This window comes from Arthrobacter sp. P1_D12, from assembly GCF_056406175.1.
This window is the reverse complement of record NZ_JBFUAR010000005.1, coordinates 1-114287: the sequence shown is the minus strand read 5'-3', so window position 1 is coordinate 114287 and position 114287 is coordinate 1. Positions and strand designations below refer to the sequence as shown.

100 protein-coding genes (1 of these 100 running past the window's edge) are annotated in these 114287 nt (G+C 65.7%); 40 read left to right on the top strand and 60 right to left on the bottom strand.

Annotated elements, in window-relative coordinates; translation table 11 throughout:
• Window positions 1–283: the beginning of a zinc metalloprotease HtpX gene (gene htpX / locus AC1DZV_RS04950; protein ID WP_476953143.1), read on the bottom strand. The gene continues 587 nt to the left of window position 1, outside the view; 283 of the gene's 870 nt are visible here — the first part of the coding sequence; the start codon lies at window positions 281–283; its stop codon lies beyond the left edge, outside the window.
• A 70-nt stretch (window positions 284–353) separates the two neighbouring features.
• Complete coding sequence (locus AC1DZV_RS04945) at window positions 354–1625, bottom strand: MFS transporter (RefSeq protein ID WP_476953142.1); 1272 nt, start codon at window positions 1623–1625, stop codon at window positions 354–356.
• 102 nt (window positions 1626–1727) lie between these two features.
• Between AC1DZV_RS04945 and AC1DZV_RS04940 the strand changes: the two genes are divergently transcribed.
• The 3 genes from AC1DZV_RS04940 to AC1DZV_RS04930 all read left to right on the top strand — a co-directional run bounded on the left by AC1DZV_RS04940 (window position 1728) and on the right by AC1DZV_RS04930 (window position 4557).
• The gene (locus AC1DZV_RS04940) at window positions 1728–2195 is read left to right on the top strand and encodes a Fur family transcriptional regulator (RefSeq protein WP_026537503.1); all 468 of its coding nucleotides are present in this window, start codon (window positions 1728–1730) and stop codon (window positions 2193–2195) included.
• A 22-nt stretch (window positions 2196–2217) separates the two neighbouring features.
• Window positions 2218–3717, top strand: coding sequence for a catalase (locus AC1DZV_RS04935; protein WP_028276967.1), 1500 nt, complete (start codon window positions 2218–2220; stop codon window positions 3715–3717).
• A gap of 189 nt (window positions 3718–3906) precedes the next feature.
• The gene (locus AC1DZV_RS04930) at window positions 3907–4557 is read left to right on the top strand and encodes a DUF2461 domain-containing protein (protein WP_476952275.1); all 651 of its coding nucleotides are present in this window, start codon (window positions 3907–3909) and stop codon (window positions 4555–4557) included.
• Between the two features lie 8 nt (window positions 4558–4565).
• Here AC1DZV_RS04930 and AC1DZV_RS04925 read toward each other — a convergent pair whose 3' ends face one another.
• The 6 genes from AC1DZV_RS04925 to AC1DZV_RS04900 form a co-directional block, all read right to left on the bottom strand.
• Window positions 4566–5171 (bottom strand): TetR/AcrR family transcriptional regulator, encoded by a 606-nt coding sequence (locus tag AC1DZV_RS04925; protein ID WP_028276965.1) that lies wholly within the window; start codon window positions 5169–5171, stop codon window positions 4566–4568.
• 141 nt (window positions 5172–5312) lie between these two features.
• Window positions 5313–6869 carry an amino acid permease gene (locus tag AC1DZV_RS04920; protein WP_476953141.1) on the bottom strand — a complete coding sequence of 519 codons (1557 nt, stop codon included), beginning with the start codon at window positions 6867–6869 and terminating at the stop codon, window positions 5313–5315.
• 34 nt (window positions 6870–6903) lie between these two features.
• Window positions 6904–7248, bottom strand: coding sequence for a DUF779 domain-containing protein (locus tag AC1DZV_RS04915; RefSeq protein WP_476953260.1), 345 nt, complete (start codon window positions 7246–7248; stop codon window positions 6904–6906).
• 96 nt (window positions 7249–7344) lie between these two features.
• Window positions 7345–8868, bottom strand: coding sequence for an acetaldehyde dehydrogenase ExaC (exaC, locus tag AC1DZV_RS04910; RefSeq protein WP_476953140.1), 1524 nt, complete (start codon window positions 8866–8868; stop codon window positions 7345–7347).
• Between the two features lie 133 nt (window positions 8869–9001).
• On the bottom strand, window positions 9002–10381 hold the full coding sequence (locus AC1DZV_RS04905) for a GAF domain-containing protein (protein ID WP_476953139.1): 1380 nt from the start codon (window positions 10379–10381) through the stop codon (window positions 9002–9004).
• A 105-nt stretch (window positions 10382–10486) separates the two neighbouring features.
• A complete protein-coding gene (locus AC1DZV_RS04900) occupies window positions 10487–11932 on the bottom strand; it encodes an FAD-dependent oxidoreductase (protein WP_476951590.1) in 1446 nt (481 codons plus the stop codon).
• 121 nt (window positions 11933–12053) lie between these two features.
• Between AC1DZV_RS04900 and rarD the strand changes: the two genes are divergently transcribed.
• From rarD to AC1DZV_RS04880, 4 genes are all read left to right on the top strand, one after another.
• A complete protein-coding gene (rarD, locus tag AC1DZV_RS04895) occupies window positions 12054–13088 on the top strand; it encodes an EamA family transporter RarD (protein ID WP_476953259.1) in 1035 nt (344 codons plus the stop codon).
• 92 nt (window positions 13089–13180) lie between these two features.
• Complete coding sequence (locus AC1DZV_RS04890) at window positions 13181–13585, top strand: DUF7793 family protein (protein ID WP_243181987.1); 405 nt, start codon at window positions 13181–13183, stop codon at window positions 13583–13585.
• On the top strand, window positions 13572–15104 hold the full coding sequence (locus tag AC1DZV_RS04885; protein ID WP_476953138.1) for a putative bifunctional diguanylate cyclase/phosphodiesterase: 1533 nt from the start codon (window positions 13572–13574) through the stop codon (window positions 15102–15104). Before AC1DZV_RS04890 ends, AC1DZV_RS04885 begins: the two co-directional genes overlap by 14 nt.
• Window positions 15105–15169: 65 nt before the next feature.
• A complete protein-coding gene (locus AC1DZV_RS04880) occupies window positions 15170–15991 on the top strand; it encodes a class I SAM-dependent methyltransferase (RefSeq protein WP_476953137.1) in 822 nt (273 codons plus the stop codon).
• Here AC1DZV_RS04880 and AC1DZV_RS04875 read toward each other — a convergent pair.
• Entirely contained in the window at window positions 15958–16830 is an 873-nt protein-coding gene (locus tag AC1DZV_RS04875; RefSeq protein WP_476953136.1) for a universal stress protein, read from the bottom strand. The two genes, AC1DZV_RS04880 and AC1DZV_RS04875, sit on opposite strands and share 34 nt — an antisense overlap.
• A gap of 191 nt (window positions 16831–17021) precedes the next feature.
• On the opposite strand from AC1DZV_RS04875, the gene AC1DZV_RS04870 reads away from it, so the two are divergent.
• Complete coding sequence (locus AC1DZV_RS04870) at window positions 17022–17801, top strand: AMIN-like domain-containing (lipo)protein (protein WP_476953135.1); 780 nt, start codon at window positions 17022–17024, stop codon at window positions 17799–17801.
• A 162-nt stretch (window positions 17802–17963) separates the two neighbouring features.
• On the opposite strand, the gene gabT is transcribed toward AC1DZV_RS04870, so the two are convergent.
• Entirely contained in the window at window positions 17964–19328 is a 1365-nt protein-coding gene (gene gabT, locus AC1DZV_RS04865; RefSeq protein WP_476953134.1) for a 4-aminobutyrate--2-oxoglutarate transaminase, read from the bottom strand.
• Window positions 19329–19451: 123 nt separating this feature from the next.
• Complete coding sequence (locus AC1DZV_RS04860) at window positions 19452–20882, bottom strand: gamma-aminobutyraldehyde dehydrogenase (RefSeq protein WP_476953133.1); 1431 nt, start codon at window positions 20880–20882, stop codon at window positions 19452–19454.
• Window positions 20883–21027: 145 nt separating this feature from the next.
• On the opposite strand from AC1DZV_RS04860, the gene AC1DZV_RS04855 reads away from it, so the two are divergent.
• The 5 genes from AC1DZV_RS04855 to AC1DZV_RS04835 all read left to right on the top strand — a co-directional run bounded on the left by AC1DZV_RS04855 (window position 21028) and on the right by AC1DZV_RS04835 (window position 28517).
• Complete coding sequence (locus tag AC1DZV_RS04855) at window positions 21028–22470, top strand: PucR family transcriptional regulator (RefSeq protein ID WP_028276686.1); 1443 nt, start codon at window positions 21028–21030, stop codon at window positions 22468–22470.
• 138 nt (window positions 22471–22608) lie between these two features.
• Window positions 22609–23901: an MFS transporter gene (locus AC1DZV_RS04850; protein WP_476953132.1), complete on the top strand. Its 1293-nt coding sequence runs from the start codon at window positions 22609–22611 to the stop codon at window positions 23899–23901.
• Window positions 23898–24578 carry a FadR/GntR family transcriptional regulator gene (locus tag AC1DZV_RS04845; protein WP_476953131.1) on the top strand — a complete coding sequence of 227 codons (681 nt, stop codon included), beginning with the start codon at window positions 23898–23900 and terminating at the stop codon, window positions 24576–24578. Before AC1DZV_RS04850 ends, AC1DZV_RS04845 begins: the two co-directional genes overlap by 4 nt.
• A 272-nt stretch (window positions 24579–24850) precedes the next feature.
• A complete protein-coding gene (ppk2, locus tag AC1DZV_RS04840; RefSeq protein ID WP_476951583.1) occupies window positions 24851–25720 on the top strand; it encodes a polyphosphate kinase 2 in 870 nt (289 codons plus the stop codon).
• 28 nt (window positions 25721–25748) lie between these two features.
• Window positions 25749–28517 carry a cation-translocating P-type ATPase gene (locus AC1DZV_RS04835; protein ID WP_476953130.1) on the top strand — a complete coding sequence of 923 codons (2769 nt, stop codon included), beginning with the start codon at window positions 25749–25751 and terminating at the stop codon, window positions 28515–28517.
• A 94-nt stretch (window positions 28518–28611) separates the two neighbouring features.
• Here AC1DZV_RS04835 and AC1DZV_RS04830 read toward each other — a convergent pair whose 3' ends face one another.
• Entirely contained in the window at window positions 28612–29148 is a 537-nt protein-coding gene (locus AC1DZV_RS04830; protein ID WP_476953129.1) for a hypothetical protein, read from the bottom strand.
• Between the two features lie 326 nt (window positions 29149–29474).
• Between AC1DZV_RS04830 and AC1DZV_RS04825 the strand changes: the two genes are divergently transcribed.
• Entirely contained in the window at window positions 29475–30314 is an 840-nt protein-coding gene (locus AC1DZV_RS04825) for a DUF1206 domain-containing protein (protein ID WP_476953128.1), read from the top strand.
• A gap of 110 nt (window positions 30315–30424) precedes the next feature.
• Entirely contained in the window at window positions 30425–30991 is a 567-nt protein-coding gene (locus AC1DZV_RS04820; RefSeq protein ID WP_476953127.1) for a hypothetical protein, read from the top strand.
• Window positions 30992–31016: 25 nt separating this feature from the next.
• On the opposite strand, the gene AC1DZV_RS04815 is transcribed toward AC1DZV_RS04820, so the two are convergent.
• The 12 genes from AC1DZV_RS04815 to AC1DZV_RS04760 all read right to left on the bottom strand — a co-directional run bounded on the left by AC1DZV_RS04815 (window position 31017) and on the right by AC1DZV_RS04760 (window position 44705).
• Window positions 31017–32018, bottom strand: coding sequence for a DNA topoisomerase IB (locus AC1DZV_RS04815; RefSeq protein ID WP_476953126.1), 1002 nt, complete (start codon window positions 32016–32018; stop codon window positions 31017–31019).
• Window positions 32019–32188: 170 nt separating this feature from the next.
• Entirely contained in the window at window positions 32189–33664 is a 1476-nt protein-coding gene (locus AC1DZV_RS04810; protein WP_476953125.1) for an FAD-dependent oxidoreductase, read from the bottom strand.
• Window positions 33665–33753: 89 nt separating this feature from the next.
• Entirely contained in the window at window positions 33754–35040 is a 1287-nt protein-coding gene (gene cobA / locus AC1DZV_RS04805) for a uroporphyrinogen-III C-methyltransferase (RefSeq protein ID WP_476953124.1), read from the bottom strand.
• A 123-nt stretch (window positions 35041–35163) separates the two neighbouring features.
• Window positions 35164–35460, bottom strand: a complete 297-nt coding sequence (locus AC1DZV_RS04800) for a putative quinol monooxygenase (RefSeq protein WP_223913715.1) — start codon at window positions 35458–35460, stop codon at window positions 35164–35166.
• A gap of 200 nt (window positions 35461–35660) precedes the next feature.
• Window positions 35661–36599, bottom strand: coding sequence for an ABC transporter permease (locus tag AC1DZV_RS04795; RefSeq protein WP_476886964.1), 939 nt, complete (start codon window positions 36597–36599; stop codon window positions 35661–35663).
• Entirely contained in the window at window positions 36589–37314 is a 726-nt protein-coding gene (locus AC1DZV_RS04790; RefSeq protein WP_018775157.1) for an ABC transporter ATP-binding protein, read from the bottom strand. The genes AC1DZV_RS04795 and AC1DZV_RS04790 overlap by 11 nt, the downstream gene beginning before the upstream one ends.
• 44 nt (window positions 37315–37358) lie before the next feature.
• Window positions 37359–38537, bottom strand: coding sequence for an ABC transporter substrate-binding protein (locus tag AC1DZV_RS04785; protein ID WP_476953123.1), 1179 nt, complete (start codon window positions 38535–38537; stop codon window positions 37359–37361).
• Between the two features lie 283 nt (window positions 38538–38820).
• Window positions 38821–40257, bottom strand: a complete 1437-nt coding sequence (locus tag AC1DZV_RS04780) for a sulfate adenylyltransferase subunit 1 (RefSeq protein ID WP_476953122.1) — start codon at window positions 40255–40257, stop codon at window positions 38821–38823.
• On the bottom strand, window positions 40257–41378 hold the full coding sequence (cysD, locus tag AC1DZV_RS04775; RefSeq protein WP_476953121.1) for a sulfate adenylyltransferase subunit CysD: 1122 nt from the start codon (window positions 41376–41378) through the stop codon (window positions 40257–40259). The genes AC1DZV_RS04780 and cysD overlap by 1 nt, the downstream gene beginning before the upstream one ends.
• Window positions 41375–42085 carry a phosphoadenylyl-sulfate reductase gene (locus AC1DZV_RS04770; protein ID WP_028276669.1) on the bottom strand — a complete coding sequence of 237 codons (711 nt, stop codon included), beginning with the start codon at window positions 42083–42085 and terminating at the stop codon, window positions 41375–41377. Before AC1DZV_RS04770 ends, cysD begins: the two co-directional genes overlap by 4 nt.
• Window positions 42082–43827, bottom strand: a complete 1746-nt coding sequence (locus AC1DZV_RS04765; protein ID WP_028276668.1) for a nitrite/sulfite reductase — start codon at window positions 43825–43827, stop codon at window positions 42082–42084. The genes AC1DZV_RS04770 and AC1DZV_RS04765 overlap by 4 nt, the downstream gene beginning before the upstream one ends.
• Window positions 43828–43958: 131 nt before the next feature.
• Window positions 43959–44705: a sirohydrochlorin chelatase gene (locus tag AC1DZV_RS04760; protein ID WP_476953120.1), complete on the bottom strand. Its 747-nt coding sequence runs from the start codon at window positions 44703–44705 to the stop codon at window positions 43959–43961.
• A 61-nt stretch (window positions 44706–44766) separates the two neighbouring features.
• On the opposite strand from AC1DZV_RS04760, the gene AC1DZV_RS04755 reads away from it, so the two are divergent.
• On the top strand, window positions 44767–45432 hold the full coding sequence (locus AC1DZV_RS04755; RefSeq protein ID WP_459385482.1) for a trimeric intracellular cation channel family protein: 666 nt from the start codon (window positions 44767–44769) through the stop codon (window positions 45430–45432).
• 20 nt (window positions 45433–45452) lie between these two features.
• On the top strand, window positions 45453–45878 hold the full coding sequence (locus AC1DZV_RS04750; protein ID WP_476953119.1) for a hypothetical protein: 426 nt from the start codon (window positions 45453–45455) through the stop codon (window positions 45876–45878).
• Between the two features lie 130 nt (window positions 45879–46008).
• Here the strand turns inward: AC1DZV_RS04750 and AC1DZV_RS04745 are convergent, their stop codons facing one another.
• The 4 genes from AC1DZV_RS04745 to AC1DZV_RS04730 all read right to left on the bottom strand — a co-directional run bounded on the left by AC1DZV_RS04745 (window position 46009) and on the right by AC1DZV_RS04730 (window position 50680).
• On the bottom strand, window positions 46009–46845 hold the full coding sequence (locus AC1DZV_RS04745; protein WP_476953118.1) for a DUF559 domain-containing protein: 837 nt from the start codon (window positions 46843–46845) through the stop codon (window positions 46009–46011).
• Window positions 46846–47386: 541 nt separating this feature from the next.
• Window positions 47387–48487, bottom strand: coding sequence for a polyprenyl synthetase family protein (locus AC1DZV_RS04740; protein ID WP_476953117.1), 1101 nt, complete (start codon window positions 48485–48487; stop codon window positions 47387–47389).
• A 9-nt stretch (window positions 48488–48496) separates the two neighbouring features.
• Window positions 48497–49876 carry a geranylgeranyl reductase family protein gene (locus AC1DZV_RS04735; protein ID WP_476953116.1) on the bottom strand — a complete coding sequence of 460 codons (1380 nt, stop codon included), beginning with the start codon at window positions 49874–49876 and terminating at the stop codon, window positions 48497–48499.
• Window positions 49877–49888: 12 nt separating this feature from the next.
• Entirely contained in the window at window positions 49889–50680 is a 792-nt protein-coding gene (locus tag AC1DZV_RS04730) for a demethylmenaquinone methyltransferase (protein WP_084476083.1), read from the bottom strand.
• A gap of 153 nt (window positions 50681–50833) precedes the next feature.
• Between AC1DZV_RS04730 and AC1DZV_RS04725 the strand changes: the two genes are divergently transcribed.
• The 4 genes from AC1DZV_RS04725 (at window position 50834) to AC1DZV_RS04710 (ending at window position 55202) form a co-directional block, all read left to right on the top strand.
• Window positions 50834–52228: an isochorismate synthase gene (locus AC1DZV_RS04725; RefSeq protein WP_476953115.1), complete on the top strand. Its 1395-nt coding sequence runs from the start codon at window positions 50834–50836 to the stop codon at window positions 52226–52228.
• A gap of 240 nt (window positions 52229–52468) precedes the next feature.
• Window positions 52469–53422 carry an ABC transporter substrate-binding protein gene (locus tag AC1DZV_RS04720; protein WP_476951567.1) on the top strand — a complete coding sequence of 318 codons (954 nt, stop codon included), beginning with the start codon at window positions 52469–52471 and terminating at the stop codon, window positions 53420–53422.
• Window positions 53423–53457: 35 nt separating this feature from the next.
• Complete coding sequence (locus tag AC1DZV_RS04715) at window positions 53458–54429, top strand: amino acid ABC transporter permease (RefSeq protein ID WP_476953114.1); 972 nt, start codon at window positions 53458–53460, stop codon at window positions 54427–54429.
• Window positions 54426–55202: an amino acid ABC transporter ATP-binding protein gene (locus AC1DZV_RS04710; protein WP_028276658.1), complete on the top strand. Its 777-nt coding sequence runs from the start codon at window positions 54426–54428 to the stop codon at window positions 55200–55202. The genes AC1DZV_RS04715 and AC1DZV_RS04710 overlap by 4 nt, the downstream gene beginning before the upstream one ends.
• An 81-nt stretch (window positions 55203–55283) precedes the next feature.
• Here the strand turns inward: AC1DZV_RS04710 and menD are convergent, their stop codons facing one another.
• From menD to AC1DZV_RS04675, 7 genes are all read right to left on the bottom strand, one after another.
• A complete protein-coding gene (gene menD, locus AC1DZV_RS04705) occupies window positions 55284–57017 on the bottom strand; it encodes a 2-succinyl-5-enolpyruvyl-6-hydroxy-3-cyclohexene-1-carboxylic-acid synthase (RefSeq protein ID WP_476953113.1) in 1734 nt (577 codons plus the stop codon).
• Window positions 57014–58804, bottom strand: coding sequence for an arginine--tRNA ligase (gene argS, locus AC1DZV_RS04700; RefSeq protein WP_476953112.1), 1791 nt, complete (start codon window positions 58802–58804; stop codon window positions 57014–57016). The genes menD and argS overlap by 4 nt, the downstream gene beginning before the upstream one ends.
• 291 nt (window positions 58805–59095) lie before the next feature.
• Complete coding sequence (locus tag AC1DZV_RS04695; RefSeq protein ID WP_476953111.1) at window positions 59096–61192, bottom strand: PhoX family protein; 2097 nt, start codon at window positions 61190–61192, stop codon at window positions 59096–59098.
• Window positions 61193–61336: 144 nt separating this feature from the next.
• The gene (locus tag AC1DZV_RS04690; protein WP_476951563.1) at window positions 61337–61864 is read right to left on the bottom strand and encodes a MarR family winged helix-turn-helix transcriptional regulator; all 528 of its coding nucleotides are present in this window, start codon (window positions 61862–61864) and stop codon (window positions 61337–61339) included.
• A gap of 79 nt (window positions 61865–61943) precedes the next feature.
• Window positions 61944–62999, bottom strand: coding sequence for an o-succinylbenzoate synthase (locus AC1DZV_RS04685; RefSeq protein ID WP_476953110.1), 1056 nt, complete (start codon window positions 62997–62999; stop codon window positions 61944–61946).
• A gap of 178 nt (window positions 63000–63177) precedes the next feature.
• The gene (locus tag AC1DZV_RS04680) at window positions 63178–63972 is read right to left on the bottom strand and encodes a class E sortase (protein WP_476953109.1); all 795 of its coding nucleotides are present in this window, start codon (window positions 63970–63972) and stop codon (window positions 63178–63180) included.
• A gap of 14 nt (window positions 63973–63986) precedes the next feature.
• Window positions 63987–64418, bottom strand: a complete 432-nt coding sequence (locus AC1DZV_RS04675; protein WP_476953108.1) for a DUF6993 domain-containing protein — start codon at window positions 64416–64418, stop codon at window positions 63987–63989.
• 443 nt (window positions 64419–64861) lie between these two features.
• On the opposite strand from AC1DZV_RS04675, the gene AC1DZV_RS04670 reads away from it, so the two are divergent.
• Window positions 64862–65887, top strand: a complete 1026-nt coding sequence (locus AC1DZV_RS04670; protein WP_476953107.1) for a phosphatase PAP2 family protein — start codon at window positions 64862–64864, stop codon at window positions 65885–65887.
• Here the strand turns inward: AC1DZV_RS04670 and AC1DZV_RS04665 are convergent.
• On the bottom strand, window positions 65881–67095 hold the full coding sequence (locus tag AC1DZV_RS04665; protein ID WP_476953106.1) for an MFS transporter: 1215 nt from the start codon (window positions 67093–67095) through the stop codon (window positions 65881–65883). The two genes, AC1DZV_RS04670 and AC1DZV_RS04665, sit on opposite strands and share 7 nt — an antisense overlap.
• A 36-nt stretch (window positions 67096–67131) precedes the next feature.
• A complete protein-coding gene (locus AC1DZV_RS04660; RefSeq protein ID WP_476953105.1) occupies window positions 67132–67866 on the bottom strand; it encodes an ANTAR domain-containing protein in 735 nt (244 codons plus the stop codon).
• Window positions 67867–67981: 115 nt separating this feature from the next.
• Between AC1DZV_RS04660 and AC1DZV_RS04655 the strand changes: the two genes are divergently transcribed.
• Both AC1DZV_RS04655 and AC1DZV_RS04650 read left to right on the top strand, forming a co-directional pair.
• Window positions 67982–68278: a PqqD family protein gene (locus AC1DZV_RS04655; protein ID WP_476953104.1), complete on the top strand. Its 297-nt coding sequence runs from the start codon at window positions 67982–67984 to the stop codon at window positions 68276–68278.
• Window positions 68278–69174 carry a nucleotidyltransferase family protein gene (locus AC1DZV_RS04650; protein ID WP_476953103.1) on the top strand — a complete coding sequence of 299 codons (897 nt, stop codon included), beginning with the start codon at window positions 68278–68280 and terminating at the stop codon, window positions 69172–69174. Before AC1DZV_RS04655 ends, AC1DZV_RS04650 begins: the two co-directional genes overlap by 1 nt.
• 10 nt (window positions 69175–69184) lie before the next feature.
• Here the strand turns inward: AC1DZV_RS04650 and AC1DZV_RS04645 are convergent, their stop codons facing one another.
• Together AC1DZV_RS04645 and AC1DZV_RS04640 are read right to left on the bottom strand one after the other, a co-directional pair.
• A complete protein-coding gene (locus AC1DZV_RS04645; RefSeq protein ID WP_476953102.1) occupies window positions 69185–70456 on the bottom strand; it encodes a MinD/ParA family ATP-binding protein in 1272 nt (423 codons plus the stop codon).
• A gap of 563 nt (window positions 70457–71019) precedes the next feature.
• Entirely contained in the window at window positions 71020–71835 is an 816-nt protein-coding gene (locus tag AC1DZV_RS04640) for an MBL fold metallo-hydrolase (protein WP_476953101.1), read from the bottom strand.
• Between the two features lie 234 nt (window positions 71836–72069).
• Here AC1DZV_RS04640 and AC1DZV_RS04635 point away from each other — a divergent pair, with 234 nt between their 5' ends.
• The 4 genes from AC1DZV_RS04635 (at window position 72070) to AC1DZV_RS04620 (ending at window position 76053) form a co-directional block, all read left to right on the top strand.
• Entirely contained in the window at window positions 72070–72699 is a 630-nt protein-coding gene (locus AC1DZV_RS04635) for a TMEM175 family protein (RefSeq protein WP_476953100.1), read from the top strand.
• Between the two features lie 1446 nt (window positions 72700–74145).
• Window positions 74146–75273, top strand: a complete 1128-nt coding sequence (locus AC1DZV_RS04630) for a glycosyltransferase family 4 protein (RefSeq protein WP_476953099.1) — start codon at window positions 74146–74148, stop codon at window positions 75271–75273.
• A gap of 61 nt (window positions 75274–75334) precedes the next feature.
• Window positions 75335–75652 carry a hypothetical protein gene (locus AC1DZV_RS04625; RefSeq protein WP_476953098.1) on the top strand — a complete coding sequence of 106 codons (318 nt, stop codon included), beginning with the start codon at window positions 75335–75337 and terminating at the stop codon, window positions 75650–75652.
• A 134-nt stretch (window positions 75653–75786) separates the two neighbouring features.
• The gene (locus AC1DZV_RS04620; RefSeq protein ID WP_476953097.1) at window positions 75787–76053 is read left to right on the top strand and encodes a hypothetical protein; all 267 of its coding nucleotides are present in this window, start codon (window positions 75787–75789) and stop codon (window positions 76051–76053) included.
• 403 nt (window positions 76054–76456) lie between these two features.
• On the opposite strand, the gene AC1DZV_RS04615 is transcribed toward AC1DZV_RS04620, so the two are convergent.
• The 4 genes from AC1DZV_RS04615 to pdhA all read right to left on the bottom strand — a co-directional run bounded on the left by AC1DZV_RS04615 (window position 76457) and on the right by pdhA (window position 81876).
• Window positions 76457–77515, bottom strand: a complete 1059-nt coding sequence (locus AC1DZV_RS04615) for an acyltransferase family protein (RefSeq protein WP_476953096.1) — start codon at window positions 77513–77515, stop codon at window positions 76457–76459.
• A gap of 538 nt (window positions 77516–78053) precedes the next feature.
• On the bottom strand, window positions 78054–79526 hold the full coding sequence (locus AC1DZV_RS04610; protein ID WP_476953095.1) for a dihydrolipoamide acetyltransferase family protein: 1473 nt from the start codon (window positions 79524–79526) through the stop codon (window positions 78054–78056).
• A gap of 2 nt (window positions 79527–79528) precedes the next feature.
• Window positions 79529–80641: an alpha-ketoacid dehydrogenase subunit beta gene (locus AC1DZV_RS04605; protein ID WP_476953094.1), complete on the bottom strand. Its 1113-nt coding sequence runs from the start codon at window positions 80639–80641 to the stop codon at window positions 79529–79531.
• Window positions 80638–81876 carry a pyruvate dehydrogenase (acetyl-transferring) E1 component subunit alpha gene (gene pdhA, locus AC1DZV_RS04600; RefSeq protein ID WP_476953093.1) on the bottom strand — a complete coding sequence of 413 codons (1239 nt, stop codon included), beginning with the start codon at window positions 81874–81876 and terminating at the stop codon, window positions 80638–80640. The genes AC1DZV_RS04605 and pdhA overlap by 4 nt, the downstream gene beginning before the upstream one ends.
• 159 nt (window positions 81877–82035) lie before the next feature.
• Between pdhA and AC1DZV_RS04595 the strand changes: the two genes are divergently transcribed.
• Complete coding sequence (locus tag AC1DZV_RS04595) at window positions 82036–82500, top strand: Lrp/AsnC family transcriptional regulator (RefSeq protein WP_476953092.1); 465 nt, start codon at window positions 82036–82038, stop codon at window positions 82498–82500.
• Between the two features lie 114 nt (window positions 82501–82614).
• On the opposite strand, the gene AC1DZV_RS04590 is transcribed toward AC1DZV_RS04595, so the two are convergent.
• The 6 genes from AC1DZV_RS04590 to AC1DZV_RS04565 form a co-directional block, all read right to left on the bottom strand.
• The gene (locus AC1DZV_RS04590; RefSeq protein WP_476953091.1) at window positions 82615–84072 is read right to left on the bottom strand and encodes a polysaccharide deacetylase family protein; all 1458 of its coding nucleotides are present in this window, start codon (window positions 84070–84072) and stop codon (window positions 82615–82617) included.
• A gap of 416 nt (window positions 84073–84488) precedes the next feature.
• Window positions 84489–85814 carry a flippase gene (locus tag AC1DZV_RS04585; protein ID WP_476953090.1) on the bottom strand — a complete coding sequence of 442 codons (1326 nt, stop codon included), beginning with the start codon at window positions 85812–85814 and terminating at the stop codon, window positions 84489–84491.
• A 102-nt stretch (window positions 85815–85916) separates the two neighbouring features.
• Window positions 85917–87470, bottom strand: coding sequence for a tyrosine-protein kinase domain-containing protein (locus AC1DZV_RS04580; protein ID WP_476953089.1), 1554 nt, complete (start codon window positions 87468–87470; stop codon window positions 85917–85919).
• Window positions 87471–88530: 1060 nt separating this feature from the next.
• Window positions 88531–89868, bottom strand: a complete 1338-nt coding sequence (locus AC1DZV_RS04575) for an O-antigen ligase family protein (protein WP_476953088.1) — start codon at window positions 89866–89868, stop codon at window positions 88531–88533.
• 33 nt (window positions 89869–89901) lie between these two features.
• The gene (locus AC1DZV_RS04570; RefSeq protein WP_476953258.1) at window positions 89902–90996 is read right to left on the bottom strand and encodes a glycosyltransferase; all 1095 of its coding nucleotides are present in this window, start codon (window positions 90994–90996) and stop codon (window positions 89902–89904) included.
• Between the two features lie 73 nt (window positions 90997–91069).
• Window positions 91070–91993 carry a glycosyltransferase family 2 protein gene (locus tag AC1DZV_RS04565; RefSeq protein ID WP_476953087.1) on the bottom strand — a complete coding sequence of 308 codons (924 nt, stop codon included), beginning with the start codon at window positions 91991–91993 and terminating at the stop codon, window positions 91070–91072.
• 514 nt (window positions 91994–92507) lie between these two features.
• On the opposite strand from AC1DZV_RS04565, the gene AC1DZV_RS04560 reads away from it, so the two are divergent.
• From AC1DZV_RS04560 to AC1DZV_RS04540, 5 genes are all read left to right on the top strand, one after another.
• Entirely contained in the window at window positions 92508–93947 is a 1440-nt protein-coding gene (locus tag AC1DZV_RS04560; RefSeq protein ID WP_476953086.1) for a sugar transferase, read from the top strand.
• 64 nt (window positions 93948–94011) lie between these two features.
• Window positions 94012–95325 carry a UDP-glucose dehydrogenase family protein gene (locus AC1DZV_RS04555; RefSeq protein ID WP_476953085.1) on the top strand — a complete coding sequence of 438 codons (1314 nt, stop codon included), beginning with the start codon at window positions 94012–94014 and terminating at the stop codon, window positions 95323–95325.
• A gap of 627 nt (window positions 95326–95952) precedes the next feature.
• Entirely contained in the window at window positions 95953–97224 is a 1272-nt protein-coding gene (locus AC1DZV_RS04550) for a DUF4012 domain-containing protein (RefSeq protein ID WP_476953257.1), read from the top strand.
• A 167-nt stretch (window positions 97225–97391) separates the two neighbouring features.
• Window positions 97392–98141, top strand: coding sequence for an LPXTG cell wall anchor domain-containing protein (locus AC1DZV_RS04545; protein WP_476953084.1), 750 nt, complete (start codon window positions 97392–97394; stop codon window positions 98139–98141).
• A 66-nt stretch (window positions 98142–98207) separates the two neighbouring features.
• A complete protein-coding gene (locus AC1DZV_RS04540) occupies window positions 98208–98678 on the top strand; it encodes a VanZ family protein (RefSeq protein WP_476953083.1) in 471 nt (156 codons plus the stop codon).
• A gap of 8 nt (window positions 98679–98686) precedes the next feature.
• Here AC1DZV_RS04540 and galU read toward each other — a convergent pair whose 3' ends face one another.
• From galU to paaA, 7 genes are read right to left on the bottom strand one after another with little or no spacing between them, the layout of a single operon-like run.
• Entirely contained in the window at window positions 98687–99577 is an 891-nt protein-coding gene (gene galU / locus AC1DZV_RS04535) for a UTP--glucose-1-phosphate uridylyltransferase GalU (RefSeq protein WP_476953082.1), read from the bottom strand.
• A gap of 55 nt (window positions 99578–99632) precedes the next feature.
• On the bottom strand, window positions 99633–100415 hold the full coding sequence (locus tag AC1DZV_RS04530; protein WP_476953081.1) for an enoyl-CoA hydratase/isomerase family protein: 783 nt from the start codon (window positions 100413–100415) through the stop codon (window positions 99633–99635).
• A gap of 39 nt (window positions 100416–100454) precedes the next feature.
• A complete protein-coding gene (gene paaE / locus AC1DZV_RS04525) occupies window positions 100455–101681 on the bottom strand; it encodes a 1,2-phenylacetyl-CoA epoxidase subunit PaaE (protein WP_476953080.1) in 1227 nt (408 codons plus the stop codon).
• 15 nt (window positions 101682–101696) lie between these two features.
• Window positions 101697–102269, bottom strand: coding sequence for a 1,2-phenylacetyl-CoA epoxidase subunit PaaD (paaD, locus tag AC1DZV_RS04520; protein WP_476953256.1), 573 nt, complete (start codon window positions 102267–102269; stop codon window positions 101697–101699).
• Window positions 102270–102280: 11 nt separating this feature from the next.
• The gene (gene paaC / locus AC1DZV_RS04515; RefSeq protein WP_476953079.1) at window positions 102281–103186 is read right to left on the bottom strand and encodes a 1,2-phenylacetyl-CoA epoxidase subunit PaaC; all 906 of its coding nucleotides are present in this window, start codon (window positions 103184–103186) and stop codon (window positions 102281–102283) included.
• A 20-nt stretch (window positions 103187–103206) separates the two neighbouring features.
• Window positions 103207–103509, bottom strand: a complete 303-nt coding sequence (paaB, locus tag AC1DZV_RS04510; RefSeq protein WP_028277739.1) for a 1,2-phenylacetyl-CoA epoxidase subunit PaaB — start codon at window positions 103507–103509, stop codon at window positions 103207–103209.
• Window positions 103506–104531 (bottom strand): 1,2-phenylacetyl-CoA epoxidase subunit PaaA, encoded by a 1026-nt coding sequence (gene paaA / locus AC1DZV_RS04505; RefSeq protein WP_476953078.1) that lies wholly within the window; start codon window positions 104529–104531, stop codon window positions 103506–103508. The genes paaB and paaA overlap by 4 nt, the downstream gene beginning before the upstream one ends.
• A 168-nt stretch (window positions 104532–104699) precedes the next feature.
• Between paaA and AC1DZV_RS04500 the strand changes: the two genes are divergently transcribed.
• The 3 genes from AC1DZV_RS04500 (at window position 104700) to arfB (ending at window position 106900) form a co-directional block, all read left to right on the top strand.
• Window positions 104700–105062: a PadR family transcriptional regulator gene (locus tag AC1DZV_RS04500; RefSeq protein ID WP_476953077.1), complete on the top strand. Its 363-nt coding sequence runs from the start codon at window positions 104700–104702 to the stop codon at window positions 105060–105062.
• Window positions 105062–106411 carry a permease prefix domain 1-containing protein gene (locus AC1DZV_RS04495; protein WP_476953076.1) on the top strand — a complete coding sequence of 450 codons (1350 nt, stop codon included), beginning with the start codon at window positions 105062–105064 and terminating at the stop codon, window positions 106409–106411. Before AC1DZV_RS04500 ends, AC1DZV_RS04495 begins: the two co-directional genes overlap by 1 nt.
• 66 nt (window positions 106412–106477) lie before the next feature.
• Window positions 106478–106900: an alternative ribosome rescue aminoacyl-tRNA hydrolase ArfB gene (gene arfB, locus AC1DZV_RS04490; protein WP_476953075.1), complete on the top strand. Its 423-nt coding sequence runs from the start codon at window positions 106478–106480 to the stop codon at window positions 106898–106900.
• Between the two features lie 88 nt (window positions 106901–106988).
• On the opposite strand, the gene AC1DZV_RS04485 is transcribed toward arfB, so the two are convergent.
• Complete coding sequence (locus AC1DZV_RS04485) at window positions 106989–107318, bottom strand: hypothetical protein (RefSeq protein WP_476953074.1); 330 nt, start codon at window positions 107316–107318, stop codon at window positions 106989–106991.
• 307 nt (window positions 107319–107625) lie between these two features.
• Between AC1DZV_RS04485 and lepB the strand changes: the two genes are divergently transcribed.
• Window positions 107626–108339, top strand: coding sequence for a signal peptidase I (gene lepB / locus AC1DZV_RS04480; protein ID WP_476953073.1), 714 nt, complete (start codon window positions 107626–107628; stop codon window positions 108337–108339).
• 56 nt (window positions 108340–108395) lie between these two features.
• On the opposite strand, the gene AC1DZV_RS04475 is transcribed toward lepB, so the two are convergent.
• From AC1DZV_RS04475 to AC1DZV_RS04465, 3 genes are all read right to left on the bottom strand, one after another.
• Window positions 108396–109856 (bottom strand): tyrosine-protein kinase domain-containing protein, encoded by a 1461-nt coding sequence (locus tag AC1DZV_RS04475; RefSeq protein ID WP_476953072.1) that lies wholly within the window; start codon window positions 109854–109856, stop codon window positions 108396–108398.
• Between the two features lie 85 nt (window positions 109857–109941).
• Entirely contained in the window at window positions 109942–110880 is a 939-nt protein-coding gene (locus tag AC1DZV_RS04470) for a hypothetical protein (protein WP_476953071.1), read from the bottom strand.
• Window positions 110881–111293: 413 nt separating this feature from the next.
• Complete coding sequence (locus AC1DZV_RS04465; RefSeq protein ID WP_476953070.1) at window positions 111294–111863, bottom strand: hypothetical protein; 570 nt, start codon at window positions 111861–111863, stop codon at window positions 111294–111296.
• Window positions 111864–112102: 239 nt separating this feature from the next.
• On the opposite strand from AC1DZV_RS04465, the gene AC1DZV_RS04460 reads away from it, so the two are divergent.
• Together AC1DZV_RS04460 and AC1DZV_RS04455 are read left to right on the top strand one after the other, a co-directional pair.
• Window positions 112103–112705 carry an arsenate reductase/protein-tyrosine-phosphatase family protein gene (locus AC1DZV_RS04460; protein ID WP_476953255.1) on the top strand — a complete coding sequence of 201 codons (603 nt, stop codon included), beginning with the start codon at window positions 112103–112105 and terminating at the stop codon, window positions 112703–112705.
• Window positions 112706–112986: 281 nt separating this feature from the next.
• On the top strand, window positions 112987–114042 hold the full coding sequence (locus AC1DZV_RS04455) for an LCP family protein (RefSeq protein WP_476953069.1): 1056 nt from the start codon (window positions 112987–112989) through the stop codon (window positions 114040–114042).
• Window positions 114043–114287: the final 245 nt, after the last annotated feature.

Below are 114287 nucleotides of genomic sequence, written 5' to 3'. Positions count from 1 at the left end.
TGCGCGGCATCGGCTGGTTGGCCCGGCCGGACAGCTCCCGGACGATCTGGTACAGCTGGGGCGCCTCGGCCTCCGTGACGGGATAGGCCTGCATGGCACGGATGGCGAGCTTGTCGCTGTTCCAGTACCCGTAGGCCGTGGTGCCGACCCCGATCAGGGCCATGATCCAGATCGGCGCCGCACTGCGGGTCCCCGCGGCGATGAACGCCCCCAGGCCCAGCAGGACCGCCCACAGCACTCCGAACAGCGCCGCGGTCTTCAGTCCGTTGTGATGCTTGTGCACTGGTCCTCCTGATACGTGTACTGCAAGCTGATGCCCTGTAATTCACTGACCTACCAAGGAAAACGAACCCCTATGGCACCGGGTTCCGCGCGTCGTACCGCAGGAATCCGCACTGCTGGCGGGCCAATATCCAGGCCACAGCGATGCACAACATGCCGCCGAGCAGCAGGACCCACCCCTCGTTCAAAAGTTTAGTCGCGCCGCCGGCCAGCATGTCCCCGATCCGGGGCCCGCCGGCGACCACCACCACAAAGACACCCTGCAGACGCCCGCGCAGATGGTCGGGGGTGGAGGCCTGCAGGATGGTGGTCCGGAAGACTGCGCTCACGGAATCCGCGATGCCGGCCAGCGCGCAGCACAGGGCGGCGGGCAGCAGCCACACGCCCACGCCGTCGTCGCCGGAATGCCCGGCCAGGACCACCACCAGGCCGAAGGCCGCCACCGAGCCGCCCCAGCCCATCACGGACCACACCACCGCGGCCCCCTGCCGGCGGACGCCGCCCAGCGGCCCCGAGAACAGGCCGGCCAGGAACGCCCCCACGGCCATCGAGGCCAACAGGATCCCCACCGTGGCCTCACCGCCACCGATCATCAACGCGCCGATGGCCGGCAGGAGCGCCCGGGGCTGGGCAAAGATCATGGCCACGAGATCGATCACGAACGTCATGCGGAGGTTGGGCCGGGTGCCAAGGAAACGGAACCCCTCCACCACGGAACGCAGCCCGGCCGGCCTGGCGTGCTCGCCCGGCGGCATGGAAGGCAGTTTCAGGAGGGCCCAGAACGCAAACGCAAAGCTGATGACGTCGATCGTGTACGTCCAGCCGAACCCCACCCATGCCACGAGCACGCCGGCCAGCAGCGGGCCGGCGGTCATGGTCAGCCCGAAAATCATCATGCTCAGGGCATTTGCGGCCGGCAGCAACTCCTTGCGCACCAGCACCGGGATGATGGCGCTGCGTGCCGGCTGGTTGATGGCCTGGGCACCGCTCTGCACCGCCACGAGCGCATAGAGCAGCCACACGTTGCCCACTTCCAGCCACGCCTGGAGGGCCAGCCCGGCGGTGGTCAGCCAGAGGACGGACGAGGCCAGCAGTGCCACGGTGCGGCGGTCATGGGCGTCGGCGATCGAGCCGCCCAGGAGGCCGCCAAAGACCAGCGGCACGAGGGCGAAGAGGCTCAGCAGGCCCACGTAGAGGCTGTCCTGGGTCAGCCGGTAGACCTCCAGGCTGACGGCCACCAAGGTCAGTTGGCTGCCCAGGGCGGAGACGGCGGACCCAAGCCACAGACGGCGGAAGGCCGGACTTTCACGCAACGGCGTGATGTCCGCCAGCAATTTCTCCACCGGGCAACTCTAGTGGCGAACCTGGACTGCCCTGTGACACGGCCGGACAATATTAGCCACGCCTTATTGTGAGGCAGTCATAATAAGTGCTTGAATGGGGGTATGACGGATTCCTCGGGCACCCACGACGCATGGGCAGCCGCCCTGCGTGCCCACGGCCGCCGGGTGACCAAGCAGCGCCTGGCCGTGCTGGCCGCCGTCGAACATCACCCGCATTCGCCGGCAGAGGCAATCCTTGCCGCCGCCCGGCAGGAATTGCCGGACCTGACCGCCCAGTCCGTCTACGTGGTCCTCGGGGACCTCACGGATCTGCACATGCTGCGCCGTTTTGAGCCCCCGCACTCCCCCGCGCTGTACGAGACGCGGGTCGGGGACAACCACCACCATGCCGTGTGCATCAGCTGCGGCCGGGTGGAGGACGTCGAATGCGCCGTGGGCCACGCGCCCTGCCTGACCCCGCACTGGAACGCGGACGCCAAGCCGATGACCATCCAGATCGCGGACGTGCTGTACCAGGGCATCTGCCAGGACTGCCAGCGCACCCAACAGCTTCCCTCCGAACGAAACTAAGAAACCCAACCCAAGGAGAACTATGACTGAGATCATCTCTGCGCCCGCCGTGTCCACGACACAGTCCGGGGCTCCCGTCACTTCCGACGCCCACTCCAAGTCCGTCGGCGCCGACGGCGCGATCATCCTGACAGATCACTACCTGATCGAGAAGCTCGCGCAGTTCAACCGCGAGCGCGTCCCGGAGCGCGTCGTGCACGCCAAGGGCGGCGGCGCCTTCGGTACCTTCAAGACCACAGAGGACGTCTCGAAGTACACCAAGGCCGCACTGTTCCAGCCCGGCGTTGAGACGGATATGCTCATCCGCTTCTCCTCCGTTGCCGGCGAGGCAGGCTCCCCCGACACCTGGCGCGACCCCCGCGGTTTCGCCGTGAAGTTCTACACCACCGAGGGCAACTACGACCTCGTCGGCAACAACACTCCGGTGTTCTTCATCCGCGACGGGATCAAGTTCCCGGACTTCATCCACTCCCAGAAGCGCCTCCCCGGCACCCACCTGCGCGACGCCGACATGCAGTGGGACTTCTGGACCCTCTCCCCCGAGTCCGCCCACCAGGTCACCTGGCTCATGGGTGACCGCGGCCTGCCGGCCTCCTGGCGTGAAATGCAGGGCTACGGCTCGCACACCTACCAGTGGATCAACGCCGAGGGCGAGCGGTTCTGGGTCAAGTACCACTTCAAGTCCAACCAGGGCGTCAAGTCCATGACCGGGGACGAGGCCGAGGCCCTTGCCGGCGCCGACGGCGACTTCTACATCCGCGACCTCCAGGAAAACATTGCCGCCGGCAACTTCCCCTCCTGGGACCTCCACGTCCAGGTCATGCCGTACGAGGACGCCAAGACGTACCGCTTCAACCCCTTCGACCTCACCAAGGTGTGGCCGCACGCGGACTACCCGCTGGTCAAGGTCGGCACCATGGAGCTGAACAAGAACCCGGAGAACTACTTCGCGCAGATCGAGCAGGCCACCTTCGCGCCGTCGAACTTCGTGCCGGGCATCGCCGCCTCCCCGGACAAGATGCTGCAGGCCCGCATCTTCTCCTACGCGGACGCGCACCGCTACCGCGTCGGCACCAACCACGCCCAGCTCCCGGTAAACCTGCCCAAGAGCCAGGTCAACAACTACAGCCAGGACGGCGCCGGGCGTTACCACTTCAACGCCCCGTCCGTTCCGGTGTACGCACCGAACTCCGTGGGCGGCCCGGCTGCCGTTGAGCCCGGCGTTGCGGGCGGCGGCTGGGAGAACGACGGCGAGCTCACGCTCTCCGCGCACTCCCTGCACGCCGAGGACGGCGACTTCGGCCAGGCCGGCACGCTGTACCGCGAGGTGTACAACGACGGCGAGAAGGCCCGCCTGCTGGAGACCGTCACCGGCGCCGTCAGCGGCGTCAAGAACGCCAGCATCAAGGAACGCGCCATCGCGTACTGGACCAACGTCGACGCCGAATTCGGCGCCAAGCTGCGCGCCAACCTCGGTGCCGGCCAGGTTGAGTCCGACGCCGAGGCCGCCAACAAGGTCTGATAGTTGCGTCGAAGGTTGCCTGGTTGCCGGCCTTGACGGCCGCCTGGGCGGCCGGTGACCGGCATTCGGTGACAGCTGGAGCCAACAGAACGCCCCGCCACGGACTCCCGTGGCGGGGCGTTTTACGGTTATCCACATGGGTGCGCGTGCCCCTCGCCACCGCGTGCCGCGGCTCCGTAGGATTTGGGCATGACCGCTTTCGCTGGCACTCCATTCGCAGGCATTCCAAGTGACGCCTTCCGGTTCTACGCCGATCTTGAACAGAACAACAACCGGGACTGGTGGCTCGAGCACAAGCCGGTCTACGAGGCCGCGGTGAAGGGGCCGCTGACCCAGCTGCTGGCCGAGCTGGAGCCACGCTTCGGACCGGCCAGGCTCTTTCGCCCCAACCGGGATGTCCGGTTCTCGCCGGACAAGTCACCCTATAAGACCGCGCAGGGGGCCTTCGCGGCGGTGGACGAAGGTGTGGGCTTCTATATCCAGCTCAGCGCCGACGGCCTCCTTATCGGCGGCGGCTGCCACACCCACACTCCGGCCCAGCTGGCACGCTTTCGCGGTGCCGTGGACGATCCCGCCAGCGGCGATGCCCTGCAGGCGATCGTGCGGAAGGTCGAGGCGGCAGGGTTCGCGGTGGAGGGCGAACGGCTAAAGACCGTGCCGCGGGGCTTCGACAAGGACCATCCCCGGGCGGAGCTGCTCAAGCACAAATCCCTCACGGCCGGCGTCAACGTGGGCCAGCCCGGCTGGCTTGCCGGTCCCGGGGCGGTCGAGGAAGTGGCACAGCACTGGGAGCAACTGCGCCCCCTCGTGGAGTGGGAGGGCCGCTACGCTGCTCCCTGAGGTTCTGCTCAGATGTGCTGGCCGTCGGTAGCGAGGCGCCTGTCGAGGTTGTTGAAGAAGACCAGCATCATCAGCTCAAAGGCCTTGGTGGCTTCCTCTGGCTGGTTGTTGACGACGAAATCGAACTGCAGCCCGTAGAACGCGGCCGTGAACAGGCGGGCGTCGGTGTCGGCGAATTCCGGCTGGATGCCCTGGATGACCAGCCAGTCCCGGGCCTTCTCGTGCAGCATCCGGAAGTGCTCCTGCGCTGTGCCGCGCGGCACCGCCGCCACAATGTCCTGCGCCGTGGCCTCAAATTCAAGCCGGGCCAGGTGCCGGTTGCGCTGCGCCATGGTCCACTGCCAGGACTCAAGCAGGAAGGCCCGCCACGCGTCCCGGTCGATGTCCCTGACGTCGGTGGCGCGGATGCTGTCCAGCCGGGATTCGATGCCGCGGATGATCTCGTTGATCAGCTGTTCGCGGTGCCCGAAGTGGTAGACCAGGACGTAGCTGCTGACACCCAGCCCGTCGGCCAGGCCGCGAAACGTCAGCTCCGCCAGGGTCTTGTCCATGAGGTAGTCGAGAATTGCCGACAGCAGCTCTGATTTGCGTTCCGGTCTTGCTGGGCGGGCCATGTGTCCATCTTAGGGAGCACCGCCCTGACGGAGCGGCGCCCCAACGCCGAAGTCGCCGGAGCCGTGCGGTTACGCCGGAAATTTCCAGCGAATTCGCACGGCTCCGGCGACCTCGATGCGGCGGGGCCGATCGCTCCCTTCTCAGGAGCGGGTGAGCGCGTCCTCGTTGTCCTCCGCGGGCGCTCCCGCCACGCTGGCCGGGCCGTTCACCGAGGCGCGGGCCTCCGCGAACTTTTCGTTCAGCCGGGAGTGGCGCTGGCCGTAGGCGAAGTAGATCGCAATACCGATCACGAGCCAGATGGCGAAGAAGATCCAGGTTTCCACGGCCAGGTTCGTCATGAGATACAGGCACAGGACCGCAGAGACGACCGGGAGCACCTTGCCGAACGGGACACGGAAGGCCGGCTTCAGGTCCGGGCGCTTCTTGCGCAGCACCAGGATGCCAAGGCTCACCATCACGAAGGCGGACAGGGTCCCGATGTTGATCATTTCCTCGAGCAGGTCCACGTTGGTCAGGCCGGCGACGAGCGCCACTCCGGCGCCGCAGATGATCTGCAGGCGGGCCGGCGTCCCCCGCACCGAGCTGGTCTTGGACAGGGAGCGCGGAAGCAGGCCGTCGCGGCTCATCGCGAGCACCACGCGCGAGAGGCCCATGAGCAGCACCATGATCACGGTGGTCAGGCCCACGAGGGAGCCAAAGGCAATGACCTTGGCGGCGTCGGTATTGCCGACCGCTTCGAAGGCGGTGGTGAGCGTCGGGTTCTTGGCCTCGGCCAGCTGGGTGTAGGACACCATGCCGGTCAACGCCAGCGACACCAGGATGTACAGCACGGTAACGATTGCCAGGCCGCCGAAGATGCCGCGGGGCAGCGTCTTCTGCGGGTTCTTGACCTCTTCGGCCGAGGTGGCGACGACGTCGAAGCCGATGAAGGCGAAGAAGACCAGGGCGGCGCCGGCGAAGATCCCGAGGGTTCCGTACTGGGCCGGGGCGGCGCCAGTCAGGAAGCCGAAGAACGACTGTTTGAGGACATCCGCGGTTCCGGTGCCTCCGGTCGGCTCGGAGGCCGGGACGAACGGGGCGTAGTTCTCGAACTTCACGTATGTGAAGCCGACGACGATCACGAAGAGGACCACCGCGATCTTGATGAGCGTGAAGATGTTGCCGACGCGGGCGGAGAGCTTGGTCCCGAGGACCAGCAGCACGGTGAAGATGGCAACGATCAGGAAGGCGCCCCAGTAGAGGTCGACGCCGCCCAGCGAGATCGACGGCGGAATGTCCACGCCCATGAGCGCAAAGACTTTGCTGAGGTAGATGCCCCAGTACTTCGCGATCACGGCGCCGGCCGTGAAGAGTTCGAGGATCAGGTTCCAGCCGATGATCCACGCCAGGATCTCACCCATGGTCGCGTAGGTGAAGACGTAGGCGGAGCCTGCCACCGGGATGGCCGTGGCGAACTCGGCGTAGCACATGATGGCGAGCGCGCAGGTGACGGCGGCGATCGCGAAGGAAATGGTGACGGCAGGGCCGGCAAAGTTCGCGGCGGCCTTGGCGCCGACCGAGAAGATCCCGGCGCCCACGGCAACCGCGACCCCCATGATCATGAGGTCCCACGTGCTTAGCGTGCGCTTCAGCTTGCGTCCGGGTTCATCGGCGTCGGACATGGACTGCTCGATGGATTTGGTCCGGAAAAGGTTCATTAGGCCCCCCCCCCCCCCCCCCCCCGGGGGCGGGTCAGACGGGCCAGTTTTCCATCAGCGTCGAGCGGATGAGGAACCGTTTGCCTTCCGGCGCTTCCACCGAGAAGCCGCTCCCCCGGCCGGGGACGACGTCGACGGTCAGGTGCGTGTGGCTCCAGTAGTTGAACTGTTCACGCGACATCCAGAATTCCAGCGGCTGGGGCTGCAATCCGTCGGAGATGTCGAACAGGCCCAACAGGACGTCGGAGTCGCCGGTCAGGAATTCCCCCGCCGGATAGCACATGGGTGAGGATCCGTCGCAGCAGCCGCCCGACTGGTGGAACATCAAAGGCCCGTGCTGCGTCCAGAGCTTGCGGAGCAGGTCCACGGACTCCGGCATGAGCGCCACCCGGGAGAATTCCTCCCCGGGGCGGGTCACGCCCCCCCCCCCCCCCCCCCCCCCCCCCCCCCCCCCCCCCCCCCGGGTCAATGCGGCTTAGAAGAAGCCGAGCTTGTTTTCGTTGTAGCTGACCAGGAGGTTCTTGGTCTGCTGGTAGTGGTCCAGCATCATCGAGTGGTTCTCGCGGCCGATGCCGGAGGACTTGTACCCGCCGAACGCGGCACCGGCCGGGTAGGCGTGGTAGTTGTTGACCCACACACGGCCGGCCTGGATCTCACGGCCGGCGCGGTAGGCGACGTTGCCGTTGCGGGACCAGACGCCGGCGCCGAGGCCGTAGAGGGTGTCGTTGGCGATGCCCATGGCATCGTTGTAGTCGCTGAAGCGGGTTACGGACACCACCGGGCCGAAGATTTCCTCCTGGAAGATCCGCATCTTGTTGTGGCCTTCGAAGATGGTCGGCTGGACGTAGTAGCCGCCGGCCAGATCTCCGGGCATTTCGGCCCGGCCACCGCCTGTGAGCACCTTGGCGCCCTCCTGCTTTCCGATGTCGATGTAGGACAGGATCTTTTCCAGCTGGTCGTTGGAGGCCTGGGCGCCGAGCTGGGTTTCGGTGTCCAGCGGGTTGCCCTGGATGATTTTCTCCACCCGGGCCACGGCGTCGGCCATGAAGGAATCGTAGATGTCTTCCTGGACCAGGGCGCGGGACGGGCAGGTGCAGACTTCACCCTGGTTGAAGGCAAAGAGCGTGAAGCCCTCCTGGGCTTTGTCGTAGAACGCGTCATTGGTGTCCGCGACGTCGTTGAAGAAGATGTTCGGGCTCTTGCCGCCGAGCTCCAGCGTGACCGGGATCAGGTTCTGGCTGGCGTACTGGCTGATCAGCCGTCCGGTGGAGGTTTCCCCGGTGAAGGCGATCTTGCGGATACGGGGGCTGGAGGCCAGCGGCTTGCCGGCCTCGACGCCGAAGCCGTTGACCACATTGAGGACACCGGCCGGCAGCAGGTCGCCGATCAGTTCCATCAGCACCAGGATCGAGGACGGTGTCTGCTCGGCCGGCTTCAGGACGACGGCGTTGCCGGCTGCGAGGGCCGGGGCGAGCTTCCAGACGGCCATCAGGATCGGGAAGTTCCACGGGATGATCTGGCCGACGACGCCGAGCGGCTCATGGTAGTGGTAGGCCGTGGTGTCGTCGTCGAGCTGGGACAGTCGTCCCTCCTGCGCGCGCACGGCGGAGGCGAAGTAGCGGAAGTGGTCCGCAGCGAGCGGAATGTCGGCGTTGAGGGTTTCGCGGATCGGCTTGCCGTTGTCCCAGGATTCGGCGACGGCGAGCATCTCGGTGTTCTCATCGATCCGGTCGGCGATCTTGTTCAGGATCGCGGCACGCTCGGCCACGGAGGTCTTGCCCCAGGACGGTGCGATCTTGTGGGCCGCGTCCAGCGCCAGCTCGATGTCCTCGGCGGTGCCGCGGGCCACCTCGCAGAAGACCTTGCCGGTGACGGGGGTGATGTTCTCGAAGTACTGGCCCTTGACCGGGGCAACCCATTCGCCGCCGATCCAGTTCTCGTAGCGGTCCTTGAAGGTGACCTTCGAGCCCTCGGTACCGGGCTGGGCGTAGACAGTCATTGCTAGCTCCTTTGCTGTGCAAAATTTGTGGCGGCCAGTTTCTGGCGCTCACCGTTGCCTACAGCGTAGAAGCCGGAAGGTTGCAGTCAGGTTGCAAGCAAGTGATCCGGGTCACTTTCCCGGGAAAGGCCGGTCAGGCGCTCAGTTCCCGGTCCAGCCGTTCGAGATCTGCGACGACGGCGGCGCGCTTGGGCGAGCGGGGCGGCAGCAGCTTCAGTGCGGCGGACCGGACCTCGACGTCGTCCCTTGCCTCGGGCAGCTCGGCGTACTTCAGGAGCGATTCCGCGCTGCCGTCCGTCAGCACGGCCTCGCGCAGCAGGGAAGAGACCCGGCTCCGCAGCTCGGCGATGCCGGGCGCCTCGGAGCGGGGCAGCACGGCGCCGCGGTAAATTTCCAGCGCTATCCGGTGGGCACCGCGCTGCAGGCAGTTGAGGACCTGGGCGGAGTCCGGCAACAGGTCCATTGGTAGCCGGTAGGGCCGAGAGTCCGGGACCGCGTCCGGGTTGAGCTGATGCAGGACCTTGCGCAGGCGCACCATCTCGGCCCGCAGCGTCATGGTGGAGGCATCCCCGGGGTAGAGCAGGGTGCAGAGCTCCTCCGCGTTCAGCCCTTCAGGGTGGGTGCTGAGCAGGGCCAGGATTTCGCTGTGCCGGGCGGACAGGGCCACGGTGCGGCCGTCGATGCTGAGCAGCGCCTGGTCCCGGCCGAGCAGCTGGAGGCTGTTGCGGTAGAGGCTGTTGGCGCCCGGGTCCCCGGACGTTTTCGGCGCCGGGCTCCGCCGCCGGGACGCCGGGGACTGCCCGGCTGCGGCCAGCTGCAGCCGTTCCACCCGCAGATGCGCCTGGGCGGCGGCCACTGTCGCTTCGACGAGGGACAACGTATGCGCGGCGACGGCCGATTCCGTGCCGGTGATGTCCACGACTCCCAGCAGGGCGCCGGAATCAGGATCGTGGAACGGCACGGCCGTGCAGCTCCACGGGTGGACGGAGCGCTTGTAGTGTTCGGCGCCGGAGATCTGAATGCCGCGGCCGAGGGCCAGCGCCGTACCCGGGGCGCTCGTGCCAACGGTTGCCTCGGACCAGTCGGCTCCCGGGACGAACATCATCCCTTCGGCCCGGCGCCGCATGGCGGCGTCGCCTTCGACCCAGAGCAGCCGGCCCACCTCGTCCCCCACGGCCACCAGAATGCCGCTGTCGTGGCTGGGCAGGACCAGCAGCTTGTGGATCACGGGCATGATGGCGGCCAGGGGGTGCTGCCGCCGGTATGCTTCGAGTTCTTCGCGGTCCATGGCGAGCGGGGCTTCGGGGTTGTCCGGGTTGGCGTGCAGCTGGACGGAACGCTGCCACGATTCCTGAATCAGGGTGCTGATACCGGGCAACTGTAGGCCCTCGGAGAACGCCAGTCCACGGGAGTCCAGCTGCTCGTGGCCCGCACTGGCATATTGCTGGCGCAGCTGTGCGGTGACCCCGCCTGTTGGCGGTAACAGTGCTGCCGGATGGACCAGGTTCTTCATTGAACTCCCACTGGACGGGCTCGATGGCGTGCCGGAGGCAGCCACGTCCGGCCCAGTCTAATGGGCCTGCAGGCCACCCGCCAGAGACGCCGGGAACCGCCCCTGCTACCCGCGGGAAATCTCGATCATGTCCTCGCGCGGCACCACCTTGATGCGCTCCCGTTCGATGCCGTTGGCGGACTCCGCCGCGGACCACTCAGCGCCGAGGGCGAGCTCGTGGGCATCGAGCTTGATCCACCCTTCCCACGTGGTGTACTCGATGCCGCGCTCCTTGAGCAGGTCGATGATGGCCTGCGGGTCCGGGTTCTTCGCCGGCGGCAGCGTCAGCCGGTCCTCCAGCAGGAAGCCGATGGTCTCCAGTGCGTCGCCCTTGGTGTGGCCGATCAGCCCGACGGGGCCGCGCTTGATCCAGCCCGTGGCGTAGATTCCGGGCACGGGGTTGCCCTCGGCGTCGAGCACGCGGCCGCCTTCGTTCGGGACGACGCCGCGGCGGGCATCGTATTCCAGCTCATCCAGCGGCGAACCGTGGTAGCCGATCGCGCGGTAGACGGCCTGGACCGGGTAGTCGAGGAACTCACCGGTGCCCTTGACGTTCCCGGTGCCGTCCAGCTGCATGCGTTCGAACTTGATGCCGGCAACGTTGCCGGGGTTCGCGGCGTCGTCTGTTGTTCCATAGATTTCGACGGGGCTGTGCAGGAAGTGCAGGTGCAGCCGGCGCGAGGACGGTTCCTCGGCCTCGGCGTGCTCCTCGACGAGCCAGTTCGTGAGGGTGTTGACCATGGTCCGGATCTGGTTGTTGCTGCGAATGGCTTCGTCCGAGGCCTCGTCGAATTCGAAGTCCTCGGGATACAGGACGATGTCCACGTCCTTGGCGTGGCTGAGTTCGCGCAGCTCCAGCGGCGTGAACTTCACCTGGGCCGGGCCGCGGCGGCCAAACACGTGGACGTCGGTGACCGGCGAATCCTTGAGCGCCCGGTAGACGTTGTCCGGGATTTCGGTGACCAGGAGTTCATCGGCGTGCTTGACCAGCATGCGGGCCACGTCGAGGGCCACGTTGCCGTTGCCGATCACCGCAATCTCTTTGGCCTCCAGCGGCCAGTCCCGCGGCACGTCCGGGTGGCCGTCGTACCAGGAGACGAAGTCGGCCCCGCCGAAGGATCCCTCCAGGCCGATCCCGGGAATATCCAGGTCTGCGTCCTTGATGGCGCCGGTGGAGAAGATGACGGCGTCGTAGAACGCGCGGAAGTCATGCAGCGTCAGGTCCCGGCCATAGGTGACGTTGCCGAGGAACCGGATGTCGCCGCGGTCCAGGACCTTGTGGAGCGCGTTGACAATGCCCTTGATCCGCGGATGGTCGGGAGCCACCCCGTAGCGGATGAGGCCGTAGGGCGCCGGATAGGCCTCGAAGAGGTCGATGCTGACCTGGAAGTCGCCGTCCTTGACCTCATTGGATTTCGTCAGGATGTCCGCGGCGTAGACACCGGCCGGGCCCGCGCCAACAATCGCGACACGGAGGGGACGAGAGGATGTGGATTCGGCCGAGTTGGACACCGGGAGCCCTTCTGAGTCTTAGGGACAGCGCCAGTAGATACAGCGCACAGGCCCCTATTCTAAATGTGACCGGCCCGCTCGCGCTCCGATTGGCAGGAATAGGCGCCGCGCAGGTGGTGTTATTGGTTTTGTGCCTAAGCCCGAAGGATCTTTGTCCCCCGCCCCATTGACAGCGCCGGCCAGCCCGGCCGCTGGAGCAGGGCCGGTGCCGGCCCGGCCGGGCGGACCGGCACCGGTGGACAAGGACACGACGGCGGGAATCCTGTTCGGCATCGGCGCCTACGGGCTCTGGGGGCTGCTGCCCTTGTACTTCTACGTCCTGCATCCGGCCGGCGCGGTTGAAATCGTCGCCAACCGGGTGGTCTGGTCCCTCCTGTTCTGCGTCCTGCTCATCACCGTCACACGGTCCTGGCGGGTGCTGGCTGCTGCTTTCCGGGACCGCACTGTGGTTGGGCCGCTGTCCATCGCCGCTGCCCTGATCGCGGTGAACTGGTTGACGTACACCTACGGCGTGACCACCGGCCAGGCCGTCGAGGCCTCCCTGGGCTACTTCATCAACCCGCTGGTCTCCGTATTGCTGGGGGTCTTCGTCCTGAAGGAGAAGCTGCGGCCGCTGCAGTGGGCCGCGGTCGGCATCGGCTTCGTGGCCGTCGGCGTGCTGACGGTCTCCTACGGCAAGCTCCCCTGGATAGCACTGACACTCGCGCTGAGCTTTGGCCTGTACGGATTCGTCAAGAAGCGCGTGGGCCCGCGGGCGGAGGCGATCACAAGCCTCACCGTGGAGACGATCGTCCTGGCGCCCGTAGCTGCGGCCACCATGATCTTCCTCGCGGTCAGCGGGTCGGCAACTCTGGCCGCAAACGGTGCGGGACATTTCTGGCTGCTGGTGGCGTCAGGCGTCATCACCGCGGTGCCCCTGCTGTTCTTCGGCGCGTCCGCCCGCCGCTTGCCGATGACCACGATCGGCCTGCTGCAGTACTTCGCGCCCGTCCTGCAGTTCATCGTGGCGCTCGTCGTGTTCAAGGAAACCATGACACCGGACCGGTGGGCCGGCTTCGGCGTCGTCTGGCTGGCGCTGCTGGTACTGACCGTGGACATGCTGCACACGGCCCGGAAGAACTCCGTGACCCGGAAACGGGCCCGCGCCGCCGCCTAGCTCTACCGCCCCGGCGGGTTGGCGGCCTGCGCACCCCTGCCACTGTGCGTTAGTGTCATCATGAAGGGGACATGTCGGGGCGAAATTGAGGATTGCTGGTGCCACACGAGGATCGTGAAACTCAGGGCGGGCGCGACATCTCGTCCCTGGACTTCGACAGCAACGGCATCTTGCGCCTTCAGTGGGCCCGCGGTGTGGTGATTGATGCCCCCAACGCCCAGCTGGCCATGGACCGTGTCAATGAGTTGTGCGGCGGCCGGCCCACGCCGCTGCTGATCGACATGGCCACCACGGACTCCGTCAGCCGGGCCGCCCGGGCCGTGTTCGCCAAGCACTGCGACGCCTCGGCAATCGCACTCCTCGGCTCCTCCGCCGTGGACCGGGTCCTCGCCAACTTCTTCCTCGGCGTCAATTCCGCGCCGGTTCCGACACGCTTTTTCACCAACGGTGAAGAGGCGGTCCGCTGGCTGACCTCGCAGGGCCATGACGGGGCGTGATGATGACCGCCGCCTCGAGGAACTCGTGGACGGCATCGTGGTTCTGTCCTCGGGCGATCTGTCGAACCGGCTGCCGGTCTCACCGGCCCGGGACGGGATAGACGCAGTCACCACCGGCATCAACCTGCTGGCCGAAGAGCTCCAGAGCATGTACGAGGACCTGGAAGTCCGGGTCGCCGAGCGGACCGCGCTCCTGGAGGCGGCCAAAGCCGAACTCCGGCGCGTCATCAACACCGATGAGCTGACCGGCCTGGCCAGCCGCTCGCTGCTGCAGGAAAAAGTGGCCGCAGCCGTTGCCGGGGCCGGCACGGGACGCCAGCCGGCCCTGATCCTGATGGACCTTGATTCCTTCCGGCTCATCAACGACAGCCTCGGCCACGCCGCCGGGGACGCCGTGCTGCGCGAGACGGCCCTGCGGCTTAGCGCCGCGGCCGGACCGGGCCACTTGATCGCACGCCTCAGCGGGGATGAATTCGCGGTGCTCGTCGCGGACCAGGACACGGAGTCCGTGCTGCGGACCGCGGCCCGGCTCGGCGAATCACTGAAGGACAGAATCGTTGCCGGCGGTGTGGCGGTCGCCCTCACGGCCGGCACCGGTGTCCGGCTCGGCGAACCGGGCCTGCGAAGCGAGGAACTCATCCGCGATGCCGACATCGCCATGCACGAGGCCAAGAAACGCGGCAGGGACACCCTCCTGGTGTTTTCCGCGGCCATGCACGAGGCCGCCAAGCAGCGGGTCCACCAGGTGGCGGAGCTGCGGACGGCACTGGCGACGGACCAGCTCGAGCTGGAGTACCAGCCCATCATGGACCTGCGCACCGGAGCGATCGCCGGCGCCGAGGCCCTGATCCGCTGGCGCCATCCCGCCTTGGGCCTGCTGGGGCCGGATACCTTCCTCGACGCCGCCGACGAGGCCGGGCTCACCGTGGAAATCGGCCACTGGGTGCTCCGGAACGCCATCGCACAAACCGGCCGCTGGAAGTCCGATCCGGGGCTTCCCGCGGACTTCAGCACGCACATCAACCTCTCCCCCGCGGACCTGCACCACGTCGATCTGGCACCCTACGTCGAAGGCCTGCTGACCCAGAACGGCGTCGAGCCCCGCCATATCTCGATCGAAATCACCGAAACCGCGATCATGCGCGGCGGCCCCGAAGTGGCCGCCACCATGCAGTCGCTCAATGACCTCGGCGTCCGGATCGAGATCGACGACTTCGGCACCGGCTATTCCTCCATCAGCTACCTGCGCACGCTCCCCGCCGCGCAGGCGAAGATCGATAAGTCCCTGCTCGACGGGCTGACCACGGACCGGCAGCAGGAAGCCTTCGTCGCGGCCATCCTGCAGCTCATCCATTCGGCCGGGCTGGGCGCCGTCGCCGAAGGCATCGAGGACAGGGAGCAAGCCAACCGGCTGCGGCAGCTGAACTGCGAGTTCGGCCAGGGGTATTTCTTCAGCCGCCCGCTCCCGGTGGCGGACATGACGGACCTGCTCGCGGACAGAGACGGCGCGGTCGCGTGAGCGGAACCGTGCCGGCGGGCAGACGCAAAACAGGAAAACGCAAACCAGGAAAACGCGTGCACTGGGTGGCAGATAGTGTCCGGCTCGCGGCCAGGGTTGCCGTGCTCTCCCTGCACCGTCCCAGCCGCCCGGACCGGCGCTGGGATGCCTTCTGGCGCGGCGTGTCCCAGGGATCGCTCCGGGAACCGGTCATCTGGGACGCCGCCCCGGGCGCCGGGAACGAAGAGATCCGGCACCACCTGCAGGTGATGGCCGGCGCGATGGACACCAGCCTTCCGGTGATCGATCTCGGCTGCGGGAACGGCACCATCACACGGCGGCTCACCGACATCTTCGCCTCGGTCCTCGGCGTCGACGTCTCACCCCAGGCCGTGGCAGCCGCGCATTCCGCACAGCCGCAGGTCGCGGGCCTCAGTTTCCGGAGCCTGGATGCCACGCAACCGGCCGCGGCGGCTGCGCTGGCGCGCGAACTCGGCGACGCCAACGTCTTTGTCCGCGGCGTGCTCCATGTCCTCAGCCGGCGTCGGCAGGCACACCTCGCAGGCTCCATCGAAGCGCTCCTGGGCACCCGGGGCAGGATCTACCTCGTCGAAACGAACGTCCCGGGCGGCGCCCTGAGCTACCTGCGGGAACTCGGCGCCACCGGCAAGCGGATCCCGGGACCGCTCCGCCAGGCCATTGCCTCGTTGCCGAAACCGGGCCACTTCGGTGCCGGGCAACGCTCCCGCGTGTTTCCCCCGGACCGCTGGACCCTCCTCGCGGAGGGCCCCACCGTCCTGAAGACGGTGCCGATGGAGGCCGGTGGACCGCCCGGCAGCATTCCCGCGTACTGGGCGGTCCTGGCCCCGGGGACTCAGACCTCCGGGAAGGCATCCACCCGCTGGTAATCGCGCGGGACCACCACCATCGGAACCGGAAGCGCCCGCAGCACCTTGAAAGCCGTGCTGCCAATGAACAGTTTGTGCTTCTCCGCCAGGCGGGAGGACCCGACGATCATGACCTCGCCGTCGTCCCATTCCAGGTCATCGATCGCTTCCTCGATCGTGCGGCCGTGGGCGACCTCCACACTGACGTGGTGGCCCTCCGGCAGACGGTGCGCGGCGGCAGCGAGGACGGTGTTGGCGTGGATGTGGGCGGCGTTGACGTTCTCCCCGCCGTCCCCCTCGACGTCCAGTTCCACGAGGGAAACCAGCCGAAGCGGCACGCCACGGCGCTCGGCGGATTCGATCGCGACGTCGATCGCCGCCTCCGCTCCGACGCGCTGGCCCACCGCGAGGGTCAGACGCGTGATGGCTTCGGTCTGGCGGTAGCCGCGCGGCGCCAGTGCCACCGGAACCGGGGCAGCGTGCAGCAGGGCGTTGGCCACGTTGCCCACGGTATGGCGCTTGAACAGGCCGCTGCTGGCGGCACCCACCACGATCAAGCCGGCCCTGAACTCGAGAGCGGCCTCGATGAGGCCGGCCGCGAACGATTCTGCCTGGCGGACATGGAAGTGCGCCTCCAGCCCCTCGGGGACCAGGTCCATTCCCTGGCGTTCCGCTGAGCGGATCTGCTGCTCCGCGGCGCTGACCTGGTTTCCTTCCGGATTCATCGCCACATAGGGCGTGTGCCGATCCACCACATAGACCAGGTCGAGATGCGCTCCCTGCGCGCGGGCCATGGCCGAGGCCAAGGCAACGGCGTCCGCACCACGTTCGGTGGGTGTATAGCCGACTACGTATCGCATGTATGAACCCCTTTTGGGTCTGGGGCAGATGCCAGCTGCGCCCCGGGGGTTCCGGGCGACGTCGGCCGGTCTGCGTTCCTGCAGTGGATAGGAACGACTCTAGTCCAGCCGCACGTCAAAAGGTGGTGACTTATTACCCTGACCAGCACAATCTTCCGGACCTACGCTGGAATGGTCGAGGGGAGCGCACCATGGACGCCATTCGCAACGGACGGACGCGGACGCGGACCGCGGGAGTGGGAACCCTGACGCTCCTGCTGGTCCTGACTGCCTGCACGCCGGCCCCGCAGCCCTCCGCCGGCAGCCAGCCGCCGTCGCAGTCCCCGACCGCCCCCGCCGGCCCGACCGCCAGCGCGTCGCCGTCGGCAACCGGGGATGCCGACGAAACGGCGCCGCCGCAACCAGGCGACAAGGTGATCTCCTCCACGGTCACCCACGACTGGTCCGTGCCGGGGCCGACCACCCCGTTCCACACGGACCACAAGAACCCTGTGCCGATCGCGCCCCCGCCGGCGGCACCGCTGCCGGCGCTGTCCGCCATCGGCGCGGGCCAGCACCCCTCCGACGCGCCGCCGTACGACCAGTTGAGCTTCCGCTTCACCGGTGGCTTCCCCAGCTACGACGTCGAAACGGTCCCCGAACTCGTCGACGACGGCAGCGGCCTGCCCATCCCGATGCCCGGCACGGGAACCCTCCTCGAGGTGACCTTCCGCGGGGCCCAGTCGCACACCCCGGACGGCACGGCCAGCACCGTGACCAGTGCGCCGCCGCCGGCAATCGGATACCAGGCGCTCACCAGCTACGCGCCGGCCGGGGACTTCGAGGGCGTGCTGAGCTACGGGATCGGCGTCGGCCGTCCGATGGGCACGATTCCGGAGACGAAGGTGCGGGTCACTGAGGTGGAGAAGATCGAGCAGGGCCAGCACCTGTACGTGGTGGCGATCCAGCTGGACGCGACGGCCTGGAAGTAGGACCGGACGCAGGGCCGGATGCAGGGCGAACAAAGCCTAGCCGGAAACAGCGGAGGAGCCACGGACCAGGTGTCCGCGGCTCCTCCGCTGTGTCGCCAGTTTTCGGGTAGGGCCGGCTCGCCGGGAAAGGATCGCCTTCCCGGCAGCTCACTGGGCCTTGGGCTAGGCGTTGGCCTTAATGGCCGCGGCCAGGACCCCGAGGCCGTCCAGCAGCAGCTCGTCGCTGATGACCAGCGGCGGCAGCAGCCGGATGACGTTGCCGTAGGTGCCGCAGGTGAGGATGATGACACCCTCCTTCAGGCAGGCTGCGGCGACGGCCTTGGTCAGCTCCGGGTGCGGCTCCTTGGAACCGGCCTGGACGAGTTCAATGGCCAGCATGGCGCCGCGGCCGCGGACGTCACCGATCACTGAACGGTCTCCAAGCTCAGCGGCGAGTTCGCGCAGCTTGCCGAGGGCGATCTCTTCAATGTGCTTGGCGCGGCCGTTGAGGTCGTACTGCTCCATCGAGCCGATCGACGCCAGCGCTGCTGCGCATGCCACCGGGTTGCCGCCGTAGGTGCCGCCGAGGCCGCCCGGGTGGACGGCGTCGAGGAGATCGGCGCGGCCCGTGATGGCGGAGAGCGGCATGCCGCCGGCGATGCCCTTGGCCATGGTGATGATGTCCGGGACAACACCTTCGTGGTTCACGGCGAACCATTCACCGGTGCGGCAGAAGCCGGACTGGACCTCATCGGCGATGAACACGATGCCTTTGTCCTTGGCCCAGTCCGCCAGCGCCGGCAGGAACCCGTCGGCGGGGACAATGAAGCCGCCTTCGCCCTGGATGGGTTCGATGATGATCGCGGCAACCTGCTCGCCGCCGATCTGCTTCTCGATCATGGTGATGGCGCGCTTGGCGGCCTCGGCACCGGTGATCTCCGGGTTTTCCTCGCGGAACGGGTAGCTCATCGGCATGCGGTAGACCTCGGGCGCGAACGGGCCGAAGTTGGTCTTGTACGGCATGGCCTTGGCGGTCAGTGCCATGGTCAGGTTGGTGCGGCCGTGGTAGGCGTGGTCGAATGCGACGACGGCGTCCCGGCCGGTGGCCAGGCGGGCCACCTTGACGGCGTTTTCGACCGCCTCGGCGCCGGAGTTGAACAGCACCGTGCGCTTTTCGTGGTCGCCCGGGGTGAGGCGGTTCAGCTGCTCGGCAACGGCGACATAGCCCTCGTACGGCGTGACCATGAAGCAAGTGTGGGTGAAGTGCTCCACGGCTTCCTTCACGGCGCCGACGACGGCGGGGTCCGAGGCGCCGACGCTCGTCACGGCGATGCCGGAGCCGAGGTCAATGAAGGAGTTGCCGTCGACGTCGTGGATGATGCCGCCGTCGGCGTCGGCCACGAAGACCGGGACGCTGGACGCGACGCCGGCCGCGACGACCGCCTTGCGGCGTTCGGTCAAGGCAACGGACTTGGGGCCCGGGAAGTCGGCCTGGACGCGGCGCTTCTGCTCGAGCCGGTAGGTGATGTCATGTGCGGTGGTGGTCATGGGAAGGCCTTCCTAAGCGTGCGGTTGAGGCGCGCGAGTTATGCGTCAGGTTGAGTTATGCGGATCCGCGTTTATGCGCCGGCGTTATGCGCCTGCGTTATGCGTCTGCGTTATGCGTCTGCGTTATGCGTCGAGCGCACTCATGACGTGCTTGATGCGGGTGTAGTCCTCCACGCCGTACATGGACAGGTCCTTGCCGTAGCCGGACTGCTTGAAGCCACCGTGCGGCATTTCGGCGGTGAGGAGAATGTGGGTGTTGATCCAGACGGCGCCGAAGTCGAGGTCGCGGCTCAGGCGCATGGCGGTTCCGTGGTTCGTCGTCCAGACGCTCGAGGCCAGGGCGTACTCCACGTCGTTGGCCAGTTCCACGGCCTCGTCCTCGGTGCTGAACTTCTGCACCGTGATGACCGGGCCGAACGTTTCCTTCTGGACGATGTCATCGGTCTGCTTGGCGCCGGTGACGATGGTGGGCTCGAAGAAGAAGCCTTTCTCGCCCGCACGGTGGCCGCCGGTCTCGATCTTGCAGTTCGCCGGCAGGTGCTCGACGACGGAGGTGACCGCATTGAAGTGGTTGACGTTGTTCAGCGGGCCGAAGTAGTTGTCTTCGTCGTTCTGCGAGCCGGTGTGCAGGGTCTTGGTGTGCTCCACCATGGCGGCAACGACGTCGTCGTGCACCGAATCCTGGACGAGGACGCGCGTAATGGCCGTGCAGTCCTGGCCGGCGTTGAAGAAGGCGAACTCGGCGATCGCCGCGGCGCTCTTCTTGATGTCGGCGTCGGCGAACACAATGGCCGGGGCCTTCCCGCCGAGTTCCAGGTGTGCGCGCTTGAGTCCCTTGGCGGCACCCGAGGCGACAGCGATGCCGGCGCGGACGGACCCGGTGATGGAGACCAGGCCGGGGACCTTGTGCTCGACCATCATGGCGCCGGTTTCGCCGGTGCCCAGGACAACGTTCAGGACGCCGGCCGGGAAGATCTCACCGGCGAGCCGGGCCAGCACCAGGGTGGATTCGGGGGTGGTGTCCGAGGGCTTGAGGACCACGGTGTTGCCGGCGGCCAGGGCGGGCCCGATCTTCCAGATGGCCATGAGGAACGGGTAGTTCCAAGGGGCCACCTGCGCAACGACGCCGATCGGCTCGCGCCGCACGTAGGAGGTGTGGCCTTCGAAGTACTCGCCGGCGGACTTGCCTTCCATGATGCGGGCGGCGCCCGCGAAGAAGCGCAGCTGGTCGGCGCCCGCGGCCACTTCCTCGGAGGCGATCAGGGAGCGGACCTGGCCGGTGTTGCGGTGCTGGGCCTCCACGAGCTCGTCACTGTTGGCCTCGACGGCATCCGCGAGCTTGAGCAGCATGAGCTGCCGCTGCCCGGGCGTGGTGTGCTTCCAGGTCTTGAACGCGTTCTTGGCTGCCGTCATGGCGGCGTCGACGTCGGCCTGCACCGAGATCGGCGCCTGCGCCACCACGTCACCGTTGGTGGGGTTCACGATGGGCAGCAATCCTGTGCCGGCGGGGGTGACGAACTCGCCGTTGATGAAGTTCTGCAAGGTTTGAACCACGGTGTACAACCTCTTTCTACTGCCAATGACGGATGTGTGACTGGTCACGAGCCTATGCCAGCAGGCCAAGGCAGGGAATAGGCACCTGCACACCATCCCCGCAGAACTTTAGTGCGCTTGACCAGCACCCGGCTATCCTGAATCCATGGCCATTTCACTCGCAGCCCTACTGGGAGTTCCGTCCCTGCATCTCACCAAGGCCGGACTCGCCGAAACCACCTGGCACCAGGACATTCTTTGGGTGGCCGTCACCGAACAGGAGGATCCGCAGCGGTTCCTCAACGGCGGCGAACTGATCCTGACGACCGGGATGCGGCTCAAGAGTGCCGCGGAGCAGCGCCGGTTCGTGCGTCAGGTCCAGCGGGCAGGCGCGGTGGGCATCGGGTTCGGGGTGGGCCTGACGCACGACGCCGTTCCGCCGGCCCTGATCGCCGAAGCCAACCGGTGGGGGCTGCCGGTGGTGGAAGTGCCCTACGAGACACCGTTCATCGCGATCGGAAAGCTCGTGGCCGACGCCCAGTCCGCGGACCACCTGGTCAAGCTTGAGCGGCTCATCGCCGGGCACCAGATCCTGGCCCGCGCCCTGCTGACCGGCGGCGGCCTCGCCGAGCTCCTGAAACACCTGGGGTCGATGCTGCGCACCGAGATCGTCCTGACCCAGTTCACCGCCCAGCTGTACAACAGCGTTGCCGGCCACCCGGCGCCCAAGGCCGAGGGCTGGGCGTCCTATCCCATCCCCACAGGACGCCGCGACGCCTGCACCCTGTGGGTGAAGCAGCCGTTCGAGGACACGGGCATCGTGGGCTACGCCCAAAACCTGATCAGCGTTGAGCTCAACAACATGGTCAAGCAACGGCAGGCGCAGCGGGCGCTGGCGGGCCAGGTCCTCGACGACGTTATCCACGGGACGCTGGAGGCGTCCGAAGCCACCCGGCGCCTGGCCGGCGTCGGCATTAACAGCACCCGCAAGAACGTGGTCCTGCTCGCCGAATCGGCCGCCCACCAGAAACAGCTGGGAAGCTCGTCGCTGCCCCAGCCGCTGGCTGCGGCGGTCGGCTCCGTCGTCGGGAAGGACCTCGTGGTGGTGGTGGCCGACGACGGCAGCGGCGCGAGCGCCCTTGCCCGCAGCCTCAGCGACCACCTCGCCGAGGCCGGGATCCATGCCACGATCGGCATAGGCGGGGCGTACACCAAGCCCAACGGCCTGCGCTGGAGCTATTTCGAGGCCCGCGACGCGGCCAGCCACGGGCTGCCGGTCAACGAGCCCGAGCGGCTGAGCCTGACCTCGCTGCTGCTGGCCAGCGAGGACGTTCCGCTGGCGGACATGGCCAGCGAATCACTGAACCCGCTGCGGGCCTTCGACGCGGCGCACGGCGCCGAACTCATGGCCACGCTGGAAAGCTACCTCGGCAACAACGGTTCGGTGGCGGCCGTCGCCGAGGAACTGACGCTGCACCGCAATACTGTCCGCTACCGGCTGGCGCAGATCACCGAACTCACCGGATACGACCCCGCGCAGACAGCGGACCGGGTGCAGCTCTGGCTCGCGCTCGCGGTGCAGCGGCTCAGCGCCCGGCACCCGCGCTGACCGGCACCCGCGCTGACCCGCAGCCCCGCAGCCGACCACCGCCGCACACCAGCCGCAACTCAAGCAACGCGGGGTCACTTGCAGAGATATTCGCCACTAAAGGCTGAGTCACAAACATCAAACGTCTAACCTTTAGCTATGGCTAGCAGCACGGCGGTTTCCGCACTTTCCCAGACAGCTCCACCCGGCGCGGTCCGCCCGCGGGGCGTGATCGTGGCCGGCGTCGTGGCGCTCGTGCTCATCGGGCTCAACCTGCGCGCCGGCATCACCGGCGCCGCCGCGCTTTTCCACGACCTGCAGGCTGTCCTGGGCTACGGCCCGCTGATCGCAGCGCTGCTCCCCTCGATCCCCACGCTGTGCTTCGCGGTGGCCGGCGCTGCCACGTCCTGGCTCACCCGGCAGCTGGGGCTGGAAAAAGCCATCCTGCTCTCCCTCGTGATGCTGGCCGCCGGGCTGCTGCTCCGCGGCGTCCCGTCCACCGGGATGCTGCTGGCCGGCACCGTGGCGGGGATGTCCGGGCTGGCCATCTGCAACGTGGCCATGCCCTCTTTCATCCGCGTGCACTTCGCGGACCGCACGTCCCTCATGACCGCCGTCTACACGCTGACCATGACCACAGGCGCCACCGCCACCGCCGTGCTGATCGTTCCGGTGGCCCAGGCCCTGGGCTCGCCGTCGGCGGGCGTCGGCGCGATCGGATTCCTGGCCCTGGGGGCGTGCCTCGGCTTCCTCCCGATCGCGGTACACGCCCACCGCAACGCGTCCGCGACCAAGGCTGCCCGGGTCTCGCCATGGCCCCTGCTACGGACCCGCACGGGCGCCCTGATCACCCTCGGCTTCACGGTGCAGGCGCTCCTGGCCTATGCCGTGCTCAGCTGGTTCCCCTACATGCTGGCCACCATGGGCCTCACCGCCTCCGACAGCGGGCTCATGTTCGGACTCATGCAGCTCGTCTCCGTCCCCGCCGGCATGGTGCTGGTGGCCATCGGTTCACGCCCCCGGATGCTGCGGACGGCGTTCTACCTTGCCACCGTGACCATGGCCCTGGGCATCCTGGCCATGCTGGTCCTCCCCCCTGCCTGGTCTCCCCTGACCGCTGTGCTGGTGGGCTTCGGCCTCGGCATCTTCCCGCTGGTCATGGTGATGATCAGCCGCAGCGGCCGCAGCACGGCCGAGACCACCGCGCTGTCCACCGTGGCCCAGTCCGCCGGGTATCTGCTGGCGACGCTCGGCCCGTTCGGCATGGGCCTGTTGCACAGCGCCACCAATTCCTGGACGCTGCCGTTGGCCCTGCTGCTGGCCGTGGCCCTCGGCCAGATCGCGGTTGGCCACCTGCTCTCGGCCGGACCGAAGGAGCTGCGGGCCAAGGAACTGGCAGCCAAAAAGCTGCGGGCCACCGCCCCGCACTCCTCAGAAGGAAACCGGCCATGACACTCACTGCCTCGCACCGGCCACCGCTGGCGGAGGAAATCACTGCCAAGCTGCGAGCCCTGATCCACTCGGGCGAGTGGCCGCTGCAGCAGCGCATTCCGGCCGAACCTGAGCTGATGGCCGCCTTTGGGGTCTCCCGCGGCACCCTGCGTGAGGCCATCAAAGCGCTGGCCCACAGCGGAATGCTCGAGGTCCGCCGCGGGGACGGCACGTATGTCCGCGCCACGAGCGAGATCGCAGGCGCCACGCAGCGCATGTATGAGGACCACTCCCAGGAGCACATCCTCGAGGTCCGGGTCGGGCTGGACACCCAGGCGGCCCGGCTCGCTGCACGGCATGCGACGGCCGAGGACCTCACCGCCCTGCGCGGTTTGCTCACCGCCCGCCGCGCCGCCTGGCTCGCCGGGGACTACGCCGCGTGGGCCCGGGCAGACTGGGACTTCCATGCGCGCGTGGCCGAGGCGTCCGCCAACCCGCTGCTGCATGAGCTGTATGTCAGTTTCGGCAGCGTATTCCACAAGGACCTGCTCCGCCAGCAGCGTCGGGGAGGCTTCAACGGCCTGCCGCACGAGGGCCACGACGAACTCGTGGCCGCGATTGCCGCCCGCGACGAGGCGGCCGCCGTCGAAAGCGTCACCCGGAACCTGAATTCCTGCGCGGAATGGCTCCAGGAGTAACCCAAGGCTTTCCCAAGGTGCGCGGAAGATGCTCTGTCTCAGTGGCGGGGCCGGCCCCTGCGCCCAGCAGCAGGGGCCGGCTCGGCCGAGAGACACCCGGTTCCGCCGGCGCCCATTAGGGTCTTAGTGCCGTAGACCGGACTCCAGCCGCGGTCAACACTAAGAATGGCAGGACGCCGCACGAGGGTGCCCGCGACAAGTGCAGCTGCGCCCCAGTCCCGGGCCGAGGTGCCGGTCTCGTTGGATGACAGTCTCGCCGGTGTCGCAGTGTTGTGGTTTACCTCAGCAAGTACGTCGCGAGGAGGTCGATGGTGGGCAAGAAGAAAAAAAAGTCCAAGGGCTCCGACGCAGAGGACGAGCGCGCCGGGAAGAAGATGCCGCGCAAGAAGTACGAAGCGGAGATGGAGGTCCTGCAGGGTGAACTGGTCGCCATGCAGGAGTGGGTGAAGTCCACCGGAGCCAAAATCTGCATCGTCTTCGAAGGCCGCGACACGGCCGGCAAGGGCGGCACGATCAAGCGCATCGTCGAGCGGGTGAGCCCCCGGGTGTTCCGCGTGGTCGCGCTCCCCACACCGACCGAGCGGGAGAAGTCGCAGATGTACCTCCAGCGCTACATGTCGCACTTCCCGGCGGCGGGCGAGGTGGTCATCTTCGATCGCAGCTGGTACAACCGTGCGGGCGTCGAACGGGTGATGAATTTCTGCACCCCGGAACAGACCCAGAGGTTCCTCGACATGACTCCGATGGTGGAGAAGGCGATGGTCGACTCCGGGATCATCCTGCTCAAGTACTGGCTCGAGGTCAGCGCGGACGAGCAGACCAGGCGGCTCGAGAGCCGCATGGATGATCCCCGCAAGACCTGGAAACTCTCTCCGATGGACCTGAAGTCCTACAAACGGTGGTACGACTACTCCCGGGCCCGGGACGCCATGTTCGAGGCGACCGACACCGCCTGGGCACCGTGGTACATCGCGCACAATGACATCAAGAAGCGCGGCCGGCTCAACGTCATCAGCCATATTCTCAGCCAGGTGCCCTACGAGCCGTACCCGGGGCTCGACGTCGAGCTCCCCAAGCGCCAGAAGGCCGGCGATTACACCGAGCCGGCACTGTCCGTGCGGCACATCCCCACCCCGTTCTAAGCAGCGCCCCGGCGATGAGGAGGAAGTCATGAGCGACGATCCCGGAGCAGTAGCTGGGGTGGCCCCGGCGGAGGCAGACGCGAGCTGGTATGCGCTGGCACCGGCTGAAGTGGCGGCCGAGCTGAAGGTGGATCCGGCTGGCGGGTTGAGCACGGGAGAGGCGCAGCAGCGGCTGCAGGAGTACGGCCCGAACGCCCTGGCCGCCGCAAAGCAGGAGCCGGTATGGAAACGGTTCTTCAAGCACTATCAGGACTACATGCAGATCGTCCTTGTGGTCGCCGCCCTGGTCAGCTTGCTGATCGCGGAATACGGAACCGCTATTGGGCTTGCCCTGCTGACGCTGTTCAACGCGTGGCTGGGGTACCACCAGGAGGGCAAGGCCGAAGAAGCCGCTGCCTCCCTGGGGGAGATGATGAAGGCTATGGCCAAGGTGCGCCGCGACGGTGACGTTGTGGAGCTCCCCGCCGAACAGATCGTCCCCGGCGACATCGTGGTGGTCGATGCCGGTGACCGCGTCCCCGCCGACGGCCGGATCATCCTGGCGGCAACCCTCCAGATCGAGGAGGGCGCCCTGACCGGGGAGAGCGTCGCCGTCGAGAAGGACACCGAGACCATCGGCCGGCACGACGTCGGCATCGGCGACCGCCTGAACATGGCGTTCATGAACACGAACGTGACGCGGGGCCACGGCGAAATCCTCGTCACCACCACCGGCATGGGCTCGGAAGTCGGCCACATCGCCCACATGCTGTCCGGGCAGAAAGTGGAGAAGACCCCGCTCACCAAGCAGGTGGACCGGCTCACCATCTTCATCATTGTCGCGGCCCTCTTCGCGTTTATCGCTATCGTCGTGATGGGCCTGGCCTCCGGCGAGTCCTTCGCGGTGCTCTTCGGAATCGGTGTGGCCCTGGCAGTCGGCTCCATCCCGGACGCGCTGCCCGCCGTCGTCACCACCATCCTGTCCGTCGGGTCGGTCAATATGGCCAAGAAGAACGCCATCATGAAGGTCCTCCCTGCGGTCGAGACCCTGGGCTCCACCTCGGCCATCAACTCGGACAAGACCGGCACCCTGACCCTGAACCAGATGACGGTCCGCGAGATCACCACCGTGCAGCACCACTACACCGTCAGCGGTGAGGGCTACAGTTTCGACGGCCAGATTCAACGGACCACCGGAGACGCCGAACGGGACCTGGACTACGTGATGTTCTCCTGCGCCTTGTGCAACGACTCCGATATCAACGACGGCGAGGTGGTCGGGGACCCCACCGAGGCGGCGCTCTACGTGCTGGCGCAGAAAGGCGGCGTGGACGTCAGGGAATTCCGCCGGAACAACCCGCGCGTGGCGTCGGTACCGTTCGATTCCGACTACAAGTTCATGGCCACGTTCCACCGGATGCCGGGGGACGATGGCAGGCCCGTGATCCGGGCCTACGTGAAGGGGGCACCCGACGTCCTCCTGAGCAGGTCCTCGTTCGGCCGGATGCCGGGCGGCCACGCCGAGCGCCTCACCGACGAAATGCGGGGCAAGGTGCTTGCCGAGAACGATCGCATCGCCAGCCAGGGCAGGCGGGTGCTCGCCCTGGCGCAGCGCGAGTTCGACCCGGCGACGTTCCAGCCTTCGGGCGACCTGATGGCGCTGATGCAGGATCTGGAGATTTCGGCGCTGATCGGCGAGGTTGACCCGCCGCGCGCCGAGGCGGTGGCCGCCATCGCCAAGGCAAAGCACGCCGGCATCCGGGTCCGGATGATCACCGGCGACCACGCCGTCACCGCTGCGGCGATCGCCGATGAACTGGGCATCAGGGGCCGCGCGGTGACCGGGGCCGAGTTCGCGGCGATGAGCGACGCGGAGGCCGACAGCCAGGTGGACGGGATCGGCGTGATCGCCCGCGTCGCCCCCGAACACAAGGTACGGCTGGTCGAGGTGCTCAAGCGCAAGGGCAACATCGTGGCCATGACCGGCGACGGCGTGAACGACGCGCCGGCCATCGCGGCCGCCGACATCGGGATCGCGATGGGCATCACCGGCACCGACGTCGCCAAGGGTGCGGCCAAGATGATCCTGGCCGACGACAACTTTGCCACCATCGTGGCGGCGGTCGAAGAGGGCCGGCTCGTGTACGACAACCTGCAGAAGTTCATCCGGATCCAGGTTGCCAACCTGTTCATGTTCATTCTGGCGTTCATCGGATCCTCGGCCTTCGCCATAGCAGGCACGGCCCTGCTCAGCCCGGCCCAGGTGCTGTGGATCCACATGGCGATCGTCGCCCCGATTGGGGCGGTGATGGGCCTGGATCTCGCGACGCCGGGCATCATGGACCGCAAACCACGGCCCTTCAACCAGCCGATTCTCGTACGGTCGATGATGGTGCGCCTGTTCGTCGTCGGGCTTTTCATGGCGGCCGCGACGCTGATCCTCGTGCAGATCGGCAAAACCACCTACGGTTCGCTGGAGGTCGGCCAGAGCATGGCCGTGGTGGGGCTGGGGCTGATGAACATCTTCGTGGCGCTCAATCTGCGTTACCCGACCGAGAGCGCCTTCGGGCCCGCCACGGTGTCCAACCCGAAGCTGCTCTGGGCGTTCGCGTGGGCCGTCCTCGGCTCGATGCTGATCACCCAGATGAGGGTGATGCAGGACCTGTTCGGCACGCTGCCGCTTACCGGCCAGCAGTGGCTGCTCTGCCTGGTTCCGGGCGTGGTGCTGCTGTTCCTCGGTGAACTCTTCAAGATCATCCTGCGGGCCCGGCAATCCAAGGGCCGGGCCCCAGTCCCGGCTCCCCCCGTTCCGGCGTGAGAGTGCTGTTCCGGCGTGAGTGCGGCTGCCACCGTTGAGGGCCGGAACGCGATGTTCCGGCCCTCAACAGTGGCGCATACCGGCTGTGCCGGGGCTAGCGGACGAGGCCCTTCAAGACGTTCTTGGGCCGCTGCATCTCGCCGTGCTTGGCGCCGAGCACGATCACCCAGCCGGCGAACACGGGGATGGTCCACTGCAGGATCTTCAGCTGCTGCTGCGCGGAACGAAGTTCCTCGGAGGCACCCGGCTCCGGCTCGGTGGCACCCTTGGCGCCCTCGGCGGCCAGCTTGTCCACCTTGGCTCCCTGCAGGCCCGCGTACAGGGTCACGGCGGCACCGGCGAGGGTGACGACGGACTTGTAGACGCTCAGGCGCGTGACGCCGTCCTGCTTGGCCATCCGGCCCTTGTTCTCCCACATGACGGCGAGGCCCGAAAGAAAATGCGCCCCAAACGCCGCCGTCTGGTACGGCGCCCACTTCTTCCAGCCCAGGCTTGAGAGGCGGGTACGTTCCGCCGGGTCCTTGGCTTCGGCAGTAGCACCGTTGAGCCCAATGGCGCCCATCAGGGAGCCGCCGAACCAGGCGGCTGCCGTCAGGTCGTGAATGGATCGGGCAACAAGATTACCTGCCATGTTGAGCTTCCTATCATCTGTCTTCGAATCCGAATCGCAGGGGCAGCAAGGCTGCCGGTCCGCGGCATGTCCACGAGGGGGGCCATGACTCGGCTATGGTAAGCACACTTACCAAAAACGCGGTAGTCCAAGCGGCTGCCACTTCGCCGGGCGTAGAATCGGCGCCATAGGCACACCGCCCTAGGCACAACACCGGCCCACCGCCGTAGGCACGACACCGTCCACCGCCGTAGGCACGACACCGTCCACCGCCGTAGGCACGACACCGTCCACCGCCGTAGGTACGACACCGTCCACCGGACCAGATGAGGAATAGCCGCATCACCATGGCAGAAGAAGAGTCCGGGATCGAAGCCGCCATCGGCGACGCCGTCGACACCGCGGAGGCGGCGTCGAACAGCACCGCGCTCGACGTCGTCGCCCGTTCCGGATTCGCCGTGATGGCACTGCTTCATATCGTGATCGGGGCCATCGCCGTCGCCCTGGTCCTGGGCGCGCCGGGCCAGGCCGAACCCACCGGCGCCATCGAACAACTCGCTGCCAACCCCTGGGGTCCGGCGGTGATGTGGGCGGCCTGCATCGCCTGCGCGGGCCTCGCGCTCTGGCAGCTGAGCGAGGCGACGCTCCGCGGCCGCCACCTGCCGCGCCGGGAGCAGCTGGGCAAACTCATTTCCTCCGGCTTCCTTGCCATAGCGTACGGGAGCGTCGGGCTGAGCTTCGCGGGCTTCGGCCTCGGCCAGCGCGGCGACTCGGGAGAGTCGACCCGGGATTTCAGCACGGCCCTGATCCAGTCACCGTTCGGGGTTCCGGCCCTGGCCGGCCTCGGGCTCACCATCATGGGAATCGGCGTGTATTTCATCGTCAAGGGCTTCGGGAAGAAGTTCAAGGAGGAACTGCAGCACTTCGAGGGGACCCGCCGCGGCAGGGTCATCAGCGCCCTTGGCGTCACCGGCCACGTCTCGAAAGGGCTGGCGCTGATCCTGACCGGGCTGCTCTTCGTCGTGGCCGCGGCGACCAACAATCCCGGTTCCTCCACCGGCCTGGACGGCAGCCTCAAGGCGCTCCGGGACCACCCCTTCGGCCCGTACCTGCTCCTGGCGATCGGGGCGGGCTTCATTGCCTACGGCGTGTTCGCGCTGGTCCGGGCGCGCTTCGGCCGGATGTAGCCGCCCGCCCCGGATGGGGATTTCCTTGTTTGGCATCCGCCCGCGGGACTATCGTGGAGCTACCCCGGGCCGGGCAAGTCTCGCAGAGGTATGGCATGAGCTACGTTCCGGTGAGCAGACGCACCCTCCGACGGCACCGTGAATCTGAGCGGTCCACGCGGCGGCTTGTGGCCGCCCTGTCCGCCGCGGCCGCCGCGGCCTGGCTGCTTTCGGTCACGTTGTCCACCGCGGTCCATGTCGACACCTATGTCCACCATGTCGCCGTCGTGTTGCACGTGCTGTCGATGGTGGTGGCCTTTGGCGCCGTCGTCCTGATGGACTGGCACGGCTTCCTGTGGCTGATCGGCAGACGCGACCTGGCCGAAACCATCAGGCTCGACGGCGCAGCGACACCGCTGATCTGGGGCGGCCTGGCCGGCATGCTGGCCACGGGCGTGTTCCTGAACCCGCACCTGAGCAACCCGATGACGGACCTCAAGCTCGCCGCCGTCCTTGTGCTCAGCCTGAACGGGATCATGCTCATTCCGCTCATGCGGCGGCTGGCCAGGCTGACGCCCGATGCCTCGTTCAAGGACCTGGCCGCCGGGCAACGGGTCCATCTGCTGCTGTGCCTGGTGATCTCGCAGCTGTGCTGGTGGACGGCGATTGTCATCGGGTTCATTAACGCCGAGTTCTGAGGTGCCGCCGGGCCGCGCCCGGGAACTAGCCGGCGGCCTTCCGCAGCGGCACCACGTCGCCTTCCTGGTACAGCAGGGCGCGGAGCTCGGACTCGGCGGAATCCAGCCGCCTCGGGTCAATCGTTTCCCCGGCCGCGAAGTGGTCCAACAGCCGGGGATCCACGTAGCTTTTCCGGGCGATCGACGGTGTGTTGCCCAGGACCGCGGCCGCATCCTGCATGGCCTGGCTCACCGCGCTCTTCCGGGCAGAGACCTTCGCCTGGGGGCCGCTCTGCGCCAGGCTGACCGCTGCCGCCGCCGTCCCCCGCAGGGTGCGGAAATCCTTTGCGGTGAAGTCCTCCCGCGTGCGCTCCTTGACGTACTCGTTGATGTCCGCGCTCGACACCGGATGCCAGCTGCGGCCGTCCTTGTAGGCCAGCAGGCGGGCGTTGCCGCCGCGGCGCTTGAGCTGGCGCACGACGGCGGGGAGGTCGGCGTCGTCAATCCGGGACTCCCAGGTCTTGCCGCTCTTGGCCGGGAAGCTGAGCCGGAGTTCGTCCTTGCGCACCTTGACGTGGGCGCAGAGCAGGGTGGCGAGGCCGTGGCTGCCGTTTTCGTTGGTGTAGCGCTCCGAGCCGACGCGCAATGATCCGCTGTCGAGCATCCGAAAGGCGGCCGCCAGCACGCGTTCCCGCGTCAGCCCTTCGGAGCGCAGGTCCATGGTCACCAGGCGGCGTGCGGTCGGCAGGGTCTCAGCCAGCTGGAGCGAACGGTCGAACTTCAGCCGGTCCTTCCGTTCCCGCCAGCTCGGATGGTAGATGTACTGCCGCCGTCCCACCGCGTCGACGCCCGTGGCCTGGATGTGCCCGTTGTCGTACGGGGCGATCCAGACGTCGGTCCAGGCCGGCGGGATCCCGATGCCCTCGAGCCGTTCCCGCACGGGGCCCGGCGGCAGGGTGGAGCCGTCCAGGTCCTTGTAACTGAACCCGGTCCCGGCGGGGACCCTGCGGTACCCGCGGCCGGACGCGTTGCTGTGGCGGAGCCTCATTGGCCGGCCCTGGGCGAGTGTTCATCCATGACGGTAAGCCTACTGACTACCGCCCAGGTTTCCACGCCCTTTCACGCCCTGAAAAACGACGCGGGCCACTTCGCGCCCCTCTTCCTGTCTGGAATGGGCGCGAAGTGACCCGCTTTGCTCCGTGCTGGTCTGCGTTGAGGCTAGACCTCGACGGCAGCGCCGCGGGAGATCTCCACCATGTCCTCGCGGGGCACCACCTTGATGCGCTCGCGCTGGACGGCGACGCCGTGCGACCCGCCGGCAGCGGTGGCCTTTTCGCCCAGGGCGCGCTCGTGCTCGTCCAGGGCCAGCCAGCCTTCCCAGCTGGTGTACTCGACGCCGCGGCCCGCGAGGAGCTCGACGATCGCCTCGGGGGCGGGCGCCGCGGCCAGCGGCAGGTTTTCGCGGTCCTCCAGCAGGTGTGTCACGGTTTCGAGGGCGTCACCCTTGGTGTGGCCGATCAGTCCCACCGGACCGCGCTTGATCCAGCCGGTCGCGTAGATCCCCGGCACGTGGCTGCCGGCGGCGTCCAGGACCCGGCCGCCGTCGTTCGGGACGACTCCCTTGCTGTGGTCGAATTCGACCTCGGGGAGGGCGGAGCCGAAGTAGCCGATGGCGCGGTACACGGCCTGGACCGGGTACTCGACAAACTCGCCCGTGCCGCGGGCGTTGCCGGTGCCGTCCAGTTCGGTGCGCTCGAACTTGATCCCGGCGACGCGGCCGGGCGCGTCGGCGCCGTCTGTGGTTTCTGCGTAGATCTCGACGGGGCTGTGCAGGAAGTGCAGGTGCAGCCGGCGGGACGCGGTGAGCTCGGAGAGGTCCTCGGGCTGTTCGGCGATCCAGTTGGTGAGCGTGCCCACCATGGTCTTGGTCTGGTTGTTGCTCTGGATCTGCCGGTCCGATTCGGCGTCGAACTCGAAGTCCTCGGCGTAGAGGATGATGTCCACGTCCTTGGAGTGGGAAAGTTCGCGCAGTTCCAGGGGCGTGAACTTGACCTGGGCGGGCCCGCGCCGGCCGAACACGTGCACGTCCGTGACCGGCGAGGACTTCAGCCCGGCGTAGACGTTGTCCGGGATTTCGGAGACCAGGAGGTCGTCGGCGTGCTTGGAGAGCATGCGGGCCACGTCGAGGGCCACGTTGCCGTTGCCGATCACGGCGATTTCCTTGGCCTCCAGCGGCCATTCGCGGGACACGTCGGGGTGCCCGTCGTACCAGGACACGAAGTCGGCGCCGCCGTAGGAGCCCTCAAGCTCGATGCCGGGGATGTTGAGGTCCGCATCCTTGATGGCGCCGGTGGCGAAGATGACGGCGTCGTAGTGGGTGCGGAGGTCATCGATGGACAAGTCCGTGCCGTAGTCCACGTTGCCGAAGAACCGGATGTCGCCGCGGTCCAGGACCTTGTGCAGAGCGTTGACGATGCCCTTGATGCGGGGGTGGTCGGGGGCCACGCCGTAGCGGATCAGACCGTAGGGTGCCGGGTAGCGGTCGAAGAGGTCAATGCTGACGGTGAGCTCGCCGCTCTTGACGGCCTCGCTCTTGGTCAGGATGTCCGCGGCGTAGACGCCGGCGGGACCGGAGCCGACGACGGCGACGCGCAGCGGGCGGGCGGCGGTTCCTACGGGGGTGCTAGTTGACACGGCTGTGTTCCTTTTTTCTTCTGCATCCGTTGCTCCACAAACGCCCTTTTGGGGCTTGATAACGGCAGTTATGGAGCAATCGACGGGTGTTAGGGGGTCAGTACGCGGGTCTTGGTGGTGCGGGGAGCGTTCGGGGAGGTGGTGCTGTAGTCCGCGGTCTTGAAGTGCGACGGCGCGAACGGGCTGACGCGGACCACGTCGCCGATCACGATCACGGCGGGATTCGCTACGCCTGCGGCCTCCGCCTGGTCCGCGATGGTCCCGAGGGTTCCGATGGTCACCCGCTGGTTTGGCAGGTATCCATTCTCTACGATGCCAACAGGCGTCTGAAGAGGCAAACCGGCGCGGGCCAGGGAGGCTGCGGAATCGCGCAGCTGACCCACACCCATGAGCAGGATCACAGTGTGGTCGGCACGGGCCGGGACTTCCGAGAGTTCCTCATGGCCGGTGACCACACTGAAGCCTTTGGCCAGCCCGCGGTGCGTAACGGGGATGCCGGCGGCGGCGGGGACGGAAATGGCCGACGTGACGCCGGAAACCACTTCGACCTCGACGCCGTGCTGCCGGCAGAATTCGGCTTCCTCGCCGCCGCGGCCCAGCACGTAGGGGTCGCCGCCCTTGAGCCGGACCACGCGGTGGCCCTGCAGGGCTTCCTCGACCAGGATCCGGTTGATTTCGGACTGCGGCACCGGGTGGTGGCCGGGGGTCTTGCCGACCTCCACCACGCGGACGTCGGGGGCCAGTTCGGCCAGGAGTTCACGCGGACCGAGCCGGTCCGCCACCACGACGTCGGCCTGGCCAAGGAGCCGGCGGCCGCGGACGGTGATGAGTCCGGTGTCGCCGGGACCGCCGCCGACGAGGGCCACGGATCCGGGAGTTGCCCCCGTGCCGGAAACCCGGTGCCGGCGCAGCGGCAGGTCTCCGGTGGCCAGGGCGGTGGCGACGGCGTCGCGCAGGGCCATGGCGCGGCGCGGGTCTCCGCCGGCGTTGACGGCGATCTTGACGTCGTCCACCACGGCGACGGCGGGCGTCCAGGCGGCGGAGGCTTCGTGGTCGGAGGCGTTGACGCACCAGATGCGCTGCGCCTCGGCGTCGGCGGAGACCTGCGCGTCCACGGCGGCGTCGCCGGTGGCGGTCTGGACGAACCAGACGCCGTCGACGTCGGACGCACGGTACGGGCGGGGCTCCCAGTTCAGGAGGCCGGCGCCGGCAAGTTCGGCGAGCGCCGGGCAGGCGGCCGGGGCCACGACGGTGACGCGGGCTCCGGCGTCGAGCAGCCCTTTGGTGCGCCGGGCGGCCACCGGGCCGGCGCCGACCACCAGCACGGGACGGCCGAGGAGGCGCAGCGCCGTGGGGTAAATGTCCTGAATTGCCATGCATCGACGATAGGGCGGCGTCACATAGCGGAACAACGGTGCGGCAACACCAGTTCACGCAAGGTAACGCCGCGTCACATAATGGCAATCGCCGCTCCTGATCTGCGGCGGCCGGGGGCACCCCTATTTCACGGCGATGAGTTCGATCAGCTTGATGTCGGGATCCTTGGCGAGCAGGGCGGGACCGTGTTCGCCGAGGGCGGCGGGGATGGCGCCGCTGAGGTGGGCCTGACGGTCCTCCTCGGTATCGAAGGTGTCGAAGATGCCGAAGGTGTTCTCGTTGACCCGGAAGGCATACCAGGTGCGCGTTCCGGGCTCGTTGAGCACGATTTCGCGCCCTCCGTTCAGGAAGTCCCAGACGTCCTGTTCCTTCCCCGCTTTGGCTTCGACCAGGGCCAGCACGCCAAATTTTGCTGCCACAGCGACCTCCTAGGAATCGGGCTTTGCATCAGCCGTGGAAGGGGCCGCAACCCGGCCTCTAGGCGTGAGTGTAGGCCCGTGCCTGTACCCGGGCAAGGAGCCATCGAAAAAGCAACGCGGAGTCACTTACGGCCCATAAACCAATGGAAATATGGGCCGTAAGTAACCCCGCGTTGCTTTGGAGGGGCTTGGGGGCTGGCCTAGCGGGTGCTGCCGGCGAGGAGGCCGCGGCGGCGGAGCAGCCGCTTTTCAATCGGCGCGAACACGAGCAGCTCGATCAGGATTCCGACGGCGAGGATCAGCAGGATGGCGGACATGACGATGGTCATGTCGGACAGGACGCGGCCCTGGTCCAGCATGGAGCCCAGACCGAAGCCGATGGTGCCGCCGACGGCGATGATTTCCGCCGCCATGAGCGAGCGCCAGGAGAACGCCCAGCCCTGCTTGAGGCCGCCGAGGTACCCGGGCAGGGCCGCCGGCAGGATGATCTGCAGGGCCAGTTGGAGACGGGACGCACCCAGGACCTTCCCGACGCTGCGGTACTGCGGCGGAATCTGGTCCACACCGGAGATCAGGCCGTTGATGATCGAGGGAATCGCACCCATGAACACCACGAAGTACACGGTGGCATCCGTGATCCCAAACCAGAGAATAGCGGCCGGCACCCAGGCCACCGACGGCAGGACCTGCAGCCCGGAGATCAGCGGCCCGAACGCGCGCCGCAAAGGTGCCACCTGGGCCAGCACCAGACCCACCGGCGTCGCGATCACCACGCTGATCAGGAAGCCCACGACGCCGCGCTGCAGCGAGGTCCAGACGGCCTCTTGAAGCTTGCCCTCGCCCCACAGGGTTCCGACCTGGCCGATGACATCCAGGGGGCCGGGCACGACGTCGCGCCGCTTGAAGCCGAGGGAGACGTACAACTGCCAGAGGATGATCAGCACCGCGAGCGCGGCCACCGGCAGCAGGATCCGGCTCCAGTCGATGCGGACCTTGCGGATGGAGTCTGACTGCAGGGAGTCGAGGCCCGCTTCGAGCTCGCGGAGGTCTTCCTTGCCGGTGGAGGAACGGGTCAGGGCGGCGTGGACCTTGCGGGTCTCGGCCGGCGCTTCCGCCACGGGAAGCTGGTTACTTGGCATGGCGGCGGATCTCCTCGCGTAGCCGGGCGGTGATTTCGCCGGTGAGCTGGCCGGCCAGTCCGGCGTCGGTGCGGTGCTCCTCGCTGACGTGCCATTCCCGCACCACGCGGCCGGGCCGGGAGGAGAGCAGCAGGACGCGCTGGCCAAGCCGGACGGCCTCGCGGACGTTGTGGGTGACAAAGACGATGGTCCGGCCGGTTTCCTTCCAGATCCGTTCCAGCTCGTCATGGAGCAGGTCCCGCGTAATCGCGTCCAGGGCCGCGAACGGCTCGTCCATGAGCAGCAGCTGGCGGTCCTGGGCCAGCGACCGGGCCAGGGAGACGCGCTGGCGCATCCCGCCGGAGAGTTCGTGGGGCCGTTTGTCCCCCGCACCGCCCAGGTGCACCAGGTCCAGCAGCTCCCCCGCCCGGACCCGGCGGTCGGCTTTCCCGACGCCGCGCAGCTTCAGGGCCAGCTCGATGTTCTCCCGCGCCGTCAGCCAGGGAAACAGTGCCGCGTCCTGGAACATGAAGGCGGCGCCGTCGCTGGGCACTTCCAGGGCGCCCGACGTCGGGGCCTCCAGTCCCGCCATGATGTTGAGCAGGGTGGACTTGCCGCAGCCGGAGGCACCGAGCAGGGCGACGAACTCGCCCTGCCCGATGGTGGCGTTGACGTCGTCCAGCACCGGGGCGCCGGCGCCGAAGCGCTTGCCCAGGTGTTCCAGTACGACTGGCATGGTCTGGTCCTTACTGTTGTGGCGGATGTCTGGGGGCCCGGGGGCTAGTCCTTGCCGAGCCCCTCGGCGGAGATCTTCTTGCCGGCCGCACTCTCGCTCAGGACGCTGTTGAGCGCCGTGAGGTCGAAGATGCCGTTGATGTCGGCCTGCTTGGTGGTGCCGGCGTCGACGCCGTCCTGGAGCAGTTTCCTGTACGTCCCTGCGAGCGGGTCGGTGGTGAAGACGATGTTCTTCAGGGACCGGTCGATGACGTCGGCCGGCAACGCCTTGCCTGCGGCTGCCTTGAGTCCGTCGTTGAGGACGGTGGCTTTCTCGGCGGCGGGCGCCGCGTTGAGCCAGTCCACGGATTCGACATGGCCCTTCAGCAGCGCCTGCACCGTGGCAGGGTGCTCGGCCGCGAACGTCTTGTTGACGATCAGGACGGTGGTGACGAACTCGCCCTTCTCCCACAGGTCCTTCTCGTCGACCAGGACCTTAGCGCCGGCCTGGAGCACCAGGCGGGAGGCCCAGGGCTCGGGCAGCCACGCGCCGTCGAGCTTGCCGTCCTGGAACAGCTTGAGGGTCTGGGCGTTCTCGGTCGGGTTGATCGAGACGTCGCCGCTGCCGTCCGTGGAGGTCTTGAAGCCCTGCTTGCCGAGCCAGGCCCGGAGGGCCACGTCCTGGGTGCCGCCGAGCTGCGGCGACGCGAGCGTCTTGCCCTTGAGGTCGGCCGCCGAGTTGATGCCGGGCTTGACCACCAGCTGCGCCCCGCCGGCCGCGGCGCCGGCGATGATGCTGATGGACTGGCCGTTGCTCTTGACATAGGAGTTGATGGCCGGGTTGGGGCCGATGTAGGTGGCGTCGATGGCGCCGGCGTTCAGGGCCTCGATCGCGGCCGGCCCGGCGTTGAACACCTGCGTGCTGAGCTTGGTCGCCCCGAGGTCCTTGGCGATGAACCCCTTGTTGACACCCACCAGGGCCGGGGCGTGGGTGATGTTGCCAAAGTAGCCGAGCCTGAGTTCCGTGGCCGGGCCGGCGTCCGCCGCTGCCGCTGCGGGGGCGGTTTCGGGGCTGCGGGACAGCGAGGATGCAACGGCTGCGCCGGCGCCGATCAGGAGCACGAGGCCCGCGACCAGGGCGATCTCCAGGGTGCGCTTGCGTTTGGGTTTGCCGGTCTCGCCGGCGACGATCCGGGTGGTGCCGGGCTGTGTGCCGGGCCCGGGGTTTCCGGGGGTGTGTGACATGGGTGAAGTCCTGTTCTGGGGTGTGTGCGGAAGGGCCGGGCGGATGGTCAGCGCCGGCGACATCGCCCCTGGAAGTCCCTGCGGGGGAGGCCGGGGAACCGTTCCTGTGTCTTCATTCATTCACCATAGGGAGTGTCATATTCGGGGTTCAACGGCCCGGAAACCGGGGGTCACGCGGGTTCACGCAGCGTCACATTCGGCCCCAAAAGACGGCAGCTTGTTTCCCGGACCGCCGCCCAGGGCGACCGACCGGGAAACAAGCTGCGCCCGTGTGACACGTGGCCTAGATCGAGTAGCGCTCGTCCTCGTGGTCGCCGGGGTGGTCGTTGACCAGGCCCGCGGCGAGGGTGTTGCCGTCGAGCGGGTCGATCACGAGGAAGGCCCCGGTGCGGCGGTGGTGCAGGTAGTTCTCCAGCGGCAGCGGAGCGGCGAGCCGGAGCTGCGCGTGCCCGATGTCGTTGAGCTCCAGGGTGGTGGTCGGCTCCAGGCCGAAGCTGGCGAGGTCGAGCCTGCCGGTCACGTTCCGCACCAGGGCCTGGACCGTGCGGGTGCCGTGCTTGACCAGGACCTTGGAGCCCTCCCGGAGCGGCTTGGGCGAGAGCCAGCACAGGGCGGCGTAGAGGTCTGCCGATGCCTCCGGTATTTTGCCACCGGCGGTGCCGGCCGCCGCGATCGTGTCACCGCGGGCGACGTCGAACTCATCGGCCAGGCGCAGCGCCACGGACTGCGGTGCGGCCGCCTCGGCGAGCTCGCGGCCCGCGAAGTCGATCCCGGTGATGGTGGTGGTGCGCGGGGCCTGGCCCGGGGTCAGGATGCTGACCTGGTCCCCGAGTTTCACGGAGCCTTCTGTGATCTGGCCGGCGTAGGCACGGTAGTCGCGGTAGGTCTCAGGATCGAGGCCGCCGGCGATGGCGTCCGGAGCCAGCGCGCCCTGCGGCCGGATCACCAGCTGGACCGGGAACCGGAAGCTTTCGAGGTGGCTTTCGAGTTCGTCGGCGGCCGGCAGCGTCTCCAGGACCTCCAGGAGCGCCGGGCCGTCGTACCACGGGGTCCGCTCCGAGCGGTCCACCACGTTGTCGCCGTCGAGGGCCGAGACGGGGATGACGCGGAGATCGGCGACGCCGTCGGAGCCGAGCCCGAGTTCGCGCCCGACCTGCTGGACGTCCGCCTCGATCCCGCGGAACACGTCCTCGCTGAAATCCACGAGGTCGATCTTGTTCACGGCGACGATCACGTGTGCCACGCGCAGCAGCTGCAGCACGGACAGGTGCCGGCGGGTCTGCTCCAGGACACCCTTGCGGGCGTCGATGAGCACGACGACGGCGTCCGCGGTGGACGCGCCGGTCACCGTGTTCTTGGTGTACTGCACGTGCCCGGGGCAGTCCGCGAGGATGAAGCTGCGCCGGTCCGTGGCGAAGTAGCGGTAGGCGACATCGATTGTGATGCCCTGCTCGCGCTCCGCGCGCAGGCCGTCGGTCAGCAGGGCAAGATCGATCGCTTGTGTGCCGGTGGCCCCTTCACCGCCGAACCCGCGGTCCGCCGAGGTGCGGGCGACGGCGTCGAGCTGGTCGGCGAGGATCGCTTTCGAGTCATGCAGGAGCCGGCCCACCAGGGTGGACTTGCCGTCGTCGACGGAGCCTGCGGTGGCGAAGCGGAACAGCGTGGTGGGCAGCGCCGCGGCAACGAGGTCCGGGCCCGGGAGAAACGTTTCCGTGCTCATTAGAAATAGCCGTCCTTCTTGCGGTCTTCCATGGCGGCCTCGGAGATGCGGTCGTCGGCCCGGGTGGCGCCACGTTCGGTGATGGTCGAGGCGGCAACCTCAATGACGACGTCGCGCACCGTGGCGGCGGCCGATTCCACGGCGCCGGTGCAGGACATGTCGCCGACGGTCCGGTAGCGGACGGTCTTGGTGATGACTTCCTCGTGATCGCGCGGCTGGGAGACCTCGCCGACGGCGCGCCACATGCCGTCGCGGGCGAAGACTTCGCGGTCGTGGGCGTAGTACAGGCCCGGCAGCTCGATGTTCTCGCGCTCGATGTAGCGCCACACGTCCAGTTCGGTCCAGTTGCTGATGGGGAACGCGCGGACGTGCTGGCCTACCGTGTGCCGGCCGTTGTAGAGGTTCCACAGCTCGGGCCGCTGGTTGCGGGGGTCCCACTGGCCGAACTCGTCGCGCAGGCTCAGGATCCGCTCCTTGGCCCGGGCCTTGTCCTCGTCGCGGCGGCCGCCGCCGAAGACGGCGTCGAACTTGTTGCGCTGGATCGCATCCAGCAGCGGGACGGTCTGCAGCGGGTTCCGGGTCCCGTCGGCACGCTCGGCCAGCTCACCGGAGTCGATGAACTCCTGGACGGAGCCGACGACGAGCTTCAGGCCCAGCCGTTCCACTGTGCGGTCGCGGAAGTCGATGACCTCGGGAAAGTTGTGGCCGGTGTCCACGTGCAGCACCGGGAAGGGCACCTTGCCGGGCCAGAAGGCCTTCGTGGCCAGGTGCAGCATCACCACGGAATCCTTGCCGCCGGAGAACAGCAGCGCAGGCTTCTCGAACTCGGCGACGACCTCGCGGATGATGTGAATGGCCTCGGACTCAAGGGTGTCGAGGCTCGAGAGGCGTGAACCTGCGACGCCGATTGCCGCCCCCGCCCCTGCGCCGCGCGGCTGATCTTCGATCAGCCCAGCGCGCGGCTCCGACAGCGGCAGTGGCCTTCCCAACGCTCGCAAGCTCGCATCGGGTCCCTCGGCCAGTGCCTTCGATGCCACTCCCTGGGCGGCAATCGGCGTCTCAGCCGCGTCGTTGTCCAGCACCGACAGCTCCAGGTCCTCGTTGGTGATTTGAGTTCTCATACGTGTAGTCCGCATTCTGTCTTGTCGGTTCCTGCCCAGCGTCCGGCGCGGGGGTCGTCGCCGGGCGCTACCTTGCGGGTGCAGGGCTGGCAGCCAATGGACGGGTAGCCCTGTGAAAGCAGCGGGTTGACGGGAAGAAGGTTGTCGTCGGAGTACTGCACCAGCTGGTCGAAAGTCCAGGCCGCCACCGGGTTGACCTTGACCAGGCCGTTGGCCTCGTCCCAGGTGATCAGCGGCGTGTTGGTGCGGGTGGGCGCCTCGTCGCGGCGGACTCCGGTGAACCAGAGCTCGTAGCCGGCCAGGGTGCGGCGCAGCGGAGCCACTTTGCGCAGGGCGCAGCACTGGGCGGGGTCGCGGGCGAAGAGGTCCTTGCCCAGGAGCCGGTCCTGCTGCTCCACGGTGTTCTCCGGCAGCACGTCCACGACGTTGACGCGCAGGTTGGCCGCGACCTCGTCGCGCGTCGCGTGCGTCTCCGGGAAGTGGTAGCCGGTCTCCAGGAACAGGACGTCGACGCCGGGGAGCTCGTCCGCGACCAGCGCCGGCAGGACCGCATCCGCCATGGAGCAGGCGACGGCGACAGTCGGCAGTTCGAAATTGCGGGCCACCCAGGCAATGACGTCGCGGGCCGGGGCGTCCCAGCCGAGCTCGGCGGCGCCGGCCTCGGCGAGGGCCTTGAGCTCGTCGTGGGAGCGGAGTGCTGCTGTCACTGCAGATCACCCTCTTCCGCGGCGAAGGCCCACTCGGCGAAGCTTTGGCCCTCGGAGCGGTCGGCGACGAACTTGCGGACCACGCGTTCGACGTAGTCGGGCAGCTCCCCGGCCGTGACCTTCAGGCCGCGGACGGTGCGGCCGAGGCCTGCCTCCTCGCGGCTGTCGGACGCGAGCCCGCCGCCGAGGTGGACCTGGAAGCCCGGGGTGGGGTCGCCGTCGGGCGTTGGCAGCATCATGCCCTTGAGGCCGATGTCCGCCGTCTGGATCCGGGCGCAGGAGTTGGGGCAGCCGTTGATGTGCAGGGACAGCGCCTGGGGCAGCTGCTTGCTCTCGGCGAGGTCGGCCAGCCGGCGCTCCAGCTCGGCAACCGCCGTCGCCGCGGTCACCTTCGTTTCCACGATGGCGAGCTTGCAGAACTCGATGCCGGTGCAGGCGATGGTGCCGCGCCGGAACACGGACGGGCGGGCGGACAGGCCCAGCGCGTCGAGCTCGGCCACGAGCGGGTCCACCTCATCCTTGGGCACGTCGAGGACCACGAGCTTCTGGTGCGGGGTGGTGCGCAGGCGCTGCGAGCCGCGGGCCTCCAGGGTGTCCGCGAGTTTGACCAGCTGGCTGCCGGAGAGGCGGCCGGCCAGCGGGGTGGCGCCGATGAAGAACTTGCCGTCCTTTTGTTCGTGCACGCCGATGTGGTCACCGGGCGTTGAGGGCTTCGGGGCGGCCGGGCCGTCGGCGAGCTTGTAGCCGAGGTATTCGTCTTCGAGGACCTGGCGGAACTTCACCGGCCCCCAGTCGGCCAGCAGGAACTTCAGCCGGGCCTTGGTGCGCATGCGCCGGTAGCCGTAGTCGCGGAAGATGCTGGTGACGCCGAGCCACACGTCGGCGGCCTGGTCCGGCCGGACGAAGGCGCCGAGGCGCTTGCCCAGCATGGGGTTGGTGGAGAGCGCGCCGCCCACCCAGAGGTCGTAGCCGATGCCGAGCTCGGGGTGGACCAGGCCCACCAGGGCGACGTCGTTGATCTCGTGCACCACGTCCTGGCTGGGGTGGCCGGTGATGGCGGTCTTGAATTTGCGCGGCAGGTTGGCCAGTTCCGGGTCGCCGATGAACCGCTCGGCGAGTTCCTGGATCAGCGGCGTGGGGTCGATGATCTCGTCCTTGGCGATGCCCGCCACCGGGGAGCCGAGGATGACGCGGGGCACGTCGCCGCAGGCTTCCGTGGTGGACAGTCCCACGCCTTCAAGCCGGCGCCAGATTTCGGGCATGTCTTCGACCCGGATCCAGTGCAGCTGGATGTTCTGGCGGTCCGTGAGGTCGGCCGAGTCGCGGGCGAAGTCCACGGAGATCTGGCCGATGACGCGCAACTGCCCGGTGGTGAGCGCACCGCCGTCGATCCTGACGCGGAGCATGAAGTATTTGTCTTCGAGCTCGTGCGGCTCAAGCGTGGCGGTCTTGCCGCCGTCGATCCCGGGTTTGCGCTGGGTGTAGAGCCCCCACCAGCGGAAGCGGCCGTGCAGGTCGGTGCCGTCGATCGAGTCGAAGCCGTGCTTGGAGTAGACGGACTCAATACGCTCGCGGACGTTGAGGCCGTTGTCTTCCTGTTTCCAGGTCTCGTTGGCGTTCAGCGGCGTGGTGCCGTCCACTTTCCACTGGCCGTGCGGCTTTGCGGCCGGGCGGGGAGGGCGCTTGGTGCGGCCGGCGGCAGCCTCGTCCGTGGACGCTCCGGCTAGAGCTGTATCAGTCATGCATCGACTGTAGGGGCGGCCGTAATCCCGTCACAAAGGGTCAGAAACGGGGAGTCACCTAGGGCAACATTTCGTCACGAACCGCCGAAAACCCTTGAAGTCGCCCTGCAGCTGTGCATCTGCGCGGACCGTCAGGGCCGGGGCGGCCGGGCCCCGGCCAGCGCCGCGTCGTAGCGTTCCAGGGCAATTTCGGCGAGTACCGGGGAGGGCAGCAGCGGCGTCGTCACCAGGTCCGCGCCGGCCTTGGCCAGCTGGTCATGGAAGAACCCGGGCGCCAGGAGATACGAGGCGATGACGACGCGGCCGCCAAGGTCCACCGCTCCGGCCGACTCCCCCGCGCCGGCACCGCCGGCGGCCTCCTCGCGGAGCATGGCGACGGCGTCGGGAACCGAGGGTTTGGCGGAGGCGCCGTAGGCGGCCACGATCCGGTTGGAACGCAGGGCACGGAGCTGGTCCGTGAGTTCCTCGACATTCTGTGCGGCGCTGGGATCGGAGGACCCGGCGGCGGCGAGGACGACGGCGTCGTTGTCTGTCACCCCGGCCTCGCGCAGGCGCTGGTCCAGCAGCGCTGCGAGCCGCGGATCCGGCCCCAGCGGCGCCGCGGCCAGGGTGTCCGGCCGGCTCTTCACGGCGCGGGCGATGTCCACCTTGACGTGGTATCCGACGCTGAGCAGCAACGGAACCACGACGGCGGTTACCCCCGCCGGGAGGCCCGCCACGACGGCCGGCAGGTCCGGGTCCTGCACGTCCACGTAGGCCTCACGGACATCCAGCCCGGGACGGAGCCCCGCGATGCCGTCCCGGACCGCGTTGACCTCCGCGGCCCCGTGCGGGCTGGACGTGCCGTGGGCGCAGGCAATCAGGATGGGGGTATTCATAGCCGTTAGCGTAACCTTGGAGCCGCCCTATCCGCCCCCCTGCAACCGACCGGGACGCTTCATGACCTTCTCCTTCAGCCTTGTCCTGGTCTGGCTTGACCTCGCCGGCGTGTTCTTCTTTGCGGTCTCCGGCTCGCTGCTCGCTGCGCGGAAGCAGTTCGACATCATCGGCTCGCTGCTCCTGGCCTCGGTGGTGAGCCTGGGCGGCGGCGTCATCCGCGACATCATCATCAACGCGGGCCCGCCCGCCGCGTTCACCAACCCGGCATATCTGGCACCGCCCCTGTTTGCCACGGTGCTGGTGTATTTCCTGTTCTCCAGCGTCCAGCGCTTCACGTCGCTGCTGATGCTGTTCGACGCCGGCGGGCTGGCCCTGTTCTGCATCACCGGCACACTGAAGGCGCTGGCCGCCGGGATGAATCCTGTGGCCGCCGTCCTGCTGGGTGTCACGACGGCGGTGGGTGGCGGCCTGCTGCGGGATATCACCGCCAACGAGGTCCCCCAGCTCTTCGACCCCAAGGATCTGTACGCTCTGCCGGCGTTCGCCGGGTCGGCGTTGACCGTGATCCTGTCCCTCACGGGGACCTTCACCGCGGTGAGCGCCTGCGCCGTCGCCGGGCTTGTCTTCGCTTTCCGGGTCACGGCCTGGCGGCGCCACTGGTACGTTCCGCTGGCGGTGCGCGGCTGGCACCGGCTGGGCCTGGACACCGCGGAAAACGACCGCTGAGGATTAGCTAGGATAAGACCATGACTGACATGTTCCTCGAGAAATTCCGCGCGCTTGTCCCGAAGTATCTCGAAGACGAATGGCAGGAAGAAGATGGCCTCCCGGCCGAGGAGCTCGACGCCGCCCTCGCCGAACACCAGTTCCAGGTCCCGATGGTCCTGCGCGAGTTCTACCTGGCAGTCGGCGGCTGCGAGGACATCATGGAGGCCTACCACTACTTCTGGGACCCCGAAGAGCTCGAAGTGGATGATGAGGGCTTCCTCATGTTCCTCGAGGACGAGGAAGAGCAGTTCACCTGGGGCTTCCGTGTCGGGGACCTCAGCATCCCGGATCCCATCGTGTACCGCCGCAACAACGCCCGCGGCCAGTGGAAGAGCGAGGAAGGGACCTTCTCCGAATTCGTCTTCGACATGTTCGAGTGGGCCTTCAACGAGGACGAAGACTAGGCTCCACGGCCTCTCCTTGGGGCCGGCCCGGCGGTCCGGGGGCACTTTGAAGCGGACACGCCGTCGTCCGGCCCGGTGATCCCCTGCTGAGGCGCCAATGTAGCCCCGGACGGCAGCCGCGACCTGTCCGTCACGGCCGGAAGGCCCCACTGCGCCGCAACTCCAGCACCGCCAGAACCTCCGCAACCATCCGCTCCGGGTGATGGACGACGTCGTCGTACCCGAACCTGAGCACAAGGTAACCGCCGATGAGGCTTGCGTTGTTCCGCCGCCGGTCCTTCTTAACTTGCAGAGGCTCCAGGTGCGAGGCACCGTCGGTCTCCACGACGATGCAGTCCTCAATAAGGAAGTCCACCTCCCCCACCCCGGGAATCTCCACATGCCGGCGCACGTGCAGCCCGGCCCGGCGGAAGGCGGTGTTGGCGAGAACTTCCAGCAGCGAATCGGCCCGCGGAATGACAAGGTCCAGCACCGACCTGGCGCGGCCGTTGCGGTTACCCTCGAGTTTGCCGCGGAGGAAGGCCAGGGTGATGTCCCCCCGGCCCACCGCACACTGGACCATGACAAGTGCCTGCAATTCAGGCAGACAGTGGAGTGCATGGATCAGGACGTCGGCGAGTCCGGCCAGGGGCAGCCACGGGTGCCGGAGGTGCCTGCAGCGGCCATGGGCCACGGTGCCGGGCGGTGCCGCCCGGTGCCCAAGACACAAATGCATGGACTGGGCCGGAGCCAAGGCCCACAAGCCGTAGCCCGGAGCGGCCGACACGCACGTCAGCAACCCCCTCAGTTCGCGCGCCGCCCGGTAGACGCCGGAATCCTGCGGAAGCCCATAGTGCCCGCGGCGGATCCGCACAATGGTGCCCAAGGACACGGCTGTGGCAAGCCGGTGGCGGCTGAATCCGGCCCGGCCAAGGTCCGCCGCGGCGGCTGTTCCGCCCCGTGAAGCAAGATAAGTGGCAACGTCCATTCCGCCAATGTGCCCTGCCGGGGATCCTTGGGGGCCGGCCCGGTTGGGCCATGTGGAAAACCTCAGGCCGGACATCCAAAGCCGCCGTGGGGCATTTTGACACCAACACGCCGATAAAACAGCCTGGAAGCAGCCCGCAGCGCGGCAAAGTGACCCCGCTCGGCCGCAGTCACGCCAGCAGAGGTCTCATGTGCCCCGGGCGTCCGCCAAGCCGCCGACGAATCTTTTGACAATCAAATTACAAAACCGCTAGACAGCATTACAAAGTTGTCATATGCTCTTTCTTGGGTTCACCAAATGCCTCCGGTGGATCTGATGCGAACGGAGAAATGGCCCCGGTTCGGCACAACGGAAGACTCGAACGTTGTGAGGAACCGGGGCCATTCCGTTTAAGCCAGAAGCCAGGTTAATCGTCAGGCTGTACCCAGCCCGGAACCGGCCGGGGAGAGACGCCGGCCCGGCTGTACCGCCGGCCCGGCCKGGCKGGTGTGGCCGGAGGCCGGGGACGGCGCCAAGGGCTCAGCGGCCGGAGGCCGGGGACCTAGCTGCTGCGGTCCACTACGGCGTGGGCGAAGCTGGTCAGCGAGGCCTTTACGACGCCCTCGGGCAGCGGGGCAAGGGCGGCAATGGCCTCATCGGCCCAAGTGCGTGCCACCACCCAGGACTGTGCTGTGACGGGGTGCTCCCGGAGTCCGGCCACGGCGGCAGCCAGGGCCTCATCCGAGCTGAGGTCACCGTCGATCAGCGACAGCAGTTCGACGGCGGCCTGGTCGCCGTCGCGGGCCGCGTTGCGCAGCAGCAGCACGGGCAGGGTGGGCACGCCTTCGCGCAGGTCGGTTCCCGGCGACTTGCCGGACTTGACCTTGATCCCGGTGACGTCGATGACGTCGTCGGCGAGCTGGAAGGCCACGCCCACCTTCTCGCCGTACTCGACCAGGATCGGCTCGTAGGCTTCGTCGGCGCCGGAGAAGATCGCACCCAGCTGCCCGGAGGCGGCCACGAGCGAGCCGGTCTTGTCCGCGATGACGGAGAGGTAGTGCGCCAAGGGGTCCTCGTCCGGGCGCGGTCCCACGGTCTCGTGCAGCTGGCCCAGGCAGAGCCGTTCAAAGGTGCGGGCCTGGATGCCAAGCGCCCGGGACCCGAGCTCCGAGACCAGGATGGAGGCGCGCGCAAAGATGAGGTCGCCGGTCAGGACCGCGACGGAGTTGCCCCAGACCTCGTGGGCCGTCGGCGCCCCCCGGCGGAACGGCGCGGAATCCATGACGTCGTCGTGGTAGAGGGTGGCGAGGTGCGTCAGTTCGACGACGACGGCGGCCTGCACCACTGCGGGCAGGGAGGCGTCACCAAGGTGGGCGCACAGCAGGGTCAGCAGCGGGCGGATCCGCTTGCCGCCGGCTTCCACGAGGTGGCGCGACGTTGCGTCAGCCAGGGGATCGGAGTTGGCAATGGCTTCGCGCAGCTTCTTCTCGACGCGCGCCAGGTTGGTGGTGAGCGCCGGGCCCAGCTCGGGGTCGCCCGCGATGGCCGAGAAGCCTGCCGGCAGTTGGAGGCCGGTGGCGATCGCGGTGGTGTTGAGGCTGGGTTCAGCGCTCGGCAGGCCGTGTCCGGCGTGCGTCCAGCTTTGGTCTGCAGAGTTGGTCACGGGTTAACCCTAACTTTTTGTTGCGGAAACCGCGGAGTTGGCGCCGGAGCGCGGAATGCTGTCCGTGGTGGACGCGGCCTTGTTGGACGTGGCCTGATTGGACGTAGCGGGTACCAGGGCTTCCAGGACCCGGATGACCCGGTCCTCGAAGCCCTTGGCGGCGGGATCGGTGAGGTTGGCCAGCATCCGCACCACGAAACGCATGAGCACGGGGACAGGCATACCCGTCCGTAGGGCCAGTTTCATAACGGCCGGCTTGCCGATCAGGGCGGCGAACGCCCGTCCCAGTGTGAAGTGTGAGCCCCACTGCTGGCGCACGTAGTCGGCGTACCGGGCAAGATGCGCGTCAGCGGCCCTGGAAGCCTCCGTCCCGGTCCCCCAGCCGGCGGACGCCGAACGGGCAGCCGCGTCGGCGATGAATTCGGCCGCGAAGCGGGCGGACTCCATGGCGTAGGAGATACCCTCTCCGTTGAACGGGGAGACCATGCCGCCGGCGTCGCCGAGGAGCAGCAGACCCGGAGAATAGTGCGGGGTGCGGTTGAAGCCCATGGGCAGCGCGGCCCCACGGATTTCGCCCACCTGGTTGTCCGGGGTGAAGCCCCAGTCGGCGGGCATGCCGGCGGTCCATTCGCGCAGCACCTGCTTGTAGTCCAGCTTGCCGAAGTCCTTGGAGGAGTTCAGGATGCCCAGGCCCACGTTGGAGGTGCCGTCGCCGACGCCGAACACCCAGCCGTAGCCGGGCAGGAGCTTGCCGTCCCGGCCGGGAAGCTCGAGCCAGCCTTCCATCCAGTCGTCGTCGTGCCGCGGCGAGGTGAAGTAGGTCCGCACAGCCACGCCGAGCGGCCGGTCGTCGCGCTTGCCGATGCCCAGTGAGACGGCGGTGCGCGTCGAGTTCCCGTCGGCGGCGAGGACGACGTCGGCGCTGAAGTCGCGCGTCTCGCCGGTCTTGCGCCCGGAGTTGTCCAGCAGCGCGGCGCGCACGCCGGTGACCCGGCCATCCTCGGAGCGCAGCGCCTCGGTGACACTGTGGCGTTCCAGCACGACGGCGCCCGCGGACTGGGCATGGCGGGCGAGCTGTTCGTCGAAGCCGAGCCGGGTCCGGATCAGCCCGTACTGCGGGAAGTCGGCAACCTCCGGCCAGGGCAGTTCGATCGTGCGGCCGCCGGCGATCAGGCGCAGGCCTTTGTTCCGCCGCCAGCCGTCGGTTTCGGGGTGGGCGAGTCCCAGCTTCTGGATCTCGCGGACCGCGCGCGGCGTGAGTCCGTCGCCGCAGACTTTCTCGCGGGGAAAGCTGGTTTTCTCCAGCACCGTGACGTCAATGCCGGCTTTGGCAAGGTAGTAGGCGGCGGTGGATCCGGCCGGGCCCGCCCCGACGATCAGTACATTCACAGCAGGGATCGGCTATCGGCCGGGCCGGGTGATGTTGCGGCGCAGCTTGGCCACGGGTCCGGTGTGGGCGGCCAGCGCCGCAGCGCCGGCGGCAGGGCCGGTTGAGGGGTCTGCCGGTTTCTGGGCCCGGTGCACGGCGACGATGCCGCCGCTGAGGTTGCGGTAGGTGACAGATTCCCAGCCGGCCTCCTGCAGCCAGGCCGCAAGGTGGTCCTGGTCCGGCCAGGCGCGGATGGACTCGGCGAGGTAGACGTAGGCGTCGGGGTTGGAGGAGGCCTTGACGGCGATGGCCGGCAGGGCCCGCATGAGGTATTCGGTGTACATGGTGCGCCACAGCGGCACCACGGGCTGGGAGAATTCCGCGATGACCAGCCGGCCGCCGGGCTTGGTGACCCGCAGCATCTCGGCCAGGGCCTTCTTCGGCTCATTGACGTTGCGCAGGCCAAAGGAGATCGTGCTGGCGTCGAAGGTGTTGTCCGCGAACGGCAGGCGGGTGGCATCTCCGGCGATGAAGTCGATGTCAGGGCGGCGGCGCTTGCCGACCTTGAGCATGCCGAGGGAGAAATCGCAGGCGATGACGTTGATGCCTGCGTCGGCGTACGGCTCGCTGGAGGTGCCGGTGCCGGCGGCGAGGTCCAGGACGTGCTGGCCGGCCGATACGCCCATGGCCTCCACCACCACCTTGCGCCAACGCCGTGTCTGCCCCAAGGACAGGACATCGTTGACGACGTCGTATTTGGGGGCGACGTCGTCAAACATCGTGGCTACTTCGTCCGGACGCTTATCCAAGGATGCTCGGTTCACCCTGACATTGTCTCAAATGATCGGCGCTCCCACGAACGGGCCGCCAATTGACGCGGCTTTCACCTGCGGCAACGGCCGCCGCGGCCCCGTGCAGGCCCGGCCGGCTCGTGTATATCCACCCAATGGGCGATCACGGGCTAGTGTTATGCCATCATGACGAGCACGTTCCGCACCTTGACAGTCCCCCTCGATGCCGAAACTTTCCCCGGGGGCCTGCCGTCGTTTCTGGTCCGGGACGATGTCCTCTGCTGGACCCGCCGCGAGGCCGGTCTCGTGGGCTTCGGCGAGATTGCCCGTTTCACCGCCACCGGGCCCGAGCGCTTTCTGGAAGCGGACATCTGGTGGCGCCACCAGGTCCTGGAGGCAGACATCCAGGACAGTGTGGGCTGCCCAGGCACCGGCCCGGTCGCCTTCGGCTCCTTCGCCTTCTCCAAGGCCTCCGCCCATGAGTCCCGGCTGCTGGTCCCGGAAATCGTTGTCGGGCTCCGTGACGGCCAGGCCTGGCTGACCCAGCTCACGTTCGACGACGGCGACCTCACCGAAGCCGGTGCCCGCGCCGCCCTGGAACGCTGGCTTCACAGCACCGGCACCAATCCCGGCACCGGCGCCAATCCCGGGACCGGCCTGACCGCGGTGGACGACCCGGTGCCGGCGGCCGCGCAGGCCGGTGGCGCCGTCGTACGTCCTTTGCCATTGGCCGCAGGGGCAACGTTGCACACCGGCTCGCTCAGCGAGGAAGACTGGATGGCCGCCGTTGCCGCCGGCGTCGCGGAGATCCGGACCGGCGCCCTGGAAAAGCTGGTGCTGGCGCGGGACGTCGTGGCCACCGTCCCCACCGGCGTCAAGGCCGCCGAGGTGCTGCGCGAACTGTCAGCCCGGTATCGCGAATGCTGGACCTACGGGGTGGACGGGCTGGTGGGGGCTACTCCGGAAATGCTGATCCAGGTGGAGGGCCGCACCGCGCAGGCGCGCGTCCTGGCCGGCACCCTGGACCGCCGCGACGCCGATGGCATGGCGGGCTCGCCGCTGGAATTCGCCGAACGGGTGCTGGCCGGCTCCGAGAAGCAGCGGCACGAACACGACATCGCAATCCAGTCCCTGACCACGCAGCTGGCCCCGTTTTCCGAGGCCATGAACGCGCACAGCGAGCCCTTCATCCTCGAACTGCCCAACGTGTGGCATCTGGCCTCGGACGTCAAGGCTGAACTGGCCGAGGTGGAAGGCCACGTCCCCACGTGCCTGGCCCTGATCAACGCGCTGCATCCGACCGCCGCCGTCTGCGGTACCCCCACCACCGTGGCCGGGGCGCTCATCCGCAAGCTCGAGCACCTGGACCGCGGCCCGTATGCCGGGCCGGTCGGCTGGCTCGACGCGGCCGGCAACGGCGAGTGGGGCATCGCCCTGCGTGGCGCCGTCATCGAATCCCCGCACACGGTCCGGCTCTATGCGGGCTGCGGCGTGGTGGACGGCTCGGTTCCCGAGACTGAGCTCGCCGAGACGTGGGCGAAGTTCCGGCCGATGCTGGAGTCGCTCGGCATCAGCAGCTAGGCCGCGGGGCCGGTGACGCCGGCCGGCCGGCGAATCGGCCGTCGGACTTGCACCGCAGGAACTGGCGAAACGGACAGGAATCCGGGATCACAGACAGATCGGGCATTAAAGATATTGCGTTCGGGTCTGGTTTAGTTATCCAATAGTGAAACTTAGTTTTCTGTGACGTACATCTCTTGTTCGGCGATACACTATAAATCGGCCTCGTTACGCATCCCTCCGGCAACAAAAGGTAAGAAAATGCAGATCTCCCCTTCGCTCCTGAGCAACCCCGCAATGAAGGTCGCCACGGTGCTCGCCGTCGGCGCATTGACCTTGACGGCCTGCACGAACGCCTCCGAGACCGGCCCCTCCGGCGCGGCTTCCGCTTCGGGCAGCGCCGCGGCCAGCTTTGACCCCAGCACGGTCCAGAAGGACGATGCCCTGGCGGCCATGTTGCCCGAGGCGATCAAGGCTAAAGGCACCCTGACCGTGGGCTCGGATACCTCCTACGCCCCCGCGGAATTCCTCGGCACCGACGGCCAGACCCCCGTGGGCTACGACGTCGACATCGCCAAGGCGATCGGCGCGGCGCTCGGCCTGAAGGTCCAGGTCCAGACGGCCGAATTCACCGGCATCCTTCCGGCCCTGGGCCCGAAGTACGACCTCGGGGTCTCTTCCTTCACGATCAACCCGGAGCGGCTTGCCGCGGTAAACATGGTCAGCTACTACCAGGCAGGTACCGGCTGGGCCGTTCAGAAGGGCAACCCCAAGAAGATCTCCCTCGATGACCTCTGCGGCAAGTCCATCGGCGTGCAGACCGGCACCATCCAGGAAGATCCGGACCTCTCGAACCGCAACAAGAAGTGCACCGCCGAGGGCAAGCAGCCCATTAACATCGTGACCCTCAAGACCCAGACGGACATCACCACCCGACTGGTCAACGGCAGCATCGATGCCATGGCCGCCGACTCCCCCATCATCGGCTACGCACTGACCCAGACCAACGGCCAGCTCGAGAAGCTCGGCGAGGTCTACGATTCTGCTCCCCAGGGCATCGCCGTCGCCAAGTCGGACACGGCCCTGGCGGACGTCGTCCAGAAGACCATGACCAAACTGATGGAAGACGGTTCCTACAAGAAGATCCTTGAGGGCTGGGGCGTCACCGACGGTGCCATCACCAAGTCCGAGGTCAACCCGGCGGTCGCGTCTTGAGCCTCCCCACAACCGGATCCGCAGCAGGGGCAGAGATGGACAGCCATCAGGACCCTCACGCCGCACCGGTACTGAACAATGCAGTACCGGTACGGCACCCCGGCCGCTGGATCAGCGCCATCATCATCGTCGGCTTCCTGCTTGCCTTCCTGCAGAGCCTGTTCACGAACCCCAACTTCCGCTGGGACGTCGTCGGCACCTACATCCTGGACACCAAGGTGGTCCAGGGCGTCGTCTGGACCCTGTTCCTGACATTTGCGTCCATGGTCCTGGCCATCGTCCTGGCCATCCTCCTGGCGTTCATGCGGCAGTCCGACAACCCGGTGTTCCGCTGGTCCAGCTGGACCTGGGTCTGGTTCTTCCGCGGCACACCGATCTACACCCAGCTGCTGTTCTGGGGGCTCGCCACGGTTCTCTATCCGACGATCGTCCTCGGAATCCCGTTTGGTCCTGCAACCTACACCTGGGTGACCTCGGACCCCACGCACGGCCTGATCCCGGCCATCCTGGGCCTGGGCCTGAATGAGTCCGCGTATCTCGCCGAGATCTTCCGGGCCGGCCTGAAGTCCGTGGACCAGGGCCAAAGTGAGGCCGCCGAGGCCCTCGGCATGACAAAGGGCAAGATCATGCGGCGGATCATCCTGCCGCAGGCCATGCGCGTCATCGTACCGCCCACGGGCAACGAGACCATCGGCATGCTGAAGACCACATCGCTGCTCCTGGCTGTGCCATTCACACTGGACCTGACCTTCGCGACGAACGCCCTGGCCAACCGGATTTACCTGCCCATTCCGCTCCTGATTGTCGCCGCCTTCTGGTACCTCGTCATCACCAGCATCCTGATGGTGGGCCAGCACTTCATTGAGGCGCACTACGGCAAGGGCGTGGACAACCGGGTTCCGGCAGCGATCAACCCCGCCGCCGCCAAGGCGTCCGCAGCCGTGGCCCCCAGCGCCGACGCCGAGCCGGACCTCAAGATGGACTTCCCCGAGGAGGAGGCGAAATGACGATCACCACAGAGCAGCCCCTAGTCAAGATCGAGGGCCTTCACAAGTACTACGGCACACACCACGTGCTGCGCGGCATCGACCTGACCGTCAACCAGGGCGAGGTGTCGGTTGTGATCGGCCCGTCCGGTTCGGGCAAGTCCACCATGCTGCGCTGCGTGAACCTGCTGGAGACCATCAGTGCCGGGCGCATTTCGGTGGGCGGCGACCTGATCGGCTACCGCGAGGTCAAGGGCAGGCTCCATGACCTGAAGACCAAGGAAATCGCCGCCCAGCGCCGCGAGATCGGCATGGTCTTCCAGCGCTTCAACCTGTTCCCGCACAAGACCGCGCTGCAGAACATCATGGAGGCCCCGGTCCAGGTCAAGGGCCAGTCAAAGGCCGTCGCCCGCAAACGCGCCCTGGAGCTCCTGGACCGGGTGGGGCTCGGCGACCGCGCCGGACACTACCCCTCCCAGCTCTCCGGCGGCCAGCAGCAGCGCGTGGCGATTGCCCGGGCCCTGGCCATGGACCCCGAGCTCATGCTGTTCGATGAGCCCACGTCCGCGCTCGACCCTGAGCTCGTGGGCGATGTCCTGAACGTGATGAAGGACCTCGCCAAGTCCGGCATGACCATGATCGTGGTGACCCACGAGATCGGCTTTGCCCGCGAGGTCGGCGACCGCCTGACCTTCATGGACGGCGGCATCGTCGTGGAGTCGGGCGACCCGCGGGAGGTCCTGGCCAATCCCCAGCACCCCCGCACCAAGGAGTTCCTCAGCCGGGTGCTGTAATTCCGGTATTCCGCACCGATTTCGGACAGCCGCTACGTGGATCCACGTAGCGGCTGTCCTTTTTTGTAGCGGAAACGGGCGCTACGTCTGCGGGAGGCCCTCCACGGCCGTGGCCACCGCGGCCCGGATGGCGCGGTGCAGTTCCCCGAGCCGGTGCCGGTCCGTGCGCACCTCGATGATGCTGCGGCCCACCAGCGGACCGGACAGCGCCTCGGCGAGTTCCGCCGTCGTGCCGACCTGGCGGTGCGCGACGCCGTACGCCGCGGCCAGCGCGGCGAGGTCCACCCGCTGCGGGGTGGCGAAGAGGCGTTCGACGGCGTCGCCGTAGCGCCCCGCCGCGGCGACTGTGCCGTGCTCCAGGAGCCCGAAGATGGCACCGCCGGCGTCGTTGAGCACCACGATCCGCAGCTGCGGTTCGGCCTCGCCGGCCCCGAGCAGGAGTCCCCCGGCGTCGTGCAGGAACGTCACATCCCCCATGAGCACGGTGGTTTCCTGGCCGCCGCCCAGCGCGATCCCGGTGGCGGTGGACGTGGTCCCGTCGATCCCGGCCAGGCCCCGGTTGGCGAACATGGTGGCCTGGGGTTCCGCGGGTGGCGCCCCGGCGAGGTCGACGTCGCGGATCCCGTTCGAGGAGCCCAGGAACAGCTGCCCGCGGGCATGTTTCCAGACTTCGGCGCCCACCGACGGGCCGGTCGCGGCCGGGGATGCGGCCAGGATCAGGTCCACGGCATGCTGCGCGGCGGCTCCTGCCAGCAGCCAGGCATCGAGCCAGGCGGCAGATCCGCGGCCGGCGAAGTCCGCCAGGTCCGCCAGGGTTTCCAGCGGCAGTTCGGTGCGGCGGCCGGGTTCGTACCAGGCCACCGGAACCGGCTGGTACAGGGCCGACGGGACATCCGCCCGCTCCAGCAGCGCGCTCACCGGCCGGGAGAGCGTCGGCCGGCCGAAGAGGACCACGCGTTCGATCGGCTGTGCCGCGTCCGCGCCGAAGTGCTCGATCAGCAGCCGGTAGGGCCCCACCGCGTTGGGGCCGAAGCGGGCGTTGGAAGACGGCTCGGCCAGCAGCGGCAGGCCGTGCGCGCGGGCGAAAGCCTCGGCGACCGGGCCGGCGTCGTGCCCGGCCAGCACCACGGTGCGCCGCTCCGGCAGCGCCGTCGACGCGGCCGGAAAGTCCAGGGCCAGGGGGTTCCGGGCGGCCCGGTAGATGGCGCGTCCGGCGGCCGCGGGCAGCCCGTCGCCCACGGCCGGGACCAGCGGGTCGCGGAAGGCAAGGTTCAGCTGCACCGGCCCGGGCGGGGCGTCCTCGAAAGCTCCGGTGGCGGCACTGAGGGCCGTGTCGACGGCGCGCTGCGGATCGCTGCCCGCGGGCACGTCGACGGCGAAGCGGACGTGGTCGCCAAAGAGGTCCAGCTGCACGGTGGTCTGGTTGGCGCCGGTCCCCCGCAGCTCCTCGGGCCGGTCGGCGGAGATGACCACGAGCGGCACCGCGGCGTGGTTGGCCTCCATGACGGCCGGGAGGAGATTGCCGACGGCGGTCCCGGACGTGGTCAGGACAGCGGCGGGCGCACCGGCGGACAGGGCCAGGCCCAGCGCCGTGAAGCCGGCGGACCTTTCGTCGATCCGGACCAGCAGCTCCACCCGTCCGGCGGCTTCGGCCTCGGCCAGGGCGTAGGCCATGGGCGCCGAGCGCGATCCCGGGGACACCACCACCTGGCGCACACCGGCGGCGAGCAACGTGTCGACGGCGATGCGCGCAGCCTCCACCGCGGTCAGGCCGCCAGGAGCGGATGGGCCGGCAGCGGAATCCGCCGGCCTCACATGTTCTCCGGCGTTTCGATGCCCAGCAGTTCCAGGCCGCCGGAGAGGCGGCGCAGCGCCAGCGCGCACAGGGCCAGCCGCGAGTCCCGGACCGATTCCTCGGCCTTGAGCACCGGGCATTGGTCGTAGAACGTGGTGAAGAGCTGTGCGAGCTCAAAGAGGTAGCCGCAGAGCCGGTGCGGCTCCAGCGCGTCCCGCACCTTGTTCAGCGTCGCGTCGAACTCCAGCAGGTGCAGGGCCAGGGCGCGTTCTGCGGGTTCGACGACGGCGATCGCCGTGGCGGGGCCGCCGGATGCTTCGGCTTCCGGCGTGCCGGCCGCCGGAGTTCCCGCGGCGCCGGCTGCCGGCCTGCCGCCGTCGCCGGTGATGCCCTCCAGCACCCCGGCTTTGCGCAGGATGGAGCGGATCCGGGCGGCAGCGTACTGCACGTAGGGTCCGGTGTTGCCGCTGAGGGCGAGCATGCGGTCGAAGTCGAAGACGTACTCGGTGTCGTGGCCGGTGGAGAGGTCGGCGTACTTGACGGCGCCGATGCCCACCTGGCGGGCAGTCACTGCGCGCTCGTCCTCGCTGAGCTCGGGCCGGCTCGCGTCAATGACGGCGCGGGCGCGGTCCACGGCTTCCTCGAGCAGGGCCATGAGCTTCACCGGGGCACCGGAGCGGGACTTGAGGATCTTCCCGTCCTCGCCGAGCACGTTGCCGATCTGCACATGCACGGCCTCGACCGTCTCCGGGAGCCAGCCGGCGTCCCGGGCGGTGGCCATGACCATGCGCAGGTGGACGTTCTGCGGGGCGCCCACGACGTAGAGGATCCGGTTGGCCGCCAGGTCGCGGACCCGGTAGCGGATGGTGGCGAGGTCCGTGGTGCCGTATCCGTAGCCGCCGTCGGACTTGCGGATGATCAGCGGCAGCGGCTGCCCGTCGCGGCCGCTAAAGCCGGCGGGGAAGGTGCACAGAGCGCCGTCGCTGATCCGGGCCAGGCCGCGCTCCTCGAGTTCCTGGCACAGCTGTGCCAGATGCGCGTCGTAGGAGCTTTCGCCGGCGATGTGGTCATCGGTGAGGCTGATGCCGAGGGTGGAGTAGATGGCGTTGAAGTAGCGCTTGGACTGTGCGACCAGCCGCTGCCAGACGGCGAAGGTCTCCTGGTCGCCGCCCTGCAGGGCAACGACGCGGAGCCGGGCCCGGGTGGCGAAGCCGTCCTCGTCGGTGGCGGAGGCATCGAACTTGGCCCGGGCGGCCTGGTAGAACGCGCTGGGGTCCTCCACCAGCAGCGCCGCCTCCGGGGAGTCCTCGCCGATCTCCAGCCAGTGTTCGATCAGCATCCCGAACGGGGTTCCCCAGTCACCGATGTGGTTTTGCCGGATCACGGTGTCGCCGAGGGCTTCGAGTACCTTGACGAGGCTGTCCCCCACCACGGTGGTGCGCAGGTGGCCGACGTGCATTTCCTTCGCGACGTTCGGGGAGGAATAGTCGACGACGACGCGCTGCGGCGTGGCGGCCGGCGTGACGGCCGTGGCCGGGGACGCGGCCTGGACCGACTCTGCATTGAGCAGTTCCTCGATCCAGGTGCCGTCAAAGCTGAGGTTGATGAAGCCGGGCCCGGAGATTTCCACGCTGGTGCAGATGCCGTCCAGGTTCAGGGCCTCCACGATCTTCGCGGCGGCGTCCCGCGGCGGCAGGCCGGCCTTCTTGGCCAGGGCCATGGCGGCGTTGATCTGGATGTCGGCGAACTGGGAGGGCCTGACCACCGGGTCCGTCTGCCGGAACTCTTCGCCGAACGCGGTGGCCATTGCAGCCTGGACTCTGGGGACAACCAATTCGGCCGGATTATTCACAGTCCCAAATTATCAGTTCGGGCCTACCAGGGTTTCTCCCCTTCCACCGCCCGAAGCAACGCGGAGTCAGATCGCGCCCATGCAGGCCCCCAAATGGGCGCGAAGTGACCCCGCGTCGCAGTGCTGTTGTTTTGCCGTGCTGTTGTTTTGCCGTGCCGTTGTTTTGCCGTGCCGTTGTTTTGCCGTGCCGTTGTTTTGCCGTGCCGTTGTTTTGCCGTGCTGTTGTTTTGCCGTACCGGCAGGTGGCTAGCCGTCGGTGCGGAACACCTGGACCACGGACGGACGCGGGGCGCGCACCTGGCCGGGCTTCGGCGTCGCGCCGGCGGCTACGTAGTCGGGGAAGTACGAGTGCTGTTCGGCGAAGGTGCCTTCCTCGCCCGGGTGCTGAACGGCAACGAAGACGGTGCGCTCGTCGTCGTGGATGACCGGGCCGCAGGTCTCGGCGTCGCGCGGGACGGCCAGGAACTGCTCCACTCTGCCGCGTTCGGCACCGTCCAGAGTCACCTTGAAGAGCCCGTCCGCGTAGCCGATGCTGGAGGGCGCGCCGTCGGTGGAGATCCACAGGTTGCCTACGGAATCGAAGGCCACGTTGTCCGGGCAGGAGATCGGCGAGACCTGGCTGGCGGGGAATCCGGCGAAATAGGCGGCGGAGTTCTTGGCCGGATCGCCGCAGACCATCAGCAGGTTCCAGCCAAACGTGGTTGAAGTCTGGTCCCCGGTCTCGGTGATTTCGACGATGTGGCCGTCACGGTTGAGGGTCCGGGGGTTGACCTCGGTGGCTCCTTCCTTGCCGGGCTTGCCGCGGTCCGCGTTGTTGGTGCAGACCACGTAGACCTTGCCGGTGTGCGGGCTGGGCTGGACGTCCTCGCAGCGGTCCATCTTGGTGGGGCCCACTTTGTCGGCGGCGAGCCGGGTGTACACCAGCACCTCTTCCACGGACATTCCGGCCACCTTGGACTGGCCGCCCACCACGAGGGGCAGCCAAACACCGGCGCCGTCGAAGGCGCCGTCGGCCGGAAGCTTGCCCGCGCCGTCGAACCCGTCGGCCGGGGAATTGCCGGTGAACTTCGCGACGTACAGGTCGCCTTCCGAGAGCAGCGTGAGGTTGTTCCTGCGGTCCTCCGCCGTCTTTCCGGGCCGGTAGGTGCCGGCCGAGACGAACTTGTACAGGTAGTCGAAGCGCTCGTCGTCGCCCATGTAGGCCACCACGTGGCCGGACTTGGCGACGATCACGTTGGCGCCCTCGTGCTTGAAGCGGCCCATCGCGGAGTGCTTGCGGGGCGTGGAGGAGGGATCGAAGGGATCCACTTCCACGATCCAGCCGAAGCGGTTGGCCTCGTTCTGGTATCCGGGGTTGCGGGTGTCGAAGCGCGGGTCATCGAGTTCCCACTGGCGGGCGGTGGGCTTGCTGGTCAGGCCGTAGCGCTTGTCGGCGTCGGAGGTTCCGGGCGCGGCGAAGTAGCCGTTGAAGTTTTCCTCGCCGGAGAGGATCGTGCCCCACGGGGTGGTACCGCCGGAGCAGTTGCCCAGGGTGCCCTGGATGGCCCGGCCGGAGGGATCGGCGGCGGTCTTTAGCAGCTGGGATCCGGCGGCGGGGCCGTCGAGCTCGTAGGTGGTGTCGGTCAGGAAGCGGCGGTTCAGCCCGGCACCCCGGACGTAGCTCCAGGGCTTGCTCTTGTTCGCACGCTCCAACTCGACCACCGTGAGGCCGTGGGCTGCACGGCCGATCGCGCGGGCCTCGGCGGCGTCGAATCCGGCCGGCAGCATGATGGACTCGTTGGTGTATTCATGGTTGGTGAAAAGCACGGCCCGGCGGTCCTTGGATCCTTCAATCGGGAGGATGTCGGTGTAGTCGTTGTTATAGCCGAACTGGCGGGCCTGCGCCGCCGCGCTCTGGTGGTCCAGGTCGAAGGCCGGCGAGTCGTTGAAGAGCGGGTCGCCCCAGCGGATGACCGGCTGCCAGGTGAACCCGGCCGGGACGGTCAGCCTGTCCACGCTGGCGTCCACCGGAGCGATGGCGGTGAACTGCAGCTTGGACTTTCCAAACCCGTCCTTGGCCGCGGCGGCGAGGCCCGGGCCGCCGTCGGCCACTGCCGTATCGGCGGACGTCACGGCGTTGCCGAGGACGACGGCGAGCGCGCCGGCGGCGCCGAAGCCCAGGGCGGCGCGGCGGGACATGGTGGCGGAGGCGATGTCCCGGAAGTAGCTGTTGGTGCTGGTGTTGCAGACCTCGCCCGAGCAGGCGTTGTCGCACTTCAGCGCGCAGGTGACGGGGCTTCGCTTGCCTTTGGTGTGGCCGAGCATGGGGAGCAGGGAAAATTTGCGTCCGGAGGTGACAGACATGGAGAGACCTTCCATGGGGGTGAGTTGCGGTCGCGCCCACCCTTCCAGCCGCCGGCTACGGGGAACCGACCCTCACATGAAGTCCCGGTGAACTCCCGCTACAAACCAGAGGAAGCGTCACCGGCGAACTCTTGGGGACAGAAGCTAGCTGTCCGTCTCTTCCGGGGCGCTGGCGGCAGCCATCAACCGCTGGCCAATGCCCTCAAGAAATTCGGCGATGTTCACAATGCTGCCTTCGGAGGATTCCTGGAGAAGGGCCTCGGCCGCCGCGGCGAAGTGGTTGTTGGCCCACTGCATCGCGTCGGTTCCTTCCGGGCTCAGGTGCAACAGCACACTGCGCCGGTCCGTGGGGTTGGGCTTCCGCGCCATAAAGCCCTTGGATTCCAGGCGGTCCACCATGGCCGTTACCGAGCCGGTGGTGATGTTCAGCGCCTTACCGAGATCCTTGGGAGTGAGGCCGTCCACCTCGCCCACAAAGGCCATCGCGTTGATGTCGATCGTCCCGATCCCCAGATTCTCGGCCAGCCGGATGCGGAGGGCATAGGTCCCCGTGTCGACCCGCCGCAGGCCTTGCACGATCCGGAGCAGCCCGTCCTTCTGGGCCACCATCTGGCCCTCCGCGCGCTTTGCCGTAGCCAGCGCGTCATCTTGCCGGGGTACCGAGGTGGTCATCACGAATCTTCCGCTCCAAAGCTATCTTCGGCGGCTAGTTCGCCGCGTCCGCATCCACTTTACTCTCAAACCACTTGCGTCACTGGCTGGCAGCCAGCACCGCGTGGACCCGGCGCAGGCGGTCGAGCCACCAGTCGCGGCGCTCGGGCGCGGCCGCATATTCCGCCAGCAGCTCCGGATCGGCGGCAACCTCGCGGACCCGGATGGCGCCGTCGTCGGGAACCAGCGGGTCCCGGGTGACATCGGCGGCGAGCAGGGACACGGTACCCAGCCCGCAGGCATACGGCAGTTCCGGCAGCGCCGCGGCGAGCGCCAATCCGGCGCGGATTCCCACGGAGGTGTCCAGCGCCGAGCTGACGACGGCGGGGAGCCCGGCCTGCGCCACGATGTCCAGGGCCCGGCGCACTCCCCCGAGCGGCGCCACCTTCACGACGACCAGGTCTGCCGCGCCGGCGCGGGCCACCTTGAGCGGATCGTCCTCCTTGCGGACGCTTTCGTCCGCGGCGATCAGCACCGGGATACCGGCGGCCCGCAGCCTACGGCGGACCTCGGCGAGCCCGGCGATGTCCGCCACGGGCTGTTCGGCGTATTCCAGCCCGACGCCGGAAAGTCGGGTCAGCGCCTCGACGGCTGCCGGGACGTCCCAGCCGCCGTTCGCGTCCACCCGGATCGCTGCGTCCGGGAGTGCCTCGCGGACCGCGGCAACCCGTGCGGCGTCGTCTTCCAGGCTCTGCCCGGGCTCGGCCACCTTGATTTTGACGGCGTCCACCCGGCCGAATCGGGCCAGGATCTCCTGGACCCGGTCCGCGGTGACGGCGGGGACCGTGGCGTTGACGGGGATGCTGGTGCGCAGCGGCTCGGGAAAGCCCCGCCAGCCGGCCTCGATCGCGGCGGCGAGCCAGCGGGACGCTTCCGGGTCGCCGTACTCAGGGAAGGGGCAGAATTCGCCCCAACCGAGCGGGCCGTTCAGCAGCAGGGCTTCGCGCTGGAGGATTCCGCGGAACTTTACCCGCATCGGCAGGCTCACCACGTGGGCGACGTTGAGGAGTTCCTCCAGCGCGGGGAGCTGATCGCGGAGTTCCTCCGGGCGGCTTCCGGGACGGCCCGGCCGCTGTGGAAACGAGTTCGTGTTCATGGTTGTGCCGCGCTCAGCTCTGCCCGACGGTGGCGTCGGTCAGATGCGTCACTTCAGCCATCCAAGGAAACACAAACTGGTCCAGGACAACCAGGGCTGCCGCAAGGATCACCACGGACAGAAGGATCTTCAGCCAAAGAGGCCCGGGAAGTTGCCGAAAAAGCCAAAGGTACACGGCCTAGCCCTTCCCCTGCAGCGCGGCGAGCTGCTTGGCGATGGGCGCCGGAGGCCCTGCGCTGAGCGGCTGCCAGGAATCGAAAATGGAGTACGCGATGATGCGCTCTTGGGCGCCGAAGCGCGGATTGCAGCTTGTCATGGTCAAAATCCGTTGCTGCGGCTCTGCGCCGGGCTGAGTCGGCACCGGCGCCAGCACATCCGTCCGGTCCGGCAGGACAATCTCCTGGTTCCGGAAAACGTACGTGTAGAACCCGTCGGCGGTCTGAACATAGATTTTGTCCCCGGGCACCAGTGTGTGGATGTTGTCGAGCACCGCGCCGTGTGTCTGGCGGTGGCCGGCGACGGCAAAGTTCCCCATGGCCCCGGGCATGGCCGTTCCCGCATAGCGGCCCAGGCCGAGCGTGTCCAGGACGTCCTGGCTGGTGCCCTCGATGATCGGCCTGCTGTAGTCGGCTCCGAAGCGGGGAATGTAGATGACCCCGATCGGCTGTCCGTGACCCGGCACTTTGCCGACCGGCACTGCAGGGGCTCCCTTGGTGTCCCCCGGCGCCGTGGCCGCAGGGTCATTCGTTGCAGGTGCCTGGTGTTCCTGCACGAACTGCTTCACGGCAGCCCCCTGAGCCGCATCGGCTTCAACGTTGGTCCACCACAATTGCCAGGCGACGAAGAGCACGGCAATCACGCCGAGGGTGATCAGCAGTTCGCCCATCACCTGGACRACCAGGAGGGAACGACGCCGGCGGGTGCGTTTCGTTTCCTGCGCAACTGTGGCGCGGCGGTTCAATACCTTCGTCATGCCCCTCCTGTTGCCTACCGCTGGACGCTGCCGACGAAGCATCGCCCGCTCGGAAGAACGGGCAATACTGACGATTCCACGGTTCCGGACCTGAGCTGCGCCATCACACATTCGGTTCCGCTCAACACGCCAACTTCCACGGCGTCGGCGGCCAGCCCGGTGGGTGTGCGGGAGGCAGAAACCTCCACCGCGGCCGGGGCAAACCCCGCCGAGGAAAGGCTCGCGCGGATTTGCTCTCTGCTCGGCTGCGACGACGACGCAAGCAGGGTCTGCAGGGCCGCTTCCACAGCGCGTGGAACGCCGGAGGCAGCAGCAGTTGCGGAACCGGTCGGCGCTGTCCCGGCCGTTTCCCGGGATGGGGCAGACGATGCTTGCCCAGCCGGTGCCGCTGCCTCGCTCGCTGAGCCGGAGGACAGGGTCGGTGAAGGGGCAGCACACGCAGACATACCCATCACCAATGGCAAGACCGCGACAGCCAGCCCCACGCACCAGCCGCTGCGTGGGCGGCGGCACTGGGCGGGGTCGCGGGAAGTCACCGGAACATCCTCCCACACCGGGTCCGGCTCCATGCGACGGACGCGGATGCGGACGCAAGCTGGACGCCGGCAAGGAGTTGTTCATCGAGTCCAGGCGGGGATGCGTCTGCACGTCTCTGGCCCTTGATGGGCCGGCGTCGACTGGGGGTGAGTCCCTGGTCCAGGAAACTCGTCTTCGCCGGCCCCGCTCAAGGAGCGTCGTGCCGGGGACAAGCCACGCCGGCACAGTTGACTCTATGGACCCCGGTCCGGCGGGGCACGAGTAGTGAGTACTCATGTTTTGTTCGGGCACTACTCTCAACCGCGCCGGGCCCATCAGGTGGCGTGCAGGGTTCTGTGGGAGCCTTAACAGCATGACTTTTCGGCAGGAACGCACCCCTTGCGACCCGTCTGCCCGGGTCCCTGAGGCGCAGATCCCGGAAACGCAGGTCTTAAAGACTCAGGCCCCAGCCACCCGGGCGCCAAAGACGCCGGCCGGCAGAACACGGGATCCGCAGGCGGAGTGGTCCCCCGGCAAGGGCACGACCGCCTTGTTCGTGCTGGCCACGGTTGCGTGCGTCGCCGCACTGGCCGCCACCTATTTCTTCTTTGTCCGCACCACCACGGGACAATTCATTGACGAATCCGCCCTCGTGGAAGCGGTGGAGCTCAGCGGGACCGCGGGCAAGGCAGCCACCAAGCTGCTGGACTGGCTGCCAGCGCTCTCTGTGGTGATCGCATCGATCGTGGTCGTATTCGTCACCATCGTGCGGCGGCGCTGGGCGGCGGCGGGGATTGCGATTGCGGCCTGTGTGGGCGCCAACGTGGCCACCCAGATCCTCAAGGACCTGGTGCCGGTCCGGCCGTACCGCGGGATCGAAACGCTGGAGCTGAACTCGCTGCCGTCCGGCCACACCACGATGGCCGCCTCGGCCGCGGCGGCCGTGTTCCTTATGGTTTCGCCGCGCTGGCGGCCGCTGGCCGGCTTCCTGGGCGGCAGCTTCGCCGTCGCCACCGGGGTGTCCACGCTGATCAACCAGTGGCACCGTCCGGCCGACGTCGTCGCGGCGTTCCTCGTGGTGGGGGCCTTTATGCTCCCGGCCGGCTGGCTGATCATCCGCACCGGCCGGAGCTGGAACGTCTGGGACGGCTACAACGGACACTGGGCATCAGCCAGGTTGTGGGTGGTGCTTCCCGTCCTCACCAGTCTCGCCGCCGCCGGCGTGGCGGCCTATGCCTTACTGAGCATCGGCCCGGGCGGCCAGGAGATCAGCACCACCAGCTACTTCTGGGCCGGGACTTCACTGATCGTCATCACGGGCTACCTCGCCACCGTGGCCGGCGTCTGCCTGTTCGGTCATGCGGTACGACGCCGCCCTGGGCCGGACAGCGGTCAGTAGTTCCGGCGGTGTTTGAGCCGGGGAATGGTGACGGCGAAGACCGCGGCGGCCGCGAAGCCAATCCCGCCGGTGGCGGCCACCCCGGCCCCGAGCGAGGCCACGGCGGTCACGCCGGAGAGGAGCACCGGCCCTCCGGTGGCGCCGGCGTCGGCCATGAACCGCCAGATGCCCAGGAACTGGCCGCGGCCGTTGTCGGGTGAGAAATCGGCCCCCAGCGTCATGTTCAGGCCCGAACTGATGCCGTTGCCGAACCCGATCAGAAGCGCCGCGAGGAGCAGGCCTGCGAAGCCGGTGCTGAGCGGGATCAGCAGCATGGCGGTGCCCATGATGAGGGTCGACGGAATGGCCACCCATTGCCGGCCCTTGCGGTCCATCAGTTTGCCGGCCGGATAAAAGACCAGCATGTCGATGGCCCCGGACAGCCCGTAGATCAGGGATGCCTGCGTGGCATCCATCCCGAGGTGCTCGGCCCAGAGCGGGATCACCACCTGCCGGGACGCACGCAGCGCACTGAGCAGCAGCACTCCCATGCCGACGCTCAGGAAAACCCCGGCGTGGGACACGGCGACGCTGCGCAGCGTCGCCGTGTGGACGGGGACGCCGTCGTCCGCAGCAGGCGCGGCCACGAGGTCCGGGATGGTCACCGACAAGACGGCGGCCGCGGCCATGGCGACGACGCCCACCCAGTAGGCGCCGGTGATTCCGGCGAACTGCATCACGGCTGCGCCGATGAAGGGGCCGATGAAGATGCCGATCCGGTTGACGCCGCCAAGCGTGGACAGGGCCCGTGCCCGGAGGATCACGGGTACCGCCTCGGTCAGGTATTTCTGCCGGGCCAGGCTGAAGACGCTCGCTGCCATGCCGACCACCACCATGGCCGCCGCGAGCAGCCAGAGCCCGTCGGGCATCAGCGGTGCCAGGGCCGCGGCGGCGAGGGCGACGGCGCTGGCCGCCGCTGCTCCGACGATGGCCCAGCGTTCGCCGAACTTCAGTGTGATGAGCGAGGCCGGGAGGTTGAAGAACCAGGAGCCCAGACCGATCAGGGTGACCAACAGCGCGGCGACGGCCACCGAGGCACCGAGGTTGCGGGCGGACAGTGCCACCACGGGCAGGATGGCGCCCTCGCCGATGCTGAACAGCAGGGCCGGGCCGAAGGCGGGGACGGCGATGCTGCGGAGGCTGAAGGGTGCGGTCTGTGTGGTGGTCATCCCCTTCATCCTAGGGCGGGCGGCGCGCCGGGGAGCTCAGGCGTCGAAGTGCGTGTGGACTTCCCCGCTGGTGAGATTCCGCAGGACGTCTGCCGCGACGTCGCGGAGCTTCTGGTTCCGGTTGCTGGACACCCGGGTGAGAATGCCCATGGCCTCGTCCTGGGAGCAGCGGTTCTGGGCCATAATAACGCCGCAGGCCAGGTCGATGGACGTGCGGTGCTCCATGGCGGCCTGCAGGTCCTCCGCCCGGGACTGCGCGGTGCCGATCCGGACGGCCAGGCGAAGGGCCCGGCCGGCGAGGTCGGCAAAGCCGGAGGCCTCGGCAGCAATTGCCTCGGTGAAAATCCCCGTGTCAGAGCCGAAGAAGTTCAGGGCGGCGGCCGCGTCCTCGCCGATTTCCAGCGGCACGCCGAGGGTGCTGCGGCAGCCATGGGCCGCGAGCTGCCGCTGGTACTCCGGCCAGCGCGGATCGGTGTCGACGTCAGCCAGCAGGACCACGGATTTGGTCCGCAGTGCGGCGATGCACGGGCCGTCGCCGAGGGTCTGCTCGATGCGGTCCAGGATGACGGCCCGGGGGCTGCTCCCGGCCACCGTCATGGTCTTCTTCCGGCGCTGCAGCGTCACGCCGCATTCGATCTCCGCGCCGGCGGCCTGGCTGAGTGTGGCGGCCGAGAATCCAGCGAGGCGGCCCAGGAAGTCCTCGACGTTCTCGGTTCCCATCAGGAGGTCCTGCAGTTGCAGGGCGGCTTCGTCCCCGGCGTTGTTGGTCATGCCTAAATCTAAGTCGGTCACCGGTGCGAAACAACTTGGCTGCCGCGCGGTAGCATGAAGCCTTGCGAGGGCCCGCGTGATGCTTGATGGCCTCTCTAGTGTCGGTGGAGGTCTCATGACGGAACAGGTGTGGCGCGTCAGTGCCGATGTCGCCTGCGTCCACAGTGCCGACGGCGATCGCGTCGCCCTGCTGCACCTTGAGCAACAGGTCCCGGTCATCCTCGTTGGGACGGCTGCCTCTGTGTGGAACTGGCTGGACGGGACCAGAACCGAGGCGGAACTCATTGAGTGCCTTGCCCGCGAATACGCCACTGAGGTCGGGGCGATCGAGGGGGATGTGATGGGCTTGATCCACACCTTGAGCACCAACGGAATGATCACGCCGTCTCCTCGAAACGAAGGTGCCAGCTGATGGACGGCGCAGAGACCCTGCACCAAGACGAAGCCGTCCTCCTGGCCACGGCCCTCGTGGACTACGTCGCAGCGTCAGCCGGTCTTCAGGTGTTATTTATCAAGGGTCCCGCGGCCACAATGATGGGACTGCGCGGACATCACGTCTCCGCGGACGTGGATGTTCTGGTCCGCCCGGAAGACCTGGACAAAATGGTGGACCTCCTCGGCGGAAGAGGCTGGCTCGAAAGGCCATCCGGCGTGACAGTCGTTCGCCGGTACTCGCACTCCCGCACTCTCTACCATCCGCTGTGGAACTGCGATATCGACGTGCATAACAGGTTTCCCGGGATGGAGGCCTTACCCGGCCGTGCCTTCGACACGCTCTGGCGCGACAGGCAATACCTGGCTATGGCGGCCAGGAGTGTACCCGTTCCTTCCATTCCCGCAGCGGCGATTTTTCAGGCACTGCATAGCTTGCGCGCCATGGATGAACCACGCCATCAACGCGAGTACTCAGAGCTGCTGCAGCGGCTGGACGTAGCCATGCACCAAGACCTCGCGGATCTCAGCGTGGAACTGCACGCGACGGCGGCGCTGAAACCGCTCCTTGACGTCCTGGGAATAGCGGATTTGCGGCTCCGGCAGGGAACTGTCAGCGAGGAGTGGCGGCACCGCACTTCCGCGCAGGGCCCCGGAACGGCCTACCTGGTCTCACTCATCGAAAGCCCCTGGCGGGTCAAGCCGCTAGTACTCACTCGAACGGTCTTTCCCTCGCGGCAGACCTTACGGCACGAAAACCTCCATCTGGACGATTCCCTCATCGGACTCTCGAAGGCCTACCTTGCGCGTTGGCGCCGCATATTGGTCAGTTTTCCAGCGGCAGCCCGGAAGATCCGGACTTCACGCCGCCGGTAACGGTCCACCCCTAGAGGTACCCGTCCACAATGGCGGCGGCAATCTCCCGGTACGCGCGCCGCGTTTCGGGGCGGAGCACGTCCAGGGTCACGAGGTCGCCGTCGGCCACCCCGCGGTCGTGCGGAACCGCGATCAGCTGACGGCAGATGCCGGACAGGTGCTCCTCGATCGCATCCTTGTCCACACGTGTGGAGACCTCGTCCTTGTCCGTGATGACCACGATCGCGTTACGGGCCAGGTCCTCGTAGCCGTGGCTGGCCAGCCAGTGCAGGGTGCTGCGGGCCCGTTTGGCGCCGCTGACGGCGTAGCCGGCCGCGATGATCAGGTTGTCCGCCGACTGCAGGATGCCGCTCATGGCATTGTGCGTCACGCCCGTGCCGCAGTCGATCAGCGCCACCGAATAGTAGGCGGAGATGAGCTTGCGGATCCGCAGGTATTCCTCGGCCGTCAGTGAATCCGACACCTCGGGGTCCTGTTCGCCGGCAATGAGGTGGAGCCTGCCGGCGTGATGCATGTAGCGGGCCAAGGCGGTGAGGGAATCGACAGACTCGATGTTCCTAAGCAGGTCCGTGATGGTCCGCGGGCTCTGCTGCTGGTAGATGCCCTCACCAAGGGCGCGCTCCACGAGGTCTCCGGAATCGGGGTTGGCGTCGATCGCGCACGGCGGATCGCCCCGGAACTCGGCCAGGGTCAGTCCGACGCCCACCGTGGTGGAGGTCTTGCCGATGCCGCCCTTCAGGCTCAGGACGGCCGTGTTGTAGCTGCCCTGGAGCTGGCGGGAGATGCGCCGGGCGAGCTCGTCTTCTTCCCGCTGCCGAGCGCTCGGGCCAAGATTCAGCCCGGTCAGTTTGTAAAGGCCGCCGCGGAACCCGCCGACGGGCCGGGGCTTCTGCTCGCGGACGAATAGGCCGGGGGAACTGATGAAGTCCGGGACCGGGGCGTCGGCCAGGGCCGCGGACCGGGTAGCCGACCGCGTGGAGCGGCCTGGCTGCGCGGGCACGGCAGGACCTGTTCCGGGGGTCTCGGGCAACGCCGCCGGCGCTCCGCCGGAGGGTGCGCGTGTGGGTGCAGCGGGCGCATCCGCCGCGGCGGCCGCTTCCGCCCATGAGCTGCTCGGTGCGGTACGTGCAGATTCGCGGTCCGCCTCGTTGGGCGTGATGATGGGCATGGTTCCCGTCCAGGCATCGGAGCCGTCGGCGCGACGGTTACGCCGGCGCCGGAGATCCGGCTGCTCTGCGTCCACCGTGTCGTTGGCAGTTTTGGTGTCCACCGGTTCGGACATGTTTGTTCCCCCCAGGGATCACAGCGCAGGCCCGCTGCGTTGCTTGTTTGAATTGGTCCAAGCAGCAAGTCTAGGCGCAGGCACGGTGGTCAGCTGACGAGGACCCGCAGATGTGGCCGGAAAGTGCACCTCTTCAGCGACGCAGAGCGAGCGCCACAACGGCGATCGTTGCTGCCGCCAAGAGCACCAGGCCAACGTAAGCCCACCACCTGGGCCGCCTGCGGTGAGGGTTGATGTCGACGTACGGCACAGTCATGACTCCTGGCGCTGAAGAACGGAAGCGGGCCCGTGTCTGCGGCGCCTCAGGCGAAGCAGCCCGTAGAACACGGCGGAGAGAAACACGAGACTCCCCAGCAAAATGCACAGCGCAAGGACATAGCCGGGCAAAGTCACAGGTGAGACCTCCTGGGAGCAGCGACATCATTGACGCGAGCCCCGTGGATCCCCATCCTTGGGCAAGCTGGTCGCTGGCGAGAGCGGGTCCACGGAAAGGGACCCGGAGATGAGGTTACTCACAGGCTACCGGCGTTGTCCATCCGGCGGCGCGCCTGAGCCCGCCGGCCTTAGCGGTGGGCCCGCGTGTCCTGCAGGCGCTTGATGAACCAGCGCGACTGTTCGGGGCCGTACGGCAGAATCGGGATGGCCTTGGTTGCGTCGTCCGGGGTTTCCCGGGTGGCCTGGATCGCCTGCCGGACCGCGGTGGTCATGGTGTTGGCCATGGTTTTGACGAACTGGTCCGAGCACGGCTCGCCGTGGCCGGGGACCAGGAATTCGTACCGGTGCCGCAGCGCGGAAAGGTGCCGGAGGGCGTCAGCCCAGTCTTCCGGGAATGAGTCCTCGAAGGACGGGTGGGAACCCTGTTCGACGAGGTCGCCGGCGAAGAGGGTGCTCGCGGTGCCGACCAGGAGGTCGCCGTCGGTATGGCCGCGGCCCAGATAGAACAAGGTGGCGCTCTGTCCACCAAGATCCACCAGGACCGGCTGGTCCTTCACGATGGCGTTCGGAACTACCAACTCAGCGTCGGAGCCCTGACCGGCCGCCATTTCAGGTTCCGCCAAGGCCACAAGCCGGCGCTGCTCGTCGCCGTTCTCCTCAATTTCCGCGGCGCAGTTCTCGTGCGCCCAAAATTCCGTGACGCCGTCGTCGGCGAAGACGGCATTGCCGAAGAAGTGGTCGTAGTGGGCGTGCGTGTTGACCACGACCAGCGGCAGTCCGGTCTTTTCCCGCACGGCAGCCAGGATCTCGCGGCCCTGCCGGGGGCCGCCGCCAGTGTCGATCACCATGGCGCGCTCGGTGCCGACCACCAGACCCGTGTTGAGCAGGGAACCTTGAGTTGTCAGTACGTAGTTGTCCGGACCGACCTCGAGCCATCGTGACATTGAATCTCCGTAATTCCGACGCTTTTCCGGCGTTGTTGGTGCGGGGCTGCTGGTGCCCTGTACAGGCCTCGATTCTACCCGTGTCGGGCTGGCAAATCCCGGAGGCATGCCCGTCCCGTGCCGGTGGCGGATGCGCCTGGACGCCCCTCGTCTTGGGCCGCGCCGCGGTGTAGCCTGTGGGCTACTTCCGTCGATGAGCCAGTTGCTCTACCGAACGATTGGGGGTGGCTCCCGTTGAATGCCGGCACGTCCGTGGAGCGGATGGTGTTCTTCAGCGATGCCGTCTTCGCAATCGCCCTGACCCTCCTGGCCCTGGACCTGAAACTGCCCGAGGGCATCCCCGCGGAGCAGCTGGACAGCGCCTTGGTTGCGGCCTGGCCGCAGTTGCTGGCGTACGCCCTGTCCTTTGTCATCATCGCCGAGACGTGGATGTCCCACCACTCCGACTTTGCCCTCATCCGCCGCTTCAATGCGAAGCTGGCCTGGCTGAATCTGGCCCTGTTGTTCTTCATTGCCATGCTGCCCGCTCCGACGTCCATTCTCAGCGACTACGGGGACGACCCCACGCCGTGGCCGAGCGTTTTGTACGCCGCCAACATTGCCGCGGTCTATCTGATGTTGGCGACCATCTGGGGTTACGCGAAGCACGCCGGGCTCATGGACCGCGAGATGGCCGCCCACGTCCACCGCCGCATCTTTTACGCGCGCATGGCCGTGGCGCTGGTGTTCCTGTTCTCGATTCCGGCGGCGTTCGTCCTCAACGCCTACACGCCCTTCGTGTGGCTGCTGCTCCTGCCAGCGTCGTGGCTGGCGCGGCGCCTTTCCGCACGGGCGGAGAAGAATGCGGATAACGCAAAGACCTGACTTTGCTGTAGCGAGCCATTTTTGATCCTGCCTAGCCGCTTCCGGTCGGGAAATGAACTACCGCATGTTGTTGGTCGTATCGGCGATGTCCGTTCCCTACCCGGAGACTCGGACCTTCGCGTACACCTCAAAGTCCGGTCGGCACCCCTGATCTTGTAGGGGGAGCCGGTCGCTCCGCTGATCGCCGGGGGCGGATCGTTCCAGCCGCCTTCGTTGCGGTACCAGTGGTAGCTTGCCCTGGTGGGCCTGTTCCAGGATTCAGCACGTAGAGGACCTTACCGACGGAGGGCGCGCCGCCGATGACGCGCCTAAAGGGACGGGTCGATCGCCCACGGGGCGCGCTCCCGGACGGTGACGTTCAGCCCTTCCGCCAGGCAGTAATTCGTGATGTGGCCGAACCCTTTGCGCGACTTGCGGTCCTGAATCAATAGGACTCCGTAAATTCCCGATTACAGGGAAGATCGCCAGTCCGTCAGTGTCCGGCTTCCCGCTCACCGTCGCATTTCCCGGCCGGTTCAGATCGGCGGCCTTCACGCTGGCAGGAGCGATACGTTGCCGTCGAGCCCCGCGGGGCCGGGCAGCGACACGGGGTCTTGGCCCGGGGGCATGATAGGGCGTGGATCGTCAAGACTGTTGTTGACAGTGACCTCGATTGGTTTGAGCGACTTCACCGGCCCCAGCGGGGTGAGGTCGATGATGCCCTTGGCATCAAAGCCGAAGGATTCGAGGCGGGTCAGTTTTCCGGCCGCCTGAAAGCTGTGGAATGTGGGTCACAGACGTTGTCCGACCCGGTCAGCCTGGGTGCCGTTGGCACGTTGGCCGAATTCGTGAGCCCTTTGGAAGCTATAGACAGGTAAGTGAGTTTCGGCGGCAATTTCGGTAACCGGTTGAGCGTCCCGTTGGAGGTGGCGGATAGAAGTTGGCTGGCAGCCAACCGGCTTACAGTTCGGTGACGCGGACGCACCGGCTCAGGTCGGTCAGCGCATCGCTCGCCTTCTTGCCCGACAATGCGCTCCGGCCGAATGCGAAGCCGCCGCTGGCTGGCCCTCCAGCAAGCCGGCCCCGAGAGAGGCAGCCGTGAGCATGGACGTGATGGCTACCATTCATTCCCCCAGCTCAGAGCAGTTTTTCGATCAACCGGATCCTAGTCAATGGCTGCATCACTTGGTCACCAGCTCGCTGGGCCAGCACCTGATGGGACCCAAGCCACTACCGCATGGCGCCCTCACATGTCCGCGCGCGCGGACCGCGGGTTCTCAATCGCGCCAGCGACGTAGCGCAGGAAAGCGGTGACGCGTTTGCTATGACAGCCGTCCCCCGAACTGATGGCGAAAACACTATGCGGCCACATTGGAGTGCATGTCAGCCCCTCGGACGCCGGGACATCGCACTGGATAGCCACCATCGAGACCGTCGAAGGGGCTTAGTTCTGTTAAGGTCAGGGGCATGAGAATCGCCATATGCACGCTGACTGGTGCTCCAGATGATGTAAACGTATGGTCCGGCACGCCGGCCCATTTTCTGGAAGGGTTGCGGGCAGTTCATGATGATGTTGTCACCATCGGGCCGCTCGCACCCGTGGCATACAAAGCACTGAACAAATTCGCTGGCCTGACTGGCAAGCTGGGGAAGAAGATCAACTGGGAGGCTGAGCCTGCCGCGCTGCGATTCTTCACTAAGCTGTTCGATCGTGAGGTTGCCAAGGTAAAACCGGATGTTGTGGTCGTCATGGGCTGGTATCCACTCCGTCCGGCGTCCGGCGTGCCGGTCCTGTACTGGGGGGATGCCACCATTGGGCAGCGCCTCAACGAGTCGCCACATTGGTCCGGACTGTCCCGCCGCACCGAACGGCAGGCCGTCGAGCTGGAAGGTGCAGCCCTGCGGCAGCTCGCCGGTGTCCTGATGCCCTCGCGCTGGGCCTTGGACGACGCCAAGGAGCGCTACTCTGTGACCCGCACGTTCATTGCCCCGTTCGGTTCCAACATCGAAGACCCCAATGCGTTCCCACGGGCCAGTCTGGCAGGCGCACCGGTGCGTCTCCTGACAATGGGTGTCAAGTGGCGCCGCAAAGGCATGGACACCGCCGTTGAAACACTCGACGCCCTGCGCGCACGAGGCGTAGACGCGCACCTTGACGTAGTTGGCGTCCAACCACCTGCCGCCGAGTGGCACCGTGAACACGTCACGTACCATGGATTCGTTACCAAGTCCACGCAAGAGGGCAGGCGGAAGCTCGACAGCCTCTACCAGTCCGCCGATGTTTTCCTACTGCCAACCCGCAACGATCCGTTCCCTATGGTCTTGGCGGAGGCCGCTGCACACGCGCTCCCCGTTGTCGCTTCCACTGTTGGCGGCGTCCCTGACCGTGTAGAAAACGGTGTAGCCGGCCTGCTCCTAACAGACGGCACTCCGCAAGACTATGCGGACGCCGTCGAAACAATCCTTGTCCCGGATGCCTACCAGTCGATGAGCCGTAACGCTCGCGCCCGCTACGAGACAGACTTCACTTGGGAAAGCTGCGCCCGCCGCGTTGTCAGCGCATGCCAGGCGGTGATGCCCCAGAGCGGTAGCTAAGATCAGTGGCAAGTCCGTTCTCCGCGAGGGGGAACGGGCGCCCGTCTACATACACTGCTCAGTGTTCGGCATCATGGCGAAGGTCGGTTCCCGGGACACGACCACGATCATCTGCGTCCAGGTCGTGCCCAACGACTTCGGCGGCGGCAGCACCGCCCGGCTCGACATCGCCCCCGTGATCGGCGTCTACTCTGATCCCGCAGCTGCCGGCTCGCTCATCATCTCGTCTGATGACTCCTATTTGCAACCGATGACGGTGGCGCGGAAGCTGGCGTCCGTAGGCTGGCGCGGCGTGCTGAACCCACCATCGAACGTCTTGCCACGGGCAGAATGCCTCACCGTCGCGAAGGTCCGGCAGCTCCAGAACGTTTACAGCTAGGAACTTGGTGCGCACTGAATGACCAACGCCCAGCACGCCTCCCTCGCGGGGCAAACAAAGCGCAGATTGAGGCCATGCTGTTGGACTGCCGGGTATGGCAGAGTGCGAACGGTGTCGAATCCAACGCCTGCTCTATGAGCCCGTTCGATAAGAACGCCGTCGACGCCGTGGCCGTGTACTACGGCTGCCGGACCAAAGATGAACTGCCCACCCCGTCACGGCTCCCGCAACCGCTCGAGGCATCCGCTACGGGCGCTGTCAGGCCCGGCACGCTAGCATCCATAAACCTGCTGCCCGATCGGGCCGAAGCGAACTATTCCATGAACATCATCGTGCACCACCTAATCCGTCAGGGACTGCGGTACAGAACGAGTGGCTGCAACCCGACTTCAACGCGCTGATCGACTAAGCGGTCAGTATCGGCGTGAAGGACACCACGACGGCGCAACTTCTCGCGCTGGCCTAAGAGCGGTGGAAGGCGGTTCGGCACCCCGCCGGTGTCAGGGACACCAATCGAACCGGAGTCCCGTTCATCCACGGCGCCGCAACGGGCTGGGACGGTACGGAATTTGAAAAGCCGGACGGGCCACGGCTGCTTGCCCTGCGCGCCCGGCTTGTGCTTGCACCTCGGGCACACGCCTGGCCCGTCTCGGAAATCACCTATCTCCGATACCGGCGGCGCGGGCTCGGCGAGCTCCGGCGCGCGTCAGTAAGTGTCTCCCCCTGCCGTGAAATTTTCGCCAAGAATCGACCTGTATCGGCCTCGGCAGCGCCTCTCGTATCAGCCCGTTCATGGGGGCCTCTTTAATGGCGTGGGGTGGCGAAGCGTGACAGGATAGTGCGGTACGCCACGCGCTCCACCCCATGATGAAGGGCCAGAGCAAATACCGCGGATCCGACAATGGAAGCTGCACTAGCAGCAACCGTGGTTCCGAAAATCTCCACACTCTGAACCATCACGAACTGATGGACCAGGTAAAAGGCGAACGACACCTCACCCGCATAAATCAAGGGCTTCGCTTGCATCACCTTGAGGGGCCGAGTGCAGTCCATGCGGACGAAGAACACAATTACGACGAGAAATACCAACGTCCCCCAAACGTCACCTGCCGGCTTGTCCGGGATTGCCACGAGCCCTGCGCCTGCGATCAGCAGGAGAACGCCACCCATCCACAGCTTCGGTTTCCATCCGCCCCGCATGGCCAGCGCGGCGCAGACGCCAAGGACAAACTCCGGCAATCGGACTAGCGGGTTGGTGTATCGGATGGCATCGACGCTGGCACTGACATCAAGCATCGTGCTGCTCAGGACACCGACAGAAACAATGGTAAATACGCCGAAGCCGATGATCGCGAGAGTCCTGACGCTCCGTCCACGCAGTGCAGCGACCAGGAGCGGGAAGAGCGCATAGAAGAACATCTCGCAGGAAAGTGACCACGCCACCCCATTGAGAGAGTATGTGTAAGCGAAGTCGGGCGCCCATGCTTGGACGAGTAGAACGTGCATAAGCGTAGGCAGAAGGCCGCTCTGCCCTTCCCCGGAAGGTAGGCAAAGCACAACAAGCAACATGACCAGATGCGAAGGATAGACCCGGGCAAACCTGCGCAGGTAGAAGTGAGAGGCGCGGCGACCTGGGCGGTCCGTCCACGCTAAGAGGAAGCCGGAGAGCAAAAAGAAAAATGCCACACCCGAGTAGCCAAGCTTGGCCGGCGCGACACTGATGAGACCAACCGTGTTCAGATGGAAGATGAACACGAAGAGTGCGGCGAAACCTCGTAGCGATGTCAGTGACGGTAGATAGGACGGCAGAGTAGAACTCTGTAATTGTTTTCTGGCAGCATCGACGCTTGTATCAGTTGTCATGTGTCCCCCATATTGATGACCGTCGGCTACTGCCGCGGAATCGAGTTTACCGCCAGGCTCCGACCGGCCATTACGAACAGATGGGGCCGCGGCGTCCTAGCGTGCTACTCAAAATTGATGCCGTGGCCCTTAGCGCCTCAGGTTCTGACGTCCGCCATGGCTATGGCAACCCCATCCCCGAAGCGGATTCCGTCCCCGCCATTATTCGAAGACGTCACGCCACGCATGACGGTCCTCGGCCCGGCCGGCCGCAGGGAGTCCGCGTAAGGGACATCGCTGGCACCGATCGGGCCTGATGGTTTTCTTTGCTTAGCCCATGGAGGATCCTTCTGTAGATTGCCTTACCATCGACGTATGTAGCGAAATGCCTGCAGCCCGCAGGTTCGTGGCCAAAATCCTGATAGACCGAGATCGCACCCGAAACGACGACTTCCCAGGCCCCAATGATAAGAGGCGAGTGAGGCCGCTACGTGAGCCGAGAGAGACTGGTTAGGTGATCCGAGCTTGCGCTGAATGCACCGATCGATACTGAACTTCCTCACATGTCCGCGAGCGCCGACCCCGGGTTCTCGATCGCGTCCGCGACGTAGCGCAGGAAGCCGCCGGCCGCGCCGCCGTCGCACACCCGGTGGTCGAACGTGAGGGTCAGCTCGGTGACCTTGCGGACCGCGAGCTCGCCGTTGACCACCCAGGGCTTGTCGATTATCCGCCCGACACCGAGGATCCCCACTTCGGGGTGGTTGATGATCGCGGCGGAACCGTCCACCCCGAACACACCGTAGTTGTTCAGCGTGAACGTGCCGCTGCCCAGGTCCGCCGGGGTCGCTTTGCCCTCGCGCACGACGGCGGTGAGGCGGCGGATCTCGGCGTCCAGTTCGCGGGCGCTGAGCTTGTCCGCGTTCCGCACCGACGGCACCATCAGTCCGCGGTCGGTCTGCGCCGCGAAACCGAGGTTGACGCCGTCGAAGGCCACAATCTCCTGCATCGCCCCGCCCGCAGCATCCTCGGTGGTCACGATCCTGGTGTTCAGCTCCGGGAACTTCTTCAGCCCGGCGGTGACGAACCGGGCAATGAAAGCCAGCAGACCCGGGGTGTTGTGCGGGTCCGCCTTCTTCAGCGCGGCACGCATCTCTACGAGCGCCGTGGCGTCCACGTCCACCCACACTGTGGCTTCCGGAATCTCGGAGCGGCTGCGCGTCATGTTCGCCGCGACCGCCTTCCGCACGCCCCGGACCGCTGTGCGTCCGGAAATGCCCAGCCCGGTGCGCATGTCGGTGCCGGAAGCCGCGGCCGGCGCTGCAGGCTCCGCGGCCGGGCGCTCAACCACCGGTGACGGCTTGATGACGGCCTCGACATCGCGCCGCATGATGAGCCCGCTGGCTCCCGATCCTTGGAGTTCCCCCAAATCAACCCCATGATCGCGCGCCATCCGGCGAACCAGCGGAGAAATAACCGCCCCCAGCTTCCCGGGAACCCGGGTGCGCATCAGCACCAGATCATCGGCAGCCTTCTCGGCAGCAGACACCCCGCTGACAGCCTCAGCCATCCCGGCCGGCTTAGGAGCCCGCGTCCGCCGGGCAACCCCATGCCCGCCCGGAGTCCCGTACCCAATCAGGACATTCCCGGACCCGGCCTTCTCCTCCTCGCGGTAAGCCTCAGCGGCAACAGCAGGCGGCATGCTGCTTGCAGCAGTGCCGTCCGGCGAAGGGGCGGGGGCGGCATCATCCGTGCCGGCCCCACCGGGGGCGGACCCGGAAACAGCAGCACCAACCGGCATCACCGAGATCAGCGGCTTGCCGACGTCGAGCGTCTGGCCGGGCTCGCCGTGCAGCACGGCCACGGTGCCGGCGTACGGCGAGGGCACCTCCACCATGGACTTGGCGGTCTCGACCTCGGCGATCGGCTGGTCCACGCGGATCTCGTCGCCCACGGCCACGAGCCAGTTCACGAGCTCGGCTTCGGTGAGGCCTTCGCCCAGGTCCGGCAGGAGGAATACTTTCGGTTCGCTCATGGTCAGTCTTCCCACTGGAGGTCGTCAACGGCGTCGAGGATGCGGTCCACGCCGGGCAGGTAGTAGTGCTCGAGCTTCGGCGCCGGGTAGGGCACGTCGAAGCCGGTGACGCGGCGGATCGGTGCGGCCAGGTGGTGGAAGCAGCGTTCCTGGACCCGGGCGACGATTTCCGAGGCCACGGACGCGAAGCCGTGGGCCTCGGCGATGACCACGGCGCGGCCGGTCTTGCGGACCGAGGCGCAGACGGTCTCGTCGTCGAACGGCACGATCGAGCGGACGTCGATCACTTCGAGCGAGCGGCCTTCCTCGGCGGCGGCGGCCGCGGCGGCGAGCGCCGTCGGGACGGATGGGCCGTAGGCGATCAGCGTGGCGTCGGTGCCGGGGCGGGCGACGGCGGCCCGGCCCTCGGAGGAGGTGCCACGCTCGGTGTTCGCGGCGTGCTCGGCGCGCAGCGCGTCCAGGTCCACCTGGTCCTTGGACCAGTACAGCTTCTTGGGCTCCATGAACATGACGGGGTCGTCAGAGTCGATGGCTTCGCGGAGCATCCGGTAGCCGTCGGCCACGGTTGCCGGGGTGAAGACCTTCAGGCCGGCGGTGTGCGCGTAGTAGGCCTCGGAGGAGTCGCAGTGGTGCTCCACTCCCCCGATGCCGCCGGCGTACGGAACCCGGATGACCATGGGCAGCTTCACGGCACCCTTGGTGCGGTTGTGCATCTTGGCGACGTGGCTGACGATCTGTTCGAAGGCCGGGTACGCGAACGCGTCGAACTGCATCTCGATGACCGGACGCATGCCGTTCATCGCCATACCGACGGCCATGCCGACGATCCCGGATTCGGCCAGCGGGGTGTCGAAGCAGCGGCTCTTGCCGAAGGTCTTGGTGAGCCCGTCCGTGATGCGGAAGACACCGCCGAGCATGCCGACATCCTCGCCGAAGACCAGGACCGAGGGGTCCGCGTGCATGGCGTCCGCCATCGCGGTGTTCAGGGCCTTGGCCAGGGTGATGGTCTGCGGCCCGGACTTTTCGGCCTCAACAGCGGCCTTCGCGGCGGCGCGCGCCGTGGCGGCGCTGACGTTGCCGTTCGCCTCGGAGGACGTGGTGACGGTGGGACTCATTTCCCGGCCTCCGTTGCGGTGGATGCGGCTGCGGTGGATGCGGCGTCGCGGGCCAGTTCGTCGGCGAGCATGGCGGACTGTTCCTTCAGCTGTGGTGTGAGGGTGGAGAAGACGTATTTGAAGAGGTCCTGCGGTTCCACCGGGACCTCTTCGCTGAGGCCTTCGCGCAGCTGCGTGGCAACCGCCTCCGCCTTTTCGGTGATCCTGGCGGCGCGGTCGTCGTCCAGCAGGCCGCGGTCCGTCAGGTAGGTCTGCATCCGGCTCAGCGGGTCCTTGGCCACCCATTCGGCGACTTCGCTGTCCTGCCGGTAGCGGGTGGCGTCGTCGGCGTTGGTGTGCGCCTGCATCCGGTAGGTGTGTGCCTCCACGAGCAGCGGGCCGGAACCTTCCCGGGCAAGCTTGACGGCCCGGCCGAGGACGGCGAGCAGGGCCACGATGTCGTTCCCGTCCACGCGTTCGCCGGCCATGCCGTAGCCCACGGCCTTGTGGGCGAGGGAGGGCGCAACGGACTGGTGCGCGAGCGGCACGGAGATCGCGTACTGGTTGTTCTGGACGAAGAAGACCACGGGCAGGTGGAAGACGGCGGCGAAGTTCAGGGCCTCGTGGAAGTCGCCTTCGCTGGTGGCGCCGTCGCCGCACATGGCCAGGACCACGGTGTCCTCGCCGCGCAGCTTGGCGGCGTGGGCCACGCCGACGCCGTGCAGCAGCTGGGTGGTCAGCGGGGTGCACTGGATGCCGACCTTGTTCTTGGCGGGGTCGTAGCCGCCGTGCCAGTCGCCGCGGAAGAGCGTCATCGTCTGGACGGGATCCACGCCGCGGGCCATGACGGCCACGGAGTCGCGGTAGGTGGGGAACAGCCAATCACCCTCGGCAAGGCACAGTGCGGCGGCAACCTGGCACGCCTCCTGGCCATGGCTGGAGGGGTACACGGCCATCCGGCCCTGCCGGACCAGCGCCGAGTTCTGGTCATTGACCCGGCGGCCGACGACGAGCTGCTCGTAGGCGGCCATCAGTTCGGCCTCGCTGGGCAGGCTGTACTCGTGCCCCGGCTGGGTACCCTGCTCCGTGTGGGGATTCAGGGTGCCGTCCGGGCCCACCATCTGGATCTGGTGGCGGGCCGGGAGCATGTAGTCCTCAACGCTGATGCCAAACTTGCTCACGGCGTCACCGGCTGGATCTTGTTGCGCGGCCTGCTGCGCAGCTGGCTGCGCAGCGTGGTCTGCGGAGATCGTCATTGGTCCGTCCTTCTGTAGCCACTATTCTGTCCCAGTATGCCGCCAGCCGATGTTTCGTATCCACCTCCACCGGAAATCGTGGAGATGTCCACAAATATGTCCTAATCTTGAAGACAAATCGTAAGTGTGAGCTGGATTACCGGCGGGGGTTGTAGACGAATGGCAGAGCTGGAAACCGAGCAGGTGGCGGTGCCGCTGGACGATGTGGACCGGAACATCATTGCGGAGCTGACCCGGGACGGCCGGATGTCCGTGACACAGGTGGCGGAGAACGTCCACATTTCCCGGGCCCACGCCTACACCCGGATCGCCCGGCTCACCGGCGAGGGCGTCCTGACCAAGTTCACCGCTTTGGTGGATCCCATCAAGGCGGGCCTGAAGTCTTCCGCCTACGTCACGCTGAAGGTGCGCCAGCATTCCTGGCGGGAGCTGCGCGAGCTCCTGCGCGCCATCCCCGAGGTCCATCACATCGCACTGGTGGGCGGGGACTTCGATGTCATCCTGCTGGTGCGCGCCGTGGACAACATTGACCTTCGCCGGGTGATCTTCGACCAGTTGCAGTCCATGCCGGGGGTGCTAGATACGCAGACGTTTCTGGTATTCGAGGATTTGGATACGCGCTAGGCGGGCTAAAGCCGCAGGGGACCTGCCATTCTGTCTCCCCGTCCTGACATCGCGAACATCCACTTACCTATGCACTTGCCGGGATGTAGCCACCCTCCGCTGCGATTGGCCTCGCTACCCCAGATCCGCCATCGCCTTTGGTCCGAACCAGACGTGGTCGAATGCCACGCGACCGCCGGCGGTAGGCCAGTCAAGGACAAGTCCCAGAAGCACGGTGGTGCAAGCTGCCGGCGTTGTAAAGTCTACGGAATACTTTGCCCAAGCCGTTTTGTCCGCCAAGATGGGACCCGTCCTCACTTCTGACCCCGCGATCGGCGCCTGCCCGTAGTCAAGAGCAACGACATTTCCATAAGAGCTCTTCGCGCCCCAAGTCGATCCTGAAACAGCGCGTGCGCGGAACGAATACGTGTAAGTGATCCCGGGGGTTACCTCAACAGATTGGGCCACTGTGGAGTACGTAGAGACAGGGGCGGCAAGATGCAATGATCGAGTTCCTGGCAGTCCCTCCTGCGGGCTCTCCGTGACAATTTCAAGCTGCGCAGAACCACTCCTGAACCACCTCCAGGGCAAAGCGTCAGTGCCGCTGTTCTCAAATCCCGCATTGGCCACGATCCGATGCGAACCGAAGCCATCGGATGCGGTGACTAGCTCCACTCCCAATGATTGCGCCAGATCCAGCATTTCGATGAGTTGTGCAGTCGAGGGGTTGATCGGTGTGTCGAGATTGTGGAAGTAAAAAGATGCCACGACTGGCCGGACTGATGCTTCTCGAATCATCGCAAGACCCTGCTGATGGTTCGTGCCGTCGATGCAAGTTCTGCGAACCAGCGTGGGCGCCTGAGCATATCGGGGATGAAGCGCGGTCTGGTTGTACTGAGCCGTATCAAAAACCCTGTCGTACCGAAGATATAAGTCGAGGTCCGTTGTTGCGTTCCGGCCGCCGGAGGCCGTACCGAATGGATAAGCGAATGACGTCACCGCCATTCCCGTAAGGTTCTCAAGATAGGACTTCGGCTGCTCAAGCTCGATGACACGTTGCGGTTGCGCTACAGAGGACAAGTTCGCATGCGTTTGGGAATGGGCGCCCACTTCGTGCCCGTTCGACACCATGGCGAGGATGTGCGATTCGTTGATCTTTGAGGGGCCGTTGAGGAGTCCAGGCGTAATGAAAAAAGTTCCCTTCTGACCTCGAGCATCAAGAAGTTGTCGGACCGTATCCATGGCGAGATAGCCGTCGTCCATGGACAGCATTACCGCACCCCTCCCGGATGACGCTCGTGATGAAGGGCGTGCCGAACTGGCGGCCTGCGCGGGCGAAGCCGGAAGCAGCGACAGTCCACCGGCGCCTGCTGCTGCGATGGAACTAACACGCAGCAAAGCACGGCGATTCAACGGGGTCGCGGCATCCCCGTCCGGGACTGAGAGGGACACCTCCGGGGACGCGCCCTTCTGCGACCCGGAACCAGAAGTTGAGCGAGTGCCCGAAGCTGGACCCGCCGTCTCAGCGAAAGCCTGTGGGCTACAGGCCCCAGCGCGAAAGACACTAAGTAAGGTTGAAACGATTGAAGCCATTTTTGGACCCCCAGCGAGGTTTCCCTTGGATGATTCCTAAATTCACCCAAGAAAAAGTTGTCAATTCATGCTCGAGTTCCCAACACTATGAAAACCCTGAATTCATACAACTAGAAACTGAGGGGTGTACACACCAGTAGCTGGTACTTGTGTCCCGAAGCACGTTCGGCTTGCGGCTACGTAAGTAAGTACTCGGTTCTTGGGAGAACTACCGGCCAAGCGCCCCAATCGCCCCAATCGCCCCAAGGAATAATTGCCGACCTTTATAGGAGCCAGGTCCGAGCACCATGACAATGAGCATGGGCCGAGAGGTCCATGCTCAACCTAAACTGGCTTGTCCCGCTCAGTAGCCTCACATCTCCCAAGTACCCCTCATTGAGGTCGGGGTACTTGAGGGACAAAGGCCAGTAATGCTCTCACTTTTCTACGCCAGCCGTTATAGTCAACAGATTGCCACTTTCTTCCCCCGCCCGACGACGTGCAACATAAATATGGCTCCACAAGATGGCCGCAAGAAGAAACTCGCATACTAGCGTCGCCACAACGGCGCCAAGTATTCCAAGGTGAGGAATGAGAACTAGATTCAGGCAGACGTTGACAACGGCCACTGAAATTTGGGTACCCGTTCGGAATCTCTGCCGGCCGCATCCGGTTAGCGTGTCAGCAGCAAGAAACGTCAGACCCCTGAGCAGAATCAATGGAGCTAAGAGTCTGATTATGCCGATGGCGCTTTCGTAGTCCGCCCCCAGGAGCAATGGAGCCATCGGGGCCAACACAACCGAGCCAATCGCAGCGAGACTTCCCACTATCAGAACAGCGGGAGCGATTCTACGTGTCAATCGGAGAGCAGAGACGAGACCCGCTTCCCCTTCGCGAAAAAACAAGGGAAAAGCAGCAGCTGAAATGGATCGAATAGGGGCGTAAGCCATGTCAATGATTCTAAACGCAGCCGAATAAACGCCGGCTGACCCCACAGACTCGAGTCGCGCCAGCATCGTTTTGTCTATGTCGTTATAAACATTCTGCGACGACAGGGCGAAGGAATAAAGGAGGCCTTCCTTAACGTCTCGACCTTTGAGTCTCATCCCACGCTTCACGTAGCCAAGCTTTGCGGTCGTATGCATGGCCACCACCATGCCCAAAGGAAGTGTAGCCATCACGTATACCGTCGCCCAAAACTCTAGAGAGGATTGGCCGACCCACACGAAAGTCGCGCCGGCAGCAGCAAGGCGGAATAGGTTCAATAGCGTGGGCAAAACGATCAAAGGTCGACTCCGCCCCTGCCCCTGCCAGACTGCGCCGACTAATTCCACCATCTTCAAACCAATCAGCTCTGAGACTCCGATTTGAAAAATTGACACCCGCGAAAGCTCCGGGGGCGCGATGAAATGAGCAAGCAGCGTTAGTATGGCGGACAAGAGAACCCCACCTATGATGGTGTAGGCTAATGCCTTTTTCCATTCCAGGCTGGCGGATTTCGCGTCACGTGAAACATTTTTAATCATTAACGTGTTCGCACCGAGACTACTGAATGGGGCCACCAGGGCGCACAAGGCAAGCGCACTGGCAAATGCTCCATAACCCGACACCCCCAGCATTCTGGCCAAAATCACAAAATAGGCAGCTTGGAGTGAAAGGCGCGTTAGCTGGCCCGCGAGGAGACCAAGCACGTTCGCCCGAAAAGATGCCATGCTTCTAGGCAATGAAAAGTCCTTTAGTATTCCGTGTTTCGCGTCAGACAACCAGGCCTGTGGCCGCGGCCATCTGCCCCGTGCGTTCGGACAGTGAAATCAACCCCATGTGCACCACAGCCCGGGCGAACAAGGATGCTGCCGAGGTGACCCTCAGTCGACAACTGCTCCAGAAAGCGGGAACCGGCGGGCTTCCCGTTCACGCTCATCCCACGCCGTTGCATCAGGCATATGGTGATCAGCCTTGGACGGGCCGACGCTAGCCCGGATGCTGCTCCGCTCAGCCTCGGGCAAGTCGAAGTGGTGGGAGGAGGATATTCCCTCAGGTTCAGGACTGAGTTGTGGAGAACTCGACCTGTTTTCGTAAGCGTAGTAGCTGTACGAATATGAATCGGGACCCTTGCTGGGCAACCGGTTCAAAACGAAACCAAGCAGATTAGCGCCCACCATCTCCAGTGCGGCCATCGACTTTTCGAGCGCTGCTTGGCGCACTTTCTGAACGCCGACCACCATAACAACACCGCCAACGTGCTGGGCCAGCACTGCCGCATCGGTCACAGGAAGTAGGGGTGGAGCGTCAATAACAACAGTATCGAATACCTCTTCCAACCGTTTAATTAGATCTTGCATCTGAACTGAGCCAAGGAGCTCACTCGGATTGGGCGGTACTTGACCTGAGGTCAAAACGTAAAGGTTGTCTTCCCCCCAAAGCTGGAGAAGATCGTTGACGTCTGCGGCGCCGACGAGAGCCGTCGTAAGACCAGCCCCGCGCTCTAGACCGAGGTATTCCCCGACCATGGGACGACGCAAATCAGCGTCAATAAGACAGACGGATTGCCCTGACTGCGCCATGGATATCGCGAGATTTGTGGCGGTTGTACTTTTGCCTTCACCTGGCAACGAGGAAGTCACGATGAACGATTTTGCCTGGACCGACACATTTGCAAAACGAAGGTTCGTTCGAAGGGTACGATACGACTCTGCTCGGGGACTCTGATGACGAGCCTGGGTGATGAGCGGTTTCTTTATAGCATCCGGCTCGAATGCTATCCCGCCCAAGATCGGAGCGTCCGTGACATGCCGCAGCTCAGCTTCCCCGCGGATGCGCGTATCCAAGCCTCCCCTGACAACTGCGGCGCCCAACCCCGCAGCCAGGCCGACAAGGAGGCCCAAGGCGAGGTTCAACTTCGTATTGGGTGCGGACGGTGTTGTCGGCGCAACCGCAGGCGTTATCACCGACAAGTTAACCGGTGACGCGCCACCGCCTTTAGGCTTCTCCAGCGCGTCGACTGCCTTGATCAAACTGGTAGCTACGCTTTGAGCAATTGCAGAAGCTTGAACGGGTGAGGTGTCGGTCACCTCAATGTTAATAAGCACCGTATTCAAATCGGTGCTAGCTTTTACTCTCAATGCCAGTTCCTCGGGGCTGATTCCAAGTCCGAGGCTGTCGATGGTCGGTTGCAAGACAACCGGTGTGAGGGTCGTCTTGACGTACGACTGAACACGTGACTGAGTAAAAGTATTACCCTGCTGGAGTTCCTGTACCGTCCCTGAATTCTGAATCGCCACGAAAAGTTGGGTTTGCGATGTATATGTCGGCTTCACGGCCACCGAGGCGGCACCGCCCAGAAGGAGCCCCAATAGGGTTGTGGCAAGAACCAACTTCCAACTGCGGCGCAGTATGCGTGCGTAGTCGCGTAAATCCAATGCCGGTCACCCCTGTTTTCATCGCTGGGCTCGGCGCTCCTTGGCCGCCCGCAATACTCTCTCGGTCGGTCCCATCATACCGTCCGCCCTCCTCGGTCACTGCCAGCCTTTCGACAGCGTCATCTGTGCTGCTGGTGCGTCCGCAATTTGGGGCCTCTGATGGGGTGGCATCCGATTGGGGCGTACGGCCGGTGATTGTAATTTGGGCAGCCCCTTATGTCTCAGGCTGGAACCGTATCAGGGGCACGCCGCGAGTCTGATCGAACATGTGGGGCGGAATCCAGGATTCCCTTAACCGTGTCCAATCCAGTTCAAGCCGGTACCTGAGGAGAGTTCTATAAATAGTCCCGGACCGCGGGATCGCGGCCTCGGCGGTCATTCGCTCGGTCGCAACAGACTGAGATATGTTGCCCCCGCCTGAGGCTACGCGCCAGAGAAAAGGAGGGAGGCGATATGACGGGCTGCTTTGTCACGGAAGAGTAAGCGGAGCCGGCCACGTGACGCCGGGGTACTTCAAGTGAAGAATGAGGCATGTCCACGGTCCTGCCGTCCTTGTCGTGGGGGCAGAGACACGGCGGTTCTACTCGCCGCCGTCCCCGCTAGGCGCCAACCTCGAGACCGAATAGAAACACTGGCCAAGCAAGTTGAACGCTTGGCACCGGAGTCCTTGCCAGCCATGGGCGTTGGTCGGCAACCGCGGCGATCATCAAACTCACGGACCCCGCCGTCCACCCCTGGGCCGTTCAGGGCACTGATGGATGAAAGTGCCCACGGGACTCCGCCGCTGCCCCAAACGCATCATGACCACACAGTTCTTCCGCCATCTCCATCCGCCGTAGAAGGCTTCCAGGTCGCTCGACTCAAACGCAAGACGTCGTACGTCCAGCAAGCGTCGAGGCCTTGGCGCCGGGTTCTCTTGCATGAATCCGAACAAGCGATTTGGGCTAGGTATAGGCCCCTACTTGCGAAACCTGCACACTAAACCGATCAGTGTATCCGCCAAGAGGAGCGGGCGCGAAATGTGGAACTCAATTTTGAGAACAGATCTAATGCCATGGAATTAGCGATACTCTGCGCTTGCCCGAGTCAGGCTTAACGATGAAGCTGTTGCGGGCTGGTCCGAAACATCTGCTTTCGTGGCATTTGACCATCTCGCGGCTATTATAAACATGAGTGGGAGGATGAGGAATGTGTGACCATCGAATGTAATCGGATTCCAATAAGCCTCGGTCCACCCAAGAATCGATAGAAAGACTGCATACGAAGCCGCAAACGGCAATCTTGAACCTTCTACCGCCGAACGCCGAATTGCGGATGTAAAAAAGAAAAACAAAAAAACAATAGAGAGAAGCCCCCCTCCAAAAAGCAAGAGAAGATACTGACTGTGAGGAAATAGAAGGGGAAGTACTCCAACCGACTGCAAATAGGACCATCGATCAAGCCCAAGCCCACTCCACCAGTCCTCGCCAAGTGCGCCCAATCCACGAATCCAGACGTTCCCCCTGTTACTGAAGGACGATGGTTCAGCAGTCAGTAGAAGATAGAAACTAGTGATGAACAGGCAGGAGATGATCATTGTGAGAATTAAGCCCTGCAGTCGAAACGGGCTCACCCTACCTTTAAAGTTTCGAGTTGAGGCCCGTTTCCATAATAGGGAAAAGCACCATATACCCAAGGCTCCTGCCAGTGCCAATTGGGATGTCCTAGATTCCGTAGCGTAAAGTGTCAAGGCTAGCGGTATGAGAGTAAAGGCAGAGCTAGGGCCAGTCCAGGTGGAAAGCGTACAAAGGATACCGACACAAGCGAATATGGCCAAGGCATTTTCGGAAGCAAAAGGGCCTGTGTAGATTGCCCCAAAGGGTCCGCATTTAAATATATCGCAGGCCCGCCAGACATTCGGAATCAAAACAGATATCACAAATATAGTGAGGACCGAGATAACTATGATTCTGCAAACGTCTTCGAGGCTCACCCGGCTAATAGAAGCCAAAACGCCGATCAGTGCGAGAATTGCAACAGCCAGAAGGCGACCAAACGACTGCTCGAGAGGAAGTTCTATGTTCATCAAAGCATTTGTGAGGAACATTATCACTGAAATTGCAGCGGGGAGGAAGAGTTCTCCGGCGACATGGAATCTCGACCCGCGAGCAGACTTGATGGAAGTGGCGACCACTAAGACCACCGACATGATCAGCAGGCCCAGGACCGACAATTGCGCAGCTTGCCCTGTGGGCACAACTCGGGCTTCGTAGAGGAGGCCGCCCAGGACGAGTACGACTATCCCAAAGGCTCCCGCAACGTCTCCATGGTATGTGACACTCCGGCGCAGGATCTTGGCGTTTATGATCAGCGGTAGTATCGATGCCCCTGCAATGAGCATCACCAAGAATTCTTTCACAGAGTCCTCACCTCTTCATTCGAGAATGGAAGTTCACCGCGCGCTAAGCGGTGGCGTCGGGCCCAAGACAGAAGACCATTTAGTCGCAACCCTGTCAGGATCGAACTCAAGACGCCTCATCGTTTCCGCTCTCTGCAGTTCCTCCCCCGGAACCGGCTGATCCCTGCGACTCCTGATTTCCTGTGCGATCGAATGAGCATCCGGCTCGCATACCCAACCAGGGACAAACTTGGGTATCATCTCCTCTGCCATCGTGTTCCGGGTGGCGATTACGGGCAGACCGGCATTTGCCGCCTCGACATAGACTAGTCCGAACGTCTCAACCACCGAACAATGCACCATGAGGTCCGATTCGGCCATTCGAAGCCTAAGGTCCGCAGGTTTCAGGAATCCCTCGAAAGTAATTTGCGAAGCTACACCCAATTCTTCAGCCAGCTGCATCAGTCGCTGTTCTTCAGGCCCCGACCCGGCGATACTGAGGCGGTACCCACCGCCAAGGAACCCCATCGCCCGAACGGCCAGGTGTTGTGCTTTCACTGACGTCAGTGACCCCACTGTAAGCAACTGAGTAGTTCTGTGCTGAGAGACGCGACGCGATGACGCCTTCTGTACGGGCATTGAGCGGGTAGGAGCCGGCGTCGCAATCGGATTCGCAATTGTTACAATAGAAGCTCCCTTGCAGATTGACGCAAGATCCATTTCTAGTGGGCGACTTACAGCAACAACGACATTTGCACTCCTGTACAAGAATCTGGCAGCAAGTGCCAACAATCGAAGTTGTCTCGATTGCTGGAGACGCGCCTTCATCATTGAATGTTCCCAGACTAGGGTCCGCCGAGTCGACTTGCCTGCGACTAAGAGCCAGGGAACAGCGACCCACACTCCGACGAGAATCACGGTATCTGATTCAAGCGTGCGCGCAAACTTCCCCAGCCTCCAAAGAGAACAAAGTCTGCGGATTCCTCGAAGGGAACCGCCAAGGAGAAGAGCATCTGGGCACGCCGCCGTGTCGGCATTGGTTCCCCCAATACAGACGATTTCAACATCATGGGTTTTCCTCAAGAGTTGGAAAACATCCAAGGCGACCCTCTCCAGGCCAAAAACTGGAGCCAGGTGAGAAACGACCATCGTGACCCGCGATCGTGAAGCTCTCACTTCCATAGGTAAATTCCTTTATTGCACCCTGCTGCTGATGAACTCATTATCGAATGCGCCGCATGAGATTCTGCATCGTGACTCGCGGCAGTATCCCGGCAACGCCAATTACTAAAGGACCCATTCCCGGCGCCGTTCTCACTCTGGCAGCGTGTCCAATGACAGATCGAACACCAGCCCAGTCCCTCTTCTGAAGTGCGTAGCGTAACGTCTGCCCGAATAAGAAGTCGACAAAAACTCTGGGGCCAAGAGGGGCGAGGGTTGTCTTGGCCCACGATAGGGATCCCTCCCAAACGGCCCCAGCGGAGATGGACCCGGCAGTGCCGACGTGAATGGCTACTAAGTCGCGTTCGGCTTGGCTGAACGATACTGATGGGACCTTACTCACGTTGATGAGCCAGTCCCAATCTTGATGCCGCGCGAGTGATTCATCCCACTTTACCGCCTCACAAAGCCATCTTTCTGCGATGACAGTCGAAGTGAAGAAGGAAGATCGCTTTGCTCCCGCCCGACGATTAAGGAATAGGTAGTCTTCGATTCTTTCGTCCCGTGATACGAGTCGCGCGGGAACTCCCCCGACGACGTGCCGCATACCGTTCTTAGCGACTACCTGCTCCACTCGACAACCGACCACGGGAGCGTAACCCAGCGCCTTTTCTTCAGCGGCAATTTGGAGCTGTGAGGCGATTTTCTCCGGCATCCATTCGTCGTCGTCGTCCAGGAAAGCAATCCAATCGCCCGTGGCTTGCCGGACACCAAGGTTACGAGCGGCGCCCCCTTTACGAAGACCGCCCGTATACACGACTTGGTCCGCCTCGGATGCCCTCTTCACGACCTCGGGAGACGTCTGCGCTTCGTCAAGGTCAAACACTACGATTATTTCCATCCGCCCTGGGAAGTCTTGATTTCGAGCGCTTCGCACTGCCCTCGACAGTTCGCTTCGTCCCGTGGACGGGATTACGACCGACACTTCAATGGATTCATTCCCCAATGTTTGAACCTGACTTTCCTAATATCGAAGATCGGCAAGCGGCCGTGGCGAGGACCTCCAGCCCTCCGGGATATCCGGCAGGACGAAGGCGGGACGGCGACCCGACGCCTATGGAAGGGTCATCCTCGCCCGGTCGAACCGAAATGCGGGTGTTCGTCAAGTAGCGACGGAGCGATTCAAAACAGTGCGAGTCCTAGACCACTCTGCAGGATGATACTAGTTGAACGCCGAACCTAGTTGCGCCATCATCACGTTTCGCAGCGGGTTGGACGCTTGTTGATTCGACCGTCTAGTATCGGCCTAGACTGTCACCCATAGAGGCCGCCAGAGGCATTAGCGGGGGTATGTCCTCGGCCGCGGTTGCGCGCAAGCGACGTCAAAAGCAGGATGTCTGCACGATCTCCTTAGGCGCCCTCAGCCGTAGCTATGATAATTGTCGTTTGATGCATGGAAACTTCCAGCTGCCGCATCACATTTTTTATTGGGGGAACCGATGACTCGCACCATCTCGTGGCGAGTACGCTACTCACGACGACTCCGACTCCTCGATGGAGGCGTTGTTGTGTGGGCTGTCGCCGGGGCTTTTATTGTTCGCTTCGGCTTTTTCGACGCCGACAACCTTGCGACACGAGACGGCGAGTACTTAGTGCTCTCTACAGTCCTCGCCATTGTTTGGTGGTTGATGCTCGGCTCGTGGGGATCCCGAGAGCCAACCGTGTTGGGCTCAGGGTCCGAAGAGTACAAACGCGTCGTGGCCACCTCCGCGTGGCTATTTGGCTTCGTCGCCATAGTTTCCTATGCGTTGAGAATAGATACGGCGCGGGGATTCGTGGGACTGGCCTTTCCTGCCGGCGTCATCGGGCTGCTGGTGGCGAGATGGTTGGTGCGACAGCACCTCTCTTTGGAGCGAACGCTAGGACGCAGCGCCTCACGCGTGTTGATCATCGGAAGCCCTTACTCCGTCGAGCATTTGGTCCGGTCGTTCCGGAGTGCGCCGGCAGCGGGGTACGTGCCGGTCGCAGCACACCTTCCGGGCGCCTTGTACGACTCCCTCAGCGTCTCAGGGTTGAGCCTGCCAGTCACGGGAGTTCAAGGGGACTTCGGCGCGATACTCGCAGCCATCAAAACTTCAGAGGTTGATGCAGTAGCCGTTTCTGCTGGCGCCAACATTCATCCAAGTGATCTCCGCCGTCTCGGATGGGAGCTAGCTGCGCGAGACATCGGCATGATCCTTGCACCCGCGTTGACGGACGTCGCCGGGCCACGGATCCATACGCAGCCGGTGGCCGGACTTCCTTTGATTCACGTGTCGACGCCGAAGCTCACAGGAGGCAAGAAAGTCGCCAAGCGAGTGTTCGACATTGCGATTGCCGGGATTCTTGTCGCTCTTCTGTCACCCGTGTTCGCCGGCCTAGCGTTACTTGTCAAAATGACCAGTGAAGGGCCAGTTTTCTACGCCCAGGAACGCATCGGTCTACGTGGCACAACCTTCAAGATGCTGAAATTCAGATCTATGAGAGTAAACGCCGACGCCGAACTTCAAGTGCTTCTCGCGGCGCAGGGTTCGGCATCAACTCCGCTCTTCAAAGTAGAGAACGATCCGCGCATTACGCCTGTAGGTCGAGTGTTGCGAAAGTATTCCCTCGATGAGCTCCCTCAACTTCTGAATGTGCTCGGCGGCAGTATGAGCCTTGTTGGACCACGACCTCAGCGCGAGGGCGAGGTGGCGCTTTACGACGACGCGGCACACCGCAGGTTGTACGTCAACCCGGGTATGAGCGGACTGTGGCAGGTCAGCGGGCGCTCCAATCTCAGTTGGGAGGAGAGCATAAGGCTCGACCTCTACTACGTTGAGAATTGGTCACTCATGGGCGACGTAGTCATACTCTTAAAGACTTTCAAAGCGGTATTCGCAAGTACGGGCGCTTTCTGATCGAAACCCGCACAACTCCTGCGGCTCTGGCCGCCAGTGATCATTTCTTGGGGAAGGCACCAAAATGCGTATATCAGTAATCGGCTGCGGGTACTTGGGGGCTGTACATGCCGCATGCATGGCGAAATTAGGCCATGATGTCGTCGGCATCGATGTGGACGAAGCGAAGATTGGCGCCCTGGCGGCGGCGGAAGCCCCGTTCTACGAGCCCAGGTTAGACGAACTCCTGGCAGAAGTTCAGGCGACAGGTCGGCTGACCTTCACCACGGACATTGCTGCCGCAGCCGGAAGCGACGTCCACTTCATCTGCGTAGGGACACCACAGAAGAAGGGAGAGAATGGCGCCGATATGAGTTACGTTAACGCCGCAACCGTTGCGCTGCTGCCCCACCTCCAAGCTGGAAACATCGTCGTTGGGAAATCTACGGTGCCCGTGGGTACCGCCGCTCGGCTTGCAGAATTGGTCCGGGAAGTGGAACCTTCGACTCAACTAATGTGGAACCCCGAGTTCTTGCGTGAAGGACATGCGGTCTCAGATACGCTCCAGCCCGATCGCTTTGTATACGGCGTCGAGGGTGGTTCCGAAGATCACCCCGCCGTGGCAATTCTGGACGAGGTTTACTCCGTACCATTGAACGCCGGCACTCCGCGCCTGGTCGCAGACCTCGCCACCGCCGAACTGGTTAAGGCAGCGGCAAACTCATTTCTGGCCACCAAGATCTCGTTCATCAACGCCATGGCTGAGGTGTGCGAAGCTGCAGGGGCCGACGTCACCCAGTTGGCCGAGGCCATCGGACTGGACGACAGAATCGGGCGGAAGTTCCTTAATGCCGGAATCGGGTTTGGCGGAGGATGCCTGCCGAAAGACATCCGGGCGTTCATGGCCCGCGCCGGGGAACTGGGCGCAGACCAGGCATTGACTTTTTTGCGCGAGGTGGATGCGATCAACATGCGCCGACGGACTCGGGTAGTGGAGCTCACCCGGGAACTCTGCGGCGGCATGTTGCTTGGCAAGCGGATCACAGTCCTCGGTGCCGCATTCAAACCTGAGAGCGACGACGTCCGGGACTCTCCGGCTCTAAGTATTGCCGCCCAGCTTCAGCTCCAGGGCGCAGTGGTGACGGTAACGGATCCGAAGGCTCTAGCCAACGCTGCCGGCAGGTTCCCAGAACTGCATTACGAAGCGGATACCGAAAAGGCTGTCCACCGGGCCGATGCCTTGCTGCTGCTCACAGAATGGCAGCAATACCGTGACCTGGACCCCTATGAGCTCGCATCGGCGGTTGGCTCTCGCCGCATCCTGGACGGTCGCAATGTCTTGGATGCCGCCAAATGGCGTGCGGCCGGTTGGAACTACCGCGGGCTGGGGCGTCCGTAGACGATGACTGACAGTCGCGGAGTCTCCGACGCGGACAACGGCACTATGGGGAGGCTTAGACGCAATAATACGTCGCCATCCGAACGCAACGGTGTCCGCCGACGTCGTTATGTAGTCGCTTCGGCGTGCCTGGCTTTCACCGCGGTCCTGGCAGTAGCAGCCACGGCATGGCTGGGCTCCAGAGCCACCATTATCAAGAACGAACTTGAGGCATCCGCTCAGCTCATCACCGTCCTTAAGGACGATATTGCTGGTGGCACGACACAGCAGGCCCAAGAAACTTCGGATACCCTCCGATCCCACGCTTCCGCCGCCCGCGATGCTGCGGAAGATCCGCTGTGGACCATCGCAGGGTCGATTCCTTGGATCGGTGCAAATTTCAGCGCCGTCGCAGAAGTGGCTCAGTCAGCTGACGACGTTGCCACTTTGGGGGTTAGACCTCTAGTGAAGGTCTTCGATTCCCTCGACTGGGACGGCCTGCTGCCTGGCCCGGCGGGGACGAACCTGGAACCCCTGCGAGCGGCCTCCCCTAGTGTTTCGTCCGCTGCCCACGCTGTGCGGGCCTCCGCCGAGCGGCTGGACAGAATCGATGCGAGTGGTCTGTGGCCCCAAATCGCCGAACCTTTGATGCGGGCCCGGGAACAACTCCGAACAGTGACGGGCGCCCTGGATGCATCCGCGGATGCGGCCCAAATCGCCCCTGGCATGCTGGGAGCCGACGGCAACCGGAAATATCTGCTCATGATTCAGAACAATGCAGAAGCCCGCTCCTCCGGGGGCATACCGGGCGCGCTCGCGGTCCTGACGCTGGAGCACGGCAAGCTGACGTTAGGCGCCCAAAGTAGTGCCGTAGGCGTCGGCGTGATGTCCCCCTTATTGGCAGTAGATTCAGAACAGGAGCAAATCTATTCAGCGCGGCTGGGCGAGTATATGCAGGACGTCAACCTCACTCCTGACTTCCCTACCGCCGCAGCCACTGCGCAGGCAATGTGGGAACGGAAGACCGGGGTGCACGTGGATGGTGTACTCTCCCTGGACCCCGTGGCACTGGGCTATATCTTGGATGCGACCGGCCCCGTGCGCATCACCGAGCCCGGGCTGGCTGCCGCAGCGAAGGGAGGACTGCCGACCGAGCTGACAGGTAAGAATGTTGTCCAGACCCTGGTCTCAGACGTCTACGCGAAGATCAAACGCCCCGAAGTGCAGGACGCCTATTTTGCCGGCGTAGCCAAGGAAGTCTTCGGAGCCCTCTCAAGCGGCAAGAGTGAAGCCAAGGGCTTGATCAAAGGCATCACCCGGGGCGCGGCGGAAGGCCGGGTCCTCGTTTGGTCCGGCAGTGCCGCGGAACAAGCCATCATCGCGAACTATCCGCTCAGCGGATCTATCGCAGGCGACAGTGTTGCCTCCGCGCAGTTCGGCGTCTACTTCAACGATGGAACCGGCGCCAAAATGGACTACTACGTAAAGCGGTCCGTTCAACTCGTGAAGGAATGCACGGCCGACGGCTACGGGCAGGTCAAGGTCCGCATCACCAGCACCAACACGGCCCCTGCCGACGCAGCAACGTCACTCCCTGCGTACGTTACAGGCGGCGGCAATCACGGCGTGCCGCCCGGAACAGTCCAGACAAATGTGATTGCCTACGGCCCGGTCCAAGCCAACGTGGAAACAACCACGGTTGACGGAAAAAAGACGGACTTCGCCGCCCACCGCCACGCCGATAGACCCGTGGGAACCGTCACCGTTGCCCTGGCACCAGGCCAGAGCAGCACTGTAGAGCTGACCTTCGGAAAAATCGTCCAGCATACTGAACCGACCGTGGTTGTCACGCCCACCGTTCAGCCTGTCAAGGATGTCATTCTGGCCACGAAGAATTCCGCCTGCGGGGCGGCCAAGTAAACGCAAACTTAACGGTATGTAAAGCGACTTGATTCACTTTGGTAACACGCGTTTAAGGTGCTATCGTCTGCAGAGGCTTATCAAATGAGATTTCAATCCGCGGCCACTCGGGGGACCGGGAATCTCCACATCGCGTGACACACGAATTTACGGTCTCAGGGGGACACATGAAAAAAACACTTGCAGCGATCACACTCGCCGGCTCCATCGCACTCGTCGGCGCAATTCCGGCAGTCGCAGCGGACCATTACCCGGCGCCGCCCGCAAACGCCGCCGTTTCTGATGGCGTTGTGGGCCCGGGAGCCCAGTTCGTTTTCCGTGGCCACGGCTTTAAGGCCGGCGAAGGCCTCATCATCAAGGTCACGCCCGGGACCAAGCCTGCATCGAATGGTGCAAGCGTCAACGGCCGTGGCATGAGCGTTTCCGGCAAAATCACGCTGCCGCTGGCACCGCAGGAACTCTCCTCCAGCGCAGATGCCAGTGGCGCATTCGCCATCTCGCTGAGCATCAGCGAGCCGGGCGTATACACGCTCACCGCTACCGGTTTGGAGTCTGGCGTCACCGCCACCTCGAGCATCACGGTAGAAGGCGCCGCAGTAGCGGCCGCTTCCACTTCCACTTCCACCAGCGGGCTGGCCAACACCGGCGCTGATTCCAACCTCATGATCTGGTCCCTGGTGGGCGCAGGTGCCCTGGCAGCCGGCGTGACCTCCGTTGTGGTAGTTCGGGTAACCCGACGAACCCCACCACCATTCGTGTTAACACGTCATAAGGTCTGTCATGGCCAGTTGTGGTATTTACTAGAGCTATGGGGAGACCGGAATTTACGGGGAGACATTGGCGCACAAAAAGAAGATGGCGGCCGGGCTTTGTTATACCCTTGCCCACCAGACAGGCGCTCCCCTACATCCTCTTGACGCTCCTGGCCAGCGTCGCCTTGGGAACGGCGGCGTTGGCCGTTCTGAAGACCTCCTAGGGCCACTGTGAGGGCGCTGGGACGGCCACGGCTCTGGCAAGGAGTCCTTGGCGGCGCATTTATCCTGCTGGCACTCATCGGGTTTTGGCCCAGCCCCGTGGACCGGCCCGTCCAAGGCGAACTTGCCGCCTTTCTATTTTTGCTCCATGCGCTTGGCTTCCCCGGCTGGTTTAATTACGCGTTCGTGGAGGCTTCCGCCAACGTGGTGCTCTTTATCCCTGTGGGGATCGCGGCCACTTTGGCCTTTCCCGGCCGGAAATGGTGGCAAATCGCGGCCCTGGGGCTGCTGGCCTCCGCGTGCATGGAACTGGGACAGTTGCTGTTCCTGAGCAGCCGCTTCGCGAGCCCACTGGATGTTTTGACCAACACCGCGGGTTGCTTGGCAGGCGCCTTGTTTGCCGCTGCCGCGCTCAGGGCCTTAAGACATCAACAGGCCCGGCGCATTTCAGCGCTGGGCCTGCCGAAGTCTCGCGTCTAGATTGCCGCCTAGTTCACGAATTCCTTCAACCAGGTCTTCAGTTCTTCACCGAATTCCACGCGTTCCGAGGCGATGGAAATGACGGCCTTCAGGTAACTGAGCTTGTCCCCGGTGTCGTACCGGCGGCCCCTGAAGACCACGCCGTAAACGCCACCGCCCTCGCAGTCGGACACGGCCAGGGTCTGGAGGGCATCCGTCAGCTGGATCTCCCCGCCACGGCCGGGCTCCGTTTCCTCCAGGACATCGAACACTCCCGGATGGAGCACGTACCTCCCGATCACGGCAAGGTTGGACGGAGCGTCGTCCACGGCAGGCTTTTCCACGAGGCGGTTCACGCGGAAGTAGTCCTCGCCTTCCACGGCGGAGATATCGGCACAGCCGTAGGCGCTGATCTGGGACGGATCCACTTCGATCAGGGCGATCACCGAGCCGCCGGTCCTGGCTTGGACGTCGATCATGGTGCTGAGCAGTTCGTCCCGCTCGTCTATAAGGTCATCGCCCAACAGGACGGCAAACGGCTCGTCTCCCACGTGCTGGCGGGCACACAGGACAGCGTGGCCCAAGCCCTTCGGATCGCCCTGCCGTACATAATGTACAGGCCCCAAGTTGGAAGCGTGCTGTATTGCCTCCAAGCGGTCCAGATCGCCCTTGAGCTCCAGCGTCCGTTCCAGGGCTGGGGCGCGGTCAAAGTGGTCCTCCAGCGCCCGCTTCTGGCGGCCGGTGATCATTAGAAGGTCGGTCAGACCCGCTTTGACGGCCTCTTCCACTACATACTGGATGGCCGGTTGGTCAACCACCGGCAGCATTTCCTTCGGCATTGCCTTGGTCGCGGGCAGGAAGCGTGTGCCCAAGCCGGCAGCAGGAATAACGGCTTTTCTTATTGATTTCCCCAAAGTCATAGCTGCACCATACAAATCAATGGAGCAAAGTGGCAATCGGGACCCGCAGGGTAGCCTAAAGACCCTTGAAAACCGGGGTGCGCTTCTCCTGGAAGGCGCGGAAACCCTCGGCGTAGTCCTCGCTCTTGCACAGCCGCGCCTGTTCTGCGTTTTCCTCCTCCATGGCCTCCCACAGCCCCAGCCGCTGGTCCCGGATGTGCGCCACGAGCTCCTTGCTGGCCCGGAACGCACCCGTGGCGCCGGTGGCAACGCTGGCCACGATGGCGCGGGTGTTCTCCAGCAGTTCCGCCGCCGGCATGGCCCGGCTGAACAGGCCCTGTGCCACGGCGTCGGCGCCGCTCATGAGCTCGGCGGTGTAGATCAGGTCCAGGGTCCGGTGCATGCCGAGGCGCTCGGTGAAATACCAGTGCCCGCCGGAATCGAGGGTGGCGCCGAGCTTGGCGAACGGGGAGCCGAACTTGGCGTTCTCCGCCACGTAGACCACATCCGTGGCCAGCAGCAGGCCCAGCCCCACGCCGAGGCAGGCGCCCTGGGCCGCGGCGAACGTGGGCGCGGGGAACGCGCTCATTTTCTTCAGCAGCGGCTGGACCAGCCCGCCCAGGTAGGCCTGCGCGTCATCGCTCTCCGGGGTCACGCCGGCAATGTCACGGCCGGCGCAGAAGGCCCGGCCCTCGCCGCGGAGCAGCAGCGCCCTGACTTCGCCGCGTTCGGCGGCGTCGGCGGCACGATCGTACGCCTGGGACAAATCCGCGAGTGCCTGCTCGTCGAGGGAGTTCAGCTTGTGCGGGGCGTCGAGGACGACCTCGGCGACGCCGTCGGCGATTGAGAGGGAAATCATGGGGCTCCTTGGATTCGAAACGGCGGGCTTCGAAAAAACCTAGACGTCGAAGTCGACCGTGACTTCCGGGGTGGTGGGGTGGGACTGGCAGGTCAGGACGTAGCCCTTGTCGAGCTCGTCCTGTTCCAGGGCGTAGTTCTCGTCCATGGTGACGCTGCCGCTGACCACCTTGGCCCGGCAGGTGCCGCAGACGCCGCCGGCGCAGGCGAACGGCACATCGGGGCGGACCCGGAGGGCGGCGTTGAGGATTGATTCGCGGGCGTGGGTGGGGCTGGCCACCTCGCCCTGCAGCCCGTCCAGCTTGAACGTGATCTTGTAGGTTTCCTTGGATTCGTCCGCGACCACGGGCCGGCCAATGTTGCCCTCGGGGCGGTCCGGCTTGCCGGAGGTGAACAGCTCGAAGCGGACGTGTTCCGGGGCGACGCCGCGCGCGGTGAGGGTGTCCCGGCACAGCTGGACGAGTTCGAACGGGCCGCAAAGGAACCATTCGTCGACGTCGTCGGCGTGGATCGCGGTGCCCAGCAGCGCCTGCAGCTTCTCGGCGTCGATCCTGCCACTGAGCAGCGGCGCGATCCGCTGTTCACGCGAGAGCACGTGGTGCAGCGCCAGCCGGGCCGGGTATTTGTCCTTCAGGTCCGCGAGTTCTTCAAGGAACATCACGTCCATGGCGGCCTTGTTGGCGTAGACGAGGTCGAAACGGGTGTCCGGGTGGGCCGCCAGCAGGGTGCGGGCAATGGCGATCACGGGAGTGATGCCGGAGCCCGCGGCGATCGCCACGAAAGAGCCGGGCTCCCCCGCCAACTCTTCCGGATGGTTCATGGAGTTCATGACATTCTGCTCCACGGACTTGCCGTCGCGGCCGTGCTTGGAGACAAAGGCACCCATGGGGCTCATGACGTCCAGGACGTCACCGGCCTTGAGTTCGGCATTGGCCCACGTGGAGAACAAGCCGCCGAGGTCTTTCTTGATGGCCACCCGGATTTCGCTGCTGCCGTCCGCGAAACTGCGCGGTTCGGCGCAGATCGAGTAGCTGCGCCGGATCTCGTGCGGCTGGCCGTCGGCGTCGGGCAGGGTGGTGCGCAGCGCGACGTACTGGCCCGGCAGGTAGTCGAACTGTCCGGCGAGCCCGGCCGGGACCCCGAACGTCACCTCGATGGCGTCGTCGGTGAGACGGCGGACTTCGTCCACCGTCAGGGTGTGGAAGGACGCACGACGGCGGCCGGTGGCTGCGGCCGACTCCGCGGCGGTCTGGCGGACAACCTTCATGGAGGCACCTGTTCCTTACAAGACTTTGAAGTAGTCGAACGGTTCCTTGCAGTCCTGGCACACGTAGAGGGCCTTGCAAGAGGTGGAACCGAAGCGGGTGAGTTCTTTGGTGTTGAGCGATGAGCACTGGGGACACTTGACGGCGAGCGAAAGCCGGACCGGGCCGGCGTGCCGGGTGGCCGCCGAGTGGCCCGACGGCGGGGCGATCCCGTACTGCTCCAGCTTGGCCTTGCCGTCCGCGCTCATCCAGTCAGTGGTCCAAGCCGGCGAGAGGACAAGCTCGACCCGGACGCTCGGGTACCCCGCGCGGTGGAAAGCCGCGGTGAGGTCATCCCGGATGGCGTCCATGGCCGGGCAGCCGGAGTAGGTCGGGGTGATGGTGACCTGGACGGCGGGAACCATCCCGCCGTCGTCAGTGCTTGGTTCCTTCGAAACCTGGACATCGCGCAGGATGCCGAGGTCCGCGATGGTGAGGACCGGGATTTCGGGGTCGCACACTGTGGCAGCCACCGCCCAGGCCTTCTCCTGGGCGGTGTTGCCCTTGGCGGCGTTCCGGCGCTCAGCGGTTTCCGGATCGGAGACAAACATTTCCATGGTGACTACCAGCTCGCTCCCGGGTACTCGCGGGCGAGCACCTGCATCTCGGCGAGGATGTAGCCGAGGTGTTCGGAGTGCAGGCCGCGGCGGCCCCCGCCCGGTGTTGGCTGGACGTTGGGGACCTCGAGTTCCGCTTCGGCCAGGACCTCGCCGGTGAGCCGGTCGAAGTCCTCGCGCAGGCTCGAGGGCTGGGGCGCGGCGCCGGCCTCACTGAGGCGTCCGGTGAGCTCGTCGTCGCGGAACAGCTCATCCACGAAGGGCCAGATGACCTTGAACGCGTGGATCATGCGCCGGCGCGATTCGTCCGTGCCGAGTGCCAGGCGCAGGACCCACTGGGCGCTGTGGTCCCGGTGGTAGTCCACTTCCTTGACCGCCTTGGCGGCGATGCCGGCCAGTGTGGAGTCGGTGGAGGACGTCAGCCGGCGGTAGAGCTCGAACTGGTAGTAGCTGACCACGAACTGACGGGCAATGGTGACGGCGAAGTCCCCGTTCGGCTGTTCGAAGAGCGCCGCGGAGCGGAACTCGTGCTCGCGGCGGAGGTAGGCGAGATCGTCTTCGCTGCGCCCGTCCAGTCCACCGGCGTAGCTGAGGAAGGACCGGGCATGGCCCAGTTCGTCCAGGGCGATGTTGCCGAGGGCGACGTCCTCTTCGAGCTCCGGCGCGCGGGAGATCCAGTGGCCCAGGCGCTGGGACAGGATCAGGGCGTCGTCGCCCAGGCGCAGGGCGAACTCGGCAGCGTCTTCGCTCGGCTTCGCGGAGCCGCGGCTGACGGCCAGCGCGATGTCTTCCGGACGGAGGGCGTTGCCGGGGGTGATGCGGGTGGCGCTGGCCGTGGCCTCGCCGCTGTTGCCGGAGCCCTTGACGCCGACGGAGATGTCGCCGTGGCCGGCCGTTTCTTCTGCGGGCATGTCTGTTTCAGGAGTTGTGCTCACAGGTGCTTCACGCCCTCACTCTTGGTGTAGTACGTGGCGTGGCGGTAGTCCTTGCCCTGCGGGGATTCAAAGAAGGAACCTTTGGAATCGGGGTCGCTGGAGGCGATAGCCTCGGCCGGGACCACCCAGATGGACACCCCTTCGTTGCGGCGGGTGTAGAGGTCCCGGGCGTTGCGCAGGGCCATGGCCGCGTCGGGTGCGTGCAGGGATCCTGCGTGGACGTGGGACAGGCCGCGGCTGGAGCGGACAAATACTTCCCAGATCGGCCAGACGTTTCCTGCTTGCGGTTCGGTTGTCATGCTGCTGATTCCTTCTGCTTGCGGCTCTGCTTCTCGGCGTATGCGGCTGCGGCTTCGCGCACCCACGCGCCGTTCTGGTGTGCCTCGCGGCGCCGTTCCAGGCGTTGGGCGTTGCAGGGGCCGCGGCCGGCCAAGACTTCATGGAACTCGGCCCAGTCCAGCGGCCCGTGCTCCCACTTCTTAGTTTCCTCGTTGAACCGGATGTCCTTGTCCGGAAGCGTCAGGCCCAGGACCTTGACCTGCTCCATCATCATGCCGACAAACCGGTTGCGGAGCTCGTCATTGCTGAATCGCTTGATGTTCCAGGCCATGGACTGCTTGGAGTTGGGCGAGTCGTCATCCGGCGGGCCAAACATCATCAGGGCCGGGGCGTACCAGCGGTTCACCGCTTCCTGGGCCATCTGCTTCTGTTCGGGGGTGCCATGGGAGAGTTCCAGCAGGATCTCGAAGCCTTGGCGCTGGTGGAAGGACTCTTCCTTGCAGACCCGGACCATGGCCCTGCCGTAGGGGCCGAAAGAGGCGCGGCAGAGCGGCACTTGGTTGGCGATCGCGGCGCCGTCGACCATCCAGCCGATGGCACCCATGTCAGCCCAGGTGCGGGCGGGGTAGTTGAAGATGGAGGAGTACTTGGCCTTGCCGTCCATCAGGTCCTGCATCATCTGATCACGCGGCTGGCCGAGGGTCTCGGCGGCGGAGTAGAGATAGAGTCCGTGGCCGGCCTCGTCCTGGACCTTGGCCATGAGGATGGCCTTGCGCTTCAGGCTCGGGGCGCGGGAGATCCAGTTGGCCTCGGGCTGCATACCAATGATCTCCGAGTGCGCGTGCTGCGAAATCTGGCGCAGGAGCGTTTTCCGGTAGGCCGGCGGCATCCAATCACGGGGCTCGATCCGGGAATCTTCCGCCATGACCTTGTCGAAATAGGCCTGGCCCTCAGCGTCGCGCCGGGCCGCGTCCTCGGGGCTCGGTTCATGCCGTGCCGGCGATGGCTCGGCGGGCACTGACTGCAGGGTCTGCGATGCCATGGTTGCTCCTAGTGAATTTCCGATAAATAATTACCGACCGTTCGTTCAGGATATGCGGAAGGCCGGAGATGCGTCAAGGACGGCTGGCGGCTAAACCGCGTCGCCTTGGCCATCTATACCTAGGGCTACTAGGCCTGATACCCTTCAGCTCTAGGTATAGGAGGCGCAGTGCGCATTGATAAAGACCTGGTCGCGGCTTCGGCCACGCCCCTTGTGCTTGGCATCCTGGCGGAGGGCGATCTGTACGGCTACGCAATCCTCAAGCGGGTGAGTGAGCTCTCGGGTGGCGGCATGCAGTGGACCGACGGGATGCTCTACCCGCTGCTGCACCGACTTGAGCGGCTCGGTTACGTGTCCTCGCTGTGGAGCACCTCCGACGCCGGGCGCCGGCGCAAGCACTACACCATCACGCAAGCGGGCCGGGACGCCCTCGCCGACCGCCAGGAGCAGTGGACCGTGGTCGCAGACGCGCTGCGCCAGGTATGGCAGACCGCTCAAGGGCCAGCGGCCGCGGCTGAGGGGTGGGCGTGATGACGCCACACGCTGAGCTGGAGGCCCAGATCGACCGGTGGCGCGGATACGTTCAGCGGAACCGGGCGATCTCCCCCTCCGACGTCGACGAGCTGGAGGACCACCTGCGCGAGCAAATAGCCGACCGGCAGGCGACCGGCCTTGACGACGAGGAGGCCTTTCTCGTCGCCATCAAGCGCCTGGGCAACCTGGACGCCGTTTCACGCGAATTTGCCCGCGAGCACTCCGAGCGGCTGTGGAAGCAACTCGTCCTGGTACCAGACGGCCCCGACGACGCCAACGCGTCCCCTTGGCGCGAGCTGGCCGTCGTCCTCGCACTCGCCGTCGGGGCGGGCGTGGCGGTCAAGGCCGGCTCTGCCTGGATCGACGACGGCGCGGCCCTGATGCGCAACCTGGGCCTGCTCGTCTTCCCCTTCGTGGCCGCGTACTTCGTGTGGAAGCGGCGGCTCACCGGGGCGGTGGCCGCGACGCTGATCGTCCCGTTTGCCGCCCTGGCGGCAGTGCTCAACGTCTATCCGTTCGCCCCAGGCGGCGCCACCGGGATGCTCGCTGCCCTGCACGCGCCGGTCACCTTGTGGCTGCTGACCGGTGTGGCCTACGTCGGCGGGAGGTGGCGGTCCGATAAGCGGCGTATGGACTTTGTCCGGTTTACCGGGGAGCTCGGGATCTACTACACGCTGCTGGCGCTTGGCGGCGCAGTCCTGATCGCCCTCACGCTCGCGACTCTCCGGGTTATCGGGGCCGATTTCCAGCCGGTCGTGGAAGACTGGGTCCTGCCATTCGCTGTGCCCGGAGCTCTCGTGGTGGCCACCTGGCTCGTCGAGGCCAAGCAGCAGGTGGTAGAAAATATCGCTCCCGTCCTCACCCGCGTCTTCACGCCGCTGACCGTTGCCATGCTGCTGGTCCTTCTGGCCGTGCTGGCCACTGCGGGCGGGTTCGCCGACATCGACCGCAACCTGCTCATCCTCATGGACGCAATCCTCGTGCTCGTCCTCTGCTTACTGCTCTATTCGATTTCCGCCCGCGACCCGCTGGCCCCTCCCGGACTGTTCGATGCTTTGCAGTTGGCCCTCGTCATCGCGGCCCTTGCGGTCGATGCCGTGATGCTGACCGCGATGCTAACCCGCATCGCCGAGTTCGGCTACAGCCCCAACAAGATCGCCGCGCTCGGCCTGAACCTGCTGCTGCTGGTGCACTTGTTGCGCGCGGCCTTGCTCGCCGTCGGATTCCTGCGCGGCCGTCTCCCGTTTGCGGCGGTCGAGCGCTGGCAAACACGGTACCTGCCCGTTTACGGCGTCTGGGCAACGGTCGTGGTGGTGGTCTTCCCGCCCGTTTTCGGCTTCATCTGAACCGAACGTTTGAGCCTGCGCGGGGACGGGGCTTTGATCTCGCCCATACCGTGCAAGGCTAGTTGCATGGATCTGGAGGTGTCGCCCGCGCTCACGATTCCCGCGTCGGAACTCGGCTGGCGGTTCTCGCGTTCGTCCGGGCCAGGCGGTCAACACGTCAACACCTCGGACAGCCGCGTCGAGCTCTCGTGGAACGTCGCCGGCTCGGCGGCACTTTCGGATGGCCAACGGCAGATGCTGGCCACGCGCCTCGGACGGCGCCTCGTCGCCGGAGTGATCACCGTGACCGCCTCCGAGCGGCGCTCCCAGCTGCGCAACCGCGAGATCGCACTGGCCAAGCTCTCCGCCCTCGTGGCTGATGGCCTCGCCCCCGAAGCCGCCCGCCGCCGGGCGACTAAACCCACCCGGGGCTCGAACCGTCGGCGCCTCGCCGCAAAGGAACAGCGGGCGGCGACGAAACGGCAACGACAGCGGCCGTCCGCCGAGTAGCGCCGTCCAACCGACAATTTCGGACGTGGGGCCACGGAACCTTTTAGATAGGAACCTGTTCGATAGGCGAACTCTGCGCAGGTGGATTCTAGGCCGCCGCCAGCCTTCGGACCCGCGGGGCCGGCGCATATTCCGTCGGCGCAACGATGCTGAGCTGGCATTCTGACTGAAGCGGATCAATGGCGGCCGGCAGGTGGTGGGAGGCTGAGCACTCCCGCAGCTGCTCGAGGGCCGCCGGTTCCACCACGGCGTGGCTGACGTCCAACACGAGGTGGAGTCCTTCTTTCAGGTGGTTTGCCCGCTTGACCACCACGTACAGGGCCTGGAGGCTCCTCGCCGTCACATGTCCCTGCGCTGCTACTTCTGCCTGACCGCAATCGAGGTCGAGCCTGACAAGAACCCGAAGTTTGTGGTTCAAAACGATTCCCCTGTTCGTGCATGTACCGCTTGGCCGCGACGCTGCGACCGCTTTGGCCGCGACGCTGCGACCGCAAGCCAGCCTAGGCAGGGAATGTGACGTAGGCAACAGTGCGCTTCATATCCCGGAAACCTCGCGTTATGTGCCGGTTTTTTGGCCACAAAGTGTTGATCGGCGGCCCCGGCGTACTGTATTGGGGGCCGCCACGGTACCCCCCCTACCGCCGCGGCGAGGAACTACCTCACCGGATGCTGGACGAGCCAGCGCCGGCGTCTTGAGTCCGGACCGCCGGTGATAGCTTGAACTCGTGAACATCGGCGCAGGCAAGAAGCTCCCCCTCTGGGCCTCCGTGGCCCTGAATATGCTGATTGCCCTGGTGGCCGTCGCCCTGGTCCAGGGGTTCCTGGTGAAGGCCTACCGGATACCGTCAGGATCGATGGAGCCGACGCTGCAGGGGTCTGCAGGCGACGGCGACAGAATCCTCGTGAACCGTCTTGCCTACGCTGGCTCAGAACCACGCACCGGTGACATCGTGGTGTTCACCCGCCCGGACAGCTGGCAGGCGGAATCGTCGGTGGCACGCAGCGGCGGGATCGCCGGGTTTGCCCGTTCATTCGGCGACATGACCGGGATCGGGCCCTCCAACGAGCAATTCCTGGTGAAGCGGGTGGTTGCGACCGGCGGCCAAACCATCAGCTGCTGCGGACAGGATGGCAAACTGCGCATCGATGGCCAGCCCCTCGACGAGCCCTACATTTTCGAGGATCTGCCGTTTGAGGCTGGCAGCAACGACTGCCAGACCAGCCCCGGTTCGCTCAGGTGCGTTCCTGCGTTTACGGTCCCCGAGGGAGAGCTCGTGGTGCTCGGGGACCACCGTTCGGTCTCGGTTGATTCGGCCATCGCCTGCCGGAGCCTGACGGGTGAAGCGGGCGATTGCGTCAGGACGATCAAGTCGTCGGCCGTCGTCGGACAGGTGGCGGCGAGGTTCTGGCCGCTGGACCGCGCTGGCGGAGTGGGCTGACTTTTCCGGAAAATGAAAATCCCCTCGGAGCGGCTGCTCCAAGGGGAATTTCAGTGCTACCGCGCGGCGGCGGGCTCAAGGGACTGATACGAGGTGTAGTACCTGTACGAGCCCGCGCCTGTGGTGGGCACGCGGTTGAGAATCGTGCCCAAGACGTTGCCGTTGACGCGGCCCAGGTTGCCGAGGGATTTGCCAAGCTCTTCATCGGTGGTCTTTCCGGACCTGACAACAACGATTGCTCCGTCAGCAATGCGTGTGAGGACGGCGGCGTCTGTCACGGGGAGCAACGGCGGGGCGTCAACCAGCACAATGGCGTCCTGTGCGAGGGTCTTGAGCAACGTCTTCATGGCCTGGGAGCCCAACAGCTCACTGGGGTTCGGCGGGATCCGGCCGGACCCGAGCACACGCAGATTTGGCATCGCGCTCCATTCCTGCAGCACGTCCTCCAGCTCGGCGTGGCCGCTCAGGACGTCAGTCACACCGACGCCGGGGATCAGGTTGAATACGTCGACCAGGGTGGGGCGGCGTAGGTCGCCGTCGACCACTACAACGTTCTCACCGGCGGCGGCCATGGTGACCGCCAGATTGGCCGTCACCGTCGATTTACCCTCGGCCGGAACTGAACTCGTCACCACAATGATCCGCGGCGGATTGTCGACGTCGACGTACTGGAGATTTGTCCGGAGCTCCCTCAGGGCTTCGGTGATGGCATGCGAACCTTCGCCCGATGCGACCGGGCTGAATCCATCGTCCAGCACGGTGCTTTTCCCGTCCAGGCGGTGGTCCACCGGGAGCGTGCCCAGCACGGGCACGCCGAACCGGCGTTCGATCGCAGTGGCACTGCGGAGCCTGCGGTCCAAACGGTGGCGAAGCATGGCGTAGAGAACTCCGAGGGCCAGCCCGGCCAGAGCTCCGATGCCGAGGGCCAGCTTCACGTTGGGAGATGTTGGGGCGGTCGGCAGGACGGCTTCGCCCAGTGGAACCACTCGGATTACCGGGACGGGGACAACGTTCGAGCCTTCCACGGCGGGGAGGCTTTCCAGTTCCTTGACCTGATCGGCCAGACCCCTGACCCAGGCATCCGCGACCTTTTGGGCCATGGCGGGGTCAGTGGACTGGGCGGTAACCGCAAGCTGGGCGCTTTCCTTCGGCACGACCACAGTGACGGAGCCCAGCAGTGCGTCAGGCGAAGTGGTGAGTCCCAGCGACATGACGACGCGCTCGGCAACCATCCGCGACTTAGCGACAGACTCGTACTTGGCAGCCTTGGTCTGCGACAGATTTTCGCTCATGAGCGAGAGGCTGAGGTTATCCGAGCCGCCCGCCACCACGATCCCACTGGACTGTGCGGAGTATATTTTCGGCTGCAGGAGGGTCCAGCAGAAGGCGAGCACGGTCAGGGCCAAGGTGAACGCAAGGATGCCCTTCCAGCGCGCCCGGGCAATGCGCAGGTAGTCCTCCAGTGCGAGCCCCGCCGCTGCCTGCCCGTTGTTGTCGGCCGTTTCAAAACCAGTCACGCTTAGGTCCTCTCCCCCGTGCGTGGCCCCAGCGACCCACACGAAAATTTACTGTACGGTACAGCGACCGCGTTTTTATGCGTATTTAACCGCGCAGGAGTAGTCCCTGGCCGACCAGTCCGTCCACGGCCACATCAAGCAATGCTTCATAGCCTTCAGGCAGTCCATGCAGGGCTTCGATCTTGCCCACTAACGTCTCCATCGATACGGGATGCTGGGCTGACCGCCAGATGATGGGTCCGATACCGCTGAGCCGGGTGAGTTCGGTATCCGTCAGGACCAGAAGGTCTCCGCCGATTTCTACTGCGTCAACGGCGTCGGTCCGTTGCAGCCAGCCTCCGGGAATCGGTTCTGTCTTCTTTTCACCTGCCTGGTGATCTGCCCGCTCCGCTTCCGGCTTTAGCAGGGCGGGAGTCCATGAGGTGATGACTTCTGGCCATTTATCGGGCTCCGCCAAAAACAGCGGTTCCAGGCTGTCCGTTAGGTCCGCCGCTTCTGAATAGCTGACGCGAAATACTCCGCCGACGCTGTCAATGAGCCGGCAGAGGGACTGAAGTGGCTGATTGACCGCAGCCTGCGAGGACGTATCCGGAATGAGCGCCAGCACCGCATCCACCAAAGGGACTGGCTCGATGACAGGACGCTGATAATCCGCGCCGGCAACCCTGTCGAGCAGTGCGATGGCCCTGATATGAGGTTTGTCCGGCGCGACTCGCAGGCCCAGCTCGTCCGGACCCACCTGCAGCTTGGCGGCACCTGGCGTTGCCTGCTTTATAGAAAGCGGCTTGGGGTACGGCACAACACTCCCATCAACCCGGATCGCGACCGTTTCGTCGGTTATGTAACCGAAAGTTCGGGCTAGCTGCGAAGAGGCCGTGGTCTTGCCAGTGCCGGATTTTGCCACTAAGGCAATGACGGCGCCGTCGACCGGGTTGGCAACACCGCAGGCGTGAAGCATGGTCAGTTCGCCGGCGCGTTCGAGGATGGCGGCGATTGTGACCTCGGAGGTCAGTGCCTCCGACAAGCCCTCGAACGTTTCCGCGCCGAGATACTTAACCCCGACACCGGGTTTCTTGGATTCAAAGTAGACGGATGCGGTGTAAAGGAGCCCTGGAGTTGCGGGCTCGGCCGGTTGACCTGTGCGAGGCCCGGAGTCGCTGAGGCACCGGCTCCAGGCCCTGGCCGTTGCTTGACGTTGTGCAGGGGTCGAAGCAGGACCCCAACAAACCGTGAAGTTAGTGCCCAAAACGTCAATATTCAAGTCGCTTGTGCTACTCAAGCTGTTGCACCGTCCCGGTAGCGCGCGGTCGCCGCCGAACCCTTCGGGCGCACCGCCAGACGCATTCCGACATAGCTCCCCTATAAGTTTTCCGGTATTGGCATCACTGCCCTAATGCCGAGCGTATCGCGGGTCAGGCAAGGCGAGCGGAAATGAGACTAGTTCTTGGGGAGTGTCGTCAGCGTCAGCGTCCGCTGATTGCCGGTGGATTTCAAGGCCGGGGATGAAAGCTCGGCATCCAACACCATGGTGTACGTCCCAGCTGTGCCACTGTTTCCGTTTGCGTCCTGAGAGTAACCCATTGCGAACGTTACCGTAGCTCCTGCCTTCACTTTGTAAGCGTGGGAGAACGTGAAGGACACCACATTTGAAACGTAGGCGGGCATCGTCACAGTAGTGGCCCCAAAATTTACGAGACGAATTCCCGTTGTGTTCACAGCCCGAGTGATCTTCACCGTGATCGTTGCTGTGCCTTCGACGTCCACATGGGTCGAATTGCTGATCATGAAGGCAATCGGCGCGGTTCCATTCTTCGACTTGGCACCCGAGTAAGTCATGGCATCCGAGGCCCCGAGTGCCATGGCTACGATCCCTGTAGTATGCGACGCCGCTGCGGCCGGAGCTGCAATTGCTGCCGCGATAACAGGCACGCTCCACGCGGCGCCCTTCACAACGGAACGGCGGTCGAAACTCGCCTTAGGTGCGGCCAAGCTCTTGATCTCCGACATCTATTTACCCCAAGTTCTAGTGCGGCGGAGAACCCAGTCGGGCAAGCTCCTGCCGAGCGTTTCGGCATCCTTTGACGACTGTACGCAGAAAAGCATGAATCTTCAATATCAAGATGCTTTATTTTCAAGAACGACAGAACTTGGCCCTATCTTCTCCCGGGGATGTGAATGGCCCGTCGCGGCTAGACTCGGAAACCACGCCGCCGGCAAGAGTCTCGCTAATGGAAGTTGGACAAACCTTGGAATCGCCTCGCCCCGTTCGGATCCTGACGGTCTGCACCGGCAACATCTGCCGCTCGCCGGTGGCCGAGCGCCTGCTTCAGGCGGGCCTGGATCAGGTGCAGCCCGGTACTTTTGTGGTGCGAAGCGCCGGCACGCGGGCCATGGTGGGCGATCCGATCCAGCCGAGCTCTGCGGACATCATCAGGACGTATGGCGGCACCCCGGACGGTTTTGCGGCGCGCCAACTGACGCAAAAGATCCTCCGGGAGTCCGATCTGGTGTTGGCGATGACCGCTAAACACCGCGGCGAGGTGATGCAGATGGATGCCTCTTTGCTGAAGCGGACCTTTACTATCCGCGAGTTTGCCCGGATGCTGAAGGTCCTTGAGCAGCGCGACGCGGACAGACCCGCACCCTCCCCCGCCAGCGACACTCCATCCTTTTGGCGGGAACTCCCCGGCCGGGCGGCGTCAGTGCGGCACCTCGCGCTGGCCCCGGACGCCTCCGACAACGACATTGTGGATCCCTACCGGCGCGGTCAGGAGTTCTACGACCAAATGGAGGACGAGCTCGCCCCGGCCATCCTCGCCATTCTGCGGTTCGCACGCCTCCACAGCTGAGTCAGGCTTTGTTGGCGAAAAGTGTTGATCGGCGTGCGGTGTACTGTAGAGGAGGCCCCGCGACGACCATCCGGCACTTGGCACTAGTCCAGGACGCAACGGAGAGCGGGATCGTGGCCCCTTTACCGCCGCGGCGAGGAACTGCATCACCGGATGCAGGACAAGCCAGCGCCGGCCAGCCAGTCCACTCTGCGTTTCGCGCCCTCAGCACTCGGGCGTGGCCCGCGTGAGTGCTGACAGCCAGAATCCGGGCATCGGGCCCGGCCGACTTAGAGGAACACATGACACACCCCTTCGACAGCCCAGACGACGTCCGCGGGGCGGAATTCCGCGAGCGGCGTCAGCCCCTGAAGAAACGCCGGGGCCGGAAGGTGCTGATCGCCGTCGCGGTGGTGGTGGCGCTGGTCGCGGTGGTGGCTGGCGGCTACCTCTTCAATCTCGCACGCACCTTCGACTCCGGTACGAGCAAGATTGAGCAGGCCTTCCCGGAGGAGTCCACGCGTCCGAAGAAGACGGACACGTCGATGAACATCCTGGTGATGGGCAGCGACAGCCGCGGCGCCGCCGAGTCCGACGCCTCGGGCGGCACGGACCAGCGCGCGGACACGCTGATGCTCATGCACATTCCGGCGGACCGCAAGAACATCTACACCATGTCCATCATGCGCGACCTCTGGGTGGACATCCCGGGGCACGGCGAGGCGAAAATCAACTCGGCGCTGGCCCTGGGCGGCACGCCGCTGATGGTGCAGACCATCGAGTCGATTTTCCAGCAGCGCATCGATCACGTGGCCGTGATCGATTTCGAGGGTTTCAAGGGCCTCACGGACGCGCTGGGCGGGGTGACCGTTAACACCAAGCTGCCGTTCACGTCGAACGATCTGAAGGGCCAGTCCTTCGCCCCGGGCCAGCACACCTTCAACGGAACCGAAGCCCTGGCCTTCGTGCGCGAACGCCACGCCTACGCCGACGGCGACTACCAGCGGGTGCGCAACCAGCAGGAGTTCCTGCGGGCCATCATCAAGAAGTCCACCGCCGGCCAGACACTGAGCAACCCGATCACCATCAACAACATGGTGGGCGCGGTCTCGCCGTTCGTCACCGTGGACAAGTCCTTTGATTCCGGAGCCGTAGCCGGGCTGGGGCTCGAACTCAGGGACATCCGGGCGCAGAACACCGTGATGTTCACGCTGCCGACCAACGGCGTGGGAACGTCCGGGGACGGCCAGTCGATCGTGCTGACCGACCCGGACGCCATCCACAGCATCTCCGCGGCGATGGCCTCCGGCACCCTGGGCGAGTACGTCGCTGCCAACAAGTTCGAGAACGGCAACTGAACCCCGCCAAGTGAGGCGCCCAGGGAGGCCCTTGGACCCATAGTCCGCGGCCGGCCGCAGTGGTAGCGTCCGCTTATGGGGAACGCTCCGGAGCCAGCAGCAGCGGCTTCCGCGGCGTCCCCGCCCCCTCCCTCGCCCGCCGCCGCAGGCGGTCGCCGTCGGACAATGCTGCTCCTGGGAGTGCTGCTCGCGGTCGCCGCCGCGGTGGCCGTCGCGGTCGCGGCGTACGTTCTCACCTTCTCACC

What these genes read in the sequence shown, in the direction of transcription:
- AC1DZV_RS04940 (WP_026537503.1), top strand. Translation starts at nt 1,728, where the DNA reads ATGACGGATTCCTCGGGCACCCACGACGCATGGGCAGCCGCCCTGCGT.
- AC1DZV_RS04935 (WP_028276967.1), top strand. Translation starts at nt 2,218, where the DNA reads ATGACTGAGATCATCTCTGCGCCCGCCGTGTCCACGACACAGTCCGGG.
- AC1DZV_RS04930 (WP_476952275.1), top strand. Translation starts at nt 3,907, where the DNA reads ATGACCGCTTTCGCTGGCACTCCATTCGCAGGCATTCCAAGTGACGCC.
- AC1DZV_RS04925 (WP_028276965.1), bottom strand. Translation starts at nt 5,171, where the DNA reads ATGGCCCGCCCAGCAAGACCGGAACGCAAATCAGAGCTGCTGTCGGCA.
- AC1DZV_RS04920 (WP_476953141.1), bottom strand. Translation starts at nt 6,869, where the DNA reads ATGAACCTTTTCCGGACCAAATCCATCGAGCAGTCCATGTCCGACGCC.
- AC1DZV_RS04915 (WP_476953260.1), bottom strand. Translation starts at nt 7,248, where the DNA reads ATGCCGGAGTCCGTGGACCTGCTCCGCAAGCTCTGGACGCAGCACGGG.
- exaC (WP_476953140.1), bottom strand. Translation starts at nt 8,868, where the DNA reads ATGACTGTCTACGCCCAGCCCGGTACCGAGGGCTCGAAGGTCACCTTC.
- AC1DZV_RS04905 (WP_476953139.1), bottom strand. Translation starts at nt 10,381, where the DNA reads ATGAAGAACCTGGTCCATCCGGCAGCACTGTTACCGCCAACAGGCGGG.
- AC1DZV_RS04885 (WP_476953138.1), top strand. Translation starts at nt 13,572, where the DNA reads ATGACGGGGCGTGATGATGACCGCCGCCTCGAGGAACTCGTGGACGGC.
- AC1DZV_RS04875 (WP_476953136.1), bottom strand. Translation starts at nt 16,830, where the DNA reads ATGCGATACGTAGTCGGCTATACACCCACCGAACGTGGTGCGGACGCC.
- AC1DZV_RS04870 (WP_476953135.1), top strand. Translation starts at nt 17,022, where the DNA reads ATGGACGCCATTCGCAACGGACGGACGCGGACGCGGACCGCGGGAGTG.
- gabT (WP_476953134.1), bottom strand. Translation starts at nt 19,328, where the DNA reads ATGACCACCACCGCACATGACATCACCTACCGGCTCGAGCAGAAGCGC.
- AC1DZV_RS04855 (WP_028276686.1), top strand. Translation starts at nt 21,028, where the DNA reads ATGGCCATTTCACTCGCAGCCCTACTGGGAGTTCCGTCCCTGCATCTC.
- AC1DZV_RS04850 (WP_476953132.1), top strand. Translation starts at nt 22,609, where the DNA reads ATGGCTAGCAGCACGGCGGTTTCCGCACTTTCCCAGACAGCTCCACCC.
- AC1DZV_RS04845 (WP_476953131.1), top strand. Translation starts at nt 23,898, where the DNA reads ATGACACTCACTGCCTCGCACCGGCCACCGCTGGCGGAGGAAATCACT.
- AC1DZV_RS04835 (WP_476953130.1), top strand. Translation starts at nt 25,749, where the DNA reads ATGAGCGACGATCCCGGAGCAGTAGCTGGGGTGGCCCCGGCGGAGGCA.
- AC1DZV_RS04830 (WP_476953129.1), bottom strand. Translation starts at nt 29,148, where the DNA reads ATGGCAGGTAATCTTGTTGCCCGATCCATTCACGACCTGACGGCAGCC.
- AC1DZV_RS04825 (WP_476953128.1), top strand. Translation starts at nt 29,475, where the DNA reads ATGGCAGAAGAAGAGTCCGGGATCGAAGCCGCCATCGGCGACGCCGTC.
- AC1DZV_RS04815 (WP_476953126.1), bottom strand. Translation starts at nt 32,018, where the DNA reads ATGAGGCTCCGCCACAGCAACGCGTCCGGCCGCGGGTACCGCAGGGTC.
- cobA (WP_476953124.1), bottom strand. Translation starts at nt 35,040, where the DNA reads ATGGCAATTCAGGACATTTACCCCACGGCGCTGCGCCTCCTCGGCCGT.
- AC1DZV_RS04795 (WP_476886964.1), bottom strand. Translation starts at nt 36,599, where the DNA reads ATGCCAAGTAACCAGCTTCCCGTGGCGGAAGCGCCGGCCGAGACCCGC.
- AC1DZV_RS04790 (WP_018775157.1), bottom strand. Translation starts at nt 37,314, where the DNA reads ATGCCAGTCGTACTGGAACACCTGGGCAAGCGCTTCGGCGCCGGCGCC.
- AC1DZV_RS04785 (WP_476953123.1), bottom strand. Translation starts at nt 38,537, where the DNA reads ATGTCACACACCCCCGGAAACCCCGGGCCCGGCACACAGCCCGGCACC.
- AC1DZV_RS04780 (WP_476953122.1), bottom strand. Translation starts at nt 40,257, where the DNA reads ATGAGCACGGAAACGTTTCTCCCGGGCCCGGACCTCGTTGCCGCGGCG.
- cysD (WP_476953121.1), bottom strand. Translation starts at nt 41,378, where the DNA reads ATGAGAACTCAAATCACCAACGAGGACCTGGAGCTGTCGGTGCTGGAC.
- AC1DZV_RS04765 (WP_028276668.1), bottom strand. Translation starts at nt 43,827, where the DNA reads ATGACTGATACAGCTCTAGCCGGAGCGTCCACGGACGAGGCTGCCGCC.
- AC1DZV_RS04760 (WP_476953120.1), bottom strand. Translation starts at nt 44,705, where the DNA reads ATGAATACCCCCATCCTGATTGCCTGCGCCCACGGCACGTCCAGCCCG.
- AC1DZV_RS04755 (WP_459385482.1), top strand. Translation starts at nt 44,767, where the DNA reads ATGACCTTCTCCTTCAGCCTTGTCCTGGTCTGGCTTGACCTCGCCGGC.
- AC1DZV_RS04750 (WP_476953119.1), top strand. Translation starts at nt 45,453, where the DNA reads ATGACTGACATGTTCCTCGAGAAATTCCGCGCGCTTGTCCCGAAGTAT.
- AC1DZV_RS04745 (WP_476953118.1), bottom strand. Translation starts at nt 46,845, where the DNA reads ATGGACGTTGCCACTTATCTTGCTTCACGGGGCGGAACAGCCGCCGCG.
- AC1DZV_RS04725 (WP_476953115.1), top strand. Translation starts at nt 50,834, where the DNA reads ATGACGAGCACGTTCCGCACCTTGACAGTCCCCCTCGATGCCGAAACT.
- AC1DZV_RS04720 (WP_476951567.1), top strand. Translation starts at nt 52,469, where the DNA reads ATGCAGATCTCCCCTTCGCTCCTGAGCAACCCCGCAATGAAGGTCGCC.
- AC1DZV_RS04715 (WP_476953114.1), top strand. Translation starts at nt 53,458, where the DNA reads ATGGACAGCCATCAGGACCCTCACGCCGCACCGGTACTGAACAATGCA.
- AC1DZV_RS04710 (WP_028276658.1), top strand. Translation starts at nt 54,426, where the DNA reads ATGACGATCACCACAGAGCAGCCCCTAGTCAAGATCGAGGGCCTTCAC.
- argS (WP_476953112.1), bottom strand. Translation starts at nt 58,804, where the DNA reads ATGGCCACCGCGTTCGGCGAAGAGTTCCGGCAGACGGACCCGGTGGTC.
- AC1DZV_RS04695 (WP_476953111.1), bottom strand. Translation starts at nt 61,192, where the DNA reads ATGTCTGTCACCTCCGGACGCAAATTTTCCCTGCTCCCCATGCTCGGC.
- AC1DZV_RS04690 (WP_476951563.1), bottom strand. Translation starts at nt 61,864, where the DNA reads ATGACCACCTCGGTACCCCGGCAAGATGACGCGCTGGCTACGGCAAAG.
- AC1DZV_RS04685 (WP_476953110.1), bottom strand. Translation starts at nt 62,999, where the DNA reads ATGAACACGAACTCGTTTCCACAGCGGCCGGGCCGTCCCGGAAGCCGC.
- AC1DZV_RS04675 (WP_476953108.1), bottom strand. Translation starts at nt 64,418, where the DNA reads ATGTCTGCGTGTGCTGCCCCTTCACCGACCCTGTCCTCCGGCTCAGCG.
- AC1DZV_RS04670 (WP_476953107.1), top strand. Translation starts at nt 64,862, where the DNA reads ATGACTTTTCGGCAGGAACGCACCCCTTGCGACCCGTCTGCCCGGGTC.
- AC1DZV_RS04665 (WP_476953106.1), bottom strand. Translation starts at nt 67,095, where the DNA reads ATGACCACCACACAGACCGCACCCTTCAGCCTCCGCAGCATCGCCGTC.
- AC1DZV_RS04660 (WP_476953105.1), bottom strand. Translation starts at nt 67,866, where the DNA reads ATGACCAACAACGCCGGGGACGAAGCCGCCCTGCAACTGCAGGACCTC.
- AC1DZV_RS04655 (WP_476953104.1), top strand. Translation starts at nt 67,982, where the DNA reads ATGACGGAACAGGTGTGGCGCGTCAGTGCCGATGTCGCCTGCGTCCAC.
- AC1DZV_RS04650 (WP_476953103.1), top strand. Translation starts at nt 68,278, where the DNA reads ATGGACGGCGCAGAGACCCTGCACCAAGACGAAGCCGTCCTCCTGGCC.
- AC1DZV_RS04645 (WP_476953102.1), bottom strand. Translation starts at nt 70,456, where the DNA reads ATGTCCGAACCGGTGGACACCAAAACTGCCAACGACACGGTGGACGCA.
- AC1DZV_RS04640 (WP_476953101.1), bottom strand. Translation starts at nt 71,835, where the DNA reads ATGTCACGATGGCTCGAGGTCGGTCCGGACAACTACGTACTGACAACT.
- AC1DZV_RS04630 (WP_476953099.1), top strand. Translation starts at nt 74,146, where the DNA reads ATGAGAATCGCCATATGCACGCTGACTGGTGCTCCAGATGATGTAAAC.
- AC1DZV_RS04620 (WP_476953097.1), top strand. Translation starts at nt 75,787, where the DNA reads ATGAGCCCGTTCGATAAGAACGCCGTCGACGCCGTGGCCGTGTACTAC.
- AC1DZV_RS04615 (WP_476953096.1), bottom strand. Translation starts at nt 77,515, where the DNA reads ATGACAACTGATACAAGCGTCGATGCTGCCAGAAAACAATTACAGAGT.
- AC1DZV_RS04610 (WP_476953095.1), bottom strand. Translation starts at nt 79,526, where the DNA reads ATGAGCGAACCGAAAGTATTCCTCCTGCCGGACCTGGGCGAAGGCCTC.
- AC1DZV_RS04605 (WP_476953094.1), bottom strand. Translation starts at nt 80,641, where the DNA reads ATGAGTCCCACCGTCACCACGTCCTCCGAGGCGAACGGCAACGTCAGC.
- pdhA (WP_476953093.1), bottom strand. Translation starts at nt 81,876, where the DNA reads ATGACGATCTCCGCAGACCACGCTGCGCAGCCAGCTGCGCAGCAGGCC.
- AC1DZV_RS04595 (WP_476953092.1), top strand. Translation starts at nt 82,036, where the DNA reads ATGGCAGAGCTGGAAACCGAGCAGGTGGCGGTGCCGCTGGACGATGTG.
- AC1DZV_RS04590 (WP_476953091.1), bottom strand. Translation starts at nt 84,072, where the DNA reads ATGGCTTCAATCGTTTCAACCTTACTTAGTGTCTTTCGCGCTGGGGCC.
- AC1DZV_RS04570 (WP_476953258.1), bottom strand. Translation starts at nt 90,996, where the DNA reads ATGGTCGTTTCTCACCTGGCTCCAGTTTTTGGCCTGGAGAGGGTCGCC.
- AC1DZV_RS04560 (WP_476953086.1), top strand. Translation starts at nt 92,508, where the DNA reads ATGACTCGCACCATCTCGTGGCGAGTACGCTACTCACGACGACTCCGA.
- AC1DZV_RS04555 (WP_476953085.1), top strand. Translation starts at nt 94,012, where the DNA reads ATGCGTATATCAGTAATCGGCTGCGGGTACTTGGGGGCTGTACATGCC.
- AC1DZV_RS04550 (WP_476953257.1), top strand. Translation starts at nt 95,953, where the DNA reads ATGCGGGCCCGGGAACAACTCCGAACAGTGACGGGCGCCCTGGATGCA.
- AC1DZV_RS04545 (WP_476953084.1), top strand. Translation starts at nt 97,392, where the DNA reads ATGAAAAAAACACTTGCAGCGATCACACTCGCCGGCTCCATCGCACTC.
- galU (WP_476953082.1), bottom strand. Translation starts at nt 99,577, where the DNA reads ATGACTTTGGGGAAATCAATAAGAAAAGCCGTTATTCCTGCTGCCGGC.
- AC1DZV_RS04530 (WP_476953081.1), bottom strand. Translation starts at nt 100,415, where the DNA reads ATGATTTCCCTCTCAATCGCCGACGGCGTCGCCGAGGTCGTCCTCGAC.
- paaE (WP_476953080.1), bottom strand. Translation starts at nt 101,681, where the DNA reads ATGAAGGTTGTCCGCCAGACCGCCGCGGAGTCGGCCGCAGCCACCGGC.
- paaD (WP_476953256.1), bottom strand. Translation starts at nt 102,269, where the DNA reads ATGTTTGTCTCCGATCCGGAAACCGCTGAGCGCCGGAACGCCGCCAAG.
- paaC (WP_476953079.1), bottom strand. Translation starts at nt 103,186, where the DNA reads ATGCCCGCAGAAGAAACGGCCGGCCACGGCGACATCTCCGTCGGCGTC.
- paaB (WP_028277739.1), bottom strand. Translation starts at nt 103,509, where the DNA reads ATGACAACCGAACCGCAAGCAGGAAACGTCTGGCCGATCTGGGAAGTA.
- paaA (WP_476953078.1), bottom strand. Translation starts at nt 104,531, where the DNA reads ATGGCATCGCAGACCCTGCAGTCAGTGCCCGCCGAGCCATCGCCGGCA.
- AC1DZV_RS04495 (WP_476953076.1), top strand. Translation starts at nt 105,062, where the DNA reads ATGACGCCACACGCTGAGCTGGAGGCCCAGATCGACCGGTGGCGCGGA.
- arfB (WP_476953075.1), top strand. Translation starts at nt 106,478, where the DNA reads ATGGATCTGGAGGTGTCGCCCGCGCTCACGATTCCCGCGTCGGAACTC.
- AC1DZV_RS04465 (WP_476953070.1), bottom strand. Translation starts at nt 111,863, where the DNA reads ATGTCGGAGATCAAGAGCTTGGCCGCACCTAAGGCGAGTTTCGACCGC.
- AC1DZV_RS04455 (WP_476953069.1), top strand. Translation starts at nt 112,987, where the DNA reads ATGACACACCCCTTCGACAGCCCAGACGACGTCCGCGGGGCGGAATTC.